Source organism: Streptomyces sp. NPDC051738 (assembly GCF_044453205.1).
GTDB lineage: Bacteria > Actinomycetota > Actinomycetes > Streptomycetales > Streptomycetaceae > Streptomyces.
The window spans coordinates 603,937-719,279 of sequence record NZ_JBITCM010000002.1; the positions used below are offsets into that span (position 1 = coordinate 603,937).

93 protein-coding genes, 1 tRNA gene, 1 other RNA gene and 1 pseudogene (2 of these 96 only partly in view) are annotated in these 115,343 nt (G+C 70.9%); 39 read left to right on the top strand and 57 right to left on the bottom strand.

Going from position 1 to position 115,343, the window contains the following annotated elements:
- Positions 1 to 374, top strand: the 3' portion of a protein-coding gene (locus tag ACIA8X_RS07335) for a nicotinate phosphoribosyltransferase (RefSeq protein ID WP_393457289.1). Its footprint begins 985 nt before the window's first position; 374 of the gene's 1,359 nt are visible here — the last part of the coding sequence; its start codon lies off the left edge, out of view; the stop codon is at positions 372 to 374.
- A 136-nt stretch (positions 375 to 510) separates the two neighbouring features.
- A complete protein-coding gene (locus ACIA8X_RS07340; RefSeq protein ID WP_393457286.1) occupies positions 511 to 1,101 on the top strand; it encodes an isochorismatase family protein in 591 nt (196 codons plus the stop codon).
- Positions 1,102 to 1,207: 106 nt separating this feature from the next.
- On the opposite strand, the gene ACIA8X_RS07345 is transcribed toward ACIA8X_RS07340, so the two are convergent.
- Positions 1,208 to 1,552 carry a hypothetical protein gene (locus ACIA8X_RS07345; RefSeq protein ID WP_399457948.1) on the bottom strand — a complete coding sequence of 115 codons (345 nt, stop codon included), beginning with the start codon at positions 1,550 to 1,552 and terminating at the stop codon, positions 1,208 to 1,210.
- A gap of 122 nt (positions 1,553 to 1,674) precedes the next feature.
- The gene (locus ACIA8X_RS07350) at positions 1,675 to 4,023 is read right to left on the bottom strand and encodes an immune inhibitor A domain-containing protein (RefSeq protein WP_393457280.1); all 2,349 of its coding nucleotides are present in this window, start codon (positions 4,021 to 4,023) and stop codon (positions 1,675 to 1,677) included.
- A gap of 391 nt (positions 4,024 to 4,414) precedes the next feature.
- Between ACIA8X_RS07350 and ACIA8X_RS07355 the strand changes: the two genes are divergently transcribed.
- Positions 4,415 to 4,669: a hypothetical protein gene (locus ACIA8X_RS07355; protein ID WP_393457277.1), complete on the top strand. Its 255-nt coding sequence runs from the start codon at positions 4,415 to 4,417 to the stop codon at positions 4,667 to 4,669.
- Positions 4,670 to 4,710: 41 nt separating this feature from the next.
- On the opposite strand, the gene ACIA8X_RS07360 is transcribed toward ACIA8X_RS07355, so the two are convergent.
- Together ACIA8X_RS07360 and ACIA8X_RS07365 are read right to left on the bottom strand one after the other, a co-directional pair.
- On the bottom strand, positions 4,711 to 5,382 hold the full coding sequence (locus ACIA8X_RS07360; RefSeq protein ID WP_393457274.1) for an RDD family protein: 672 nt from the start codon (positions 5,380 to 5,382) through the stop codon (positions 4,711 to 4,713).
- Between the two features lie 125 nt (positions 5,383 to 5,507).
- A complete protein-coding gene (locus ACIA8X_RS07365) occupies positions 5,508 to 7,055 on the bottom strand; it encodes an RDD family protein (protein WP_399457949.1) in 1,548 nt (515 codons plus the stop codon).
- A 423-nt stretch (positions 7,056 to 7,478) separates the two neighbouring features.
- On the opposite strand from ACIA8X_RS07365, the gene ACIA8X_RS07370 reads away from it, so the two are divergent.
- A complete protein-coding gene (locus ACIA8X_RS07370) occupies positions 7,479 to 7,892 on the top strand; it encodes an SsgA family sporulation/cell division regulator (protein ID WP_399457950.1) in 414 nt (137 codons plus the stop codon).
- 17 nt (positions 7,893 to 7,909) lie between these two features.
- Here the strand turns inward: ACIA8X_RS07370 and ACIA8X_RS07375 are convergent, their stop codons facing one another.
- Entirely contained in the window at positions 7,910 to 9,316 is a 1,407-nt protein-coding gene (locus ACIA8X_RS07375) for an FAD-binding oxidoreductase (protein WP_393457265.1), read from the bottom strand.
- Positions 9,317 to 9,419: 103 nt separating this feature from the next.
- Here ACIA8X_RS07375 and ACIA8X_RS07380 point away from each other — a divergent pair, with 103 nt between their 5' ends.
- Positions 9,420 to 10,856 (top strand): tetratricopeptide repeat protein, encoded by a 1,437-nt coding sequence (locus ACIA8X_RS07380; protein ID WP_399457951.1) that lies wholly within the window; start codon positions 9,420 to 9,422, stop codon positions 10,854 to 10,856.
- Here the strand turns inward: ACIA8X_RS07380 and ACIA8X_RS07385 are convergent, their stop codons facing one another.
- Both ACIA8X_RS07385 and hppD read right to left on the bottom strand, forming a co-directional pair.
- The gene (locus tag ACIA8X_RS07385; protein ID WP_399457952.1) at positions 10,857 to 11,738 is read right to left on the bottom strand and encodes a Teichoic acid biosynthesis protein C (Precursor); all 882 of its coding nucleotides are present in this window, start codon (positions 11,736 to 11,738) and stop codon (positions 10,857 to 10,859) included.
- 106 nt (positions 11,739 to 11,844) lie between these two features.
- Complete coding sequence (hppD, locus tag ACIA8X_RS07390; RefSeq protein WP_393457256.1) at positions 11,845 to 12,990, bottom strand: 4-hydroxyphenylpyruvate dioxygenase; 1,146 nt, start codon at positions 12,988 to 12,990, stop codon at positions 11,845 to 11,847.
- Between the two features lie 138 nt (positions 12,991 to 13,128).
- Here hppD and ACIA8X_RS07395 point away from each other — a divergent pair, with 138 nt between their 5' ends.
- The 7 genes from ACIA8X_RS07395 (at position 13,129) to ACIA8X_RS07425 (ending at position 19,097) form a co-directional block, all read left to right on the top strand.
- On the top strand, positions 13,129 to 13,608 hold the full coding sequence (locus tag ACIA8X_RS07395) for an Lrp/AsnC family transcriptional regulator (RefSeq protein WP_093910961.1): 480 nt from the start codon (positions 13,129 to 13,131) through the stop codon (positions 13,606 to 13,608).
- Positions 13,609 to 13,633: 25 nt separating this feature from the next.
- Positions 13,634 to 14,281, top strand: coding sequence for an ABC transporter permease (locus tag ACIA8X_RS07400; RefSeq protein ID WP_393457253.1), 648 nt, complete (start codon positions 13,634 to 13,636; stop codon positions 14,279 to 14,281).
- Between the two features lie 73 nt (positions 14,282 to 14,354).
- The gene (locus ACIA8X_RS07405; RefSeq protein WP_393457638.1) at positions 14,355 to 15,563 is read left to right on the top strand and encodes a betaine/proline/choline family ABC transporter ATP-binding protein; all 1,209 of its coding nucleotides are present in this window, start codon (positions 14,355 to 14,357) and stop codon (positions 15,561 to 15,563) included.
- Between the two features lie 53 nt (positions 15,564 to 15,616).
- Positions 15,617 to 16,396 carry an ABC transporter permease gene (locus tag ACIA8X_RS07410; protein WP_393457635.1) on the top strand — a complete coding sequence of 260 codons (780 nt, stop codon included), beginning with the start codon at positions 15,617 to 15,619 and terminating at the stop codon, positions 16,394 to 16,396.
- A 944-nt stretch (positions 16,397 to 17,340) separates the two neighbouring features.
- A complete protein-coding gene (locus tag ACIA8X_RS07415) occupies positions 17,341 to 18,222 on the top strand; it encodes a glycine betaine ABC transporter substrate-binding protein (protein WP_393457632.1) in 882 nt (293 codons plus the stop codon).
- Between the two features lie 84 nt (positions 18,223 to 18,306).
- A complete protein-coding gene (locus ACIA8X_RS07420) occupies positions 18,307 to 18,888 on the top strand; it encodes an ArsR/SmtB family transcription factor (protein ID WP_393457250.1) in 582 nt (193 codons plus the stop codon).
- Positions 18,889 to 18,902: 14 nt separating this feature from the next.
- A complete protein-coding gene (locus ACIA8X_RS07425) occupies positions 18,903 to 19,097 on the top strand; it encodes a hypothetical protein (protein ID WP_393457248.1) in 195 nt (64 codons plus the stop codon).
- A 3-nt stretch (positions 19,098 to 19,100) separates the two neighbouring features.
- On the opposite strand, the gene ACIA8X_RS07430 is transcribed toward ACIA8X_RS07425, so the two are convergent.
- From ACIA8X_RS07430 to ACIA8X_RS07465, 8 genes are all read right to left on the bottom strand, one after another.
- Positions 19,101 to 19,892, bottom strand: coding sequence for a PDZ domain-containing protein (locus ACIA8X_RS07430; RefSeq protein ID WP_393457245.1), 792 nt, complete (start codon positions 19,890 to 19,892; stop codon positions 19,101 to 19,103).
- 87 nt (positions 19,893 to 19,979) lie between these two features.
- Positions 19,980 to 21,089: an o-succinylbenzoate synthase gene (gene menC, locus ACIA8X_RS07435; protein ID WP_393457242.1), complete on the bottom strand. Its 1,110-nt coding sequence runs from the start codon at positions 21,087 to 21,089 to the stop codon at positions 19,980 to 19,982.
- The gene (locus ACIA8X_RS07440; RefSeq protein ID WP_393457239.1) at positions 21,086 to 21,904 is read right to left on the bottom strand and encodes a chorismate synthase; all 819 of its coding nucleotides are present in this window, start codon (positions 21,902 to 21,904) and stop codon (positions 21,086 to 21,088) included. Before ACIA8X_RS07440 ends, menC begins: the two co-directional genes overlap by 4 nt.
- Positions 21,905 to 21,952: 48 nt before the next feature.
- The gene (locus ACIA8X_RS07445; protein ID WP_393457236.1) at positions 21,953 to 22,594 is read right to left on the bottom strand and encodes an IclR family transcriptional regulator; all 642 of its coding nucleotides are present in this window, start codon (positions 22,592 to 22,594) and stop codon (positions 21,953 to 21,955) included.
- 407 nt (positions 22,595 to 23,001) lie between these two features.
- Positions 23,002 to 24,798 (bottom strand): DEAD/DEAH box helicase, encoded by a 1,797-nt coding sequence (locus ACIA8X_RS07450; RefSeq protein WP_393457233.1) that lies wholly within the window; start codon positions 24,796 to 24,798, stop codon positions 23,002 to 23,004.
- 125 nt (positions 24,799 to 24,923) lie between these two features.
- Positions 24,924 to 25,304 (bottom strand): type II toxin-antitoxin system death-on-curing family toxin, encoded by a 381-nt coding sequence (locus ACIA8X_RS07455; protein ID WP_393457230.1) that lies wholly within the window; start codon positions 25,302 to 25,304, stop codon positions 24,924 to 24,926.
- Positions 25,301 to 25,501: a ribbon-helix-helix protein, CopG family gene (locus ACIA8X_RS07460; RefSeq protein WP_048821776.1), complete on the bottom strand. Its 201-nt coding sequence runs from the start codon at positions 25,499 to 25,501 to the stop codon at positions 25,301 to 25,303. The genes ACIA8X_RS07455 and ACIA8X_RS07460 overlap by 4 nt, the downstream gene beginning before the upstream one ends.
- 40 nt (positions 25,502 to 25,541) lie before the next feature.
- A complete protein-coding gene (locus ACIA8X_RS07465) occupies positions 25,542 to 27,002 on the bottom strand; it encodes an MFS transporter (protein WP_393457227.1) in 1,461 nt (486 codons plus the stop codon).
- Positions 27,003 to 27,207: 205 nt separating this feature from the next.
- On the opposite strand from ACIA8X_RS07465, the gene ACIA8X_RS07470 reads away from it, so the two are divergent.
- The 5 genes from ACIA8X_RS07470 (at position 27,208) to ACIA8X_RS07490 (ending at position 32,034) form a co-directional block, all read left to right on the top strand.
- Positions 27,208 to 27,282: transfer RNA gene (locus ACIA8X_RS07470), tRNA-Cys, on the top strand.
- Positions 27,283 to 27,578: 296 nt separating this feature from the next.
- On the top strand, positions 27,579 to 29,213 hold the full coding sequence (locus ACIA8X_RS07475) for an alpha/beta hydrolase (RefSeq protein WP_399457953.1): 1,635 nt from the start codon (positions 27,579 to 27,581) through the stop codon (positions 29,211 to 29,213).
- Between the two features lie 18 nt (positions 29,214 to 29,231).
- The gene (locus tag ACIA8X_RS07480; RefSeq protein WP_393457221.1) at positions 29,232 to 29,780 is read left to right on the top strand and encodes a hypothetical protein; all 549 of its coding nucleotides are present in this window, start codon (positions 29,232 to 29,234) and stop codon (positions 29,778 to 29,780) included.
- A gap of 51 nt (positions 29,781 to 29,831) precedes the next feature.
- Positions 29,832 to 30,521 (top strand): type VII secretion target, encoded by a 690-nt coding sequence (locus tag ACIA8X_RS07485; protein ID WP_393457218.1) that lies wholly within the window; start codon positions 29,832 to 29,834, stop codon positions 30,519 to 30,521.
- 262 nt (positions 30,522 to 30,783) lie between these two features.
- Positions 30,784 to 32,034 carry an LPXTG cell wall anchor domain-containing protein gene (locus ACIA8X_RS07490; protein WP_393457215.1) on the top strand — a complete coding sequence of 417 codons (1,251 nt, stop codon included), beginning with the start codon at positions 30,784 to 30,786 and terminating at the stop codon, positions 32,032 to 32,034.
- A gap of 44 nt (positions 32,035 to 32,078) precedes the next feature.
- Here ACIA8X_RS07490 and ACIA8X_RS07495 read toward each other — a convergent pair whose 3' ends face one another.
- The 12 genes and pseudogenes from ACIA8X_RS07495 to ACIA8X_RS07550 form a co-directional block, all read right to left on the bottom strand.
- Positions 32,079 to 32,603, bottom strand: coding sequence for a GNAT family N-acetyltransferase (locus ACIA8X_RS07495; RefSeq protein ID WP_393457212.1), 525 nt, complete (start codon positions 32,601 to 32,603; stop codon positions 32,079 to 32,081).
- Positions 32,604 to 32,635: 32 nt separating this feature from the next.
- Positions 32,636 to 33,847 (bottom strand): SUKH-4 family immunity protein, encoded by a 1,212-nt coding sequence (locus tag ACIA8X_RS07500; protein ID WP_393457209.1) that lies wholly within the window; start codon positions 33,845 to 33,847, stop codon positions 32,636 to 32,638.
- A gap of 193 nt (positions 33,848 to 34,040) precedes the next feature.
- A pseudogene (locus ACIA8X_RS07505) lies at positions 34,041 to 34,415 on the bottom strand (phosphotransferase); the annotation flags it as partial.
- A 109-nt stretch (positions 34,416 to 34,524) separates the two neighbouring features.
- Positions 34,525 to 36,834: a xanthine dehydrogenase family protein molybdopterin-binding subunit gene (locus ACIA8X_RS07510; protein WP_399457954.1), complete on the bottom strand. Its 2,310-nt coding sequence runs from the start codon at positions 36,832 to 36,834 to the stop codon at positions 34,525 to 34,527.
- Positions 36,831 to 38,576: a 2Fe-2S iron-sulfur cluster-binding protein gene (locus ACIA8X_RS07515; protein ID WP_393457203.1), complete on the bottom strand. Its 1,746-nt coding sequence runs from the start codon at positions 38,574 to 38,576 to the stop codon at positions 36,831 to 36,833. Before ACIA8X_RS07515 ends, ACIA8X_RS07510 begins: the two co-directional genes overlap by 4 nt.
- Positions 38,573 to 39,466 (bottom strand): FAD binding domain-containing protein, encoded by an 894-nt coding sequence (locus tag ACIA8X_RS07520; RefSeq protein ID WP_393457200.1) that lies wholly within the window; start codon positions 39,464 to 39,466, stop codon positions 38,573 to 38,575. The genes ACIA8X_RS07515 and ACIA8X_RS07520 overlap by 4 nt, the downstream gene beginning before the upstream one ends.
- A gap of 225 nt (positions 39,467 to 39,691) precedes the next feature.
- A complete protein-coding gene (locus ACIA8X_RS07525) occupies positions 39,692 to 41,302 on the bottom strand; it encodes a beta-N-acetylhexosaminidase (RefSeq protein ID WP_393457197.1) in 1,611 nt (536 codons plus the stop codon).
- 15 nt (positions 41,303 to 41,317) lie between these two features.
- Complete coding sequence (locus tag ACIA8X_RS07530; RefSeq protein WP_393457194.1) at positions 41,318 to 42,178, bottom strand: carbohydrate ABC transporter permease; 861 nt, start codon at positions 42,176 to 42,178, stop codon at positions 41,318 to 41,320.
- Positions 42,179 to 42,183: 5 nt separating this feature from the next.
- Positions 42,184 to 43,074 (bottom strand): carbohydrate ABC transporter permease, encoded by an 891-nt coding sequence (locus ACIA8X_RS07535; RefSeq protein WP_393457191.1) that lies wholly within the window; start codon positions 43,072 to 43,074, stop codon positions 42,184 to 42,186.
- Positions 43,071 to 44,366 (bottom strand): extracellular solute-binding protein, encoded by a 1,296-nt coding sequence (locus ACIA8X_RS07540; protein WP_393457188.1) that lies wholly within the window; start codon positions 44,364 to 44,366, stop codon positions 43,071 to 43,073. The genes ACIA8X_RS07535 and ACIA8X_RS07540 overlap by 4 nt, the downstream gene beginning before the upstream one ends.
- 186 nt (positions 44,367 to 44,552) lie before the next feature.
- Entirely contained in the window at positions 44,553 to 44,840 is a 288-nt protein-coding gene (locus ACIA8X_RS07545; RefSeq protein ID WP_031478284.1) for a DUF3039 domain-containing protein, read from the bottom strand.
- Positions 44,841 to 44,869: 29 nt separating this feature from the next.
- Positions 44,870 to 45,442: a YqgE/AlgH family protein gene (locus ACIA8X_RS07550; protein WP_030054423.1), complete on the bottom strand. Its 573-nt coding sequence runs from the start codon at positions 45,440 to 45,442 to the stop codon at positions 44,870 to 44,872.
- Between the two features lie 253 nt (positions 45,443 to 45,695).
- Here ACIA8X_RS07550 and murA point away from each other — a divergent pair, with 253 nt between their 5' ends.
- Positions 45,696 to 47,036, top strand: coding sequence for a UDP-N-acetylglucosamine 1-carboxyvinyltransferase (gene murA, locus ACIA8X_RS07555; RefSeq protein WP_393457183.1), 1,341 nt, complete (start codon positions 45,696 to 45,698; stop codon positions 47,034 to 47,036).
- 276 nt (positions 47,037 to 47,312) lie between these two features.
- Here murA and ACIA8X_RS07560 read toward each other — a convergent pair whose 3' ends face one another.
- The 6 genes from ACIA8X_RS07560 to ACIA8X_RS07585 all read right to left on the bottom strand — a co-directional run bounded on the left by ACIA8X_RS07560 (position 47,313) and on the right by ACIA8X_RS07585 (position 54,430).
- Complete coding sequence (locus ACIA8X_RS07560; protein WP_004000874.1) at positions 47,313 to 47,594, bottom strand: HU family DNA-binding protein; 282 nt, start codon at positions 47,592 to 47,594, stop codon at positions 47,313 to 47,315.
- 358 nt (positions 47,595 to 47,952) lie between these two features.
- On the bottom strand, positions 47,953 to 49,377 hold the full coding sequence (locus ACIA8X_RS07565) for an NAD-dependent malic enzyme (RefSeq protein WP_393457180.1): 1,425 nt from the start codon (positions 49,375 to 49,377) through the stop codon (positions 47,953 to 47,955).
- Positions 49,378 to 49,690: 313 nt separating this feature from the next.
- A complete protein-coding gene (locus tag ACIA8X_RS07570) occupies positions 49,691 to 52,099 on the bottom strand; it encodes a HelD family protein (RefSeq protein WP_393457177.1) in 2,409 nt (802 codons plus the stop codon).
- Between the two features lie 69 nt (positions 52,100 to 52,168).
- Positions 52,169 to 52,993, bottom strand: coding sequence for an anti-sigma factor family protein (locus tag ACIA8X_RS07575; RefSeq protein WP_393457174.1), 825 nt, complete (start codon positions 52,991 to 52,993; stop codon positions 52,169 to 52,171).
- Positions 52,993 to 53,514 carry a sigma-70 family RNA polymerase sigma factor gene (locus ACIA8X_RS07580; protein WP_010039908.1) on the bottom strand — a complete coding sequence of 174 codons (522 nt, stop codon included), beginning with the start codon at positions 53,512 to 53,514 and terminating at the stop codon, positions 52,993 to 52,995. Before ACIA8X_RS07580 ends, ACIA8X_RS07575 begins: the two co-directional genes overlap by 1 nt.
- Before the next feature lie 319 nt (positions 53,515 to 53,833).
- The gene (locus ACIA8X_RS07585) at positions 53,834 to 54,430 is read right to left on the bottom strand and encodes a CGNR zinc finger domain-containing protein (RefSeq protein ID WP_393457171.1); all 597 of its coding nucleotides are present in this window, start codon (positions 54,428 to 54,430) and stop codon (positions 53,834 to 53,836) included.
- 206 nt (positions 54,431 to 54,636) lie between these two features.
- Here ACIA8X_RS07585 and ACIA8X_RS07590 point away from each other — a divergent pair, with 206 nt between their 5' ends.
- A complete protein-coding gene (locus tag ACIA8X_RS07590; protein WP_399457955.1) occupies positions 54,637 to 55,149 on the top strand; it encodes a DUF1772 domain-containing protein in 513 nt (170 codons plus the stop codon).
- A gap of 108 nt (positions 55,150 to 55,257) precedes the next feature.
- On the opposite strand, the gene ACIA8X_RS07595 is transcribed toward ACIA8X_RS07590, so the two are convergent.
- The 7 genes from ACIA8X_RS07595 to ACIA8X_RS07625 all read right to left on the bottom strand — a co-directional run bounded on the left by ACIA8X_RS07595 (position 55,258) and on the right by ACIA8X_RS07625 (position 65,028).
- Positions 55,258 to 56,409, bottom strand: coding sequence for a uroporphyrinogen-III synthase (locus tag ACIA8X_RS07595; protein WP_393457162.1), 1,152 nt, complete (start codon positions 56,407 to 56,409; stop codon positions 55,258 to 55,260).
- Between the two features lie 152 nt (positions 56,410 to 56,561).
- On the bottom strand, positions 56,562 to 57,944 hold the full coding sequence (locus ACIA8X_RS07600; protein WP_393457159.1) for a nitrate/nitrite transporter: 1,383 nt from the start codon (positions 57,942 to 57,944) through the stop codon (positions 56,562 to 56,564).
- Positions 57,945 to 58,165: 221 nt separating this feature from the next.
- Positions 58,166 to 59,227 (bottom strand): hypothetical protein, encoded by a 1,062-nt coding sequence (locus ACIA8X_RS07605; protein ID WP_393457156.1) that lies wholly within the window; start codon positions 59,225 to 59,227, stop codon positions 58,166 to 58,168.
- Between the two features lie 137 nt (positions 59,228 to 59,364).
- The gene (locus ACIA8X_RS07610; protein WP_393457153.1) at positions 59,365 to 60,576 is read right to left on the bottom strand and encodes an acyltransferase; all 1,212 of its coding nucleotides are present in this window, start codon (positions 60,574 to 60,576) and stop codon (positions 59,365 to 59,367) included.
- Positions 60,573 to 62,771, bottom strand: a complete 2,199-nt coding sequence (locus tag ACIA8X_RS07615; protein ID WP_399457956.1) for a bifunctional polysaccharide deacetylase/glycosyltransferase family 2 protein — start codon at positions 62,769 to 62,771, stop codon at positions 60,573 to 60,575. The genes ACIA8X_RS07610 and ACIA8X_RS07615 overlap by 4 nt, the downstream gene beginning before the upstream one ends.
- The gene (locus ACIA8X_RS07620; protein WP_393457147.1) at positions 62,771 to 63,691 is read right to left on the bottom strand and encodes a hypothetical protein; all 921 of its coding nucleotides are present in this window, start codon (positions 63,689 to 63,691) and stop codon (positions 62,771 to 62,773) included. Before ACIA8X_RS07620 ends, ACIA8X_RS07615 begins: the two co-directional genes overlap by 1 nt.
- Before the next feature lie 365 nt (positions 63,692 to 64,056).
- On the bottom strand, positions 64,057 to 65,028 hold the full coding sequence (locus ACIA8X_RS07625; RefSeq protein WP_393457144.1) for a LysR family transcriptional regulator: 972 nt from the start codon (positions 65,026 to 65,028) through the stop codon (positions 64,057 to 64,059).
- An 83-nt stretch (positions 65,029 to 65,111) separates the two neighbouring features.
- On the opposite strand from ACIA8X_RS07625, the gene ACIA8X_RS07630 reads away from it, so the two are divergent.
- Entirely contained in the window at positions 65,112 to 66,437 is a 1,326-nt protein-coding gene (locus tag ACIA8X_RS07630) for an MFS transporter (protein ID WP_399457957.1), read from the top strand.
- On the opposite strand, the gene ACIA8X_RS07635 is transcribed toward ACIA8X_RS07630, so the two are convergent.
- Positions 66,434 to 67,807: a cytochrome P450 gene (locus ACIA8X_RS07635; protein WP_399457958.1), complete on the bottom strand. Its 1,374-nt coding sequence runs from the start codon at positions 67,805 to 67,807 to the stop codon at positions 66,434 to 66,436. The two genes, ACIA8X_RS07630 and ACIA8X_RS07635, sit on opposite strands and share 4 nt — an antisense overlap.
- Positions 67,808 to 68,010: 203 nt before the next feature.
- On the opposite strand from ACIA8X_RS07635, the gene yicI reads away from it, so the two are divergent.
- Both yicI and ACIA8X_RS07645 read left to right on the top strand, forming a co-directional pair.
- Positions 68,011 to 70,263, top strand: coding sequence for an alpha-xylosidase (gene yicI / locus ACIA8X_RS07640; protein ID WP_399457959.1), 2,253 nt, complete (start codon positions 68,011 to 68,013; stop codon positions 70,261 to 70,263).
- The gene (locus ACIA8X_RS07645; RefSeq protein WP_393457132.1) at positions 70,263 to 71,273 is read left to right on the top strand and encodes a LacI family DNA-binding transcriptional regulator; all 1,011 of its coding nucleotides are present in this window, start codon (positions 70,263 to 70,265) and stop codon (positions 71,271 to 71,273) included. The genes yicI and ACIA8X_RS07645 overlap by 1 nt, the downstream gene beginning before the upstream one ends.
- Positions 71,274 to 71,282: 9 nt before the next feature.
- On the opposite strand, the gene ACIA8X_RS07650 is transcribed toward ACIA8X_RS07645, so the two are convergent.
- The 7 genes from ACIA8X_RS07650 to ftsE all read right to left on the bottom strand — a co-directional run bounded on the left by ACIA8X_RS07650 (position 71,283) and on the right by ftsE (position 77,410).
- Complete coding sequence (locus ACIA8X_RS07650; RefSeq protein ID WP_393457129.1) at positions 71,283 to 72,281, bottom strand: alpha/beta hydrolase family esterase; 999 nt, start codon at positions 72,279 to 72,281, stop codon at positions 71,283 to 71,285.
- 105 nt (positions 72,282 to 72,386) lie between these two features.
- Entirely contained in the window at positions 72,387 to 73,316 is a 930-nt protein-coding gene (locus tag ACIA8X_RS07655; RefSeq protein WP_393457126.1) for a DUF4232 domain-containing protein, read from the bottom strand.
- Positions 73,317 to 73,433: 117 nt separating this feature from the next.
- Positions 73,434 to 73,820: a transfer-messenger RNA gene (ssrA, locus tag ACIA8X_RS07660) on the bottom strand.
- A gap of 92 nt (positions 73,821 to 73,912) precedes the next feature.
- Entirely contained in the window at positions 73,913 to 74,455 is a 543-nt protein-coding gene (gene smpB, locus ACIA8X_RS07665) for an SsrA-binding protein SmpB (RefSeq protein WP_093910904.1), read from the bottom strand.
- Positions 74,456 to 74,534: 79 nt separating this feature from the next.
- Positions 74,535 to 75,701, bottom strand: a complete 1,167-nt coding sequence (locus ACIA8X_RS07670; RefSeq protein ID WP_393457123.1) for a S41 family peptidase — start codon at positions 75,699 to 75,701, stop codon at positions 74,535 to 74,537.
- A 67-nt stretch (positions 75,702 to 75,768) separates the two neighbouring features.
- Positions 75,769 to 76,686, bottom strand: coding sequence for a permease-like cell division protein FtsX (gene ftsX, locus ACIA8X_RS07675; protein WP_393457120.1), 918 nt, complete (start codon positions 76,684 to 76,686; stop codon positions 75,769 to 75,771).
- Positions 76,687 to 76,720: 34 nt separating this feature from the next.
- Positions 76,721 to 77,410 (bottom strand): cell division ATP-binding protein FtsE, encoded by a 690-nt coding sequence (gene ftsE, locus ACIA8X_RS07680; protein ID WP_389446193.1) that lies wholly within the window; start codon positions 77,408 to 77,410, stop codon positions 76,721 to 76,723.
- Between the two features lie 329 nt (positions 77,411 to 77,739).
- Here ftsE and ACIA8X_RS07685 point away from each other — a divergent pair, with 329 nt between their 5' ends.
- Positions 77,740 to 77,931, top strand: a complete 192-nt coding sequence (locus ACIA8X_RS07685; RefSeq protein WP_393457116.1) for a hypothetical protein — start codon at positions 77,740 to 77,742, stop codon at positions 77,929 to 77,931.
- 108 nt (positions 77,932 to 78,039) lie between these two features.
- Here the strand turns inward: ACIA8X_RS07685 and ACIA8X_RS07690 are convergent, their stop codons facing one another.
- The 4 genes from ACIA8X_RS07690 to ACIA8X_RS07705 all read right to left on the bottom strand — a co-directional run bounded on the left by ACIA8X_RS07690 (position 78,040) and on the right by ACIA8X_RS07705 (position 83,359).
- Entirely contained in the window at positions 78,040 to 78,654 is a 615-nt protein-coding gene (locus tag ACIA8X_RS07690) for a hypothetical protein (RefSeq protein WP_393457113.1), read from the bottom strand.
- Between the two features lie 293 nt (positions 78,655 to 78,947).
- Positions 78,948 to 80,051 carry a peptide chain release factor 2 gene (prfB, locus tag ACIA8X_RS07695; protein ID WP_393457110.1) on the bottom strand — a complete coding sequence of 368 codons (1,104 nt, stop codon included), beginning with the start codon at positions 80,049 to 80,051 and terminating at the stop codon, positions 78,948 to 78,950.
- Between the two features lie 180 nt (positions 80,052 to 80,231).
- Positions 80,232 to 81,473, bottom strand: coding sequence for a serine/threonine-protein kinase (locus ACIA8X_RS07700; protein WP_393457107.1), 1,242 nt, complete (start codon positions 81,471 to 81,473; stop codon positions 80,232 to 80,234).
- Positions 81,474 to 81,634: 161 nt separating this feature from the next.
- Positions 81,635 to 83,359: a serine/threonine-protein kinase gene (locus tag ACIA8X_RS07705; RefSeq protein WP_393457104.1), complete on the bottom strand. Its 1,725-nt coding sequence runs from the start codon at positions 83,357 to 83,359 to the stop codon at positions 81,635 to 81,637.
- 369 nt (positions 83,360 to 83,728) lie between these two features.
- Between ACIA8X_RS07705 and ACIA8X_RS07710 the strand changes: the two genes are divergently transcribed.
- From ACIA8X_RS07710 to ACIA8X_RS07745, 8 genes are all read left to right on the top strand, one after another.
- Positions 83,729 to 87,229 (top strand): FHA domain-containing protein, encoded by a 3,501-nt coding sequence (locus tag ACIA8X_RS07710; protein ID WP_399457960.1) that lies wholly within the window; start codon positions 83,729 to 83,731, stop codon positions 87,227 to 87,229.
- 265 nt (positions 87,230 to 87,494) lie between these two features.
- Entirely contained in the window at positions 87,495 to 88,868 is a 1,374-nt protein-coding gene (locus ACIA8X_RS07715; RefSeq protein WP_393457098.1) for an ABC transporter substrate-binding protein, read from the top strand.
- Between the two features lie 4 nt (positions 88,869 to 88,872).
- Positions 88,873 to 90,219: a carbohydrate ABC transporter permease gene (locus tag ACIA8X_RS07720; protein WP_399457961.1), complete on the top strand. Its 1,347-nt coding sequence runs from the start codon at positions 88,873 to 88,875 to the stop codon at positions 90,217 to 90,219.
- Positions 90,216 to 91,130 (top strand): carbohydrate ABC transporter permease, encoded by a 915-nt coding sequence (locus ACIA8X_RS07725; RefSeq protein ID WP_393457092.1) that lies wholly within the window; start codon positions 90,216 to 90,218, stop codon positions 91,128 to 91,130. The genes ACIA8X_RS07720 and ACIA8X_RS07725 overlap by 4 nt, the downstream gene beginning before the upstream one ends.
- 167 nt (positions 91,131 to 91,297) lie before the next feature.
- The gene (locus ACIA8X_RS07730) at positions 91,298 to 93,508 is read left to right on the top strand and encodes a CDP-glycerol glycerophosphotransferase family protein (RefSeq protein ID WP_393457089.1); all 2,211 of its coding nucleotides are present in this window, start codon (positions 91,298 to 91,300) and stop codon (positions 93,506 to 93,508) included.
- Between the two features lie 140 nt (positions 93,509 to 93,648).
- On the top strand, positions 93,649 to 95,847 hold the full coding sequence (locus ACIA8X_RS07735; protein WP_393457086.1) for a CDP-glycerol glycerophosphotransferase family protein: 2,199 nt from the start codon (positions 93,649 to 93,651) through the stop codon (positions 95,845 to 95,847).
- 3 nt (positions 95,848 to 95,850) lie between these two features.
- The gene (locus ACIA8X_RS07740) at positions 95,851 to 98,088 is read left to right on the top strand and encodes a CDP-glycerol glycerophosphotransferase family protein (protein WP_399457962.1); all 2,238 of its coding nucleotides are present in this window, start codon (positions 95,851 to 95,853) and stop codon (positions 98,086 to 98,088) included.
- Positions 98,089 to 98,198: 110 nt separating this feature from the next.
- Positions 98,199 to 99,830 carry a hypothetical protein gene (locus ACIA8X_RS07745; RefSeq protein ID WP_399457963.1) on the top strand — a complete coding sequence of 544 codons (1,632 nt, stop codon included), beginning with the start codon at positions 98,199 to 98,201 and terminating at the stop codon, positions 99,828 to 99,830.
- Between the two features lie 66 nt (positions 99,831 to 99,896).
- Here ACIA8X_RS07745 and ACIA8X_RS07750 read toward each other — a convergent pair whose 3' ends face one another.
- Entirely contained in the window at positions 99,897 to 100,310 is a 414-nt protein-coding gene (locus ACIA8X_RS07750; protein ID WP_384776447.1) for an organic hydroperoxide resistance protein, read from the bottom strand.
- A gap of 122 nt (positions 100,311 to 100,432) precedes the next feature.
- On the opposite strand from ACIA8X_RS07750, the gene ACIA8X_RS07755 reads away from it, so the two are divergent.
- On the top strand, positions 100,433 to 100,924 hold the full coding sequence (locus ACIA8X_RS07755; protein WP_393457077.1) for a MarR family winged helix-turn-helix transcriptional regulator: 492 nt from the start codon (positions 100,433 to 100,435) through the stop codon (positions 100,922 to 100,924).
- Here ACIA8X_RS07755 and ACIA8X_RS07760 read toward each other — a convergent pair.
- Entirely contained in the window at positions 100,854 to 102,602 is a 1,749-nt protein-coding gene (locus ACIA8X_RS07760; RefSeq protein ID WP_399457964.1) for a hypothetical protein, read from the bottom strand. The two genes, ACIA8X_RS07755 and ACIA8X_RS07760, sit on opposite strands and share 71 nt — an antisense overlap.
- Positions 102,603 to 102,696: 94 nt before the next feature.
- On the opposite strand from ACIA8X_RS07760, the gene ACIA8X_RS07765 reads away from it, so the two are divergent.
- The 3 genes from ACIA8X_RS07765 (at position 102,697) to galE (ending at position 106,911) form a co-directional block, all read left to right on the top strand.
- Entirely contained in the window at positions 102,697 to 103,995 is a 1,299-nt protein-coding gene (locus tag ACIA8X_RS07765; RefSeq protein ID WP_399457965.1) for a glycosyltransferase 87 family protein, read from the top strand.
- Positions 103,996 to 104,081: 86 nt separating this feature from the next.
- Complete coding sequence (locus tag ACIA8X_RS07770; RefSeq protein ID WP_399457966.1) at positions 104,082 to 105,767, top strand: glycosyltransferase family 2 protein; 1,686 nt, start codon at positions 104,082 to 104,084, stop codon at positions 105,765 to 105,767.
- A gap of 148 nt (positions 105,768 to 105,915) precedes the next feature.
- The gene (gene galE, locus ACIA8X_RS07775) at positions 105,916 to 106,911 is read left to right on the top strand and encodes a UDP-glucose 4-epimerase GalE (RefSeq protein ID WP_393457066.1); all 996 of its coding nucleotides are present in this window, start codon (positions 105,916 to 105,918) and stop codon (positions 106,909 to 106,911) included.
- Between the two features lie 56 nt (positions 106,912 to 106,967).
- Here the strand turns inward: galE and ACIA8X_RS07780 are convergent, their stop codons facing one another.
- A complete protein-coding gene (locus ACIA8X_RS07780; protein ID WP_399457967.1) occupies positions 106,968 to 107,621 on the bottom strand; it encodes a response regulator transcription factor in 654 nt (217 codons plus the stop codon).
- A 101-nt stretch (positions 107,622 to 107,722) separates the two neighbouring features.
- The gene (locus ACIA8X_RS07785) at positions 107,723 to 108,364 is read right to left on the bottom strand and encodes a TetR/AcrR family transcriptional regulator (protein ID WP_393457060.1); all 642 of its coding nucleotides are present in this window, start codon (positions 108,362 to 108,364) and stop codon (positions 107,723 to 107,725) included.
- 345 nt (positions 108,365 to 108,709) lie between these two features.
- Between ACIA8X_RS07785 and ACIA8X_RS07790 the strand changes: the two genes are divergently transcribed.
- The 4 genes from ACIA8X_RS07790 to ACIA8X_RS07805 all read left to right on the top strand — a co-directional run bounded on the left by ACIA8X_RS07790 (position 108,710) and on the right by ACIA8X_RS07805 (position 114,598).
- Positions 108,710 to 109,627 carry an ABC transporter permease gene (locus ACIA8X_RS07790; RefSeq protein ID WP_393457057.1) on the top strand — a complete coding sequence of 306 codons (918 nt, stop codon included), beginning with the start codon at positions 108,710 to 108,712 and terminating at the stop codon, positions 109,625 to 109,627.
- A 25-nt stretch (positions 109,628 to 109,652) separates the two neighbouring features.
- Positions 109,653 to 110,522, top strand: a complete 870-nt coding sequence (locus ACIA8X_RS07795; RefSeq protein WP_393457629.1) for an ABC transporter ATP-binding protein — start codon at positions 109,653 to 109,655, stop codon at positions 110,520 to 110,522.
- Between the two features lie 93 nt (positions 110,523 to 110,615).
- Positions 110,616 to 112,916, top strand: a complete 2,301-nt coding sequence (locus ACIA8X_RS07800; RefSeq protein WP_399457968.1) for a CDP-glycerol glycerophosphotransferase family protein — start codon at positions 110,616 to 110,618, stop codon at positions 112,914 to 112,916.
- The gene (locus ACIA8X_RS07805; protein ID WP_399457969.1) at positions 112,913 to 114,598 is read left to right on the top strand and encodes a glycosyltransferase family 2 protein; all 1,686 of its coding nucleotides are present in this window, start codon (positions 112,913 to 112,915) and stop codon (positions 114,596 to 114,598) included. The genes ACIA8X_RS07800 and ACIA8X_RS07805 overlap by 4 nt, the downstream gene beginning before the upstream one ends.
- Positions 114,599 to 114,913: 315 nt before the next feature.
- Here ACIA8X_RS07805 and ACIA8X_RS07810 read toward each other — a convergent pair whose 3' ends face one another.
- On the bottom strand, positions 114,914 to 115,343 hold the 3' portion of the coding sequence (locus tag ACIA8X_RS07810; RefSeq protein WP_399457970.1) for a hypothetical protein. 107 nt of this gene lie beyond the right edge of the window; 430 of the gene's 537 nt are visible here — the last part of the coding sequence; its start codon lies off the right edge, out of view; it ends in the stop codon at positions 114,914 to 114,916.

Sequence of the window (115,343 nt, forward strand, 5' to 3'; positions counted from 1 at the left end):
ACAAGCTGGTCGCCCGTGCCGAGTCCGCGGACCCGGGGGCCCCGCTGGTGCCGGTGGCGAAGAAGTCGAGCGGTGGCAAGACCTCCATCGGCGGACGCAAGTGGGCGGCTCGGCGCCTCGACGAGTACGGCGTCGTGGAGGCCGAGGTCGTCGGCACGGGGGCGGTTCCTGCGGAGCTCGCCGAACGGCAGCTGCTGGTCGAGCTGGTCAAGGGCGGTGACGTCGTGGCGCGCGAGCCGCTGGACGTCGTACGGGACCGGCACGTGGCCGCCCGCGCGAACCTGCCGCTGTCCGCGACGCAGCTCTCGCGCGGGGAACCTGTCATCCCGACGGAGTATGTCAACGGGCGCTCGGGTAGCCAGACGGGGTCGTGAAGCGAATGCGCCCGGCGCGCTCACCCCATGCCCCCTCCCGCCACCGACGCGAAGTCTCTAGGCTCGTAAGTTCACGGCCGGGCCCGCACGCTTTCACCGTCCCGACCTCAGCGTCCATAACCGAAGGACACCGACCATGCGCCGCGCCTTGATCGTCGTAGACGTGCAGAACGACTTCTGCGAGGGAGGCAGCCTCGCGGTGGCCGGCGGTGCCGACGTGGCCGCCGCCGTCACCGAGCTGATCGGGCAGGCGGCCGGGTCCGGCTACCAGCACGTCGTAGCCACCCGCGACCACCACATCGCACCCGGCGGCCACTTCTCCACGAACCCCGACTTCGCCCACTCCTGGCCGGCGCATTGCGTCGCGGGCACGGAGGGCGTCGGCTTCCACCCGAACTTCGCCCCCGCGGTCGCCTCCGGCGCGGTCGACGCCGTGTTCGACAAGGGGGCGTACTCGGCGGCGTACAGCGGGTTCGAGGGGGCCGACGAGAACGGGGTGAAGCTGGCCGACTGGCTGCGGGCCAGGGCGGTCGCGGAGGTGGACGTGGTGGGCATCGCCACGGACCACTGTGTGCGGGCCACCGCGCTGGATGCGGCGCGGGAGGGTTTCCGTACGCAGGTGCTGCTGGATCTGACCGCGGGGGTGGCCACGGAGACCACCGAGCGGGCGCTGGAGGAGCTGCGTGAGGCGGGGGTCGAGCTGTCCGGGAAGCCGGTGGTCGCGTAGCCGTGCGCTCCGCGGGGGTGCCGCCGAGCGCTCTGCGGGGTGCCGCGATAGGCCGACGGGCGGCTGCGGCGCCGTTGTGGCTGGTCGCGCAGTTCCCCGCGCCCCTTTAGGGCGTTGTTGCGGGCCTTCTCAAGAGGGCTCTGATCGGGTGCCACAGCTCCTGGGCTAGATCCGAGCCCGTGGGGACACCGTTGTCGGGGGCCGTTCGCCATATCAGGCCGTCCGGGTGGTGCAGGACCGCCGTGATCTCGTCCGGGGTCGGTGGGGAGCCGTTGCCCCTCAGGTAGACGGCTCGCATGCCCAGGTTGCGGAGCCTGGTCAGGGCTCGGGCGCGGTTCTGGGCGTGGACGAGGACACGGACGCAGCCCGTGCCGTCGGCGGTGGGTCTGGGCAGTTCCAGCGCCACCACCACGCTGCCGGTCGGCAGCTTGCAGAAACCTCCTGCGGCCATGCGGTCACACCCCCGTGCGAGTCGGTGTCAATAAGGGAAGCACAGGGTGCACCTAAACACGACCGGCGGCCACCCCGCCAGGGGGTAGCCGCCGATAGCGCTCTGACCTGCTAAAACGTGGATTACTTCACCGCAGGGCCGACCTCGACCGTGATCGTCGAGCCATTCTCGGCTTCCTTGATGATCTTGATCTTGGTGTTGGTGTCAGTGATCTTGACGCCCGCCGCGGGGGTCGCCGCGTCGTAGTACGTGTTGGTGCGGTCGTTGAAGACCGGCACCCCCGCACGCGACGGGATCTTCTTCGCGACGTCCGCGTTGTGCAGCGTCATGCCGTCCGTACGGAAGCGGCTGAACGGCGCGTCGTAGGACTGGATACGGTTGCGCATCAGCGTGCCGTCGGCCCACTTCAGCGGGGTCGGGTGGGAGTCCACCGGGAGGACCAGACCGACACCGGGGTGCGTGCTGGTGTTGTTGTCCGCCTGGGAGGTGTCCCACTTCCAGATCAACAGGCCGTTCTGGTAGGCGTAGTGCTCCACCCAGTCCGGACGGGTCGTCGAGAAGCCGAAGTTGTACGGGCCCGTCTTCAGGGTCTTGTCGTACGACACGTACTGACGGTTCTCGGCGATGTAGTACTGCGCGTAGTCGTCCGTGATGGACGCGCCGATGCGCGAGAAGCCCTTGGTCTTCCAAGCCTCGTCCGCGCTCTCGGCGTTGTCGGAGAACACCGCGGTGCCGTCGGCGGTCACGGTGATCTGGTCCGCCGCGAAGCCCTTCTGGGCCACGCCGCCGTCCGTCTGGTAGCGGAAGCGCAGGTCGATCTTCTTGCCGGCGTAGGCGTCGAGCGGGAAGACCAGCTTCTTGTAGGCGTCCACCGTGCCGGTCAGCGCGGGCTTGCCGCTGGCGTCCTTCGGGAGGGCCGCACCGTCGACCGTGCCGTCGACGGCCGTCCAGTTGGCGCCGCCGTCGGTCGAGACCTCGGTGTAGAGGTAGTCGAACTCGGCCTCGATGTCGTACCAGCCGTCGAGGGTCAGCGAGGCCGCCGACTTGCCCGTGAGGTCCACGGAACGGGTCAGCGTGTTGGCGAGGTTGTCGCCGCTGCCGCTCCACCACTGGTTGGCGCCCTGCGCCGGCTCCACGATCGGCGTGGTGACCCTCTTCTTGGGCAGCTCGACCACGAGGGCCTGCTTGTGCCGGGTGTTGTACGCGGCGAGGCCCAGCTTGTGCTCGGACGTCGTCGCGGCCTTGGCCGTGTCGTAGTTCAGCCAGCCCAGCTGCAGCTTGTCCCAGGCGGTCATGTCGCCGGGCAGGTCACCGATCTCCTTCTTGCCGGTGCCGAGCCAGGAACCGGAGGACATCAGGGTCCAGAAGCCGGTGGAGTTCTCGCCGCCGGCGGTGTCGTAGTGGTCCGGCAGACCGAGGTCGTGGCCGTACTCGTGGGCGAAGACGCCGAGGCCGCCGTTCTCCGGCTGGACGGTGTAGTCGCCGACCCAGATGCCGGTGGAGCCGATCTGGGCGCCGCCCAGCTTGTTGTTCGCGGGGCCGGTGGCGCCGGCGTCGGTGCCGAACGCGTACCAGCGGTGGGCCCAGATCGCGTCGGTGCCCTGCGCGCCGCCGCCCGCGGACTCGTCCTCACCGGCGTGCACGACCTGGAAGTGGTCGATGTAGCCGTCGGCTTCGTTGAAGTCGCCGTCGCCGTCGAAGTCGTTGCGGTCCCACTGGTCGAACCGCGTGACGTCCGCCTTGATCTCGGCGTCGGTCTTCCCAGCTGCCTTCTGCTGGGCGACCCACGCGTTCAGACCGTCGCTGACGACGTTCCAGACGCTGGAGCAGTTGGTCTGGCCGCAGGCGTTGTTGCCGTACCGGGCCTCGTTGTACGGGACCTTGACCCAGTCGGTGACCTCGCCCTCGACCGAGTAGCGGCCCGAGGACTGCTTCTCGTAGTACTTCTTCAGCGACTCGGTCTTGCTGCCGGTGCCGAAGTAGAGGTCCTGGAAGTGCTTCTGGTTGTAGTCCGCCTGCCAGGCCGTCGAGTTGTCCTTCTTGCGGTCGGGCTCGGCTATCTGGTTGTGGGCCGGGCCGGGCGTGCCGCCGAACTCGCTGATCTGGTCGCCGAACTCGACCAGGATCGTGAATATCTTGTCGGTCTGCTCACGGCCCAGCTCGACGTACTTGCTGTCGCCCTTCTTGCTCTTGAGCTCGACGACCTTCGAGCCGGCGCGGTCCTTCACCTTGGCCTTGCCGGATATGACCTGGTTCAGCGCTTCCTCGCGCTGCGCCTCCCGGGTCTTGCTCAGGGGGCCTTCCAGGTCGTGGTCGGCGTGCGGGTGGTCCGCCGGGTCGTGCCGCTCCACGGACGGCGCCGCCGCGCCTTCGTCGGCCTGAGCCACCGCGAAGGTCGAGAACGTCGCCGCTGCCGTCGCGAGCGCGACGGCGGTTGCCGCCGCTCTGAACGTCCAGGGTCTACTGGTCACTTGCTTCCTCCCCCGCGTCCGGGCGCGCGGAAGGAGGGTCCTGGTCTCGGAGGGTCCGCGCGCGCCTGATCAACGCGTGTAGTCAAGTGACGACATTTGACTAGAGGTTAACCAGAAAAAACAGACCTTGACTTGAACAAGTCAAGTGCACTATGCGGAGTTGATGTTCGTTTTACGGACAACAATCCTGCGGCCAACGGGCGCGTGCCGCCGTCCACTTGCTGGACGCCATGACTCCGTGCGCCCCCCGTGCACCGGCACTGTTGGTCAGGTCACGCTTACTGTTTGTTCCCCTCGGGCATGCACGCGGTTAGAGTCGGATGGCGGAACGCCCGGACGTCGGCGGAAAGCCAGGCCGAAACCCCCGTGCACCCCTGATTCCGAGGACACGATGATCATGCCTCGTCCGACTGCCGCACAGCTCTCCTACGGTTTGTGCACCGTGATCTTCTCGACGCTCGCCATGCTGCTGCTGTCACAGACCAGTTCGGGCTCGGGGATCGCGGTCATCGCCGTGGCGGCTCTCCTGCTCGGGCTGCTGGTCGCCATGACGGTGCCCATGCCGAAGAGGTCCCGCGTGGTGACGGGGCACAAGCCCGCCGGCGCCCGGGAGCAGACCGAAGAGCCCGTCCTGACCCAGTCCTGACCCAGTCCTGACGCACCGCGCGGACCCGATCCCGGCCTGCGTCAGCTGTCGGTGCTGACCACCACCGTCTTCGCCGACTTGTCGTGCAGGCCCTGCTTGTAGGGCTTGTCGAAGTAGCTCCAGCCGCCGCAGATCACGGTCCAGATGCAGGCGCAGCAGAACGCGAACGGGATCCACAGCACCGCCGCCCGGATCAGCGAGGTCTGCACGGAGGGTGTGGCGCCGTTGTCGAGGTTGGCCACCCGCATGTTGAGCAGCTTCTTGCCGAGCGTCTGCCCCGTCCTGGCGGTCAGGAAGGTGTCGTAGCCGATGAAGAGCACGGCGGCGACCAGCGACTGCACGAAGGACTTGCCGTATTCCACCTTGTCGGTGTCCACGTCGTACTCGCTGACGCCGAATCCCAGGGTGAGCAGCCAGACGACGACGCCCACGATGATCATGTCGATGATCCGCGCCAGCGTGCGCTTGCCGCTGTCGGCGAGCGGCGGCATCCCGGCGAGCGGGTCGGTGGGATACCCGCCCCCGCCGTACGGATCACCGCCACCGCCGTAGGGCGGCGGGGGCTGGCCGCCGTACGGCGGAGGCTGATCGCCATACGGCGGAGGCTGATCGCCGTACGGCGAACCCGAGCCCTCGGGCTGCGGGGGCCGCTTCCTGAACGGGTCGTCTTCCGGGGGCGGCTGACCGGAGCCGGGCGGCGGTTCGCTGCTCATGGCCCGAGTCGACCGCGAACCCCGCGGCTTCGCATCCGGCGCGGGGCCGTCCGGAGTACGGAATCGTCCGGGCCGTTCGCCTCAGCGGGTGCCCCCGCAACGGGCGTAGGACGGACGAACCGCGGTCAGCCGGCGACGAACGTGCGGGCCGCCTTGTCGTGCAGGCACTGGTGCCAGGGCCGGTCGAACAGGCACCACGCCACGCCGACGACGCCGATGACGAGCAGGTTGGGGATGGTGAAGACGAGCCAGCGGCGCAGCGCCGCGCCGAACTCCGGGGGCTCGTGGGCCTCGATGTCCCGCACCTCCAGGCCGAGCAGCTTCTTGCCCAGCGTGCGGCCCCACTTGGCGGTGGGCAGGACCTCGTAGACGAGCCCGACCAGCAGCAGGACGGCCAGGGTGATGCCCAGGTACACCGATGTCGTGCCGTCCAGCAGCCACACGGTGACCGTCTCGCCGGAGAGCTTGGCGGCGTCGATCTTCTCGTTGACGTGGTCGATCGCCTTGATGCCGAACGGCACGGCGGCGGCCGAGGTGACGGCGGCGACCACGAAGTTGTCCAGCATCCGGGCCACCAGCCGCTTGCCGAGGCTCGCGGGGCGGGCGGAGGCCTGGCGCGCGGCGGCCGCCTGGAAGATGTCCTCGACCGGGGGCTTCCACGGGGCGACGGGCTGGTCGTCACCGGCGAGCCGGTGGACCTGCTGCGGCCAGGAGGCCTGGCCACCGCCGGCTCCGCCGGCCATGGGCGCCGCGGACTGCGGGCCGCCCTGCTGGGGGATGCTCGGGGCGGCCTGCTGCGGGCCCGAGAGGCCCGCGGGAGCGGCTCCTGCGACTTGGGGGCCCGCCGCGGGCTGCGCGCCCGCCTGAGCCTGCCCCTGGGCCCCCGCGGCACGGTCGGCGGCGGCCTTCCCGGCGCCGAAGCCGGGGCCCTGCGGGGCGCCGGCCGCCGGGGGGTGGCCCGCGTCCGGACGTGCGGCGCCCGGGCCGGCGGACGCGCCCGTGCTCCCTGCCTGCGCCCCGGCCGCCCCGCCCTGCTGCCCCGTGCGCGGGGACAGCGCGCGGATGGCCATGGTGCCGTCGACGGGCGCGGGGCCTGCGGGGTTCGGGATGTTCGGTGTGGCCTGTCCGGAAGGACCGGCGGAGGCTGCTCCCCCGGGCCCCGCGACCGGCCGGCGGATCATGAACGTGTCACCGGAGGCAAGGCTTCCGGAGTCGGCTTCCGGCTCGGCAGGAGGGATCGCCGCCGAGCCGTCCGCACGGGCGGCCTGGCCGTCCGGCTGGGCCACGCGCGGGTCGGCGCCCTGCGGGGCACCCCATGAGACGCGGTGCTCCTGGTCGCCGCCGAGACCCGACTGGCGCGCGGGGTCGGCACCCCAGGCGGACGCCGGCTCGGGACGGCTGCCGTGCTGGCCACCGTCCGGTGCGGGCTCCTGGGCCGACTCCTCGTCGAAGAAGTGCGGGCCGGTCTCCTCCACCGAGGCGGCCGGCGCGGGCTGGGCCGGCTGCGCGCCCGGCGGCGGGGCGAGCGTTTCGCCGTCCGTCGGTGCCGGACGGCTGGTGCCCGGCACCCAGGAGGCACCGTTCCAGTACCGGACATATCCAGGAATGGACGGGTCCGGGTAATACCCATCGCGGGGCCTGTCGTCACCCGGGGCCGGGGTTGGGGCGCTCATGTCCGTCGTCCGGTATCTGCTCGAGGGTCAATTGGGGGCCTCCACATCTATCAGACGGACGCAACAAGCACCGCCGGTCCCGCAGGACCCACCCCTTTCCGGGCAACCTCGTACACGTACTTCACAACGACGGCCACCGGGCGCGGAACACCGGCGGAACCCGGTCGGGACTGGGCCCGGTACTGCTGTTCGAGGGGGGCGACAGTGCCCGTCTTCGGCTGGGGGTCCGGGGGTTATCCCCCGGGAAGACACAGCCAGACGGACGGACGGAGCCCGGCTCTCACCACGCACGGAAGCCGGTGGGAACCGGGCACGGAAAAAATCTCCGCGAACCCGCGTAATGATCCGGCCCCCTCATCCCTCTCCACTCGTACGGGCCCGCCCAGGGGACCCGCACGTGTCACGGGAGAGGACGTCCACGCCATGCATCACACCGTCATCGAGCGCGAACTGGAGCTCAAGCTGATCCTGTCGCCGGAGCGCAGCATCGCTGTGCCGGCCCGGCTCAGCTACCACAGTGACGATCCGTACGCCGTCCACATCACGTTCCACATCAACTCAGAGCACCCCGTCTACTGGACCTTCTCCCGCGAACTGCTCGTCGAGGGCGTGTTCCGGCCGTGTGGGCACGGGGACGTGCGGGTGTGGCCGACGAAGGTCGAGGGGCGCAGCGTCGTGCTGATGGCGCTGAGTTCGCCGGACGGGGACGCGCTGCTGGAGGGACCGGCGGCCCACGTGTCGGCCTGGCTGGAGCGGACGCTCAGGGTGGTGCCCCCGGGGACCGAGGGCGAGCAGCTGGGGATCGACGACGCGCTCGACCAGCTGCTCGCCCAGTGAGGCGCACACACCGAACGTCAGAACAGCTTGCCCGGATTCAGGATGTCCAGCGGGTCGAAGACCTGCTTGATCCCGCGCTGCATCTCGATCCCCACCGGGCCGATCTCGCGCGCCAGCCACTCCTTCTTCAGCACACCCACGCCGTGCTCGCCGGTGATCGTGCCGCCGAGTTCCAGGCCGAGGGCCATGATCTCGTCGAAGGACTCGCGGGCGCGCCGGGACTCGTCGCGGTCGGCGGCGTCGAAGCACACGGTCGGGTGGGTGTTGCCGTCACCGGCGTGCGCGACGACGCCGATGGTCAGCTGGTGCTTCTCGGCGATCCGCTCGACGCCCTCGATCAGATCGCCGAGCCGCGAGCGGGGCACGCACACGTCGTCGATCATCGTCACGCCGCGCACCGCCTCCAGCGCCGTGAGGGACAACCGCCGCGCCTGGAGGAGCAGTTCGGACTCGGCCGCGTCGTCCGCCGGGACCACCTGGGTGGCGCCGGCCGCCTCGCACAGCGCGCCGACCGCGGCCAGGTCGGGGGCGGGGTCCGGGGTGTCGAAGGCGGCCAGGAGGAGGGCCTCCGTGGTCTCCGGCAGCCCCATGTGCGAAAGGTCGTTGACGGCCTTGACCGTCGTACGGTCCATGATTTCGAGCAGTGACGGCACGTGCCCGCCGGCCATGATCCGGCACACCGCGTCGCAGGCGGCGGCCGCGGACGCGAACTCGGCGGCCAGGACCAGCTGCTGCGGGGGCTGCGGCCTCAGCCCCAGGACGGCCCGTACGACGATGCCGAGCGAGCCCTCGGAGCCGACGAAGAGGCGGGTCATGTCGTATCCCGCGACGCCCTTGGCGGTACGGCGGCCCGTGGACATCAGGCGTCCGTCGGCGAGGACGACTTCGAGGCCGAGGACGTACTCGGCCGTCACCCCGTACTTCACACAGCACAGGCCGCCGGAGGCCGTGCCGATGTTGCCGCCGATGGTGCACATCTCCCAGCTGGAGGGGTCCGGCGGGTAGTACAGGCCCTGCTCGTTCACCGCGCGCGACAGGGTCGCGTTGATGACGCCGGGCTCGACGACGGCGATGCGGTCGACGGGGTTGATCTCCAGGATGCGGTCCATCTTGGTCAGGGACAGCACGATGCAGCCGTCGGAGGCGTTGGCGCCGCCCGACAGGCCCGTGCGGGCGCCCTGCGGGACGACCGGGACGCGCAGTGCGGTGGCGGTGCGCATGACGTGCTGGACCTCTTCGACGGTCCGCGGCAGGACGACCACCGCGGGGGCGCCGGCCGGGCAGAAGCTGGCCATGTCGTTGGCGTAGGACGCGGTGACGTCGGGGTCGGTCAGGACGGCCTCGGCGGGCAGACCAGCGAGCAGCCGCTCGGTGAGGTCACCCTGGGCCTGGTCGGGTGCGGTTTCGATACGGCTCATGATCACAGCGTGACACCCGGGGCCATCGGTGTGAACCCCATGTACGGCAGCCGTCGTAAGGCGGGTGTGGTCGTCGTATTGACGCCATCTTTCACGCACAGTGATCGTCATGGAGAACGACGCCGTGCAGAACGCACAGGGCACGCCTGACCGCCGCCCGCGTATCCGACGACGGGTGCTGCTCGCCTCGGTGGCGGGGTGTGCCGTGCTCGGTGGGGTGCTGACGCTGCTGCCGTGGGGATCGAGCGGGACCCGGGCGCCCGCACCGGCACCGGGGGCGCAGGCGCTCACCGCGGTCACGACGGGGGTGCCGGTCGGGCTGCCCGAACTGGCGTCGCTGATCGACGAGCGCGAGGCGCATCTGCGGACGCATCCCAGGGACGCCAAGGCGTGGGCGGTGCTGGGGGCGGCGTATGTGGAGCAGGGGCGGCGGACCGCGGAGCCGGCCAACTACCCGAAGGCCGAGAAGGCGCTGCGTACGTCGCTGAGGGTGCGCGAGGAGAACGCGGCGGCGCTGGGCGGCATGGCCGCGCTGGCCAACGCGCGGCGGGACTTCCAGGCGGCGCGTACCTGGGGCGAGGCGGCGCTGAAGGCGGACCCGAAGCGGTGGACGACGTATCCGCAGCTGATCGACGCGCACACGGGGATGGGCGACTGGAAGGCCGCCAAGCGGACCCTGGAGCGGTTGCAGAAGCTGCGCTCGGGGCCTGCCGTGCAGGCGCGGGCGGCGGGCGTCTACCGGGACCGGGGCCGGCGGGAGGACGCGGCGGCCGCGCTGTCCGACGCGGCGGCGGCGGCCCAGGCCCCGGCCGAGCGGGCGGCGTACGTCGAACGTGCCGGGCAACTCGCCTGGGAGCGCGGCGACTTGGACGAGGCGCTGCGGCACTTCAAGGAGGCGGTCCGCCTCGACCCCGACCAGCGGGCCGCGCTCGCCGGGCAAGGGCGGACACTGGCGGCGCTGGGCCGCACGACGGAGGCGCTGAACGCGTACCGGGTGGCCCTCGCCAAGCAGCCGCGTGCCGAATACGCCCTGGAACTGGGCGAGTTGTACGAGTCGCTGAGGATGGGACAGGCGGCGCGGGTGCAGTACGACCTGCTGCGCGAGCGGGTGGCCGCGGCCGCGGCCGGCGGGGTCGACGAGGAGCTCGTCCTGGGCCTCTTCGAGGCCGACCACGGCGACCCGCGGTCCGCCGTACGGCGCCTGCGGGCCGAGTGGCGCCGCCAGCCGGGCATCGCGGTGGCCGACGCGCTGGGCTGGGCCCTGCACCGGGCCGGGGAGGACAAGGAAGCGCTGAAGTTCGCCAGGGCGGCGACCAACAAGGAGCGTGGCGGTACGGTCCGCAGCGCGCTGTACGTCTACCACCTGGGGATGATCGAGCGGGAGCTGCAGATGGCGTGGCCCGCCCGACGCCATCTGCTGGAGGCGCTGCGGATCAACCCGCAGTTCTCGCCGACGCGGGTGCCGGTGGCGGAGGCGGTGCTGTCGGAGTTGGGCGAGCCGTCGGTGGAGGACGTTCCGAAGATGGACGGGACCACGGCTCCCTGACTACGACTCCCCCTCCTTCTTGACGAAGATCGAGAAGCGGCGGGCGCCCTGCTCCCCCGAGGCGAACCCGAGGTACACCCGTGGCGTCGTCCCGCCCCGCACGGCGATGCCCTCCGGCTCGCGGAACCCGAGGGAGTACCCGGCCTCGGTGCGCTCCCCCTGGGCCCGCTTGCCCGTGGTGATGTCGAGGCTGGAGACGTAGGCGTTGCCCCGCTTGGCGGCCGGGTTGGCCTTCGCGTGGTACGCCGTGCCCGCCAGTTGGTAGATGTGGTCGCGGTGCAGGGCGTAGCCCTGGAAGGGGATCTTCGGGTCGGGGTGGGCGCCGGTCTGGGCGAAGTCCGCGATCGGGTTGTCGTAGTCGCGGGCGACGAAGGCGTCGAGGTCCCAGACGCGGTAGCGGGGCTCGTCCGAGGCGTCGCGGTAGCGGACGGCGATGCGCTTCGAGGCCATGCAGACCGACGGCTGGTTGTTGACGGAGTCCGGGACGGGGCGGCGGACCTTGACGTCCGCGCTGGTACGGACGGCGCCGTTCGCGAAGTGGAAGCGGGCGACGCCCTGGCCGTAGCCGCCCTCGGCGTCGGCCTCGGTCCAGATCCAGGTGCTGCCGTCGTCGGCGTCGCGCTGGATGCCCAGGCTGACTCCGTGGCCGAAGCCCTTCAGGTACATGTGGCCCAGCCGTTTGCCCTGGTGGTCGAGCTTGTTCAGGCACAGGTCGCCGGCGTCGCCGCCGCCCCGGGTGAGCTGGAGGACGTACAGGTGCTTGTTCGCGTCGTCGAAGGCGAACGACTGGAGCACCGTCGGCTCCTTGAGCGTGCTCTTCTGCCACAGCCAGCGGGCCGAGGGCACGGCGAGGTTGATGCGCGAGGTCACTTGCGTCCCCATGTCCTGTGGATGCCCCCGTGGCACCCACAGGACATGAGAGCGTCAACCGCCGTTCATTGGTTGCATGTTCTACGAATTCACAGGTTTCGCATGCGGCTCATTCACCTCAGAGGTTGCCGCGCTTGGCCTGCTCCCGCTCGATCGCCTCGAACAGTGCCTTGAAGTTGCCCTTGCCGAAGCCCATCGAGCCGTGCCGCTCGATGATCTCGAAGAAGACGGTCGGACGGTCCTGGACCGGCTTGGTGAAGATCTGCAGCAGATAGCCGTCCTCGTCGCGGTCGGCGAGGATCTTCAGCTCGCGCAGGGTCTCCACGGGCACGCGGGTGTCGCCGACCCACTCGCCGAGGGTGTCGTAGTACGAGTCCGGGGTGTCGAGGAACTGGACGCCGGCCGCGCGCATCGTGCGGACCGTCGCCACGATGTCATTGGTGTTCAGCGCGATGTGCTGGACGCCGGCGCCGCCGTAGAACTCCAGGTACTCGTCGATCTGGGACTTCTTCTTGGCGATGGCGGGCTCGTTGATCGGGAACTTGACCTTGAGCGTGCCGTCCGCCACGACCTTCGACATCAGCGCGGAGTACTCGGTGGCGATGTCGTCGCCCACGAACTCCTTCATGTTCGTGAAGCCCATGACCTTGTTGTAGAAGCCCACCCATTCGTTCATACGGCCGAGCTCGACGTTGCCGACGCAGTGGTCGATGGCCTGGAAGGTGCGCTGGGCGGGCGGTTCGACCATCGGGGCGGCGGCGGCGAAGCCCGGCAGGTACGGGCCCTCGTAGCCGGTGCGCTCGACGAGGGTGTGGCGGGTCTCGCCGTAGGTCGCGATGGCGGCCAGGACGACGGTGCCGTGCTCGTCCTTGAGCTCGTACGGCTCGGTCACCGAGCGGGCGCCGTGTTCGAGGGCGTAGGCGTACGCGGCGCGCGCGTCCGGGACCTCGATGGCGAGGTCGACGACGCCGTCGCCGTGCTCGGCCACGTGCTGGGCGAGGAAGTGGCCCCAAGTGGTGGCGGGCTTGATGACGGAGGTGAGGACGAACCGCGCGGAGCCGTTCTCCAGCACGTAGCTCGCGGTCTCGCGGCTGCCGTTCTCCGGTCCGGAGTAGGCGACCAGCCGCATGCCGAAGGCGGTCGAGTAGAAGTGCGCGGCCTGCTTGGCGTTGCCCACGGCGAAGACGACCGCGTCCATTCCCTTGACCGGGAAGGGGTCGGCCTGCCGGGCGGTGTCGGGAGTGTGGTGTGTGGTCTGCGTCATAGGCGCAGCCTCACCCTGGCGGGGCAAGGTGCGCAATAGTTCGCCTTTTCACTGGGCAATATGACCAGTGCAATGCTCGTTTCTGCGGGCTCCCTGTACAGGATGACCACCGCGACTCAGGAGAAGGAGCAGGCTGCTGTGGCGATCGATCATCTGGACGGGCGGATCATCGTGCTGCTGGCGCGGGAGCCGCGGATCGGGGTGCTGGAGATGTCCCGGCGGCTGGGCGTGGCCCGCGGGACCGTGCAGGCCCGGCTGGACCGGCTTCAGTCGAACGGAGTCATCCGCGGATTCGGCCCTGAGGTCGATCCGGCGGCGCTCGGGTATCCGGTCACCGCCTTCGCCACGCTGCAGATCCGGCAGGGGCAAGGGGCCGACGTACGGGCACACTTGACGACCGTGCCGGAGGTGCTGGAGCTGCACACGACCACCGGGACCGGGGACATGATGTGCCGTCTCGTGGCGCGCTCCAACGCCGATCTCCAGCGTGTGATCGACCGGGTTGTCGGTTTCGATGGAATCGTCCGGGCCTCGACCGCGATCGTGATGGAGAACCCCGTTCCGCTGCGGATCATCCCGTTGGTGGAGCAGGCGGCGGAGGACCGGGAGAGCAGCTAGCCGCTACCTGGTGGGGTGAGTCCGTGTGAGCTTCTGGGAGTACCTGGGCAACCGCCACCAGCAGCTGCTCACCGATGCCTACCAGCACGCCAGCGCCGTCTTCCAGTGCATGGTGGTGGCGACCCTGCTCGGGGTGCTGATCGGCGTCGCCACCTATCAGAGCGGGTGGGCCGGCAACCTCGCCACCCTGTCCACCTCGACCATTCTGACCATTCCGTCGCTCGCCATGATCGGTCTGCTCATTCCGATCGTGGGTCTTGGCGTACCGCCCACGGTGATCTCGCTGACGCTGTACGGACTGCTGCCGATCGTGCGCAACTCGATCGTCGGCCTGCGCGGCGTCGATCCGTCGCTGGTGGACGCGGCCCGGGGCATCGGGATGTCCCGGCTCGCCCGGCTGCTGCGGGTGGAGCTGCCGCTGGCCTGGCCGCCGATCCTGACCGGGATCCGGGTCTCGACGCAGATGCTGATGGGCATCGCGGCGATCGCGGCGTTCGCCTCCGGACCCGGCCTGGGCAATGTGATCTTCCGCGGTCTCGCCTCGCTGGGCAGCGCGAACGCACTCAACCAGGTGCTCGCGGGCACGCTCGGGATCATCGTCCTGGCGCTGCTGTTCGACGCCGCGTACGTCCTGATCGGACGGCTGACCATTCCCAGGGGGATCCGTGCCTGAGAACGGCGGCAACGGCAGCGGCAGCAACAACGGCAACCAAGGCGGCAGCAACGGTGACCATCACGGTGCCTCCATCGAGCTGGAGAACCTGACCAAGCGGTATCCGGGCAGTCCGCAGCCGGCCGTGGACAACGTGAGCATGGAGATCAAGGCGGGCGAGGTGGTCATCTTCGTGGGCCCGTCGGGCTGCGGGAAGTCGACCACGCTCAAGATGATCAACCGGCTGATCGAACCGACCGGTGGCCGCATCCGCATCGGCGGCGAGGACGTCACCGACATCGACCCGGTGAAGCTGCGCCGCAAGGTCGGCTACGCGATCCAGTCCGCCGGGCTCTTCCCGCACATGACCGTCGCCCAGAACATCGCCCTCGTACCGAAGATGATCGGCTGGGCGAAGCCGCGGATCCGCTCGCGGGTCGAGGAGCTGCTCGACCTGGTCGGCCTCGACCCGGGCGAGTTCCACGGCCGCTATCCGCGCCAGCTCTCCGGCGGCCAACAGCAACGGGTGGGCGTGGCACGGGCGTTGGCGGCCGATCCGCCGGTCCTCCTCATGGACGAACCGTTCGGCGCGGTCGATCCGATCACCCGTGACCACCTCCAGGACGAGCTGATCCGACTCCAGCACGAGCTGCACAAGACGATCGTCTTCGTCACCCACGACTTCGACGAGGCGATCAAGCTCGGTGACCGTATCGCCGTGTTGCGCGAACGCTCGCACATCGCCCAGTTCGACACCCCGGAGGCGATCCTCACCAACCCGGCGGACGACTTCGTGTCCGGGTTCGTGGGCGCGGGCGCGGCGCTGAAGCGGCTGAACCTGACCCGCGTACGGGATGTGGAGATCACCGACTATCCGACGGTGGGCGTCGACGACCCGCTCCAGGAGATCTTCAACCGGCTGCGGGCGAGCGGGACGAACGAGGTGCTGCTGCTCGACCGGCGCGGGCGGCCGTACAAGTGGCTCAGGCGCGGCGACATGATGCGGGCCAAGGGATCGCTGGCGCGGGCGGGCACGCTCGTACACGACACGGTGACCCGGGACGCGACCCTGCGGGACGCGCTGGAGGCGGTGCTGACGGACAGCGCGGGCCGGGTGGCCGTGACCGGGCGGCGCGGCGAGTACACGGGCGTCGTCGACATGGAGACGCTCATGAACTCCGTGCACGAGCTGCTGGACGCCGACCGGCTGGAGGCGCTGGAGGCCCAGCACGACCTGGAGGTCACCCGCAGCGCCCTGACACACGCCGAGCAGGAGGGCGAGGGAGGGGGGAAGAAGGCGTGAGCGCTCCCGAGGCCCCCGATCTGAAGGAAACGGAGGAAGCGACGGAGGAGGCGATGGGCGAGACCGAACCGGCCGCCCCCGCGCCGCCGAGGGCGCCCGCGCGGAGGGTGGGCTGGCAGAAGCTGACCTTCGTGCCCACCTTCCTCGTCGCGATGCTGCTCGCCACCTGGCTGTGGTTCCAGCAGGCCGATCTCGACCCGGTCTCCGAGAACGCGCTGGCCAACGGCCAGGTCTCCCAGGCCCTGTGGGAGCACATCCAACTCACGGCGATCTCCACGTTCTTCGTGCTGATCATCGCGATCCCGCTGGGCATTCTGCTCACCAGGAGGGCGTTCCGAAAAGCCACCCCGGTGGCCATGGCGTTCGCCAACATGGGCCAGGCGACCCCGGCGATCGGTCTCCTCGCCCTGCTGGTGATCTGGCTGGGCATCGGCCGCCGGGCCGCCCTGATCGGCATGATCGCCTACGCCGTCCTGCCCGTGCTGTCCAACACCATCGCCGGCCTCAAGGCCAACGACCCGACCCTTCTGGAGGCGGCACGCGGCATCGGCATGTCCCCCACAGGTGTACTGACCCGGGTCGAACTCCCCCTGGCGGTGCCCCTCATCCTCGCGGGCGTCCGCACGGCCCTGGTCCTCAACGTCGGTACGGCGACCCTCGCGGTCTTCGGCGGAGGCGGCGGCCTGGGCGTCCTGATCACAGCCGGCATCACCAACCAGCGCATGCCGGTCCTGGTCCTGGGCTCGATCCTCACGGTCGCCCTGGCCCTGCTGGTGGACTGGCTGGCGTCACTGGCGGAAGTGCTGCTGCGGCCGCGGGGGTTGGAGACGTGAGGGGGCGTGTGGGCGGCGTGCCGGGGTGGCGGGGTGCGGGGCGGTCTGGGGTCGGGTGTCGGGGTGCGGGGCTGTCGGGGGTGAGGTGGCGTACGGGGCTGTCGGGGGCGAGGTGGCGTACGGGGCTGTCGGGGGCGAGGTGGTGGCGTACGGCGCTGCTGGTGGCGGGGCGGCGTGCAGCCCGGCCGACGGCGAGGTGGCGCGCGGCCGTGCTGGCGGCGAGGTGGCGCGCGGCCGTGCTGGCGGCGAGGTGGCGCGCGGCCGTGCTGGCGGCGAGGTGGCGCGCGGCCGTGGTGGCGGCGAGGCCGCAGACGGCCCAGCCGACGAAAGGGCGGCGCACGGCCCAGCCGACGACGCGGCGGCGTGCAGCCCAGCCGCCAGCGGGGAGGCGTCTGACCTCGGCAGCGGCGAAGCCACATACGGCCCGGCCACCAGCGAAGTGGCGCACAGCCCAGCCGACACCGAAGCCGCAAACGGCCCAACCGACGACGCCGCGGCCTGCGGCCCAGCCGCCAGCAGGGAGGCCAATGACCCCGGCAGCGGCGAAACCACATACAGCCCGGCCACCAGCGAAGTGCCACACAACCCAGCCGACACCCAAGCCGCAAACGGCCCAACCGACGACGCCGCGGCCTGCGGCCCAGCCGCCAGCAGGGAGGCCAATGACCCCGGCAGCGGCGAAACCACATACAGCCCGGCCACCAGCGAAGTGCCACACAACCCAGCCGACACCCAAGCCGCAAACAGCCCAACCGACGACGCCGCGGCGCACAGCCCAGCCGCCAGCGCGGCGGCGCATGACCCTGCTAGCGGTGCAGCCACGCACGGCCCGGCCAGCGGCAAGGTGGCGCGCGGCCCTGCCGGTGGCGAAGCGGCGTGCGGCCCTACTGGGTGCCGCGCTGCTACTGGTGGCCCCCGGCTGTGGTCTGACCAGCGGATCGCCCATGGTCGACGACGTGCGGCCCGGCACGATCGGGCGGGGTGAGCCGTTGAAGGGGGCCGAGTTGACGGTGACGTCGAAGTCGTTCACCGAGCAGCTCATCCTTGGCGCGATCATGGGCATCGCCTTCCAGGCGGCGGGTGCGGAGGTGCTCGACCGGACCGGGATCCAGGGCTCCATCGGCAGTCGCGAGGCGGTGCGGAAGGGGGACGCGGACGCCGGGTACGAGTACACGGGCACTGCCTGGATCACGTATCTGGGCCGCAGCGAACCCATCACCGACCCGCAGAAGCAGTGGGAGGCGGTGCGGGCGGCCGACGCGAAGAACGGGGTGACCTGGCTCGCGCCGTCCGCGCTGGACAACACCTACGCCCTGGCGATGAACCAGGAGAACCACAAGAAGTACCGCACGAACGACCTCTCCCAGGTCGCCGCGCTGTCGAAGTCCGACCCCGCCGCGGTGACGCTGTGCGTGGAGGTCGAGTTCGCCAACCGGGCGGACGGACTGCCGGGCATGCAGAAGGCGTACGGGATGGACGTGCCGACGAAGAACATCACCCAGATGGACACCGGGATCATCTACACCCAGGTCGCGAAGGGGAGTTGCACCTACGGCGAGGTCTTCACCACGGACGGCCGCATCAAGTCCATGAACCTCGTCGTCATGGACGACAACAAGCACTTCTTCCCCAACTACAACGCCGCCCCGATGATCAACACCAAGACCCTGAAGAAGTGGCCGGCCATCCCCGCGGTACTCGATCCGATCACCAAGAAGCTGAACAACACGGTGGCGCAGGACCTGAACGCGAAAGTGGACGTGGACGGGGAGGACCCGCATCAGGTGGCGTTGGACTGGATGAAGGCGGAGGGGTTCGTGAAGTAGGGCGGCTTACAGAGGAGTTGAAGCAAGGAAGCACCTGCAAAGAAGTGCTTGCAAAGAAGTCTTTGCAACACTACCTTTGCATGCATGGAGCCCGAACAGCCCAAGGTGCACAACCTCGACGCCCGTTCCCTGCGCGGGCTCGCCCACCCCCTGCGCATGCGGCTGCTCGACGCCCTGCGCTTCGGCGGACCGGCCACCGCATCCCAACTCGCCGAGAAACTGGGCGAGTCCAGCGGAGCCACCAGCTATCACCTACGCCAGCTCGCGGCACACGGCTTCGTCGAGGACGACGCCGAGCGGGGCAAGGGGCGGGAGCGGTGGTGGAAGGCGGCGGTGCAGGGACTGCGGTTCGACGACGCCCTCCTGCACCACCCCAGCCCCGAGGTACGCGGGGCCGCCGACCTGTATCTGCACGAGGTGGCCACCACGCAGAACCAGGAGCTGTCGACCTATCTCGGCACCCGTGCGGAGTGGTCGGAGGCGTGGAACGGCAGCACGGACATGAGCAGCATGACGCTCCGCCTGACCCCGCAGCTCGCGAGCGAACTGACTCACAAGATGCACGAGTTGGTCGACAGCTACCGCAATCTGCCCGGCGTGGAGGACGCCCCCGACGCGAGCACCGTCCGCGTACAGACCCGCGCCTTCCCTCTCAGCACGGACTGAAAGGCAGCCGCCCGATGCAGCATCCCGAGACCACCCTCGCCCTGCACCACGCCCGCGCCGCCGACCTCCGCGCCCAGGCCGACGCCCACCGTCTCGCCACCCGGGCCAGGCAGCCGTACCGCATCCGAACCCGCCTCGGCTGGACCCTCGTGGAAGTCGGCCTGCGCCTCGCCACACCGCCGGGACGGCAGCCGGCCCTCGCCTCCTAGGCCCTAGCAGCTGGGAATCGAACCCTTCCCCGACTCCAGCGCCTCCAGCGCGCTCACCGCGCCCGTCAGCGTGGTCACCGGGATCAGCCGCAGCCCCTTCGGCAGTTCCGCCTTCGCGTCGGAGCACTCCGCCTTCGGCACCAGGAAGACCGTCGCCCCGTCCCGCTTGGCCGCCTGCGTCTTCAGGGACACGCCCCCGACCGCGCCGACCTTGCCGGCGGCGTCGATCGTGCCCGTACCGGCGATGGTGCGGCCCCCGGTGAGGTCGCCGCCCGCGCCGTCGCCGTTCAGCTTGTCGATGATCCCCAGGGAGAACAGCAGGCCGGCGCTGGGCCCGCCCACGTCCGCGAGCTTCAGGTCGACCTTGATGTTCTTGTCGTTCAGGTCCAGGTGATTCAGCGCGGCCTCGGCCGCGGCGTCCTGGGACTGCTTCATCTGCTCGGTGTTGTACCGCTCGATCTCCTTGGTGCTGCGGCCGCTCGGATAGACCGAGTCGCGCGGCATGACCGCCTTGTCCGTGCGGAACCAGGCGTCGACCACATCGCCGAGCGTCACCTCCGTGTCGGGGGACGTGGCCTCGATCGTCGTCATACGCAGCTCGCCGCTCGTGTCCCGGGTCGGCGCACCGGAGATCGTGATCACCGGGTCCCCCTGGTTCTCGCCGAGCACGTCGGCCGTCAGCCCGGGCTGCGTCAGCGAGAACGGCAGCGGCGCGAAGGCCGCCGTGGCGAGCAGGGCCACGACCGGCAGGGCGCAGACGGCGAGCGCCTGGGGGCGCGTGAGGCGAGAGAACACGGGATCAATCTAACGTGACGGCGAGTTCCGACCCGGCGCAGGTCGGAGCTGCCAAGGTTGCCCCACGAAGGTCACGTACGGGTCTCGTCACACCGCGTACAGCTCCCGCCGCTCCTTCGTGAAGCGCCGCAACGCCTCCGGCAGCGGCTCCACCCCGATGCCCGGCGACCGCGGAACCGGCAGATGGCCGTCGACCAGCACGAACGGCTCCGTGATGTCCTCGGCGAAGTATCGGCTGGACGCCGAGGTGTCCCCGGGGAGCGTGCAGCCGGGCAGGGCGGCGAGCGCCAGGTTGGGCGCCCGGCCGATACCCGTCTCCAGCATGCCCCCGCACCACACCGGCACCCCGTGCGCATGCGCCACGTCATGCACCCGCCGCGCCTCCAGGTATCCCCCGACCCGCGCGGGCTTCACGTTCACGACCCGGCACGCGTCCATCGCGATCGCGGACGCGGTGTCGGCGGCGTTGTGCAGGGACTCGTCAAGGCAGACAGGGGTCGCGATGCGCTGCTGGAGGCGGGCATGGGCGTACAGGTTGTTCTCCGCGAGCGGCTCCTCGATCAGCAGCAGCCCGAACGCGTCCAGCCGCCGCAGATGCTCGGCGTCCGCGAGCGTGTACGCCGTGTTGGCATCGACCTGGAGCGGCAGGTCCGCTCCGAAGCGCTCGCGCACGGCCCGTACCGGCTCCAGATCCCAGCCCGGCTCGATCTTCAGCTTGATCCGGACGTACCCCTCGGCGAGATACCCCTCGACGTCGTCCAGCAACTCGGCGACCGTCCCCCTGATCCCGACCGACACCCCGGCCGGCACCCACTCCCGCACCGCCCCGAGATACCTGGCCAGCGACATCCCGTACGACCGCAGCTCCGCGTCGAGTACGGCCGTCTCCAGCGCCGCCTTCGCCAGCTCGTGCCCCTTGATCCCGTCCATGGCCGGGGCGAGGTGGGCCGTACCGAGCTCGGGCAGGGCGGCGGCGCGCGGCAGCAGGAAGTCACGCAGCACGATCTCCGCGCCGGCCACGAACTCCGAGCAGTACAGCGGCTCGGGGTCGCCGGCGAACTCCGACCAGCCCTCGGCCGCGTCCGTGACGACGTGCAGCAGGAAGGTGTCCTTCGTCGTCATCGTGCCGAAGGAGGTACGGAAGGGGCTGACGAGGGGGATCGCGACGTGCACGATCTCGACGTGTTCGAGTTTCACGCGGAAGCCTCCCGGCGGGTGAGCGTGTACCAGCCGTCCCGGGACATGCCCGTCGCCGTGAACCCCTCGGCGAAGGCCTTGGTGAACACCTCGCGGACGGCCCGCCGCCAGCCCAGCGCCAGCTCCGGGTCCGCGGCCCGCAGCGCCACTATGTCGTCCGGTACGCGGCACCAGACATACCGGTCCTCCGCGTCCCGGCGGGCGAGCGGCCCGCCGTCGGGGGCCGTGTGGGTGGCGGGCGCGGCGTCGCGATCCGGGGTGCCGGATCCGGCGTTGCCCGACTCCCCTTGCGACTGCCTTTGTTCCTGCCCTTGCGACTGCCCCCGCGGCGGCCCGATCAGGTCCCAGGTCACCTCCAGCCGGTCGCTTTCGTCGCCGTCGTTCACGCCGTCCGCCATGGGGCCGTAGAAGTCGACGAGATAGTCCGTGCCGGTGGCACCCAGTTTGACGAAGTTGAACCGGGCGTTCCGGCCGACCAGCGGATCGAAGGTCCAGCGCATGGTGAGCGCCCCGAGCTCCACCGCCCAGGCCCGCTGCGCCCGCTTGACCTGCGGCCCGAGCCCTCGCTCGGCGGCGGCCAGCAGCGAGTACGTCTCCCGCGACGCCGGCGGCCCGAACACGGCGACGCAGGCACCGACGAGCCGCTCCCCGTCGTACGCGGCGTGCACCGCCCCGCCCGCGTGGGCGAGGCTGTTCAGCGTCTCGGGCAGCAGGGGCGGTGCGCTGCGAGGCGTCTGCCATACGTCACTGAAGTAGTCGGCAACAGCGGTGAACCCGGCGGGCTCGTGGACGGTGCGGATGCTCAGTGAGGTCATGACACGAGTGTCGGAGGTGGTGCGGGCCCTGCCTAGTGCACGCGCGCGTCAGCGCAACGCCTCCGCCACCTCTCTGGCCGCGTCCACGACCCGCGGGCCCACCCGCTCGGGCACCGCGTCCGCCAGCATCACCACGCCCACGCTGCCCTCGACGCCGGTGACCCCGATCAGCGGCGCGGCGGCTCCACTGGCCCCCGCCTCCAACTCGCCGTGGGTCAGGGTGTACCCGGGCTCGTGCCTGGACTGCTGCCGAGCCGCGAGAATCGCCCGCCCCGCGGCGCCCCGGTCCAACGGGTGCCGGAACCCCGCCCGGTAGGCCACGTGATAGTCCGTCCACGTCGGCTCGACGACGGCGACGGCGAGTGCCTCCGAGCCGTCCACCAGCGTCAGATGCGCCGTCGCCCCTATGTCCTCGGCCAGCGAACGCAGCGCCGGCAGCGCGGCCTCGCGGACCAGCGGATGCACCTGACGACCCAGTCGCAGTACCCCGAGCCCGACCCGGGCACGGCCGCCCAGGTCGCGCCGTACGAGTGCGTGCTGTTCGAGCGTGGCGAGCAGCCGGTACACGACGGTCCGGTTCACGCCCAGTTTGTTGGATAGCTCGGTGACGGTCAGCCCGTGGTCCGTATCGGCCAGCAGCTTGAGGACGCGCAGTCCTCGGTCGAGCGTCTGAGAGGTCTCCGCGGTCACGACGCCCACTCCTTAAGTGGTGAGGTCGGCGGCTTCCTCGCGGCGGGTGCGTCACAGAGTCCCGTCAGTGACGCGCTTCAGAGGCCGCCGATCGGCCGGCGGCCCGGCCTGTGCCGGACCGCGTCGCTTCACGGCTGCGCTCCGCGGCGGCGCTGCCACGGGGCGTGTGCGTAGCGGGACATTAGCGAAGCCGGTTCGCTGAGCGGAAGGCTCCGTCCAGAATCCGGGCAGTGACCGGTACGGACCACTCCGTTTCATCCCGATATGCACGGCATGCAGGGCGCCCTGAAAGGCGCGAAGCGCCTTAGGGGCGCGGGGAACTGCGCGACAAGCCCCCACCGACCCGCGGCCAAACACGACAGGCACCCCACCAAAGCCCCCGGCCAAGGCACAGCGCCCAGCGTCCGTCACCTCATCCGGGTGGCCCACTCCTGCACCTTCGCAATGCGCTGCCGCAACTGCCCCGCCGTCGCCTCCGCGCTGGGCGGCCCCCCGCACACCCGCCGCAGCTCGGTGTGGATCACCCCGTGCGGCTTGCCGCTCTGATGGACGTACGCGCTGACCATGGTGTTCAGCTGCTTGCGCAGCTCCATCATCTCCTTGTGCGAGACGACGGGCCGCCGCTCGGCCGGCACCTCCAGCAGGTCGGCCTCGGAGTCCGGCTTCTTGCGGCTGTGCGCGATCTGCCGCGCCTGCCGCTTCTGGAGGAGCAGCTGCACCTGGTCCGGCTCCAGCAGACCCGGAATCCCGAGGTAGTCCTGCTCCTCCTCGCTCCCCGGGTGGGCCTGCATGCCGAACTCGGCGCCGTCGTACAGCACCCGGTCGAAGACGGCCTCGGACTCCAGCGCCTCGAAGGAGAACTGCTCCTGCTCGCCGGTGTCCTCGTCCTGCTCCTTGTTCGCCTCCTCCATCTCCTTCTCGGACTCGGCGTACGGGTCCTCCTCGCCCTCCTTCTTCGGCTTGTCGAGGGCGTGGTCGCGCTCGACCTCCATCTCGTTGGCGAAGGTGAGGAGATCGGGGACGGTCGGCAGGAAGACGGAGGCGGTCTCGCCGCGCCGCCGGGACCGTACGAAACGGCCGACGGCCTGGGCGAAGAAGAGCGGGGTGGAGATGGTGGTGGCGTACACGCCGACGGCGAGCCTCGGGACGTCGACGCCTTCCGACACCATCCGGACCGCGACCATCCAGCGGTCGTTGTTGCCGCTGAAGTCGTCGATCCGCTGGGACGCGCCCGCGTCGTCGGAGAGGACGAGCGTCGCCTTGCTCCCCGTGATCTCGCGGATCAGCTTGGCGTAGGCGCGGGCGGAGTCCTGGTCGGAGGCGATGACGAGGGCACCGGCGTCCGGGATGGCCTTGCGGACCTCGGTCAGCCGCTGGTCGGCGGCGCGCAGCACGCTCGGCATCCACTCGCCGCGCGGATCCAGCGCCGTACGCCACGCCTGACTGATCGCGTCCTTGGTCATCGGCTCGCCGAGGCGGGCGGCGATCTCGTCTCCCGCCTTGGTGCGCCAGCGCATGTTGCCGCTGTAGGAGAGGAAGATGACGGGCCGCACGACATGGTCGGCGAGCGCGTTGCCGTAGCCGTAGGTGTAGTCGGCGGCGGAGCGTCGGATCCCGTCGTTGCCCTCTTCGTACGTCACGAAGGGGATGGGGTTGGTGTCGGACCGGAACGGCGTACCGGTGAGCGCCAGCCGGCGCGTGGCCGGCTCGAACGCCTCAAGGCAGGCCTCACCCCAGGACTTGGAGTCACCGGCGTGGTGGATCTCGTCGAGGATGACCAGGGTCTTGCGCTGCTCGACCCGGTTGCGGTGCAGCATCGGCCGCACGCCGACGCCGGCATACGTCACGGCGACGCCCTGGTAGTCCTTGCCGAGCGGACCCGCGCTGTACTCGGGGTCCAGCTTGATGCCTATGCGCGCGGCCGCCTCCGCCCACTGCTTCTTCAGATGCTCGGTCGGCGCGACCACGGTGATCTGCTGCACGACATGGTGGTGCAGCAGCCAGGAGGCGAGGGTGAGCGCGAAGGTCGTCTTCCCGGCGCCGGGCGTGGCGACCGCGAGGAAGTCACGCGGCTGCTCCTGGATGTACTTCTCCATCGCCCCCTGCTGCCAGGCACGCAGCTTGCTGGCGGTACCCCAGGGGGCGCGGCCGGGGAAGGCGGGGGATAGGTGGTGGGACGTGGTGGAGGCGGCGGTGGTAGTCACGGTCTCCGTAGGTGGGGTCGGGCGGCTCGGCTGGGTATGACAACCGGGCCACCTTATCGGCGGCCCGGTGGCGTCATGACGCGGACGGTGCCGCGTCGCCCAAGGATGGGACTCAGGTCACATCCCTACTCCGTCAGATCCCGCAGAGCCTCCGCGATCACCTTGACTTCCTCCAGGCTCCCGGTAGCCACCGCGATGACGAGGCGCTCGGCCGCATCGATATCCGGGAGCAATTGCACGTCGTTCATCGCCAGGAAGACGACGCAGGACACCCATGCGGTGCGCTTGTTGCCGTCGATGAAGGGGTGGTTGATGGCCAGCGACTGCAAGAGCGCGGCCGCCTTGTCGAACAGGTCGGTGTAGGCCTCCTGCCCGAACATCGAGGCAGAGGGGCGATGCACGGCCGACTCCAGCAGACCCGCATCGCGTACGACGACGCTCTGGTCATCGACGGCGTGCTCGGCGATGGCCAGAACGTCCTCGGCCGACAGGTAGATGAACGTCACTTGAGCCGCTCCAGCAGTTCGGCCCACTTGGCGGTCTGCTCCTTGGCGGCCTTGCGGACCAGCGCCTCGTGCGCCGTCCTGGCCAGGTAGTCGTCCACGGCCCTCAGCAGTATGGCGTGCATGCTGGTGCCCTCCTCCTCAGCGCGCAGCTTCAGTGCTTCGGTCTGGTCGTCGCGGAGACGCAGGTTCATAGCCATACCAAAACAGTACCACGCGATGGGGTCGAATTGGTACCAGTTACGAACGCGAGACCCGCAACCGCGTAGTCACCCACGCCCCCACCAACGCCACCCCCGCCATCGGCAGGAACACCACCGCGAACGCCGCCGGATGCGAACCGGCGCCGGACGCCTCCGTTGCCGCATGGCTCACCGCGCCGCCGCCCAGGGCCGCGAAGGCGGCGCCGCCGGCGGCCAGCAGGACGACGTTGGAGAGCGCGTCGGAGATCTGGAGGGCGGCGGAGTTGGTGCCGGCCTGCTCGGGGGCGGAGAGGTGGAGCAGGAGCACGCCGGCGGAGGCGATCACCAACCCCATCCCGAAGCAGCCGAACGCCCATGCCACTGCGAGGGTCCAGACAGGCACGGACTCGATCAGCACACTCGGCGCGGCGGCGATGGAAGCCGCCACCAGCACCATCCCCAGCGTCATCAGCCGTTCCCGGTACGGCTCCACCCGCGGCCGCGACTGCACCCACGACCCCAGCGCCCATGTCACGCCGCCCGCCGCGAGCGAGAACCCTGCGAGCGTCGGCGACAGCCCCCGCTGGGTGACCAGCATCAACGGCACGAAGGACTCGGCGGCGATGAAGGACCCCGCGGCGACCCCGCGCAACAGCACGACGGACGGCAGCCCGCGCGCCGCCCGGTATGTGCCGCGCGGGAGCAGCCCGAGCACGGCAGGCACGAGGAGCGCGGCGCCGACGACGCCGGGGACGAGGGAGAGCCACCGCAGGTCCTGGGCGGCGTACTGGAGCAGCCCCGCGCCGAGGGAGATGCCGAGCGCGAGCCGGATGCGCCGCCGGTCGAAGGAGGCGGGGCGGCCGGAGCCGTCGACCGGTCCGCCCGCCCGGCGCCGTATCTGCGGCAGCGCGAGCGCGAGCGGAAAGACGACGAGCACCGGAATCCCGACGAACACCCAGCGCCACCCCAGATGCTCGGTCACCGCCCCGGAAGCCAGCGGCCCCACGATCGACGGCACGACCCAGCTCGCCGAGAACGCCGCCATGATCGCCGGCCGGAGCCGCTCGGGGTAGGCCCGCCCGACGACGACGTACAGGGCGACGATGACCAGTCCCCCGCCAAACCCCTGCACGGCCCGCCCGAGAATGAACAGCCACATCACCCCGGCGGTCCCGGACAACAGCAACCCGGCGCCGAAGGACGCGATCCCCGTACTCAGCGCCCCCAACGGCCCCCGCCGATCCGACCACTGCCCCGCCAGCACCATCCCGAACAGACTGGTGGTGAAGTACCCCGAGAACGCGAAGGCGTACAACGACACCCCGTCCAGCTCCCGCGCGGCAACCGGCATGGCCGTTCCGACGGCGGTCGCCTCGAAGGCGATGAGCAGCACCACGGAGACGATCCCGACACTGAGCGCCCGATACGACCGCCCCATCACGGTCTCCCCGGCGTCGGGGACCGAGGGAACATCGGATGTCTTCTCCACACCGGCATCACGGGGCTCAAGGGCAGTCATGAACGCCAGCGTAAGGTCCACAACCGGGTTTGGCCCCTGTCGGTGGATGGCTGTGCGGTGGGACCTTGGTCGTACGACCGCCGGCGTTCATGAACGCGGTGTGGCAGTCCCGTTGCAGCACCCGCGATTCCCTTGAGCCCCCTCCACACCTCGCCATACGGTCGATCCACCGAGTTCGGAACGGAGCACCACGCTCCACCGACCCGGCCGTGTGCCCGAGCGGTTTAGGGGCTCGCCTGCAAAGCGAGTTACGTGGGTTCGATTCCCGCCACGGCCTCCAGCAGTAGCCCTGACCAGCACGTTTCCAGGTCAGACACAGCCCACCCGGCGTGCGGATCCCGCCCCGGACGGGGCTGGGTCAGTTGCTCGGCCCGTTGCCCTGCCCTGCTGCCCAGCCCAGCCAAGCCCGGCCACGACAGTCCGCATATGGGCGCACTCGTAACGACAAGGCCGCATGAGTATCTCGACTCATCCCCTGCTCGCATACGCCCGCTAACATGATCGCGCTTGACTGATGATCAGCTATATAAGTTCAAATCGGGGGAAGTTGGCGTGGCATCTGATTTCGCGCGCTTGATGAAGCAGGACTTTTCGGACTTCGAGGGCGCCGCCAAGTCCTGGGAGAAGCTCGGCGGCACGATGGAGTCGCTGCAGCAACGGCACCGTCGCAGCGTCACGGGCCCGTTGCACGCCCAGTGGACCGGCGAGGACGCGAGGTCCGCGCTCTTCTACCTCGAAGACGTCGAGGCCCGCATCGGCATCGCCCGCACCGAGGCGGTGACCATCGCAGAGGTGCTGGACAGCACCCGCTTCCGTATGGAGTCGGCGCAGAACGCGCTGCGCAACGCGGTGCGCAGAGCCGAGGAGAACGGCTACACGGTCGACGAGGACGGCAACGTCACCGACACCAGCCTTCCCACCGATCAGGGATCGAGGCACGACCCGGACTACCAGGACCTCGTTCGCGAGCGCAGCGGTCCGCTCGGTGAGTACCGGCAGTGGATAGACCAGGCGCTCAAGGACGCCCGCGACGCCAGCGACCAGGGCTCAAAGGCACTGTCCGGGCTGAACGGCGACATCATGGACCGCTTCCGCGCCGGCGCGGTCGACGAGTCCGGCGACGACGCGAAGGCCGCCATGAAGGCCCTCGGAATCCAAGGGCCGCAGATACCGGACAAGCCCCACGACGCCGCCGAGTGGTGGAAGGCGCTGAGCCCGGCGGAACAGCGCGAGTACATGACCATGTACCCGAAGGAGATCGGGGCGACGAACGGCCTCCCCACCTTCGTACGCAACGAAGCCAACCGCATCGCCCTGGACCAGGAGTACGACGCGCTGGTCAACGGTGACGCCCGCGCGGAGAACCCCGGCGCGAGCAACGACGAGCTCAACAACCGGCAGAACCAGCTGGCGTTGCTCCGCGGCGAGCTGGAGAAGAACGACGGTGAGACCGAGGAGAAGAAGCAGCTCTATCTGCTCGACTTCGACGGCAGCGGCAACGGCAGGGCCGTCATCGCGATGGGCAACCCGGACACGGCCGAGCACACCGCTATCCAGGTCCCGGGCACCGACACGACGATGGACAGCGTGCCCGGCCAGCTGGGCCGCATCGGCAACCTGCAAGACTCCGCGTACGCCGAAGGCGAGCCGAATGGAGAAGTCTCCACCATCTTCTGGCTGGGCTACGACGCACCCGAGTTCGAGGGCGGCACCGGACTCGCCGGCGGCGGTGTGACCAGCGAGGATCGGGCCCAGGAGGCGGCTCCGCGGCTGCGGGACTTCGTCCAGGGCACCCGGGCCTCGCACGAGGGAGAGCCTTCCCACGTGACCGTACTCGGGCACAGCTACGGATCCACCGTGGTCGGCAACGCGGCGTCCATGGAGGGGGGCCTGGGCGCGGACGACATCGTGGCGGTCGGCAGTCCCGGTATGCACGTCAACAAGGCCGAGGACCTCAACATCGACCCCGACCACGTCTGGATCGGAACCTCCCAGGGCGACAGCGTCGCCAACGGGTTCGCGGACTTCAACCTCGGCGACAACCCCACCGAGGAGCCCTTCGGCGGCAACAACTTCAAGGTCGACCACAACGGCGGACACAGCGATTACTGGAAGGGCGACTCCCTGACCAACCAAGGCCTGATCATCGCTGGTGAACAGCCGGAAACAGAGCCCAAGCAGGACAACGACGTACCGCTGCTGCCCTGGTAGACCGCGATGAGGAAGACGATGATGATCACCAAACGCATGGCTCTGTGCGCCCTCAGCACCCTGCTGCTCTCGGCCACGGCCTGCACATCCGACGGTGGCCGGGACATCAACGACCCGCTGCCCCGCAAGACTCGGGACGCGGCGCTGAGCCTCGCCCGCGATTTCACCGAGCAAATGGCGGGCCCTGCCAACGTGGAACTCAAGCCCCGCGAAGAAATCGTCCACTTCTACGACTGTGTCGGCGAGCATGACGAAGTAGCCGACGACAGCCGTTTCTACCTCAGGTACCGCGTGAGAGCAGACCTTCCGCGAGATCAGCACATCCAGACCGTGAGGAAGCTCCGCAAGGCCCTCAAGAAGCAGGGATTCACGGATCTCGGCGGCAACGAGCGGCCAGGCGACGAGCGCCCCATCATCTGGAACTTCGAGGCAGAGGACGGAGGGGAGTGGTACGACCTCGACGTGCACAGCCTGGACGGCACCCAGGGTAAGGAACCTGACGAGTTGCAGTTCAGCGTCGACACCACCTGCTTCCTCCCGCCCGGAGTGAAACAGCAGAAGTTCTAGGACCGGACCGGACACGATCCACTTTTTCTTTCCAGAAAGGAAAACGCCTCCATGGCAGGGAAGTTGACGGTCAACCCGAACGAGCTGCGTGGCTCGGCGGGTGCCGCCGACGGCATAGCCGATGACATGAAGCAGCCGTCGGACACAGCGGTCAAGGACGCGGCGACGGCCGGCTCCACGATGACGGGATGGTCGATAGGGCCGGCCCTCCAGGAAATCTCCAGCAGTTGGGGCAAGGCTCTGACGGGGCTCCACGGCCGTACGAAGGCGGGCGCGACCAACCTGCGCAAGTCCGCGGACGGCCACGAGTGGAACGACGACCTGGTCTCGCAGGACTTCGAGAAACTGAACGTACAGACCGCGTCGGCGGGCGGTGGCGGGATCGGGATCATGTCCGCTTCCGGGTCGGGCGGCGGCGCGGTGGGCTCGGGTCCGTACCCGAACACCGGCCTCGACCCCCGGTTCCCGGGCAGCGGCGGGGGCGTGGGAACTCTGGGCCCCCATCCCGTCGAGCACGGCATCAGCCCCTTCGACAGGGGATTCCAGGCGCCCGTCGCGCAGGACCCGGGCTTCGCGTCCCCGTTCCCGGGAGAGGACATCCAGGGCGGGCCCCATCTGGTTCCGGAGGGTGAGAGCGTTCCGCTCGGCGAGCCGCCGGTCCACCAGTTCCCCGAACCCGACGCGACCGGTCTGCCGGACGCGGGGACGAGGCCGACTCCCGGGGCGAATCCCTTCGGCTGACCTGCCGGACGGGCCCTGGCGGGCTCGCAGGCCGCGGTCATCGGCATCCGTACGAGAGTGAATGTCGATGACCGCGGCTGAACCGCTGCACCCAGAACGGACAAACCCGCACAGCGCGTTACGCGGTCACCATCCCGCCACAGCCCTCCCGGCATCTCCTCAAACAGCGGCACAACCCTGGGCACCCTCCAGCCGTCCAGAACGTGACTGGACGACAAACATCCGGTAGCCGTGCTTCCTGTCCCGACGAGGAGACCCATCCGTGCGCCAGCGCATCCGCCCCTCGCACTTCCGTAGGTCGGCCGCCTTCGTGGCCGTCGCCGCGATCGCCGCGGCCGTTCCCGCGGTCGCCGCCTCCTCGGCGCATGCCGCCGAGGGCGAGCCCTCCCTGGTGATTTCAACGCTGCCGAGTACGTCTCCCAAGCCCGGCGAGGTGTACGACGAGAACGTCGTCGTCACCAACAAGGGCACCGCAGCCGCGGACGGCATCACCTTCCGGATCCGGCTGACCCGGGGACTCGACTTCCCCGGGCCCGTGGCGGGCTGTACCTACTCGACCGTCGAGGACCAGGTCAGGCAGGCGCTCTGCGAGCTCGACACCGTCATCGAACCCGGCGCGTCCATCGAGACGCCCGTGCGGTTCACGGCGCTGCCCAACGCGCTGATGGAGGCCGTCCAGTACGGCACCTCGGCCACCGGTGCGGCTCCGGGCGAGGGGTACGACGACAGTCACCGGCGGCTGACCCTGACCGCCGACAGCTCGGCCGACCTCGTCGCCATCGGTGACGACACCGAGGCGCTCGCGGGCGACAAGCAGTCCGTCACGGTGAAGCTCCGCAACGACGGTCCCGGCTGGATCCAGAATCAGGAGAGCGACGACCAGACCGCGCTCATGGTGCAGATCCCGAAGGGCACCGTCGCCGCCGAAGTGCCCGAGGAGTGCGCGCCGTTCGGGATCGACGGCCCGTCCGGGCCCGGGGGGACGCCGCGCAAGTCGAAGTACGTCTGCTGGCCCTCCGATGCCACCATCGAGGCCGGCGAGACCCTCTCCTTCACCTTCATGCTGGAGATCAAGGACGACGCGAAGACCACCACGGGTGAGGTGAAGGCGACCTCCGTCTACGACATCCACCCGGACTTCGACAAGAACCCCGCCAACGACAAGGCCCAGATCCGCATCGCCATCCCCACCGACAACGAACCCGACCCCGCAACCTCCGGCGGCTCGACGGGCGGCGGCTCCACGGACGGCGGCTCCACCAGCGGCGGGAACGGCAACGACCCCGACGGCCAGTCCACCGGCGGCACGGGCAGCACCGGCTCCACCTCGGCCGGCACCTCGACGGGCGCCACGACCGGCGGCTCCGACACCGGCGCCGTCGACGGCAACCTCGCCAGCACCGGTTCCGACGGCACTCCGCTTCTCGCCGGCGCCGCAGCCGCCGCGGCAGGTCTCGGCGGTGTCCTGGTCCTGGCCGTGCGCCGCCGCCGCGCGACCGCCAAGTCCTCGTAGCGGTACGCGACCTCAGAGGTACCCGACCTCACGGATACGACGCCTCAGGGATACGGCGTCGTCCGCGCGACGTGGGCCTGAAGAAGGCGACCCGAGTTCTCGAAGCCCCGGCGGGCGTACGCGGGGATCGCCCGGGGCGAGGAGTGGACGGTGACCCGCTCCAACCCGAGCTCCCTCGCCCTGTCCAGGGTCTCGGTGATCAGCCGGCCGCCCAGACCCGCGTCGCGCGCCTCCGGAACGACGTACACGCACTGGAGATCACCGGACGCCCGATGCAGCGCATGCGGTGTCGGGACCCGGTGAACGACCGCTAGCCACGCCATGCCAATGATCTCTATGGACCCTGTGATCCCTGTGATCCCTGTGGTCTCAGCATCGCGGGCCAGGACCATGCACCGGTGCGAGGCGGCGTTCTGCTCCGCCCAGGCGACGAAGTGGCGGACGAAGGCCTCGCGATCGACGGCTGCTGGTGCGGCGGCGCCGTCGTTCTCAAGGATCCACTGCCAGCGCAGTTCGGCGACGGCCGCCAACTCGCCCGGTTCGGCCGGGCGGACGGTGATGTCGTCCATACGGGCCCCCTCTCCCACCCGTCGGACCGACGTCACCGCGCCCCGCCCACCGACTCCAGCACCCCGCTCGCCGCGTCCCGGAACACCTCGGTCCAGTAGTGCCGGCCGTCCCCGCCCGCGGCGGCGACGCCGGTCGGGTCGACCGTCGACAGGACCTGGAGCATGGTCATGGCCAGTTGGTCGTAGGTGTCGGTCGTCAGCTCGTGGCCCGACTCCTCGTCGATCGCCTGCTCGCGGTGGAGCAGCCAGAGCGTGAAGGCGAGCGTCGAGATGTCGGTGTTCAGGGGGAACAGCCGCGCCTCGGTCTCGCTCCAGTGCAGGACCGCGCCCGTCGCTCCGTCGACGACCAGGCTGTTGTCCTCGACCAGCCGACCGAGGCGTATCAAGTGATCGGCGCGGAAGGGGAGTTCGGCCGAGGGGGCGACGTCGGCGTCGGCGTAGTGCTCGGCCAGTGTCGGCAAGGGGACGTCCGTGTCGAGGTCGAGGGAGAACAGGTGGCAGTTCTCCGGCAGCCCGACCTCGCGCAGAAAGCGGCGGGTCGGCTCGTGCGTGAGCGTGGCGGGGAAGTCGACCTCCTCGAAGCGCACCATCTTGCGCGGGCCGAACTCCTGGTCCAGCAGGCGCCGCGGCAGATCCAGGGCCAGGCCCGACTCGCCGGCCCGGCCCGCCACCAGTGCGAGCGGGCGGATCAGGGCCGCCATCTTCCAGAAGGGCGCCGGCTCGCCGTCCGTGCCCTCCTCGAACACCGCCAGCAGGTGCCGCGAGGCGTCGGCGACCGCCTTGGGGCCGTAGCGGCCGACGTAGGAGGCGAACTGGCCGCGCAGGCCCGCCAGTTCGTCCGTCGCCTCCGCGAAGCGCACCAGCGTCCGCAGCGACGGTGCCAGCGGGCGGCGGCCCATCAGGTCCGGGTGGTCGTACAGGAAGTGCGTCGTCGAGATCTCGCCCGTCGCGCCGTCCAGCAGGACCGACTCCGTCTCCAGGGCGCCGGCGCCCAGCAGTCCGCCTATCACCAGCTGGTCGCGCAGCTCCGCGGCCAGCCGTTCGTCCGGGCCGCCCGTCGAGTCCGCCACCGTCCGCAGACCCTCGCGGCACAGCTCGGCGAAGCTCAACACACCGCTGTCGCACGGCAGTCCGGGTCCCGTCAGCCATCGCCGCGTCGACGCGTGCGTGACGTACGGATCCAGTTCGGTCTCCGTCAGGATGATCGCCGTATCACCGGCGCGAGTCGTGATCGTCGTGCTCATGGCTCCCCCGCATGCGCTTGCTCACCGCCCCAGGGCAGGACACGGCCGACCGCCCGGTCCGCCGGATCCGGCTGCCGTCCCCACTGCCCAGAACACTACGCGCCACCACTGACAACGCCCCCTGATCGGCACGACCACCGCCAACGCACCGGATCAGCACCACCACTGACAGCGCTTCACATCAGTAAGACGCTCAGCCCACCCTCGCGCGTTCCCGCCCGGCGAGAATCGCCTCCACCGTCTCCCCCACGCTCAGCTCCGAGGAGTCCACCCACAGCCCGATCCGCGGCGTCCGCGCCCGCAGCTCCGGCACCACGTCCTGCACGACCGCCGTGAACCCGGCCTCCGCATACGCGTCCGCCGCCGCGGCCGACAACCGGTACCGCAGCCGGAGCTGAGCTTCGCCCTCGCCACCGTCGACGCCCTCGCCGCCCGCGTCGTCCTCGGCGCCGGGGTCGTACTCCACGCGCCCCGAGACGATCATCCGCCGGAAGACGTCCCCGCGCACATGCGCAGCCCTCGGCAGCCTCTCCGCCAGCGCCTGCGCGACCGTCGACTTCCCGGCCGCCTCCCCCGCTGCCTAAAGGGCGCGGGAGGTACCCCCATCCCCGGTGACCAGGACGACCCCGTCCATCAGAGCAACCGGCAAGGCAACCAGGAAGACCGCCGACGCGGGCTCACTGGCCGGTCACCACCGCCGCCTGCGGTCGGATCGGCAGGCGGTTCACCGGGCGGCCCGTCGCGGCGCGTACGGCCGACGCGATGGCCGCGGGCGAGGTCACCACCGGCACCGCGCTCACCGCCTTCGCACCGAACGGCGCGACCACGTCCCGATCCTCGACCAGCTTCACGATCCGGATGTCGGGGGCGTCCAGGGCCGTCGGCAGGGAGTAGCCCGTGAGGTCCGGGTGGCGGATCAGGCCGCGCGCCGAGCGCAGGTTCTCCGTGAGCGCTATGCCCACGCCTTGCGTCACGCCCGCCTCGATGCGCGCCTCCAGCTGCGCCGGGTTCAGCACCCGGCCGACGTCCTGGGCGAGGGCCAGCTCGACCACGCGGACCGAGCCCAGTTCGATGTCGACGTCGACGACCGCACGGATCGCGCAGAAGGACATGCCCACGAAGGCGTCGCCCTGGCCGGCGTCGTTGAGCGGTTCGGTCGGGTGCGGGCGGCACTGGGCCGTGGCCCACAGTTCCTTGCCGTCCAGCGCCTCGGTGACGGTGGTCGACAGGACGCCGTCGTACGACGTGATCTTGCCGTCGGTGATCTGGAGCAGCTCGGTCGACATGCCGAACTTGTGCGCCAGGGGCTGGAGGAGTTGCGTACGGACCATCTTGGCCGCCCGTTCCACCGCGCCGCCCGACACCCAGGTGTGGCGGCCTCGGCAGCCGGCGCCCGCCGGGGGCTGGTCGGTGTCGACGGGCGCCACGTGCACCTCGTCGATGCCCAGCGTCTCCTGGACGATCTGCCGGGCCAGCGTCGTGAAGCCCTGGCCGGTCTCGACGGCGGCGCACAGCACCGTCGCCACACCGTCGTGGACCTTCACGGTCGCCGTGGAGACCTCGTCGGCGCCCTCGGCGCCGAGCATGTGCACCATGCCCAGGCCGTAGCCCACGCCCCGCCGCACGGCACCCGGTTCGCCCGCGCCCTCGGGGCCGCCGGGCAGCAGCCACTCGTCCTCGGGGGTGTCCTTGGGAAGCGCGGGCAGGGGGTAGTCCCGTACGGCCTGGAGCAGTTCGGCCACGGGGGCCGGGCACGTCACCGTCTGGCCCGTCGGGAGTACGTCGCCTGTCGCCATGGCGTTGCGCAGCCGCAGCTCCGCCGGGTCCACGCCGAGCTTCTTGGCGAGCTTGTCCATCTGCGCCTCGTAGGCGGCGCACACCTGCATGGCGCCCTCGCCGCGTACGTGGCCGGAGGGCGGGTTGTTGGTGCGTACGGCCCAGCCCTCGATGAAGGCGTTCGGGACGACGTACGGCCCGCAGGCGAAGCCGACCGCGGCGGCCAGCGCTTCGGCTGAGGTGTCGGCGTACGCCCCCGCGTCCAGCAGGATCTGCGCCTCGACCTTGACCAGCTTGCCCTCGGCGTCCGCGTGGTGGCGGTACCGCAGGAGGGTCGGGTGCCGGTGTGTGTGGCCGAGGAAGGACTCCTCGCGCGTGGCCGTGAGCTTCACCGGGCAGCCGGTCTTCAGCGCCAGCAGGCCGAGCGGCAGTTGGAAGCCCTGGTCCTCGCGGTCGGCGGTGGCGCCGGGGACGCCGGTGACGACGACCTTGACGCGCTCGGGTTCCAGGCCGTAGCAGGCGGCGGCCCGGTCGCGGTCGGTGTGCGGGTCGGTCGAGGCGAGGTAGAGCTCGACGCCGCCGTCGGGGCGCGGTACGGCGAGGCCCGCCTCGGCGCCGATCGGGGCCGGGTCCTGGCGGCCGATGCGGTACAGGCCCTCGACGACGATGTCGCCGGCCGCGTCGGGGTCGCCGTGGCGCAGCGGGATGTGGCGGATCAGGTTGCCGTCGGGGTGCAGCGGCTCGGCCTCGAAGGCCTGCTCGGGGTCGGTCACCGGGTCGAGCACCTCGTACTCGACGATGACGGCCGCGGCGGCCAGGCGTGCGGTGTCCGGGTGGTCGGCGGCGACGGCGGCGATGGGCTCGCCGTGGTGGCGTACGACCTCGGAGGCGAAGACCGGGCGGTCCGCCTTGCCACGGCCGAGCAGCGGGGTGCCCGGCACGTCCTCGTGCGTGACGACGGCCCGGACGCCGGGCATCTCACGCGCGTGGGAGGTGTCGATGGACGTGATGCGCGCGTGCGGGTGCGGCGAGCGCAGTACGGCCGCCCACAGCAGGCCCTCGGCCCACAGGTCGGCCGCGTACGGGAAGGTGCCCTCGGTCTTGGCGCGCGCGTCGGCGGCCGGCAGGGAGGCGCCGAGGCCGTGCGGGATCTGATCGGGGGCGGGGGCTGCCTCCGCGGCTGTGGTCGCGGTGGCGGCTTCGTTGCTCACGCCTGACCTCCGTCCGGTCCGTACGCCTGGTCATGCGGTCCCCTGGCACCCGGCGGATCGAACGCCGACGGGTTGACCCCGCCGGCCCCCGGGCCCGCCTGGTGAGGGATACGCGGCTCGTCGCCGTTGTGTTCGGGCTCGTCGGCCGTCGCCTGTGCCTCGCGCTCGGCGACGACCTCCTGGACGGCGTCCACCACGCCCCGGTAGCCGGAGCAGCGGCACAGGTTGCCGCACAGCGCCTGGCGGGTCTCCAGCTCGGTCGGCGCCGGGTTGCCCTCCAGCAGGTTGTGCACGGTCATCGCCATGCCCGGCACGCAGAAGCCGCACTGCACGGCGCCGCACCGCGCGAGCGCGCGCTGCACGTCGGAGGGCTGCCCGTCCTGGGCGAGCCCCTCGACCGTACGGACCTCGGCGCCGGCGGCGGTCACGGCGGGTACCAGGCAGGACGCGACGAGCCGTCCGTCGACCTGCACGTTGCACGCCCCGCACTCGCCCTGCGAGCAGCCGTCCTTGGCGCCCGCGAGCCCGAGCCGCTCGCGCAGCACATAGAGCAGCGACTCGCCGATCCAGGCGTCGGAGACGGGCCGGTCGGCGCCGTTGACGCGCAGGACGTAGGAGGCGAGGGGGTGTTCCTCGCCGGGGGGCGCCGGTACGCCGTCGGAGGAGGCGGCTCCGGCGGCTTCCTCGGCGGCCTCCGGGGCCAAGTCGCCGCCCTCGGCGGGCGCGCTCTCCGCGGAGGCCTCTGCCGGTCCCTGAGCGGCCTCTGTGGCGCCCTGGGCGTCCGTGGCGGGCTCACCGGCTGCGGGAGCGTCCGGTGAGGCCGCTGAAGCGCTTTCGGCGGGGTCCTCGACGGGCGCGGAGGCGTGCGCCTGCTCCTCGGCGGGGCGCGCGGCGGAACCGGGGTGCACGCGCGCGTGGGCGTCGTCGCCGGGTGCCGCGGGCGGGTTCCCGTCCGCGCCGAACCCGGCCGCGGCGGGCGGCTGCTCGTGCTCGTTCGGGGCGGGCCGTACGCCGGGCCGATCACCGGGGTGTACTGCGTGCTGGTCACCGGCGTGCGGTCCGGGCAGGCCGGGAGCGTGCCCGGCATCGGCCGGCGGGCCGGGTCGGGGCGCGGTCCCCAGCGCTTCGCCGGTCGCCGCGGCGGCCTCGGCCTGCTCTCCCCACGGCTGACCCGTGGCCTGCGTCGCCCAGGGTGCGGGCGCGCCGCCGGGCAGCGTGGCCGGCGGGGTGCCGCCCCACTGCTCGACGAGCGACGACGTGGTGAACTCGCCCGATTCATCCGGAAGGTCACCGTCGGCGACGGGAATCGACCACTGCCCGGTCACGTCATGACCGGGCGCCACGGCGGCCTCCTGGCCCCCTTGGCCGGCCGAGGTCTCCGAGAAGTTCCACTGCTGGGTGGCCCCGGGGTTGTACGTGAACTGGCCGCTGCCCGGGTCCTGCGGGGCGGCGTTCGGGTCGGGCCACTGGGCGCCCTCGGCGGGCGCGCCGGCGACCGGCCAGCCACCGGCGGCCGCGGGGTCGGCATCCGGGTCCGAGCCCGGCGCGAACGCTATCTGCGGCGGCACATACCCGTGGCCGCGCGCGGCGAGCGGCGTGTCGGAGGAGGCCAGGAGGGCGTCGATGCCCCCTTCGGGGAGTTTGACGAAGGCGGTGGCGCCGTCGTCGTAGTCGCCCTGGGGCAGCGGGTCCCAGCGACCCCTGCCCTGGGGCGTGCCCTCTCCGTGCTGGTCGTCGGTCACGACAGCGCCCTCCCCAGTGCTCGTCGGGCCAGCGCGGCGACGGTGCGCCGCAGGTGCAGTACGGCGGGTGGATGCTGGGTCACGGACCCGTCCTCGGCCGGGACCGGGTCGGGGATGCAGGCCGCGGCGACGTACTCCCCGAAGGCGTGCAGTGCCTCGGGGACGATCGCGCGGCTGTTGTCCCAGTCGATCAGCCGGGCCACCCAGTCCTCGGCCTCCAGCGGCCTCAGCGGCATCGGCGCTATGGCGCCCACGGCGCACCTGACTCCGCGCCGGGCGGGGTCGAGGACGACCGCGACGGACGCCATCGAACGCCCCGGGCCGGTGCGGCCGGTGGCCTTGAGGAAGACCTGCGGGGCGTGCAGCAGCGGCACGCGCACGAAGCCGATGAGTTCACCGGCGCGCAGCATCTCCATGCCGGCCAGCAGGTGCGACACCGGGATCTCCCGGCGGGCTCCGCCCTGGCCCGCGATGATCAGGGTCGCTTCGAGGGCGGCGAGGACCGGCAGCGCGTCACCGTTCGGGGACGCCGAGGCGATGTTGCCGCCGAGGGTGCCCGCGTTGCGGATCTGCGGTGGGCCCGCGGCGCGCGCGGCGGCCGCCAGCGCCGGGATCAGGGCGGCGAAGTCGGGGCGGCCCATCCGCGCGTGGGTGAGGCCGGCGCCCAGCAGGGCGTGGCCGTCCTGGTACTGCCAGCCGCGGATCTCGCTGATCCGGCCGAGGCCCACCAGCGCGGCGGGCCTGAGCTGTCCGGAGTTGACGGCGGCCATGAGGTCGGTGCCGCCCGCGACCGGCACGGCGGCGGGCATGGCGGTGAGTGCCGCCACGGCTTCGTCCAGCGTCGTGGGCAGCGTGACGGCCTGCGCCGCCTGCGGTGCGCTCGTGGTCAAACCGGCTGCCCCTTCCCGCTGCCCCACCTGGTCCCACCTGTGTTGCCGTACGGTACGTGCTGACAGGGCGGACGTGGCAACTCTGGCACATCTTCGCAGGACCCGAAGACAGGGGTCCGCTAGGAGGCATTCGCCCACCTCATCGCGGAGATGGTCCGTTTTCGTACGGCATCACCGATGCGTTCCGATTGACACTCTTCGGTGACACCTTGCCGGTTTTTTCCATTACCTGTTCGGGGGCGGGCCGTCGATCGGGCGGCCGAGCACTCCGGGGCGCCGCTGCCACGGCCGCGATCCGGTGGGCGGGCGGTACGCGACCCCCAGGGCGTCAAGTCGCCCGTAATGGGCGGCCATCCGCCGCTCGAAGTCGGTGAAGTCCCGTTCCGCCGGGGCGGGCAGGCGGCTCCAGGCCACCTCGGCGAAGGCGGCCAGGCGCGGGAACGCCTGGTAGTCCACGCGCGCGTGGTCCTCCATCACCTCGGTCCACACATTGGCCTGCGTACCGAGCACGTGCCGGGCCTCATCCGGCGTCAACTCCGCGGGCACGGGCTCGAACCGATAGACGTCCTCCAGCGTGCGCACGTACCCGATCGGCACCGGCTCGTCGGCGCCCGCGTCCTGACGGTGGTCCAGATACACCTGCTGCTCGGGGCACATGACGACGTCGTGGCCCGCGCGGGCCGCCGCGATGCCGCCCGCGTAGCCGCGCCAGGACGACACCGTCGCGCCCTGGGCGAGCCCGCCCTCCAGGATCTCGTCCCAGCCGATGAGCCTGCGCCCGCGCGCGGTCAGCCACTTGTCGAAGTGGCCGATGAACCACGACTGCAGCTCGTCCTCGTCGCGCAGCCCGAGTTCCCTGATGCGCTCCTGTGCCGTGGCCGACTGCCGCCACTGGTCCTTGGGGCATTCGTCACCCCCGACATGAATGAACTCCGAGGGGAACAGCTCCAGGACTTCCTCGAAGACCCCCTCGTAGAAGCGCAGGGTGTTGTCAGTGGGGGCGAGTACGTTCGGGTTGATCCCCCAGGTGTCCCAGACGGAGAGCGCGGAGGTGTCGATGACGTCGGTGTTGCCGAGTTCCGGGTACGCGGCGATGGCCGCCTGCGAGTGGCCGGGTACGTCGATTTCGGGGACGACGGTGATATGCCGCTCGGCGGCGTACGCGACGATCTCGCGGATGTCGTCCTGGGTGTAGAAGCCACCGTGCGGCTTGTCGTCCCACAGCGGGGAGGCCCGATGGCCGAATTTCGTGCGCGCCCGCCAGGAGCCGACCTCGGTGAGCCGGGGGTACCTCTTGATCTCGACGCGCCAGCCCTGGTCGTCCGTCAGATGGAAGTGGAAGACGTTGAGTTTGTGGGCGGCCAGCAGGTCGAGGTAGCGCAGCACGCCGTCCTTGGGCATGAAGTGCCGGGCCACGTCGAGCATGAGGCCGCGCCAGCGGAATCGGGGGGCGTCCCGGATCTCCGTCAGGGGCAGCCGCCACGTGCGGTCGGAAAGGGGTGCGCGCCGGAAGGCGTCGGGGCCGAGGAGCTGGCGCAGCGTCTGGGCACCCCAGAAGACACCGGCGGGCGAGCCGCCCTGGATGTGGAGGCCATGGGGGGCGATGACGAGGCGGTAGGCCTCGGCGTCGAGGCCTGGCCGGACGGACAGATGGAGGACGTCGTACTCGTCCCCCTTCTTGGGCGGCAGCGCGAACCCGGTCGCCGCGCCGAGCACCGCGCGCAGCCAGCGCGCGGCGCCCTCGGTGCCCGGCCCGGCCTCGATCCCGAAGCCGTCGCCGAGTTCGTAGAAGCTGGTGGCCCGCTCCATCTGGCGAGGTGCCGGAATGAGATCCATGAATGATCAGACCCTTCAGTCCTTGACCGCGCCGCCGAGCCCGGACACCAGGCGCCGCTGTACGAGTACGAAGAAGATCAGCACCGGAATCGTCATCACTGTGGACGCCGCCATCACCCCGCCCCAGTCCGGCTCGTCCGGCTTGTAGAAGACGAGCAGGGCCATCGGGAGGGTCGACTGCGAGGTGTCGCTGATGATGAAGGACTTGGCGAACAGGAAGTCGTTCCAGGCCGAGATGAAGGAAAACACGCTCGTGGCCACGAGCCCCGGGAAGACCAGCGGGAAAAGGATCTGCCACAGGAATCGTGACCGGCTCGCCCCGTCGATGTACGCGGCCTCCTCCAGGGCCTCCGGAACGGCCTTCACAAACCCCCGCAGCATCCAGATCGCGAACGGCAGCGAGAAGGCGATGTGCGGCAGGATCAGCGAGCCGAGAGTGTTCAGTTGGCCGAAGTCCCGCATGAGGAAGAACAGCGGGATGGTGAGGGCCTCCACCGGCACCATCTGGGCCACCAGAAACATGATCAGCAAGGTGGTCCGCATGCGGAACCGGAATCGTGTCACCGCGGTCGCGGCGAGAAACGCGATCAACGCCGAGACGATCACCACGGTGCACGCGACGACAAGGCTGTTGAGGAAGTAGCGGCCGAATTCGTTCTGCTCGAAGACCCGCCGGAAGGAATCCAGGGAAGGCGCCAGCGTCCAGGGCCGAGGCTCGCTGGACTCGATCTCCCCTGCCGGTTTGAAGGCGCTGAGCACCATCCAGTACAGCGGAAACGCGACCACAACGGCGATCAGCAGCGCGGACGTCTCGGCGAGCAGCCGCCAGGGCCGCCGTACGAAACGCACGGACCGCACGGAACGCGCGGCACCCATGAAGCTCACAGCTCCTCCCCCTGTCTGCGCAGCAGCCGCAGATACACGAGCGTCACCGCCAGCAGGATCAGCAGCATCACGATGCCGATCGCCGAACCCAGGCTGTACTGCGAGGACGCGAACGCCTTCTGGTAGGCGTACACGTTCAGCACCAGGTTCTGGCCCGCGATGCCGCCGCCGTTGGTCATGACGTAGATCTGGGTGAAGACCTTGAAGTCCCAGATCACCGACTGGATGGTGACGACCACCAGGATCGGCCGCAGCATCGGCGCCAGCACCGACCGCCAGATCCGCCACTGCGAGGCACCGTCCAGCGCGGCGGCCTCCAGCACCTCGGACGGTACGGCGCGGATACCGGCGTACACCGTCACCATCACGAACGGGAAGGAGCACCACACGACTTCGAGCAGGACGAGGAAGAAGGCGCTGAACCTCCCGTACGTCCATGAGTGGTCACCGAGCCCCAGCACCCGGTTGACCGGCCCGAAGTCCGGGTCGAACAGGAACAGCCACACGGTCGACCCGGTGATGGCGGGGGTCGCCCACGCTCCCAGCGCGGCCAGCATCAGGGCCAGCCGCGGCACGGCACGCACGCGCGTGAGCAGCACGGCGAGCGCGCAGCCGACGGCGAGGGTCGACACGACGCAGCCCGCCGCGAAGACGACGGTCGCCAGCAGCACCTGCCAGAACTGCTCGTCGCCGAAGAGCTCCGCGTAGTTCCCGAAGCCCTGGAAGGTGGTGGGCTCCCCGCCGCTGACCTGTGCCTGCGTGTACTGGAAGAACGAGATCAGCCCGAGCTGGTAGATCGGGTAGACGAGCAGCCCGCCGAGGACGACGAGGGCGGGGGCGAGATAGAGCCAGGGCGTCCAGGTGGTGCGGTTGTTCACCGAGGTCACCCGATGGTTCCGAAGGCGTCGTCCATCTTCTTCGCGGCCTCCTCGGACGCCGCCGCCACGTCCTTCTTACCGCTGATGACCTCCTGGAACATCGTCGGCAGCACGAGCGAGGAGTCGATCTGCGCCCACGCGGGCGACGCGGGAACGAACTTGGTGCCCGCGGAGAGCGTCTGCGCGAACGGCTTGACGTACGGCTCCTTGGCCGCGACCTGCTGCCGCACGTCCGAGAAGGTCGGCAGGAACCCCATCGCCTCGAACATCGAACCCTGCGTCTTCTTCGAGGTGAGCTGCTCCATCAGCTCGACCGCCAGCGTCCGATGCGAGGTGCTCTTCAGCACACCGACGTTGTTGCCCCCGGCGAACGCCGGCGCGACGGACCCGGCCTTCACGCCCGGCAGCGGCACGACCGCGTACTTGCCCTTCACCTTCCCGGCCTCCACGGCGGTGTGGCTGAAGTCGCCGCCGATGGCCATGCCCGCCTTGCCTGCCGCGAACGCGGTGACCGTGTCGTTGCCTCCCATGCCCGCGCACTTGGCGGCGGGACAGTTGTCGTCGCTGAACAGGGACGTGTACGCCTTGATGCCCTTCTGGGCCGCCGCGCTGTCGATCGCCGAGGCGTAACTGCCGCCCTTGCCCTCGGCGATCTCACCGCCGTTGGCCCAGACGAAGGGCATCGCACCGTACGTGTAGGCACCGCCCACCACGAGCCCGTACAGCTCGGGCTTGGCCGCGCGGATCTCGCGGGCCGTCGTCGCCAACTCGTCCATGGTCTTCGGCACTTCGAGGCCGAGTTCCTCGAAGACGTCGGTCCGGTAGTACAGGGCGCGGACCCCGACGTAGAAGGGCGCACCGTAGATCTTGCCGTCCACGGTGACGGACTGCTTGGCCGTGGGGTCGGTGTCCTTCGACTCGCTCCAGTCGCCGAACTCCTTGGTGACGTCGAGGAGTCCACCGTCCTTCACATAGCCGGCGGTGTCGGTGTTGCCGAACTCCATGACGTCGGGCGCGGACTTCGGGTCGTTGAAGGCGGCCTTGACGCGCTGGGCCCGGGTCTCGATCGGTATGTACTCGACCTCGACCTTCGCGCCCTCGTGCTCCTTCTCGAAGACGGCGACGACGGAGTCGACGACCTTCTCCTTCGGCTTGTTGCCGACTTCCTGGAAGAGCCAGACCCGCAAGGTGCCGGTCTTTTCGTCCTTGTCGGAGGAAGAATTGGAGGACGTCTGAGGTGCGCAGGCGGTGACGACGACGGCCGCCGCCAGAAGTGCGGCAAGTCGGCAGGGGAGCTTCATCGGGGAGTTCCTCCGAGCGTGCGTTGCAACATATGCAATGACGGTTTCGCTCTGTACAACGCTCGGAGCCTAGGGACTACATGAACACGTCCACAAGAGGTCTCAACCACTTCGTGACACGCAGAAGCCCCCGGGGCGCGCCGAGACACACCCAGGGGGCTCGCGGAACTGAGGCCGAAGGCAGGGCTACTTCTTGTCGCCGCCCTTGCCCTTGTCGTCCCCGCCGGCGCCCATGGACTCGTAGATCTCCTTGCACATGGGACACACCGGGTACTTCTTCGGGTCGCGACCAGGCACCCAGACCTTGCCGCAGAGCGCCACGACGGGGGTGCCGTCGAGGGCGCTCGCCATGATCTTGTCCTTCTGGACGTAATGGGCGAAGCGCTCGTGGTCGCCGTCGCCGTGGGACACCTGTGGCGTCGGCTCTACGAGGGTCCCCGTACCAGTCCCGCGCTCGGGCTCGAGAGTGCTCATAACGCCAAGAGTACTGAAGCTCACATGTTTCAGTTGAGCGACGGGTCGTCCGGATACGTGGCCACCATCGCGAGCTCGTTGCGCTGGCGGCGCAGCACCTCGCGCCACAGCCGTTCCGGGGACGGCGAGGAGACGTCGCCGGGTTCGGACTCGACGACGTACCAGGCGCCCTCCACCAGTTCGTCCTCCAGCTGGCCGGGGCCCCAGCCGGCGTACCCGGCGAAGATTCTCAGACTGCCGACCGCCGAGGCGAGCAGTTCCGGCGGCGCCTCCAGGTCCACGAGCCCGATCGCGCCGTGCACCCGGCGCCAGCCCAGCGGGGCGCTCTCGCCGTTCGCGTCGCCGGGGATGACGGCGACCCCGAGTGCCGAGTCCAGGGACACCGGGCCGCCCTGGAAGACGACGCCGGGTTCGCCGGCGAGGTCCGCCCAGCCCTCCAGGATGTCGCCCACGTCGACGGGGGTCGGACGGTTGAGGACGACACCGAGGGAGCCCTCCTCGTCGTGGTCGAGAAGGAGCACCACCGCGCGGTCGAAGTTCGGGTCCGCCAGGGCGGGCGTGGCCACGAGCAGCCGCCCTGTGAGCGAGGACACCTCGGTCATGCCAGACATGATCCCGCATCTTCCCTTCGCGTGGGGAGGCAATGCCGGTTCGGGAGTGAATGCAGCTCAGGGCGGAAAGAAGCAGCGTCGGGCGCACGATCGCGATGGTGACCGCTTGTGCCCGACGGCGAACGGTTCGTGTTGTGACAGAGCTATGACGTTCCTGAGCCGTACTCGGGCTTACGGAAGGGGGGTCAGCGGCGATTACCCTTTCCCTCCTGGCCCCTGCCCAACTCATCGGAACGCGAGATACATGACCGTCAACGACGATGTCCTGCTTGTCCACGGCGGAACCCCGCTGGAGGGCGAGATCCGTGTCCGCGGTGCGAAGAACCTCGTACCGAAGGCGATGGTCGCCGCCCTGCTGGGCAGCGCGCCAAGTCGACTGCGCAACGTGCCGGACATCCGTGACGTGCGCGTCGTGCGCGGGCTGCTGCAGCTGCACGGGGTGACGGTCCGTCCGGGTGAGGAACCGGGCGAGTTGGTGATGGACCCGTCCCACGTGGAGAGCGCGAACGTCGCTGACATCGATGCCCACGCGGGTTCCAGCCGTATCCCGATCCTCCTCTGCGGCCCCCTCCTGCACCGTCTCGGGCACGCGTTCATCCCCGGCCTCGGCGGCTGCGACATCGGCGGCCGGCCCATCGACTTCCACTTCGAGGTGCTGCGGCAGTTCGGCGCGACGATCGAGAAGCGGGAGGACGGGCAGTACCTGGAGGCTCCGCAGCGGCTGCGCGGCACGAAGATCCGGCTGCCGTACCCGTCGGTGGGCGCGACCGAGCAGGTGCTGCTCACGGCCGTCCTCGCCGAAGGCGTCACCGAGCTCTCGAACGCGGCCGTGGAGCCGGAGATCGAGGACCTCATCTGCGTCCTGCAGAAGATGGGCGCCATCATCGGCGTGGACACCGACCGCACGATCCGCATCACCGGTGTGGACTCGCTCGGCGGCTACAACCACAAGGCCCTCCCGGACCGCCTGGAGGCCGCCTCGTGGGCGTCCGCGGCGCTCGCCACCGAGGGCAACATCTACGTCCGCGGCGCCCAGCAGCGCTCGATGATGACGTTCCTCAACACCTACCGGAAGGTGGGCGGTGCCTTCGAGATCGACGACGAGGGCATCCGTTTCTGGCACCCCGGCGGCCAGTTGAAGTCCATCGCCCTCGAAACGGACGTGCACCCCGGCTTCCAGACGGACTGGCAGCAGCCGTTGGTGGTGGCCCTGACGCAGGCGACCGGCCTCTCGATCATCCACGAGACGGTCTACGAGTCGCGCCTCGGCTTCACCTCCGCGCTGAACCAGATGGGCGCCCACATCCAGCTCTACCGCGAGTGCCTCGGCGGCTCCGACTGCCGCTTCGGCCAGCGCAACTTCCTGCACTCCGCGGTCGTCTCGGGCCCCACCAAGCTCCAGGGCGCCGACCTCGTCATCCCCGACCTCCGCGGCGGCTTCTCGTACCTCATCGCGGCCCTGGCGGCGCAGGGGACTTCGCGGGTGCACGGCATCGACCTGATCAACCGCGGCTACGAGAACTTCATGGAGAAGCTCGTGGAGCTGGGCGCCAAGGTCGAACTGCCGGGCAAAGCGCTCGGCTGACGGCGATCTCTTGACACCAGCCCGGGACACGCCGGTCTTCGGCTGGGGGTCCGGGGGTTATCCCCCGGGAAGGCACAGCATGGAGAAGCTCGTGGAGCTGGGCGCGAAGGTGGAGTTGCCGGGCAAGGCGCTGGGGTAAGTCCGGCCAAAACCAGTCCGGCCGGCGTCTGAGGCCACTGGAAAGTGAAACCACGATGGGGCGGCACCCGGAAACCGGGGCCGCCCCATCAGCGTTCTACAAGCCGCACACCGTCCCGTGGTGTACAGACGGCAAGGTCACTTGCCCTTGGCCGCTTCCTTGAGCTTGCTGCCCGCGGAGACCTTCACGCTGTAGCCGGCCGGGATCTGGATCGGGTCGCCGGTCTGCGGGTTGCGGGCGGTGCGAGCGGCACGGTGGGTGCGCTCGAAGGTCAGGAAGCCGGGGATGGTGACCTTCTCGTCGCCCTTGGAGACGATGTCGCCGACGACCTCGGCGAAAGCGGCCAGCACGGCGTCGGCGTCCTTGCGGGTCACCTCGGCGCGGTCGGCCAGCGCGGCCACCAGCTCACTGCGGTTCATGTTGTTACTCCCGTGTTCATTTGCCTTGAGGCGTGCCACGCGGCGGAGCCGCTTGTCGGCACAGCGATGTCGATGCTGCCAGGGCCCTGGGACACTCCCCGGACCCGGGTCCGTCGTCAGACCCTCGCGCCCAGAGACGCATCCTGCCCCTACCTGCGGCGGGAAAGCCAATCCGGCGCCCGGAGGAGTCGCGAGAACACCCTTGGGTGTCACACGAAGAGAGGGCCCAAGCTTGGCCGTCACGATAAACGGCGGCCAGATGCCCTTGGTTCCACGACGCGCCGTTACAAGGGCTTGCCGTGGCGATCCTCACAGCCCACCCACACTTTCGGGGCTGTGAGGCGCCAATCCCAAGTGGTTACTCGGCCGACGTCGCCGCCGACGCCGACTTCGCCGCCTCCCGCACCGCCCCGGCGACCGCGCCCGCGACCTTGTCGTTGAAGACGCTCGGGATGATGTAGTTCGGGTTCAGCTCGTCCTCGGTCACGACGTCCGCCAGCGCCTTCGCGGCCGCGAGCATCATGTCGGTGTTGACCGTGCGGGACTGCGCGTCCAGCAGACCGCGGAAGACACCCGGGAAGACCAGCACGTTGTTGATCTGGTTCGGGAAGTCGGAGCGGCCCGTGGCCACAACTGCGGCCGTCTGACGGGCGATTGCGGGGTCGACCTCGGGGTCGGGGTTCGCGAGCGCGAACACGATGGCGTCGTCGGCCATGGCGGCCACGTCGTCGCCGTCGATCACGTTCGGGGCCGAGACGCCGATGAAGACGTCCGCGCCGCGCACGGCCTCCTTCAGCGTGCCGGTCAGGCCCTCGGGGTTGGTGTTGTCGGCGATCCAGCGCAGCGGCGAGTCGGCCGGGGCCTGACGCAGGTCCTCGCGGCCCGCGTGCACGACGCCGTGGATGTCGGCCACGACGGCGTTCTTCAGGCCCGCGGCGAGCAGCAGCTTGAGGATGGCCGTACCGGCCGCGCCGGCGCCGGACATGACGACCCGGATGTTCTCGATCGCCTTGTTCGCGACGCGAAGTGCGTTGGTCAGAGCGGCCAGGACGACGATCGCCGTGCCGTGCTGGTCGTCGTGGAAGACGGGGATGTCGAGGGCCTCGCGCAGCCGCGCCTCGATCTCGAAGCAGCGGGGCGCGGAGATGTCCTCCAGGTTGATGCCGGCGAACCCGGGGGCGATCGCCTTGACGATCTCGACGATCGCGTCGGTGTCCTGGGTGTCGAGGCACAGCGGCCAGGCGTCGATGCCGGCGAACCGCTTGAAGAGGGCCGCCTTGCCCTCCATGACGGGCAGCGCGGCCTTCGGGCCGATGTTGCCGAGGCCCAGCACCGCGGACCCGTCCGTCACAACCGCAACGGAGTTGCGCTTGATGGTGAGGCGGCGGGCGTCCTCGGGGTTCTCGGCGATCGCCATGCAGACGCGGGCCACACCCGGCGTGTAGATCATCGAGAGGTCGTCACGGTTGCGGATGGGGTGCTTGGACTGCATCTCGATCTTGCCGCCGAGGTGCATCAGGAACGTACGGTCGGAGACCTTGCCGAGCGTGACGCCCTCGATGGTGCGCAGCTGCTCGACGATCTCGTCGGCGTGCGAGGTCGAGGTCGCCGCGATGGTGACGTCGATGCGGAGCTTCTCGTGGCCGGACGCGGTCACGTCGAGGCCGGTCACCGAGCCTCCGTGGGACTCGACGGCTCCGGTGAGCTGGGAGACCGCGGTTCCGCTCGCGGGCACCTCCAGCCGGACCGTCATCGAGTAGGAGACGCTGGGCGCCGTTGCCATGGCCGACTTCCTCTGCTTTCACCGTGTGTCGCTGTTCGCCGTCCGATCGTCGCACCTACCGCTGAGTAGGAGTTAGCCGGGCGTGGATTGCGAACGTATTGTTCGCCACGTCTTCCCATGAAAAGAGACCCACGTCACATCGTGACGTGGGTCTCTTCAACGTTCATGACACCGACCCGCCATGCTCGCCTCGCGGCAAGTGGTCGCTCGTAGCGACGAAGGTTGGGCCCGGGGGCTTGGATCGAGCCGGTGCCACACCCAGGCTAACAAACCGATCCCGTAAGGCCATTCCCGTACCGGTAGTTCATCCGGATCAATCTCGAAGGAGGTCGGGCACCCCGGTCGTGTCCGGCTCGTCCCGCTCCGCCGACACCACCGTCAGCTGCTGGGTTGCCCGGGTCAGCGCGACGTACAGCACGCGCAGTCCGGCCGGCGACTCGTCCGCGATCTCGGCCGGGGAGACGACGACCGTCGCGTCGTACTCCAGGCCCTTCGCCTCCAGGCTGCCGAGCGCCACGACCCGGTCGCCGAGCCCGGCCAGCCACTTGGCCGCCTCCTCGCGCCGCTGCATGGCGACGACGACGCCGACCGTGCCGTCGACGCGGTCCAGCAGCCGAGCGGCTTCTTCGCGGACGGTCTGCGCGAGGGAGTCGCGTACGACGGTGAAGCGGGGCTGTACGCCGGTGGAGCGGACCGCCGACGGTGACGTGGAGCCCGGCATGGCGAGGGCCAGTACCTTCGCGGCCAGCTCGGCGATCTCCGCCGGGTTGCGGTAGTTCACGGTGAGCTGGAAGCGGCGGCGCGGGCGGGTGCCGAGGGCCTCGTCGCGGGCCTCGGCCGCCTCGTCCACGTCGGACCAGGACGACTGGGCCGGGTCGCCGACGACCGTCCATGTCGCGTGCCGGCCCCGGCGCCCCAGCATCCGCCACTGCATCGGCGTGACGTCCTGGGCCTCGTCCACGATGACGTGGGCGTACTCGACGCGCTCCGCCGCCAGCCGCTCGGCGCGCTCGCGCTGTGACTCCTCGCGGACCGGCATCAGCTCCTCAAGGCCGGTGAGCTGGTCGAGCGGGTCCAGCTCGCGCTTCTTGCGCGGGCGGGCCGGGGTGCCGAGGATCGACTGGAGCTCGTCGAGCATGGCGATGTCGTGCACGGAGAGGCCGTCCCGCTTGAGGGAGCGGGCCACCTTGCGGACCTCGCCGGGGTTGAGGATCCGGCGGGCCCAGCGGCCGAGGCGGCGCTCGTCGGCCATCGCCTCCAGGACCGCCTTCGGGGTGATCTCCGGCCACCAGGCGTCGAGGAAGGCGAGGAAGCTGTCCTCCGAGGTCACGTCCTCGTCGAAGGAGGAGCGCAGCTCGGCGGCCAGTTCCGGGTCGGTGTGGCGGGAGGCGCCGCCCGACTGCGACCACAGGGCGTCGAGCAGCAGCTTGCGGGCGCGCGGGCGCAGCAGGTTCACGGGGGCCGTGCCGCCGAGGGCGTTCCGGCGGATACGTTCCAGCGCGTCGGCCTCCAGCTCCAGGCGGCGCCCGAAGGCGACCACGCGCAGCCGGGTGGGCGGTCCGGCGGGGGTCCGCGCGGGTGCGTCGGAGCCGGCGTCGTCTTCGCCGAAGGCGAGCTGCCCCGTGCGCTTCGCCCCCGCGTCACCGGCGGCGGGCCGGCCGGAAGCGCCCCCGCCTCCCGGGCCCAGCTCCAGCACGCCCCGCGCCGCCTTCCGCAGCACCTTGAGCATGCGGTAGGAGCCCTTGGCGCGGGCCACGGCCGGGGAGTCGTACAGCGTGGCCTCGGCGCCGTCGACGAGGGAGCCGATCGCGCGGATGGCGACCTGGCCCTCCTCGCCGAGCGACGGGAGCACGCCTTCGGTGTACGCCACCAGCAGCGGGGTCGGCGAGACGATCAGGATGCCGCCGGAGTACCGGCGCCGGTCCTGGTAGAGCAGGTAGGCGGCGCGGTGCAGGGCGACGGCGGTCTTGCCTGTGCCGGGGCCGCCCTCGACATACGTCACCGAGGCGGCTGGGGCGCGGATGACCAGGTCCTGCTCGGCCTGGATGGACGCCACGATGTCCCGCATGGTGTGGCTGCGGGCCTGGCCGAGGGCGGCCATGAGGGCGCCGTCGCCGATGACCGGCAGCTCGTTGCCGCCGAGGGACGCCTTGAGCTCGGGGCGCATGAGGTCGTCCTCGACGCCCAGCACGCGGCGCCCCTTGGAGCGGATGACCCGGCGCCGTACGACCCGCCCCGGATCGACCGGGGTGGAGCGGTAGAAGGGCGCCGCGGCCGGGGCCCGCCAGTCGATGACCAGCGGGGCGTAGTCGTGGTCGAGCACACCGATACGGCCGATGTGCAGGGTCTCGGCGATGTCGGCGGTGTTGTCCTCGCGGACCGCGCCCTCGGCGGGTTCGACCGCGGTGTACGCGCCGTCCGGCCCCTTCTTGCCGTCCCTGCCGAGCAGCAGGTCGATACGGCCGAAGAGGAAGTCCTCGAACTCGTTGTTGAGCCGGTTGAGGTGGACGCCGGCCCGGAAGACCTGCGCGTCCCGCTCGGCGAGCGCGCCGGGCGTGCCGACCTGGCCGCGCTTGGCCGCGTCGTTCATCAGGAACTCGGCCTCGTGGATCTTCTCCTCAAGGCGTCGGTACACCCGGTCCAGGTGTTCTTGTTCGACGCCGATCTCTCGATCTCGCAGGGAGTCTTCGAGCGCGGTTTCCTGTGGAGCCTGAGCGGCCACCGGGCCCCCTTCTGACGTGCTGGGCAGCCGTCAACCGTACGCGAAGGGGACCCGGAAAAGCTACGGCGACTACACGTCTACCTCGACGAGCTTGTCCCCGTCCTGCTCCACGACCTCGAACTTCTCGATCTGATCCGGGCTCGGCGCGGCGCCGCCGCCGATGTACAGGGGCTGCTTGGACTGCTCGGTCTTGCCGTCGGGGAGGCCGTAGCCCCACTTGCCGACGGACCAGGAGGAGACGGTCCAGCGCTCGCCGTTGGTGCCGACGGCGATCAGGGAGCACTTGAGCGGGCCCTTGACGCCCTTGAGTTCGAGGAAGGCCGAGGTGCCCCAGTCCTTCTCCGCCATGGCGACGGTCGCGCTGACGCCGGTCGTGGCGTCCTTGCCCGACACCTTGGTGTCCATGGAGTCGAAGATCTCCTTGGCGGAGCTCGACAGGACCTGCGGCTGGTCGCCGCCTCCGGACTCACCACCGCCGGCGGCCATCGCGGCGAACGGACCGCCGACGATCAGCGCGGCCGACGCGGCCACCATGTAGAAGCTGCGCCGGCGCTTCTGGGCGCGGCGCTCGGCGACCTCGTCGACGAGCTTGTTGACCAGCCGCGGGCTGGGCTTCGCCGACAGGGACTCGCCGATGGCGGGCGAACCGGAACCGGGCAGGTCCGCGAGCGCGGCCAGCATCGGCTCCATTCCGGCCAGCTCGTCCAGCTGCTGGGCGCACCATTCGCAGGTCGCGAGGTGCGCCTCGAAAGCGGTTGCCTCGGCGTCGTCGAGAATCCCGAGGGCGTAGGCGCCGACGGTCTCGTGCTCGCTCGGAACCGGATGTCCCTGCATGGGTCCAGACATACCCGAACCGCCCATCCCGAATCCCTGGTTTCCCCCGTAAACACTCATCACGCCGTCACCCCCCGCTCCTCCAGAGCAAGCTTCATCGACCGCAGGGCATAGAAGACCCTGGAGCGGACGGTGCCGCTGGGTATGCCCAGCGTTTCGGCCGCCTCGTTGACCGTACGCCCCTTGAAGTACGTCTCGACGAGCACCTCCCGGTGGGCGGGGGTCAGGTCGTCGAGTGCGTCCGACAGCGTCATCAGCCACAGCGCCTTGTCGATCTCGTCCTCCGCGGGGATGACCTCCAGCGGCGACGGATCGACCTCCTGCGGCCGGGCCTGCCGGCTGCGGTGGCCGTCGATGACGATGCGCCTCGCGACCGTCACCAGCCAGGGGCGTACCGATCCGGTCGCTCGATTGAGCTGCCCGGCGTTCTTCCAGGCACGGATGAGCGTCTCCTGCACGACGTCCTCTGCTCGTTGCCGATCACCGGCGACCAGTCGAAGGACATACGCAAGGAGGGGTCCGGCGTGCTCTCTGTACAGCGCACGCATCAGCTCCTCATCTGGTTCCGAGGGCTGGGACATGCGATGTCGGGCCCTCGATCCACGTTCATTGGCCACGACGGAATCCTTGCGCACGCCCACCTCCGATGTCCGGGGGTTCCCCCAGTCGGTCGCTCGACTACCCGTACGGAAGGGGTCCGTTGAGCGTTCAAAGTGAGGCGACAGTTTTCTGCGGAGTGACGTGACGAGCGGGACATGGCAGCACATTCCCACCGTGCGATCTTTACATTTCCGTCACATCGGCAAGATCGAATCCAGGCTTCCCTACGGGTGCGTAGGTAAACGGCATGTAATCGAAATCACTTCGACAGCCGTTCCACAGAAGGCGCATAACGGACCATCAGGCTCGGGCGAGGGCGGCGCGACGACGGTGCCGGGCGACTCTTTCGCGGTTTCCGCAGACCTCACTGGAACACCAGCGCCTCCTGCGCCCCCGGGACGTATCGAGATAAACGATCGGGCAGTTGTCCCCCTCGCACTCCCTCAGCCCGGCCCGCGCGACCGGATCGGTGAGCAGCTCCAGGGCGTCCCTCGCGATTGCGCCGAGCAGCGCGGAGCACTCGGGCGGATGATCCAACTCCCGCACGAGGGTGCCGTCTTCACCGCGTACGGCACGGGGGGCCGGGGGCGCGGCAAGGGCGATGTCGTTGACCCGGGCGAGCGCGAGGTCGTACGACGGCCAGGGCTCGGGGTTGAGGCCGGCCCGCACCAACTGCCCGACAAGTCCGCGCAGTTCGCGGAAGGCGACCGGCCAGGAGGCGTCGGCGTGGGCGAGCGGGGTGTCCGGGGGGACCAGTCCCGCCCTCGCGATCCAGGCGCACAACACCTCGACGGAGTCGAACCGTTCCTCGGGGTGCGTGGTCGCGAGGAGATCCAGACAGATCCGTCCGGCGTCGAACCGCAGCTCGTACGCGTCCGTGGCCAAACCCAGTGCCATGTGCCTGTCACCGCCTAGAGGTCACCCCGGTCATCAGGGGTCGGTGAGGTGCCGTGAGGAGGGCTGGGGAACCGTTCCCCCTAACAGTGCCTGCCCGCTCGCGGAGCCGGAACCCCTCGTACCGGCCGTAGGCGCTGGACGATCGCGTATGGGGCTGCGCGTGACGGCCATGTTCGGACGCCGTGCGGGTCCGTTGACTGGAGGACATGACACGGAACAGCACACTGGTGGGAACCGTACTGGGCGCGGCCACGGTCGCCATGGGCCTGATCGCCGGGGCCTTCTACATCTTCGCCTGCGGGGTGATGCCGGGGCTGGCACGCAGCGACGACCGGGTGTACGTCGAGGTCATGCGGGACATGAACGACGCGTTCGAGAACCCGGTGTTCTTCCTGAGCTTCCTCGGGGCGCTGGTGCTGACGGGTGTGTCGGCGTGGCAGGCGCGCGGGGAGCCGTACCGGGGGTGGGTGTGGGCGGCAGCGACGGCGTACGCGCTCGCCTTCTTCGTCACCGTCGCCTTCAACATCCCGCTGAACGAAGGCCTGAAGGGGGCCGGTGATCCGGCGGCCCTGCGGGAGGAGTTCGAGGGTCCGTGGCTGGCCTGGAACGCGCTGCGGGCGGTGCTGGCGACGGTGGCGGTGGGGTGTTTGGGGAGGGCGCTGGTGGATTACGGCCGCTCTCGGCGCCGGTCAAGCACTCTCAGCCCGTCCGGCGTTTGAGGACGAGGCCCTTTCGGGGCCGACGGGGGTCCAGGGGGCGGAGCCCCCTGGCGGGGCCGAAGGGGCAGAGCCCCTGGAGGATGGGACGGGTAGGGGCGGCGGGGGCGATCAGACGTCCGCGTACTTGGTGTCCGCCGCCGGATCCAACGCCAGCCGATACCCCCGCTTCACCACCGTCTGGATCAACTTCGGCGCCCCCAGAGCCGTCCGCAGCCGAGCCATCGCCGTCTCCACCGCGTGCTCATCGCGGCCGGCGCCCGGCAGCGCCCGCAGCAGATCCGCCCGGGCCACCACCCACCCCGGCCGTCGGGACAGGGCCCGCAGCAGGGACATCCCCGCAGGCGGCACGGGCCGCAGCGCCCCGTCGACCAGGACCGCATGCCCGCGGATCTCCACCTGGTGCCCGGCGATCGGCAACGACCGGGCCCGGCCGGGCAGCTCCTGGCACAGCAGCTGGACCAGCGGCCCGAGCCGGAAGCGCTCGGGCTGGACCGTGTCGACGCCGTGGGCCTGCAACGGCAGCGCGGTGACCGGCCCGACGCAGGCCGGAAGGACGTCGTGGTGGAGGGCGGCGAGCAGCTCCGGCAGCAGCCCGCGCTCCTCGGCCCTGGACAGCAGGGACGCGGCGGCGGGTGCGCTGGTGAAGGTCAGGGCGTCCAGGCCGCGGGAGACCGTGGCGTCCAGCAGACGGTCGACCGGGCCGATGTCCTCCGGCGGCAGCCACCGGTAGACCGGCACCCCGAGCACCTCCGCTCCCGCGGCCCTGAGCGCCTCCACGAATCCGGGCAGCGGCTCACCGTGCAGCTGGATGGCGATACGGCGCCCGTCCACGCCCTCCTCCAGCAGCCGGTCCAGCACCTCGGCCATGGACTCGCTGGACGGCGACCACTCCTCGGTCAGCCCGGCGGCCCGTACCGCGCCCTTGACCTTGGGGCCGCGTGCGAGCAGCTCGACGCCGCGCAGCCGTTCCAGCAGGTCCTCGCCCAGTCCCCACCCGTCGGCGGCCTCGATCCAGCCCCGGAAGCCGATCGCGGTCGTGGCGACCACGATGTCCGGCGTCCGCTGGATGATCTCCTTGGTGGCGGCGAGCAGCTCGCTGTCGTCGGCGAGCGGCACGATGCGCAGGGCAGGGGCGTGCAGGACGGCGGCGCCGCGCCGCTGGAGCAAGACGCCGAGCTCATCGGCACGGCGCGCGGCGGTCACCCCCACGGTGAATCCCGCTAGCGGCCCGTGTTCCGGTTGCTGCTGTTCGTCGTACATATCTCTCGTCCCGCTAGAGATGTGGTGCGTGCGCCAGGCGGTCGCACCGTGGGAGTTCCTGACTTCACCCAGGGTGGTTACACCTGCATGCCGATCGAGCCTGTCAACGGTGCGTGACAGGCTCGGTTCGGCTACATGTCGGCAGTGTTACGTCACACCTCGGCGTAGCTGAGCTGCGGCTTTGCCTCGGTCGACGATGTGGCGTGGGTCTCGGAGGCGGCCGGACGGCGAAGGTATACGGCCCAGGTGACCGCGAAGCAGACCCCGTAGAAGGCGAGGAAGGCGACGAAGGCGCCGGTGCCGGAGCCCACGGTGAGGAAGGACTGGCGGAAGGCGAGGTTGATGCCGAGCCCGCCGAGCGCGCCCACCGCGCCGATGAGGCCCATGGAGGCGCCGGAGAGCCGGCGGCCGTAGGCGGCGGCCTCGTCACCCTCCAGCCCCTTGGCGAGGGCCTTCGCGTGGAAGATGCCGGGGATCATCTTGTACGTCGAGCCGTTGCCGACGCCGGTCAGCACGAACAGGGCGATGAACGCGGTGGTGAACAGCGGCAGCGACTTCTGCATCGAGGCCACGATGATGACCGCGGTCGCGACGCCCATGCCGACGAAGTTCCACAGCGTGATCTTCGCGCCGCCGAACCGGTCGGCGAGCGAGCCGCCGACGGGGCGGATCAGGGAGCCGAGCAGGGGGCCGATGAAGGTGACGTAGGCGGCCTGGAGCGGCGTACGGCCGAACTGGGTCTGCAGGACGAGACCGAAGGCGAAGCTGTACCCGATGAAGGAGCCGAAGGTACCGATGTAGAGGAAGGACATGATCCAGGTGTGGGCCTCCTTCACGGCGTCCTTGGCGGCGCCCGTGTCGTTCTTCACGGACGAGATGCTGTCCATCTTGAACCACGCGAGGGCGGCGGCGATCACGATGAGCGGGATGTAGATCCCGAGCAGGAGTCGCGGGCCGCCGCTGGCGCCGATCACCGCGAGACCCACGAGCTGCACCACCGGTACACCGATGTTGCCGCCGCCGGCGTTCAGACCGAGCGCCCAGCCCTTCTTGCGGAGGGGGAAGAAGGCGTTGATGTTGGTCATGCTGGAGGCGAAGTTTCCGCCACCGACGCCGGCCAGCATCGCGCACAGCAGGAAGGTGGTGAACGACGTTCCCGGCTCCATCACGGCGAACGCGGCGACCGTCGGCACCAGCAGCAGGCTCGCCGAGACGACCGTCCACATCCGGCCACCGAAGACGGCGACGGCGAAGGTGTAGGGCACGCGGACGATGGCGCCGACCAGCGTGGCCATCGAGACGATGAAGAACTTGTCGGCGGGGGTGAGTCCGTACTCCGGCCCCATGAACAGCACCATCACGGACCACAGGGTCCAGATCGAGAACCCGATGTGCTCGGAGAGGACCGAGAAGAAGAGGTTGCGGCGGGCGACCTTCTCGCCGGTCTCGTTCCAGAAGGTCTCGTTCTCGGGGTCCCAGTGGTCGATCCAGCGGCCTCCCCTGCTCGCGGCGGGGGCTGTGCTAGGGGCTGTCATGACGCCTCCACGGTCTTCGGGGCTCGGTCGCGCTTTAGTGGCTGGTCCCGAAGGTAGGGAGGGCGCGTTTCCGGCCTGTGGCACCGAGTGACCGGAAGGGAACTTTGCTCTCACCCGGCGGGTAGGGCGGATGAGAGGTTGTGTTGGTCGTCCCTATATAAGGGTGAGATACAGGGGCGGAGAATTTAGAGGATATAGGGGACGAAGCGCACGCGGCCAGGTCAGCGCTGCGGGGGCTGCCAGTGGGGGTTCTGCTGGGGGTGGGGCGGCTGAGGCGGCTGGGGGTTCTGCTGCTGGGGGTAGGGCTGGGGCTGGCCGTACGGCGGCTGGGGCTGGGGCTGGCCGTACGGCTGCTGGGGCTGCTGCGGTGCGGCGTACGGGCCCTGGGGCTGGGGGGCGCCGTAAGGACCCGGCGCGGGCTGGTTGCCGTACGGGCCGGGGGCGGCGGGCTGCGCGGGGTAGGCACCAGGCGCGCCGGGCTGCGCGGGATACGCACCCGGCGCGGCGGGCTGAGCAGGGTACGAGCCAGGCGCCGCGGGCTGCGCGGGGTACGCACCCGGCGCCGCAGGCTGACCGTACGGCCCGGGACCCTGCTGCTGCCCGTAACCGCCCGGCGCCCCCGGGCCCGGGGCCTGGTTGCCGTAGGGACCGGCCGACCCGGCCGCGAACGGATTGCCGTGCCCGGGCAGCTGCCCGCCGGGCGGCAGATAGCGCACCCGTCCGGTCTCGTCGGTGATCGGCGCGAACCCGGCGGCCTGCAGCCGGGCGGCGAACTTGGCGTTGCGCTTGCGGTTGACGGCGAAACCGATGCCGACGACCGCCATGAAGAACACCCACACGATGACCGCCGTGAACCAGGCAGCGGCGTCCCCGCCCAGTCGCACCCCGAGGATTCCGGCGCCGACGGTGAGGCCGATGGCCCCGTAAGCCATCCGCTTCTCGGCGCTCTTGCCGGTGAGGTCGAAGTTGATGCGGGCCTTGAGGAGTTCGAAGGCGTCGGGCACCAGGGGCGGCACGGACACCCCGTCGCTCGCGTTCGGATACTGCGCCCAGTTCTGCCCGGCGCGGGCGCGGGCCTGAGGGCTGGGGTCGGGCGCGATCAGCATGACGAGCGCGTTGTTGCGCCCGGCGCTCTGCCGTACGTCCACGTACTCGTACCCGAACTGCTGGGCGATGAAGGCCAGCCTGGCGAGCTTCTTCACGGAGGCCAGGGGGCTGGTGAGCTCGACGGCCTCCCCGCTCGCCATCAACCGCAGCATCTTCTGCACTTGCCGCTTGCTCATCAGCGCCTGCTCCCCACCGACCACCGGGCCACTCGGCCCCTCGGGCCACCCCGTTCACTTGCGCAACCCGGTCAGTGTCACACGCGGGTCTGACAGTGCGGAACCTCGGCCGGTGGGGTTTACAGGATGTTGGCGGTTCAGCCCCTGGAACGCCGTGCCCTGCGGCCGGTGCGCCTCTTGGAACCGTCCGGCCACAGCTGCGGCCGCCGCTTCGCCGCCAGATCCTCCGCCCACCCGAACCACACGACACAGCTGCCGATGAGCACCCAGGTGAAGGCCAACACCGGCCACGGGCTCTCCAGCAGCCAGGAGAAGTGCATCCACATCACGTCGATGCCCCACAGCTGGTCCCACATCGTCGCGGCGATGAGGATGCAGATGTTGTGCCACAGGTAGATCGTCACCGCGCGGGAGTTGAGCAGGGTGATCACCCGGTCCCAGCGGCGCAGGCGGCGCGGCCACTCGGACCAGGAGGGGCTGAGGTGCAGCAGCAACATGACCGTGCCGAAGGACCACAGGGCCTGGGCCATGGGCATGCTGTCCAGGTCGTTGCCCTCGCCGAAGTCGTGGTTCAGGGCGTACCAGAGGCCGACCGCGGCGAAGATCGGGGCCACGGAGGGGACGACGTAGCGCGGGATGCGACGCAGGATGCCCTCCTGGTGCGCCATGCCGAGGATCCAGCAGGCGCCGAAGGTGCTGAAGTCCGTGAGCGCGGACGGGATGCGCTCGCCGGGGAGGGTGATGTAGCCGAAGTTGAACGCCGCCGACAGCGCCAGGGGTGCGAGGAGCGTCGCCAGTGGCATCGCGCGCAGCGCCTTCAGCAGGAACGGCGAGAGCAGGACGTACCAGAGGTAGGCGCGGATGTACCAGAGCGGTCCCGCGAGGTCGACGGCCCAGTTCTCGCCGAGGAAGCCGTGGATGCCGGGCAGGCCCTCGGCGTACGGCGGGTCGCTGAGCGGGACGATCCAGTAGGCCAGGTGGATCCACCACCAGCCGGGGTGGCCGTCGGCGTCCGGACCCCAGCCCTGGATCACCATGCCGGTGACCCCGACCACGCCCAGCAGCCACAGCGGGGGCAGGAGGCGGCGTATGCGGCTCCTGATGACCTGCACGGGCGGGCGCTTCAGGGAGCGGGCCATGAGGTTGCCGGCGAGGGCGAACATCACGCCCATGGAGGGGAAGACCAGGGGGAGCCAGGCCCAGCCCGTCAGGTGGTAGAGGACCACGCGGAAGAGGGCGAGGGCGCGCAGAAGGTCGAAGTAGCGGTCGCGGACCGGGGCCGGCCGGGCGGTCTGCTCGGGCTTCGCCGCGTCGGACGGCAGGGTGGGTGCGGTGGTGGGCGGGTTCATCGGACCGGCCTCTCGTCCATGGCCTGCCGGCGCTGCGTCGGTACGGTCGGCGGTGCCGACACCCCGCCCTTGCGCCGCAGCTTCTGCCAGCGAAGACGGCCGCCGGTGAGGGCCGTGATCCAGGACTGGAGCAGGACGACGTACATGAGCTGGCGGTAGAGGATCTGCTGGAGCGGGAGCGAGATCAGCGGGGTGAGGCGCTCGCGGTCCAGGACGAAGGCGTACGCCGCGCAGGCCGCCTGAATGGCGAGGACGCCGAACCAGGCCACGATCGTCTTCTCGGTGGGCCCGAAGACCAGGCCGTAGATGAGGAACACGTCGATCAAGGGGGCGAGGAGCGGGGCCAGGACCATGAACAACGACACCAGCGGCAGGCCCACCCTGCCGAAGCGGCCGGACGGGCCCCGCTCCACCAGGGCGCGGCGGTGCTTCCAGATCGCCTGCATGGTGCCGTACGACCACCGGTAGCGCTGCGACCACAGCTGCTGGACGGACTCGGGCGCCTCGGTCCAGGCCCGGGCCTTCTCGGCGTACACCACGCGCCAGCCGTCGCGGTGGAGCGCCATCGTGATGTCGGTGTCCTCGGCGAGGGTGTCGTCGCTCATGCCGCCGACCCGTTCCAGGGCCGAGCGGCGGAAGGCGCCGACCGCGCCCGGGATCGTCGGCATGCACTGCAGGACGTCGTACATACGGCGGTCCAGGTTGAAGCCCATCACGTACTCGATGTGCTGCCAGGCGCCGATGAGGGTGTCCTTGTTGCCGACCTTGGCGTTGCCCGCGACCGCGCCGACGCGCGGGTCGGCGAAGGGCTGGACGAGTTCGCGGACCGTGGCCGGTTCGAAGACCGTGTCGCCGTCCATCATCACGATCAGGTCGTAACGGGCGTTCGCCAGGCCCCGGTTGAGCGCGGCGGGCTTGCCCGCGTTGAGCTGGCGGATGACGCGGACGTTCGGCAGGCCCAGCCCCTCGACGATCCGGGCCGTGCCGTCGCTGGAGCCGTCGTCGATGACGATGATCTCGATGGGGTGGTCGCTGCGCATCAGCGACCGTACGGTGCTCTCGATGCACTTGGCCTCGTTGTACGCCGGGACCAGCACCGACGCCGGTTCGGTGACCGGCGCGTTCGGGCCCCAGACGAAGTCCCGGCGGCGGGTGCGGCGGGCGTGGAGTGCGGAGAGCAGCAGCATCAGGCCGAAGCGGCCGATGACGAGGAAGCCGATGGCGGCGAGGCCGACGACCAGGATCGCGGTGATGTTGTCGGAGGCGTCGACCAGGAAGACCCAGGCCTTGCCCTTCCACAGGTCGAGGCCGGTGACCTCGGTGTGCGCGCTGGGCGCGTCCAGGGCCTCGGTGAGGTTCTGGAACTCGTAGCCCCGGCTCTGGAGTTGGGGAATGAGCCGGTCCAGCGCCTGGACCGTCTGGTGCCGGTCGCCGCCGGAGTCGTGCATCAGGACGATCGCGCCCTTGCCGGGCTTGGGCGTGGAGTTGCGGATGATGGCCTCAACGCCCGGCTTGCGCCAGTCCTCGCTGTCCGTGTCGTTGACGATCGTGATGTAGCCGCGGCCGCCGATGTACTCGGTCACCGGCCAGGAGTTGTTGTCCATGTTCTCGGACTTGGACGAGTACGGCGGCCGGAACAGCGAGCTGCGGATGCCGACCGCGCCCGCGAGCGCGAGCTGGTTCTGGGACAGCTCCCAGTCGATGCGCTTCTTCGACTGGTAGGAGAGGTCGGGGTGGTTGAAGGTGTGCAGGCCGATCTCGTGCCCCTCGTCGACCATGCGCTGGACGAGATCCGGGTAGCGGGAGGCCATCGTGCCGGTGATGAAGAAGACCGCGTGCGCGTCGTTCCGCTTCAGGGCGTCCAGCACCTTCGGCGTCCACTCGGGGTCGGGGCCGTCGTCGAAGGTGAGGACGACGCTGTCGTCCGGCACGCGCAGCGTGTCGGCGCTGCCGTCGCGGGTGTCGATGACGGGGCCGCCCTTGAGGATCTCCTGCGGCACCTTGTCGTTGGCCGCGGCGGGCCGTACGCGGTAGTCGGCCAGGATCTCGCTGTGGACGTAGCCGCGCAGCATCAGCATCGCCATCAGGGCGACGAGGACGAGCGAGGGGAGCAGCAGGCGCATGGGCACGCGGCGGCGCCGGGAGCCGTCGGGGGCTCCCTTCGCGGGCCCGTGACGGCGGGTGCGGGATGCCATCAGAGGGTGTACTCCGGGGACGGGGCGGCGGGCGCGGGCGCGGAGGTGTCCGGCTCCTGCGCGATGGGGCTGGGGTCGCTCGGGCCGTTGGCGACCGTCCCGGTGGCGGGTTCGTCGGTGGTCGCGGGATCGGTCGGCTCCTCGGTGGGGCCGCCGTCGTCCGTCGGGCTCGGGTCGGGGTCGGGAGTGGTGGGCTCGGTCGTCGGCTCGGGGTCCGAAGTCGGGTTCGAGCCCGGGTTCGCGGTGGTCTTCGTCGGGCTCGGCTTCGGGTCGGCGGACGTGCCGGGGTCGGCGCTGGTGGACGCGCCCGGCGTGGTGGTGCCGTCGCCCGGGGACGGGGTCGTGTCGGTGCCGGCGGTCGGCGAGGTCCCCGGGGAGACGCTGCCGGTGGCGGAGGGCTGCGGTGCCGACTCGGCGGGCAGCGGCGGGGTGTCGACCTGGCCGGCCGGCTGCTCCTTGGGACGCTCCACGGGCAGCCAGGGCGCGTCGGAGTTGCCGGACAGCACGGTGGCGACGATGACCACGGCGTACACCGCGCAGGCCAGGCCCACGGCCATGCCGATACGGCGGTAGAGGCGGCTGCGCCGGCCCGACTCGTCGACGAACACCGGTCCGTCGGAGGCCTCCCCGCCACCCGGGGCGTCCTTGGCCGCGCGCAGCATGTTGTCCAGCTGGAGGCCGACGCCGTCGAGCTGGATGGTGACCTCGTGCGGGTCGTGGGTGGCGCCGGAGGTGCCGGTGGTACCACCGGAGTTGCCGGTGGAACCGGGCCGCGCGTCCGGGCGCGCGGGCTCCTCGGCGTCATCGGCCTCCGCCCACGGATCGCGGACCGCGGGCATCCGCGTCGTCTCACCGGCAGGCGGGTAGGCGCCGTTTCTGGAGGCCGAGGGCCGGTCGAAGGCCGACCAGCCGTCGAGCATCTCGGTCCGTCTCGTCCCTCTTGTGCCGCTTGCCCCCGTCTCGGACCGGGAGCGCGGGCCCCGACCAGGGACCTCGGTCTCCCCGGTCACCGGGAAGGCCTGGGTGGCCCGGGTGTCACCCGTCGAGCCCTCCGGGGAAGGACCGCCCCCGGATCCCGATGCGACCTCGGGCCACTCCGGTTGGGCGTCTTCTCGCCACTTCTTCACGCGCACGCACATCCCCCCACGGGACCGTTCTGGGTGCGCGCACGACCCTGAGCACCCGTCGCCGTACCGAGCCCCCACCCGGCCGAGCGCCCCCCATTACCACAAACGTGCTCAGGCCAAGAATGTAGCGCACGCGGAGGTTTTGTGTTTGCCGAGTGTCAGTTGTGGACGTTCATCGTGTCCAAATCGATGGCTGGAATCCATCCCCCGGCGGGGCGCCGCAGCCACCCCTCCTCGGCCGCGATCTGTGCCGCCGCCCGTCGAAGGGCGTCGAATGCGGGGTGCACCAGGCCCTTTCGCCACACCAGCGACACGGGTGACAGGGGCACGGGGTCGATCAAGGGGCGCTTCACCGCCCCGGGCATGGCCGGAAATTCGATGACGGCGAGGACGGGGGTCCGCATCTTGGCCATGATCCGCTGGAACTCCTCGGCGCCGACGGCGAGCGGCGCGGGCGCGGCGACCTCGATGCCCCGCCCGTCGAACAGCCGGTGCGCGAGGTCGGTCCACTCCGGGGTACGGGGGTTTCCGGCTCCGGCGTACACGGTCTCGCCGGCCAGCGCGGCCAGCGGCACCCGTTCAAGTTCGGCCAGCGGATGGCCCTCGGGCAGCAGGATCGCCATCGGCTCATAGCGCACCGGCTGGTGGTCGAGGCCCGCCCGCAGCGCCGGGTCCAGCCCCGCGAACCGCCCGAAGGAAGCGTCCAGCCGCCCGGCGACCAGCTCACCGGCGGCACCCGTCAGACCGCTCTCGTAGCGGGCCATCAGCTCGTGCTCGGGGGCGAGTTCGCGGGCCCGCCGCAGCACCCTGCGGCCGGTGGCCATGCCCGGCGAGTTCAGGTCCACCAGCAGGGGCCGGGCCTGGCCGAAGGCGGCGAGCAGGTCGTCCTGGGCCTGGAGGGCACGGCGGGCGAACGGCACCAGCCGCTCGCCGTCGGCCGTCAGCGTGACCTGCCGGGTCGTCCGCACGAACAGCTCGGCGCCCAGCTCCCGCTCCAGCCGCCGCACGTCCCGGCTGAGCGCCTGCTGGGCGACGTACAGCCGGGCGGCGGCCCGCGTGAAGTGCAGCTCCTGGGCCACTGCGAGGAAGGCGCGCAGGAGGCGGGGGTCGAGGTGAGCGGGAACGGACATGCCGCGAACTTACAACGAGGGTGCGTGAATCCGCGCCGAGCAGGTGTTGGACCCCTTGATCCACCGCGGGCGACGGTGGAGCCATGCCGCAACAGCCGTACGGAAATGCCCCGACGCCCACGAAAGCTCCGAGAACGCCCACGAAAACCCCGAGTCGCGTGCCCGGCCCCTACCGTCGGCTCTTCGCCCACCCCGGTGCCCGCGCCTTCACCGTCGGGAACCTCATCGCCCGGCTGCCCATGGGCATGTTCAGCGTGAGCGCGGTCGTGATGATCGCCGGGACGCGGGGGTCGTACGCCCTCGCCGGCGCCGTCACCGCGACCGGCCTCGCGGCGACCGCGCTGGTCGCCCCCTGGACCGCGCGGCTCGTCGACCGGTACGGCCAGGCGCGGGTCGCGGTGCCCGCCACGCTCCTCGCGGCACTGGGCAGCCTCGCGCTCCTGCTGTGCGTGCGCTACGACGCTCCCGCCTGGACCCTCTTCGCCGCGTACGCCGCCACCGCGACCACCCCCAACACCGGCGGCATGTCCCGCGCCCGCTGGGCGCACCTGCTGAAGGGCGACCCCGGGTCCCTGCACACCGCGAACTCCTTCGAGCAGGCCGCCGACGAACTGTGCTTCATGCTGGGCCCGGTGCTGGCGGCCTTCCTGTGCGGGACGTTCTTCCCGGAGGCGGGGACGCTGGTCGGCGTGGTGCTCCTGGTGACGGGCGTGCTGGTCTTCGCCGCCCAGCGGTCGACGGAGCCGCCGCCTCAAGGCCGTACGGCCGCCGCATCGGCACGGTCGCCGTTCCGCGCCCCCGGCATGCCGCCGCTGCTGGCCGTCTGCCTCGCCATGGGCGCGGTGTTCGGCTCGACGGAGGTCGTCACGATCGCGTTCGCGGACGCCGAGGGCCACCGCACGGCGGCGGGCGCGGTGCTCGCCCTCCAGGCGGCAGGTTCCTGCGCGGCGGGCCTGTGGTTCGGCCGGCTCAGCCCGTCCGGCCCCGCCGAGCGCTGCTACGCCTGGTGCATAGCGGCGATGACCGCCCTACTGACGCTGCCCCTGCTCGCCGCGTCCCTCACCGGCTCCCTCCTGCTGCTGTCCACCGCGCTGCTGATCTCCGGCATGGCCACCGCCCCAACCATGATCACCAACATGGCCCTGGTCCAACAGCGCACCCCGGAGGGCCGCCTCAACGAGGGCATGACGCTGGCGGTGACCGCGCTGCTGGGCGGCATCGCGTGCGGCAGCGCGACCGGAGGATGGGTGGTGGAGCACCTCTCGCCGACGGCGGCATACGGCGTCCCGATCACGGCGGCGGCCACGGCACTGCTCATCGCCCTAGCAGCAACCCCCTCAGGGGCGCGGGGAACTGCGCGACCAGCCACGACGGCGCCGCAGACAAAAAACGACCCACCGACCGCTTAGCCCCGCGGAGCGACCCGCGCCATCGCCGGCCCCTTCGCCATCAACGTGATCCCTGCCCCGACCGCCACCTCCCCCACCCCCACATCCTCGAACTCGAACTCCCGCAACAGCACCGCCAACCCGAGCACCGACTCCAGCATCGACAGGTGCTGCCCTATGCAGGCACGCGGTCCACCGCCGAAGGGAAACCAGGCATAACGCGGACGCCCCGCCTCCGCCTCCGGCGTGAAACGGGTGGGATCGAAACGCTCCGGGTCCGGCCAGTAACCGGGATGGCGCTGGGTGACCCAGGGGCTGACCAGCAGGTCCGCACCGGCAGGTATCCGTACGCCGTCCACCTCCGCGTCGGCGACCGAGCGGCGCCCGATCACGGGCGCGGACGGATACAGCCGCATCGCCTCCTTCAGCACCATCGTCAGATACGGCAGCGCCTCCATGTCCTCGGCCGTGGGCGCCCGTCCGCCGGGACCGCCGAGCACCCGGTCCACCTCGTCCCGCACGCGCCGCTGCTCCTCGGGGTGCCGGGCGAGGAGGTGCAGGGCGAAGGCCAGCGCGGTGGCGGTCGTCTCGTGGCCGGCCAACAGGAAGATCAGCACCTGCTCGCGGAGTTCGTCGGCGTCGAGACTGCCGTCCTCGGCGTTCTCGGCGTGCACGAGGAGGGTGACCAGGTCGTCGCGGTCGTCGCGGTCCCGGCGGCTGTCGATGATGCCGTCGCACAGCGCGCGCAGCTCCGCCTGGAGGCGTGCGGCGCGGCGGTTGGCGGGGGTGGGCCAGGTGCGGGGTGCCTTGACCGGCGAGAAGCCCCGCCTGAGCGAGTACTCCTGGAGCGGCGGCAGGGTGCGCTCGATCACCTCGAACGCCTTGTCCACGTCCGTCCCGAACAGGATCCGGCCGACGACGTGCAGCGCGAACCGGTGCATCTCACCCACCAGTTCCACGGTCTCGCCCGGCACCTCGCGCCACCCGGCGGCCAGCGCGACCGCCTCCTCGGCGACCTGGTGCGCGTAACCGTTCACCCGGCGCCGGGTGAACAACGGCTGCACGAGCCTGCGCTGGCGCAGGTACACGTCGTCCTGGCTGGTGAGCAGCCCGTTGCCGACCGACTGGCGCAGTTCCTCGTAGAACACGTTGTCCTTGCGGAAGTTGGCGGCCTGCGTCGCCAGCACCTGCTGTGCGCCCTCGGCGGAGAACACCGCGTAGATGTCGGACCGCAGCCCCGGCGGCCCGGCCCGGAAGCGCACCACGTCGCCATGGTCGCGGCGCGCCCGTAGGTACGCGGCGAGGGGATCGTTCAGCAGGTCGCTCATGGAGCCGAGTAAGGGATGCCCCGCCACGATCGGTGCCCGGGCGGTCGTCGTCGTCATGGTCATGGCTCCCCCATTCCCGCCCGAGCCATTGACGCACCCTGAGCCCACACATACCTTCGACAAGCGAGCAGTCGAAGCGCTTCGACGTAATCCGTCGAAACGATTCGACGAACGCAGTGGGCATCACCGCGGACGCAGTCGCGGTCGAAGTCGCAGGCGCAGTCGCAGTCGCAGTCGCAGTCGCAGTCGAGTTAAGGACCCCCCACATGAAGTTCACCGACGGCTACTGGCTGCTGCGCGAGGGCGTCACCGCGGCCCACCCCGCCGAAGTCCTCGACGTCACCGAGTCGGACGGCGCACTGGAGATCCACGCGCCGACCCGGCCCATCCGCACACGCGGCGACCTGATGACGGGACCGGTCATGACGATCAACGCCCACACCCCGATGCCCGACGTCATCGGCCTCACCCTCACCCACTTCGCGGGCGAGCAGCCCCGCGGCCCCGAGTTCGAGCTCGCCGAGTCGGAGGAGACCGCCCCGCAGATCTCGTACGACGACGAGCACGCGACCCTGACCTCCGGCGCGCTGTCGGTCCGGGTCGCCCGCACCGGCTCCTGGCAGGTCGAGTTCCTCGCCGGCGGCCGCACGCTCACCTCCAGCGGCCCCAAGAGCATGGGCATCATGCGGGACGCGACCGGGGCGCACTACCTGCGCGAACAGCTGAACCTCGGTGTCGGCACGTCCGTCTACGGCCTCGGCGAGCGCTTCGGGCCGCTGGTCAAGAACGGGCAGGTCGTCGACATCTGGCAGGCCGACGGCGGCACTTGCAGCGAGCAGGCCTACAAGAACGTGCCGTTCTTCCTGACCGACGCGGGCTACGGCGTCTTCGTCGACACCCCGGGCAAGGTCTCCTTCGAGGTCGCCTCGGAGGTGGTGTCCCGGGTGCAGTTCAGCGCGGAGGCCCAGGAGCTGACGTACTACGTCATCCACGGCCCGACCCCGAAGGACATCCTCCGCAAGTACACGGCGCTGACCGGCCGCCCGGCGCTGCCGCCCGCCTGGTCCTTCGGCCTGTGGCTGTCGACGTCCTTCACGACGTCGTACGACGAGGAGACGGTGACGTCCTTCGTGGACGGCATGCGGGAGCGCGAACTCCCCCTCTCCGTCTTCCACTTCGACTGCTTCTGGATGCGCGAGTTCAACTGGTGCGACTTCCAGTGGGACCCGCGCGTGTTCCCCGATCCGGAGGGCATGCTGGCCCGGCTGAAGGCGAAGGACCTGCGGGTCTGCGTCTGGATCAACCCGTACATAGCCCAGCGCTCGCCCCTGTTCGCGGAGGGCAAGGCGCTCGGGCACCTGCTTAAGCGGCCGGACGGCAGTGTCTGGCAGTGGGACCTGTGGCAGCCCGGCATGGCGCTGGTCGACTTCACCTCTCCGGCGGCCCGCGACTGGTACGCCGCCAAGCTGGAGGCGCTCCTCACCCAGGGCGTCGACTGCTTCAAGACCGACTTCGGCGAGCGGGTGCCCCTCGACGTGGCCTGGTCCGACGGCTCCGACCCGGAGCGGATGCACAACTACTACACGTACCTCTACAACCGCACCGTCTTCGACGTGCTGCGCAAGCACCGCGGCGAGGAGGAGGCGGTGCTCTTCGCCCGCTCGGCGACGACGGGTAGCCAGCAGTTCCCCGTCCACTGGGGCGGCGACTGCGAGGCGACGTACGAGTCGATGGCGGAATCGCTGCGCGGAGGCCTGTCGCTGGGCCTCTCGGGCTTCGGCTACTGGAGCCACGACATCGGCGGCTTCGAGGGCACCCCCACCCCCGCGCTGTTCAAGCGGTGGCTGGCGTTCGGCCTGCTGTCCTCGCACAGCCGGCTGCACGGCAGCTCGTCGTACCGCGTCCCCTGGCATTTCGACGAGGAATCAGTGGAGGTGGCACGGCAGTTCACCCAGCTGAAGCTGCGGCTCATGCCCTACCTCTACGAAGTCGCCCGCACCGCCCACACCGAGGGCGTGCCGATGATGCGGGCCATGGTGCTGGAGTTCCCGGACGATCCCGGGTGCGCGCATCTGGAGCGGCAGTACATGCTCGGCCCGGACCTGCTGGTGGCGCCCGTCTTCAGCGACGAGGGCGACGTGGCGTACTACGTCCCCGAGGGCACCTGGACCCACTACCTCAGCGGGGAGACGGTGACCGGTCCGCGCTGGGTGCGCGAGAGGCACGGCTTCGACAGCGTGCCGCTGCTGGTGCGGCCGGGTGCGGTGATCCCGGTGGGCGCGGTGGACGACCGGCCCGACTACGACCATGCCGACGGGGTCACGCTGCGGGCGTTCGGGCTGGAGCGGGGCGCGCAGGTGACGGTACGGGTCGGGGAGGTGACCTTCACGGTCGTCCGGGAGGGCGACACGCTGCGGGCCTCCTGCGGTGACCCGTCCGCGCCGTGGGGTCTGGCGGCCGGCGAGCGCGAGGCACGGGCCCAGGCGGGGACCGGGTTCCTGACGGTGGAGACGGCCTGATGGTGAAGATCACGGACGTGGCCCGGCACGCCGGGGTCTCCCCCAGCACGGTGTCGTACGCGCTCAGCGGCAAGCGCCCGATCTCCGAGGAGACCCGGCGCCGCGTCGAGGAGGCCGTCCGCCTGCTCGGCTACCGCCCGCACGCCGGCGCCCGCGCGCTGGCCGGCCGGCGGTCCAACGTGCTGGCGCTGGTGGTGCCGTTACGGGCCGGGATCAATGTGCCGGTGGTGATGCGGTTCGCGGTGTCGGTGGTGACGACGGCGCGACGGTACGACCATGACGTGCTGCTGCTCACCCAGGAGGAGGGCGAGGAGGGGCTGCGGCGGGTCGCGGACACGGCGCTGGTGGACGCGCTGATCGTGATGGACGTCCAGCTGCACGATCCCCGGCTGCCGCTGTTACGGGACCTGGACCGCCCGTCGGTGATGATCGGCTTCCCGGCCGACCCCGACGGACTGACCTGCATCGACCTCGACTTCAAGGCGGCGGGCGAGGCCTGCGTGGAGCATCTGGCGCGGCTCGGGCACCGGGTGGTGGCGCTGGTGGGCTCGCCGCCGGAGGTGTACGTACGGCAGACGGCCTTCGCCCAGCGGGTCGTCCAGGGCTTCACGGCCGCCGCGGACCGTGGGCGCCTGTCGTCCGCGGTGCACCCCTGCGAGGCGTCCCCGGCGGCTGCCCGCGCGGTCGCCGAACAACTGCTGCGCGAACAGCCCGCGTTGACGGGAGTGGTCGTCCACAACGAGGCGATCCTGGAGCCGCTGATCGACGCCTTCGAGCAGCTGGGACTGCGCGTCCCCACCGACCTGTCGATCACCGCGATCTGCCCCGACGAACTCGCCGAGTCCCTGCGCCTGCCGGTCACGTCGATCGCCCTGCCGTCCGCCGAGGTGGGGTCGCGGGCGGTGGAGCTGCTGATGCGGAAACTGGACGGCAAGGACGCACCGGAGGCGACCCTGCTGCCGCCGAGGATGACGGAACGGGCGAGTACGGCGCGGCGGGCCCTTGCGTGACACGGGAGTTCAGCCCGCGAGCCCCCAGGTCAGCCCCAGGCGGTGGGCGGCACACAGGTTCACATCGAGGATGTAGGCCCCGGCGGTCCCGCACTGCTCGGTGCCGCTGCCGGGGTCGACGGGCTGGCCGTGCCCCATGCCCGTGATGCTGTACGTCTCCGCCACGGCCTTCCCGGCCGGGTCACGGAAGACCTGGTGCGGGTGGCCGGCCACCGTGTCACTGACGTCGGCGGTCTGGTCGGCCCCCTGCACATCGGTCCACTGCTTCATCAGGTCGGTCATGTTGACGGGCTTGACGGTGTAGTCGGCGCTGCCCTGGAAGACGGTGAGCATGGGCCAGGGCCCGGTGTGGCCGGGGCGGGCGGCTCGCACCCGGTCGCCCCACTGCTTCGCCGTCTGCGTGGCGCCGACGTACATGCACACGTACGGCGACCCGGCGGCCTGCGCGCATCCGTACGGCAGCCCGGCGACGACCCCGCCGGCGGCGAACTTCTCCGGGTACGCGGCCATCATCACGGCGGTCATCCCGCCCCCGGCGGACAGCCCGGTGACATACACGCGCGACGCCTCACCGGAGACGTCGGCGATCTGCCGGTCGACCATCTGCGCGACGGACGCGGCCTCGCCCTGGCCGCGCGCGATGTCGCCGCTCTGGAACCAGTTGAAGCAGGACGAGGCGTTGTTGGCGGTCTGCTGCTGCGGCAGCACCACGGAGAAGCCCCAGCGGTCGGCCAGTTCGGTCCAGCCGCTGCCGGTGCCGTAGCCGGACGCGTTCTGCGTGCAGCCGTGCAGCGCGACGACCACGGGCCGGCCGGTGGGCAGCCCGTCGGGGACGTACCGGAACATCCGCAGCGCACCCGGGTTGGATCCGAACCCGGTGACTTCCTGAAGCGAGGCCGCCGCGGCTCGGCCCGGTGTGAGGAAGGCGGCGATCAGGGCGACGAGCAAGGTCGCCAGGAGAGCTGAACGGACAGGGATATGACGGCTTGCGGCTCTGGTCTGTGTCATGGGGAGGGACCGTAGAAGCGTGAACGACCCGTCGATATGGGGTCGGACACCACATCGGGCTCGTCCGCCATGTGAGGCAAGCGCGGGAGGGCGTGGCAGGGAGCCCTACGGCGTCGGCGTCGGCCGCTGCGTGGCCGGGCCGGCACCCCGGTACGTCTCGTCCTTCTTCCACGGCCCGACGCCGAGCTTCCCCGTCGTCCCGAGGTCCAGTTCCGGCACCACCATCACGGGGCTCGCACCCGCCTTCGCCCGCACGCGGACGTACGGCGCGTTCACCGGATCGCCGAACCCGGTGGTGTTCCGCCAGGCCAGCGTCGTCCGCGCGGCCTCGCCCGGCCGCAGAACGACGCGCTGCGGGCTGCCCTCGCCTCCGACGCCGGTGCTGATCCGATCGGTTCCGTGGAGGATCCGCACGCTGTCGGCCTTGTCGTGGTCCTCGTCGAAGAGTTCGAGCTCCGGGTAGCCGTTGAGCTCATAGGGCCGGGTCCCGCAGTTGACGAGATGCAGTCCGACGACGCGCAGGCCCATGGCGGCGTCGCCCTGGTCCGCGTAGACGTGCAGCCCGGACGCGGGGCAGGTCCCCGAGGCGGTCGACGCCTCGTCGACGGGAACGCTGCGCACCTTGACCACCTCGACGCCCGTCACATCGGCGTCCGGCCCGAGCGACTCCCCCATGCCGACGGTCTTCTTGACGGTCCGCCCCGGCCCGACCGACGCGACGGTCTGCTCCGCGTTGTCGACGTTGCCGCCGGACGCCGAGCGGAGGCCGAGGGTGACGGTGTAGGTGGCCGCTTCGGTCCCCTGGTTGGTGACCTCGAACTCGGCGGAGAAGTCCGCCCCGCACCTGTACAGGCCGGTGACCTTCACGCCCGCCTCGCCCGGACCGTCGAGCGAAGGCAGGGGCAGCGAAGTCGGCGTACCGGAACACGAAACACCGGCACCGACCGCGGGCTCCGAAGAACGCTCCGAACCGCACGCGGCGAGCAGTATTAAACCGGCGAGGACGCTGGGGACGGTACGGAAGGCGGTAGGCATCCGCCCAGTAGATCACCGCCCCCTGTCGGCCGTCATCCGGCATGACATAGGCCCCGCTGCTCGAAAGCAACGGGGCCTTTGCCCACATGGGGTCAGGGAGGTTCGAAAACCTCCCGATCGTGGAGATGGCGGGAATCGAACCCGCGTCCAACGGTGCAGAATCAGGGCTTCTCCGTGTGCAGTTCGCTGCGATTTTCTCGGCCCCGGCGATCACGCGAACAAGTCGCCGACGGGCCCAGTCACTGTTTGATTTCCCATCCGACCCCGTGACCGGGCCGGATGGTTTAGTTCCCTAGATTATGCCAGGGTCCGGGTCGGGAACACCCCCGGTCTGACACCCGTAAGGGCCTTCACTCACTGCTTATTAGGCAGCGAGGGCGAAGGCGCGGGAATCGCTCTTGGAATTGGCGATTATTGGTTGCGACATATGGTTAACGAGATCATTGCCGCTTCCTCGACACGCTTCCCCTGTTTCAACAGCCGCTGTCGAAACCGATCATCCCCATGTTGATTTTTCAAACTGCTACGCACCTACCGTGAGGTGCAGTGCCATCGTACGTGACCAACGCCCGCGGATGCCACCGTATTCCTGCGGGCTACGCCTCCCGCTGGCGCCGCTTCGCCGCCGCGATCGCCCGGTCCGACTCCCGCCGGTCCTGCTTCTCCCGCAGGGTCTGACGCTTGTCGTACTCCTTCTTGCCTCGCGCGAGGGCGATCTCGGCCTTCGCCCGGCCGTCCTTGAAGTACAGGGCGAGGGGCACGATCGTGTGCCCCGTCTCCTGGGCCTTGGCCTCCAGCTTGTCGATCTCCTCGCGGTGCAGGAGGAGCTTGCGCTTGCGGCGCGCGGAGTGGTTGGTCCAGCTGCCCTGGTGATACTCCGGGATGTGGGCGTTGTGCAGCCACGCCTCGCCCCCGTCGATCTGGACGAAGCCGTCGGTCAGCGAGGTCCGCCCCTCGCGCAGCGACTTGACCTCGGTGCCCATGAGCACCAGGCCGGCCTCGTAGGTGTCGATGATCGCGTAGTCGTGGCGGGCCTTCTTGTTCTGGGCGACGATCTTGCGCTTGCCGCCCTTCTCGCCGTCCCTGGACTTCGCGGCCGCCCCGCCCTGCTTGGGCTGGGACTCCTTCGGTACGTACATTCCCTTGCTCATAGTGCCGTCCATTTTCGCACTATGGAGGGGGTAGGCGGAAAGCCGATTTACGAGTGGGTACCAGTGGCTACGAGTCGCCGAGTCCGCTGAGGACCGTCGCGGCCCGCTCCAGGACGCCCCGGTCGGCGTCCAGGTCGGGCGTGATCCCCGCGCCGTCGACGGCCCGTCCGGAGGGGGTGCGGTAGTGGCCGACGGTCAGCTCGGCGACGGAGCCGTCGGGGAGGCGGCTCGGCATCTGGACCGAGCCCTTGCCGAAGGTGCGGCTGCCCACGACGACCGCGCGCCCGCGGTCCTGGAGCGCGCCGGTGAGCAGCTCGGCCGCGCTCATCGTGCCGCCGTCGACGACCGTGACCAGGGGCCGGGTCGTGTCGCCGCCGGGTTCGGCGTGCAGGGCACGCTGGTCGCCGTCGACGTCGTACGTCGCGACGAGGCCGCCGTCGAGGAAGGCGGAGGCGGCGGTGACGGCCTCGGTGACCAGGCCGCCTGAGTTGCCCCGCAGGTCGAGGACGATGCCGGAGGAGGCCGGGGACTGCCGTACGGCGGCGCGGACCGCGTCGCCGGAGCCCTTGGTGAAGGAGGCGATCCGGATGACGGTGATGCCGCCGGCGAGTTCTCGAACGGTGACCGAGTCGGTGGACAGCACGGCGCGGCGCAGCGTGAGGTCCCACTCGCGCGTGCCGCGCTCCAGCCCCACCTTCACCGCCGTACCGGCGGGCGCGTCCTTCGCGTCGCCCCTCAGTAAGGAGACGACCTCGGTGACCGGACGCCCGTCGACCTTCGCGCCGTCGACGCTGCGCAGCCGGTCGCCCGCGCGGATTCCGGCGGTGGCCGCGGGCGACCCCGCCCGCACCTTGGTCACCTCGATACGGCCGTCCCGCTCGCGTCGCGCCCAGAGGCCGACGCCGGTGTACTCGCCGTCGAGGGCCTCCTCGAACTCCTCGTACTCGCCCTCGGAGTAGACGGCGCCCCAGCGGTCCCCGCTGCGGCTGACCGCGCGCTCGGCGGCCTCCACGGGTGACTTGCCGGCCGCCATGGCCTCGGCGGCCACCTCGGCGATGTCCTCGTGCCGGACCGCGGAGGCGTCCGGGCGGGTTGCGCCGTCCGGGGACTTCCGGTCGGGGCCGGGCAGCGAGCCGGTCGCGGCGCCGGCGACGAGCACGCTCGCGAAGACCAATGTCAGGGCGGCCCCGCGGCCGAAGCGGCGGGGCTGACAGAACAGGTCACGACCTGACATGCCGGTGAGTCTAGGACAACGCAAGGGGCCGTACGGTCCGTTGCCCGTACGGCCCCCTTGGCGTTCGTCACACCTTCAGGTACTTGCGCAGCGCGAAGAACGCCGCCAACGCCGGCATCAGCAGACTTGTCGCGAGGATGAGCGGGAGCTTGGTCAGGACGGCGTCCCAGCCGATGAAATTGACCAGGGTCAGCTGGTCGGCCAGGGCCAGTCCATGATCGATGAGGAAGTACCGCGCGATCACCAGGAAGGCGCAGGCGACCGTCCCGCCGATGAGCCCGGCGACCGCGGCCTCCATGATGAACGGCGCCTGGATGTAGAAGCCCGAGGCACCGACAAGGCGCATGATCCCGGTCTCACGCCGCCGGCTGAACGCCGAGACGCGCACGGTGTTGACGATCAGCATCAGCGCGACCACCAGCATCAGCGCCATCACCGCGCGTGCCGCCCAGTTCATGCCGTTGAGCAGCTTGAAGAGGTTGTCCAGGATGCCCTTCTGGTCCTGCACGGACTGCACGCCGTCCCGCCCGTTGAAGGCGGTCGCGATGACCTGGTACTTCTCCGGGTCCTTCAGCTTGATCCGGTACGACTCCTGCATCTGGTCCGGCGTGAGGGAGGCGGCCAGCGGGGAGTCGCCGAACTGCTCCTTGTAGTGCTTGTACGCCTGGTCCTGCGACTCGTACGTGGTCTTATCGACGACCGACATCTTGCCCAGGTCGGCGAGGATCTCCTTCTTCTGGTCCTCGGTGACCGCGCCCTTGGCGCAGTTGGGGTCGGACTCGGCGTCGCTCTTGTTGCAGAGGAAGACGGAGACGTTGACCTTGTCGTACCAGTAGCCCTTCATGGTGGTGACCTGGTCGCTCATCAGGAGCGACCCGCCGAACAGGGCGAGCGACAGGGCGACGGAGACGACGACGGCGAACGTCATCGTCAGATTGCGGCGGAGACCGACACCGATCTCGGACAGTACGAACTGGGCGCGCATGGCGTCTGGTTGAGCCTTTCCGTGGACGGTGCGGTCAGTGCTGGTAGCCGTAGACGCCGCGTGCCTGGTCGCGGACGAGGCGGCCCTGCTCCAGCTCGATGACGCGCTTGCGCATCTGGTCCACGATGTTCTGGTCGTGCGTGGCCATCACCACGGTGGTGCCCGTCCGGTTGATCCGGTCGAGCAGCTTCATGATGCCGACGGAGGTCTGCGGGTCGAGGTTGCCGGTGGGCTCGTCGGCGATGAGCAGCTTGGGCCGGTTGACGAAGGCGCGGGCGATGGCCACCCGCTGCTGCTCACCACCGGAGAGCTCACCGGGCATCCGGTCCTCTTTTCCGCCGAGCCCGACGAGGTCGAGCACCTGCGGCACGGACTTGCGGATCTCGCCCCGCGACTTGCCGATGACCTCCTGCGCGAAGGCCACGTTCTCCGCGACCGTCTTGTTCGGCAGCAGGCGGAAGTCCTGGAACACCGTCCCCAGCTGGCGGCGCATCTGCGGCACCTTCCAGTTGGACAGACGCGCGAGGTCCTTGCCCAGGACGTGCACCTGCCCGTGGCTGCACCGCTCCTCGCGGAGGATCAGCCGCAGGAAGGTGGACTTTCCGGAGCCGGAGGACCCGACGAGGAACACGAACTCGCCCTTCTCCACTTCCAGGGACACATCCCTGAGTGCGGGGCGGGTCTGCTTGGGGTAGACCTTGGAGACGTTGTCGAGTCGGATCACGGGTGCACCATGGGTCGCCGGGGGTAGATGAGCGTGACCATACGCGAACCGGAGGGCGGGGCGCAGTCGCCAGGATGGGTTGCGTAAGCCTTGTGCACTTTTGTTCCGGTTCAGCGCCCCCGTAAGGGGCGCGGGGCTGTGTCGATATGCGGCTCCGCCGCGTGGGCGCGAGCAACCACAACCGGCCCGCAGCCGCGATTCCCCCTCAACCACCCCTCTGGGAGCGACCCGGCGCAGCTTCCGCAGGAACCTGGCACAGTAGAGGAGGGGAACGTTCTCGAGGCCGAGCCCGTTGAACCCCGGAGGGAACACGCTGAGGAGGGTGGCGCATGACGTACGACCGGCTGGTGTGCGCGAACTGTGCCGCGCCCGTGAGTGAGGGCCGCTGCCCCGTCTGCCGGGCGAACCGTGAGCGGCTGCAGCAGGAGGGCCCCTTCGCGGGCCTGAACCCGATGACGCTGATCGCCCTGCTGGCGGTGCTGATCGCGGCGGTCGCGCTGCTCGCGCACCAGACGGCGTAGGCAGGCGCACCCACCGCACACGGACATGGCGAGGGGCCCGGAGCGCAGCGCGCTTCGGGCCCCTCGGCCGTACGACCTACGTCACACGGCGTGTATCAACGGCTACCGTCAGGCAGCCGCACCGCCGCGGCCGCCCACGAGGCGCGGCAGGATGCGGAAGCCGATACCACCGGCGATCATCGTGGCGGCGCCGACCAGCAGGAACGTGGTCTGAGCCGCACCGGTCTCGGCGAGCTCGTCGCCGCCACCCTGGGCGGACGTGCTGGCGCCCGTGCCGGTGTTCTCCGTGCCGGTGTCGGCGAGGCCGGAGGAGCCCTCCTGCTGCGGGGAGGTGCCACCGTCGGGGTTGGTGTTGTTGCCGCCACCGTTGTTGCCGTTGTTGCCGTCGTCGTTGCCGCCACCGTTGTTGCCGTCACCCGGGTCGGTGGGGTCGGTGGTCGGGTCGTCGGTGGGCGCCGGCGGCTCGGTCGGGTCCGTCGTCGGGTCCGTCGGAAGGTCCGTCGGCAGATCGGTCGGGATGTCCGTCGGGATGTCCGTCGGAACCGGCGGCTCGGTGGGAACGGGCGGCTCGGTCGGGTCCTCGGGCGCGCACAGGATACCGAGCAGGCAGTCGTCGTCCGCCTCCGCGGCAGATGCGGCACCCGCAGCGGTCAGCGAGGCACCGGCCGCGATCACGGCGCCGGCCGCGAGCCGCGCGATACGGATCCGCGTCTTCTTCGTCATGTGGTTGCTACCCCCAGTAGCTGAATCGTCAATGAGGCGGGCGCCAGGGACTTGTGATCGACGGAGGTAGCTGAACTTGAGGCCCCCCGGTTCACATGCGCCCCAGAGACACGCATGCCACGCTTTACCCTTCCCATTTTTCAAGGACTCGTCAAGGCCGTTTGCGGCCGCCATGTCCAATAACGGGAGCTATGAGGAGAGTTGGAGCCTGTGAGTGTGATGTAAAACCCAGACATGCAGGCACAGAAAAGGCAACTGCCACCGTGATGGCGGCAGTTGCCTTGTCGACAAACTTACTTCTCTTGCTGCTTGCGCCAGCGAATTCCGGCTTCCAGGAACCCGTCGATCTCGCCGTTGAACACGGCCTCGGGGTTGCCGACCTCGAACTCGGTCCGCAGGTCCTTGACCATCTGGTAGGGGTGCAGGACGTACGAACGCATCTGGTTGCCCCAGGAACTGCCGCCGTCCTTGAGGGCGTCCATCTTGGCCCGCTCCTCCTGGCGCTGCCGCTCCAGCAGCTTCGCCTGGAGGACATTCATCGCGGTCGCCTTGTTCTGGATCTGCGACCGCTCGTTCTGACAGGAGACGACGATGCCGGTGGGGAGGTGAGTGAGGCGCACCGCGGAGTCGGTGGTGTTCACGCCCTGGCCGCCCGGGCCGGAGGACCGGTACACGTCCACCCGCAGCTCGGACTCGTCGATCTCGATGTGGTCGGTCTGCTCGACCACGGGAAGGATCTCGACGCCCGCGAAGGAGGTCTGGCGGCGCCCCTGGTTGTCGAAGGGCGAGATGCGCACCAGCCGGTGGGTGCCCTGCTCGACCGAGAGGGTGCCGTAGGCGTACGGCACCTGCACGGCGAAGGTGGTCGACTTGATGCCGGCCTCTTCCGCGTACGACGTCTCGTAGACCTCGGTCTTGTAGCCCTTCTGCTCCGCCCAGCGCAGGTACATCCGCTGCAGCTTCTCGGCGAAGTCCGCGGCGTCGACGCCGCCGGCTTCGGCGCGGATGTTGACGAGCGCCTCACGGGCGTCGTACTCCCCGCTGAGCAGCGTCCGCACTTCCATCTCGTCCAGTGCCTTGCGGACGGCGGAGAGCTCGGACTCGGCCTCGGCACGGGTGTCCGGGTCGTCCTCCTCCTCGGCCATCTCGAACAGCACGGCGAGATCGTCGATCCGGCCACGCAGGGCTTCGGCCTTCCGCACCTCGGCCTGGAGGTGGGACAGCTTGCTGGTGATCTTCTGCGCCTCGTCCGGGTTGTCCCACAGGGACGGCGCGGCCGCCTGCTCCTCGAGCACGGCGATGTCTGCCCTCAGCTTGTCGAGGTCCAGAACGGCCTCGATCGACTCCATGGTCGAGGAGAGGGACTTGAGCTCTTCGGATACATCGACGACTGCCACGCCTCCAGCGTAACGGCTCCGCCAAGCGGGGAGCTCCGGGTGCCCGACGCTTACGGACGAGGCCCAGGCACTTTCAGCCCGTCCGGCGTTTGAGGACGAGGCCCTTCGGGCCGAAAGCGGGGGTCTGGGGGCGGCAGCCCCCAGGGACGGGACGGGTAGGGGCGGCGGGGGCGAGGAAGGCTAGGGAGCTGCCGGGGCCGAGTTGTTCGAGTCCTGGGGCGTAGCGTCCGCATCGTCGCCCGAGGTGGCCAGCCACGTACCCACCCCGGCCGCCGCCACCAAGGCCACCGCCGCCGCACTCAGCGCCACCCGGCGCCGACGCGTGGCAGCCCGATGACGGGCGGAACCCGGCCGCGGCGCCCCCGCCGCCCTCGGCACCCGCGCCGTACCGCGCGCACCACCCGCCAGCTCGTCCGGCCCCGGCACCCTCATCGACGTATGGGTGTCCCGGTTGGAGTCGGCCGGCTTGGCGCCCGGCACCAAGGGCACCGCACCCCGCCGCCGCACCCGCTCCCCCACCGGCGCCGCCTCCTCCGCGACCGGAGTCTCCTCCTCCGCGGCCTCCGCGTCCGGCTCGTCCACGTCCAGCGGCGGCATCCCGGCCAGCATCGGCAGCAGCTCCCGCAGTCGCGCCCCCAGCTCCGACGCCCGCAACCGCGAGGCCGGCGCCTTCGCCAGGCACTGCACGAGGAGCTGCCACAGCTCGTCGGGGATGCCGGGCAGGGGAGCCACCGTCTCCGTGACGTGGCGGCGCAGGACCGCGCCGGGGTGGCCGCCGCCGAAGGGGGTGAAGCCCGCCAGCAGCTCGTACAGGACCGTGGCGAGCGCGTAGATGTCGACCGCCGCCCGCGGAGGCAGGCCTTCCACGATCTCCGGCGCCAGGTAGTCCGGCGTACCGATGATCTTCGTCGCGCGGGTGCGGCGCGGTGAGTCGATGAGTTTCGCCACACCGAAGTCCGTCAGCAGGGCGGGGTGGGAGCCGCCCGGCCCGAGCGGGCCCTGCATGTCCAGCAGGACGTTCTCCGGCTTCACGTCCCGGTGCACGACCCCGGCCGCATGCGCCGCCGCCAGCCCGTCCGCGACGTCCGCGACGATCGCCACCGCCGCCTCGGGCGCGAGCCGTCGGTCGCGGTCGAGCCGGGTGCGCACGTCCGTCCCCCGGACCAGGTCCATGACCAGCGCGAGGTCGTTGCCGTCGACGACGAGGTCGCGTACGGAGACCACGTTCGGGTGCTCCAGACCGAGCAGCGCCGTCCGCTCCTGCACGAAGCGTCCGACGAGCTCCTGGTCGGACGCGAGATCCTCACGCAGCAGCTTGATGGCGACGGGGCCCTCGGGCCCCTCACCCAGCCACACCGTGCCGGCGCTGCCCCGCCCCAGGATCTGGTTGGCGGTGTACCGGCTGCCGATCTTCCGTGCCAAGACTGCTCCTACCGACGCGTGTAGTCGCTAAAACTACGCGCCCGAGGAGCCAACCTTCACTGCGGAGGCGGAAATCACCCGCCAGGTGTCGACAAATCACCAACCCAGCCGAGGTGCAGCCACGACGCCGCACGGCCTCGTCACTTCGTCGCCGCGTCCGGTCAGTTGGTGCCCGAGCCCCCGCCCAGCTCCCCGATCCAGCCCGTCACGGTGCTGAACCAGTCGGTGAGCTGATCCCAGTAGCCCTTGCCCGTGCCGATCCACTCCTGCAGCGGGCTCAGCTCCCAGACCAGCCAGCCCGCGACGAACAGGATGATGATCGTGAACAGGCAGCCCTTGAGGCAGCCGAGGCCGGGGATCCGCATCGGGTTGGAGCTGCGCCGGCGTGGCTCACGCGGCTCGCGCTGCGGCCGCTGCGGCTCCGGCGTGGGCGGCGGGGCGTACCGCTGGGGCTGCTGCTGCGGCTGGCGCTGAGGGGCGTACGGCTGCGGCTGCTGCTGTTGCGGATGGCCGTATCCCTGCGGCGGCCGGCCCTGCGGAGGCCGCTGCTGCTGGGGGTGCGGCTGCTGCTGGGGGTGCGGCTGCTGCTGCGGGCGGGCGACCTGCCGCTGGGGGCGGCGGCGCAGCGGGTCCTGGTTGGGGTCGAGGTACTGGACCTGCGTCTGCTCGTTGCGGTCCCGGGCCGCGCGCAGCTGGTTCTGCCAGGGGTGCGGATCCTCGGGTCCGGGCTGCCCCGGCTGCTGACCGGGCTGTCCCGGCGGCATCGGCGGCATCACGGCCGTCGGGTCGGCGCCGCCGCGTCCGCCCGGACCGCCCGTGTTCGGCAGTACGGCGGTGGGGTCGGCGGCGCCCGCCGGGCCGGGGGCACCGGTGTGCGGCAGGACGCTGGTCGCGCCGTTCGGGTCGTACGCCCCGGCGCCCGCGCCGTGCTGCATGACCTGGGTGGGGTCGGCCGAGCCCGGCACGGTGGCCGGCGAGGGGTCGGGGGCGAGCAGCGCGGCGACGCCCTCGGCCGCCGCGATCTGCGCGGAGTTCGCGTGCACGCCGACGCCCTCGGCGACGACGCGCAGGGCGCGGGCGAGGTTCTCGGCGCTGGGCCGCTGTTCGGGGCTCTTGCGCAGGCAGCGTTCTATGACCGTCCACAGCGGGTCGGGGACCGTGGACGGGCGGCGCGGCTCGGCGCTCAGGTGCTGGTGGAGGACCTCCAGGGCGGAGCCGCCACCGAACGGCGGGCGGCCGGTGACCAGCTCGTAGAGGAGGATGCCGGCGCCGTAGATGTCGACGGCGGACGTCTGCGGGCGGCCCTCGGCGGACTCGGGCGCGATGTACGCGGGCGTGCCGACGAACTCGTGGGTGCGGGTCAGGCCCGGGGAGTCGGCGAGGCGGGCGATGCCGAAGTCGGTCAGCATCGGGTGCATCTGGCCGGCGTTCTGCTGGAGCAGGACGTTGGCGGGCTTGAGGTCGCGGTGGACGACGCCGTCGGCGTGGCTGGCGCCGAGGGCGTCGGCGATCTGCGCGGTGAGCAGGGCGGCGGCGACCGGCGAGAAGGGGCCGTTCTCGCGGAGGTAGCGGTGCAGGTCGGGGCCGTCGACGAGGTCCATGACCAGGGCCAGCAGCTCACCCTCGACGACCAGGTCGCGGACCCGGACGATGTTCGGGTGGGTCAGCCGGAGCAGGACGGACCGCTCCCGCAGGAACCGCATGACGATGTCCGCGTCGCTGGCGAGCTCCTCCTTGAGGACCTTGATCGCGACGGTCTCGCCGGGCTGCCCCGGCACGGCCGCCTCGGCGCCCGCGGTCTCCCGCTGACGGGCTCGCCAGACGGTCCCCGTGGCGCCACGTCCGAGCGGCTCCTCGAGGAAGTACTTGCTGCCTACCGGCCGCACGTCGCGCTCCCTGCTGCTTGCCTACGTTCCGATCCACTGTAGTGCCGTCCCCCACGGCACCGGCCTGTCGTCATTCTGTCCGTCTTACGTACGGGTTCCCGTACATGTTCGAAGGAAAGACGCTCGGCTCTGTCTTGTGGTTGCCGCAAGCGGACGTGAGCGATCTCAACTGATCACCGGCAGTGCACTTGTCAGGCACTTTTGCGGGCAGAGCCGACCAATCAAGATCACTTGCCTTCGGGCGGGGGGCGCGTTGTCAGTGGCAGGTGCGAGGATGCGTGGAGTACTGGCCGAAGTGCTCGTGTGGGGTGGGGAGATCCGTCGGACGGGCCCTGGTCCGCGCCCGCGCAGAAGGGACCGCTGACGCCGATGCAGATCCGGCTGACCGTCGTAGACCCGCTGGCCCCGCCTGCCCCGGCGCGAGGCCGAGCCGCGAGCTGCGACGTGCTGGTCACGGCGCCCGCGGGCACGGCCCTGGCCGCGGTGGCGTCGGGGCTCGCCTCGGCGGTGTCCGGGGGCGACGGCCCGGTCGTGCTGTACGCCGGGGCGGAGCGGCTCGACGACCGGCGCAGCACGCTCGGCGAGCCCCCGCTGACGGACGGCGCGGTGCTGTCCCTTGGCGCCCCGCCGGCGCCCGAGCCGCACCCCGAGCTGGACGACGCCCCGACCCAGCTCCATGTCGTGGCCGGCCCGGACGCGGGCGGGGTCCATCTGCTGCACGGCGGCGAGATCCGCATCGGCCGCTCCGCCGACGCCGACGTCCCGCTCGACGACCCGGACGTCTCCCGCCTCCACTGCGCGGTCACGGTCGCCGCCGACGGCCGCGTCTCGGTCGCCGACCTCGACTCCACCAACGGCACCACGCTGGACGGCTCCGGCGTGAGCACCCGCCCGGTGCGCTTCGCGCCGGGTTCGCTGCTGCGGATCGGCGAGTCGGCGCTGCGGCTGGCTCCGGCCGGCGGGCCGGGGGCGCGGGTGCGGACGGAGCCGGACGGGGAGGGACATGTGCGGGTCCCTGCCGGGGACGACGGGGACGCCCGCCGCCCGGGGAGCGACGGCCCCGAGGCGCCCGCGCGCGGTGCCGCCACGCCGCCGCACGCACGCGTGGCGGACGGCGCCGACGCGTCCGCTCCCTCGGGAGGCCTGTCTGCCGCCCAGGAGCACGACCCCGTCGAGCCGCCCGTCGTGCCGCTCCAGGGCGGGGCACCGCGGATCGAACGGCATGGCCGGGGCGAGCGGCCGTCTCCGGGACCGCGCGGCGGCGACACGCACGGCGCGGGCTTCGGGGTGGGCCCGCTCCAGGCGGGCGACCGGGGGCACAACGGCGCCGAAGACGCGTCGAGCGACGGCGGGGGCACCCCGGCGCACGGCGGCACCCGTAAAGGCACCCCGCTGCGGGGCACCGACGTGCCGCCGGGCGTGCGCAGGCGCGGAGGCCTCTCGGCGTGGGCACGGCGGCTAGCCGGCGGACGCGGGGAGCAGGAGCCGACAGCCCGGCGTGGCGGCTACGACGACGATGAGCCCCTTGCCCCGACCGAGCCGCCCTCGACGACGAACGGCCCCCGGCTGCCGGAGAGATGGCCGGACCCCGCGTCCCTGCTGCTGACGGCCCTGGGACCCGGACCCCGGCTGTGGGAGCGCGCACCGGGTCACCCGGAGGCGCTCACGGTACGGCTCGGCACGGCGGACCGGGCGGCGCCCGACGGCTCGGGGCTGCTGCCCGCGGTGCCGGTGACCGCCGATCTGCGCGAGGTCGGGGCGCTGGGTCTGGCCGGCCCGCGCGAGCGGCTGGCGGGGCTGGCCCGCGCGGTGATCGCCCAGCTCGCCGCGCTGCACTCGCCTGACACCCTGGAGCTGGTCCTGATCAGCGCCGACCGCTCCCGTCCGCTGGAGGAGCGCACGGCCGAGTGGTCCTGGCTGGGCTGGCTCCCGCAGGTCCGCCCCGGACACGGCCAGGACTGCCGCCTGCTGCTGGCCTACGACCGCGAACAGGCGACGGCTCGTACGGAGGAGTTGCTGCGGCGCCTTGAGGACATGGCGGCGGAGACGCCCGCCGGCGCGAGGTCTGCCGGTGCCGTGAGTGCCGCGGGTGGCTCGGCACGTGACGCGGGCGGGCAGGTCCCGGCGCAGCGTGCCGTGCGGCGGCCCTCGTGGGCGCGGGACGACGACCCTGCCGACGGGGCGGCCGGATTCTCGGGGCCGTACAGCGTGGTCGTCGTGGACGGCGATCCCGGCGGTGCCGATGTGCGCGAGGCCGTGGCCCGGTTGACGGCGGAGGGGCCGCGGGCCGGGATCCATGTCGTGTGCCTGGCCGAGACGGCTTCGGCGTCGCCCGCGTCACCGGTGACGGAGACCTACGAGGCGGCGTGCACGGTGTCGCCGGTGTTCCGGGAGTGCGGTGCGGTCGCGCTGCTCAGCGGCGATGTGGCGACGGCGCTGCGGCTGATGCGGGTGGCGCGGGGCGGTGCCGTCGATCCGGGCGCCGTCGGTGCCGGCCGCGTGGCCGACGGCACGGCCGGCGACGGCCCTGCCGGATCCGTCTCCGTTTCCGCCCACGCCTCCGCCGACCCCGGCCACGGTCCCGTCGGGCACGGCACCGTCGCCGCCGTGGACGCCGTCTCGCTCGCCTGGGCGGAGCGGTTCGCGCGGGCCATGGCGCCGTTGCGGACGGAGGGCGCCGGCGGCGAGCGGCACGCGCGCGTGTCCGTGCCGTTGCCTCAGGCGGCGCGGCTGCTGGACGAGTTGGGGCTGGCCCGGGCCACACCGGCGTCGCTGATGGCGCGGTGGGCCGACGCGGGCGATGACGCGGAGGCCCTCGGCGGGCGGGCGTGTGCCGTGCTCGGGGCCGGGCCGCGCGGGCCGGTCAGCGCTGACCTCGGTGCCGACGGACCGCACCTGCTGATCGAGGGGCCGTCCGGCAGCGGGCGTACGGAGTTGCTGCGGGCCGTCGTCGCCTCGCTGGCCGCGGCCGAGCGCCCGGACCGGCTGAGCGTCGTGCTGGTGGACGGCCGGGACACGGTGAGCGCGGGCGGCGCCCACGGCGACGGACTGCGGGTCTGTACGGACGTGCCCCATGTCACCACCCACCTCACCGCCAACGACCCGGTCCGCATGCGGGAGTTCGCCCAGTCGCTCAGCGCCGAGCTGAAGCGGCGCGCGGAGTTGCTCGGGCGGTCCGACTTCACCGAGTGGCACACGGGCCGTGAGCTGTCGAGCCGGATGGTCGCGCAACGCGCGGCGGGGGCCGGTACCGGTACCGGGGGCGGTGATCCCACGGGCGATCTCGACACCCCGCCCAGTTCCACCATCCGGCTGCGGCCCGGGGTGGCGCGCCGGCAGGCCGAGGCCGTGCCGCCGCCGTTGCCGCGGCTCGTCGTGGTCGTGGACGACCTGGACGCGCTGGTGTCGCCCGCGCTCGGCTCGCCGGGCAGGCCCGCGGCTGGCTCGGTGATACGCGCGCTGGAGGCCGTGGCCCGGGAGGGCGAGCGGCTCGGGGTGCACCTGGTGGCCGCCGCGGCGATCGGGGGCCGCACGGCGGAGTCGGAGCCGGCGCGCCTGGCGACGTTGCGGGTGACGCTCGACGCGGTCACCGCGGGGCCGGACGAACCGGCGCCGGGGCGGGGGCGGTTGGCCTGGGCGGACGGCAGAGCGGTGCCGTTCCAGGGCGGGCGGGTCACGGGACGTATTCCGCGGACGGCGACGCTGCGGCCCACGGTGGTCCCGCTGGAGTGGCACCGGATGGGCGATCCACCGGCCCGGCGCCCGGTGCGGGAGCTCGGGAACGGGCCCACGGATCTGGCGTTGCTGGCCAGTGCGCTGGAGCGGGCGGCGCGGGAGGTGGCGGCGACCGAGGTGCCGTCACTCCTGTGACGCCGGTCGGCATTTTCAGCCCGTCCGGGGATTGAGGACGAGGCCGTTCAGGCCGATAGCGGGGTCTGGGGGCGCAGCCCCCAGGGACGCGAGCCCCCGCGCACCGCACCTGTCCGGCCCAACCGTCGGAGACCCTGGTCACGAGGCGGTCACGATCTCCCGCTTGACAGCGGACGCGGTCTTGCCGCCCCCAACCCCAGGGCGTAGACCAGATCAAACGGGACAGCGCTCGAACGTTCGACGAGGCACGAAGAACGGGGCAGTGATGCGCAGCACGAGCAGCAAGAACCGGACAAGCAGGGCCGCCAGGACCGCGGCCGCCGTACTGGCGGGAGCCCTCGCGCTCTCGCTCACGGCATGCGGCGGCGATGACGACGGCGACGAACAGACCGGTTCCGGCCAGGAGACCGCCGGCACCGTCACCCTTCCCAAGCTGAACGGCGAATCCCTTGAGGTCGCCGCCGTGTGGACCGGTGCCGAGCAGGAGAACTTCAAGAAGGTCCTGGCCGAGTTCGAGAAGCGCACGGGTGCCAAGGTGACCTTCGTGCCGGCCCAGGACCCGATCATCAACTTCCTCGGCTCGAAGGTCGCGGGCGGCCAGCCGCCGGACATCGCGATGCTTCCGCAGCCCGGCGCCATCAAGCAGGCCGTCGACAAGAAGTGGGCCAAGCCGCTCGGCGCCGACGCGATCAAGGAGCTCCAGGAGAACTACTCGCAGGGCTGGCAGGACATCGGCAAGGTCGACGACAAGCAGTACGGCGTCTACTACAAGGCCGCCAACAAGTCTCTGATCTGGTACAACGCCCAGGTCTTCGAGAACGCGGGGGCCACCGAGCCCAAGACGTGGGACGAGCTGCTCACCACCGCGCAGACCGTCTACGACTCCGGCGTCACCCCGTTCTCCGTCGGCGGCGCGGAGGGCTGGACCCTCACCGACTGGTTCGAGAACATCTACCTCTCCCAGGCGGGCCCCGAGAAGTACGACCAGCTGGCGCGGCACGAGATCAAGTGGACCGACCCGTCCGTGAAGGACGCGCTGACCACGCTCGCCCAGGTGTGGGGCAAGAAGGACTACGTGGCGGGCGGCGCGGACGGCGCGCTGCAGACCGACTTCCCGGCGTCCGTCACCCAGACCTTCACCGGCGGCGACCAGCCGAAGGCCGCCATGGTCTACGAGGGCGACTTCGCGCAGGTCAACATCACGCAGGCGAAGGCGAAGGTCGGCACGGACGCGAAGGTGTTCCCGTTCCCGGCCGTCGGTGACACCGCGCCCGTCGTCTCCGGCGGCGACGCGGCCGTCATCCTCCAGGACTCCAAGGCGGCGCAGGCCCTGGCCACCTTCCTGGCCTCCCCGGACGCGGCGACGATCCAGGCGAAGCTCGGCGGCTATCTCTCGCCGAACAAGAACGTGGAGAACTCGGCGTATCCGAACGCGGTGCAGCAGAAGATCGCCAAGGCCCTGATCGACTCCGGCGACGACTTCCGCTTCGACATGTCCGACCAGGCCCCGCAGGCCTTCGGCGGCACGCCCGGCAAGGGCGAGTGGAAGGCCCTTCAGGACTTCCTGAAGAACCCGTCGGACATCGCGGGCACCCAGCAGCAGCTGGAAGCCGACGCGGCCGCGGCGTACGGAAACTGACGCCATGGCGTCGACGGAAGCGGCAGGGGCTCCTCAGGCCCCTGCCGCACCCAAGTCGCGCAAGAGTGTGACCGGCACGCGCTTGAGCATGGCGGCGCTCTTCCTGCTGCCCGCCCTGGTGCTGCTCGGCGCGCTCGTGGTCTACCCGATCGGGTACTCGGTCGTCCGCAGCTTCTACGACCAGTCCGGCGACGGGCTCGCCGGATTCGACAACTACGAGGCCCTGTTCACGGACGACGGCATCCGCACCGCCCTCAAGAACAACGTCGTCTGGGTGGTGTTCGCGCCGACGGTCGCCACCGCGCTCGGTCTGATCTTCGCGGTGCTGACCGAACGGGTGCGCTGGGGCACGGCGTTCAAGCTGGTCGTCTTCATGCCGATGGCGATCTCGATGCTGGCGGCGGGCATCATCTTCCGGCTCGTCTACGACCAGGATCCGGACAAGGGCGTGGCGAACGCGGTGTGGGTGGGTGTCCACGACACCTTCGCGCAGGCGTCCGCGTTCCCGAAGGCGCACCCGGGCCGGGAATCGCCCCTGGAAGCGGCGCCGGGCGGCGGTTTCATCACCAAGGCCACCGTCAGCGCCGGCACCCCGGTCGTCCTGCCCCTCGTCGGCGTCGCCCCCGACCAGATGCCGGACGACGCCAAGACCGCCGTACAGGCGAAGGCCGACCCGGCCACGATCACCGGCACCACCTGGCAGGACTTCACGCGCGGCAAGGGGGTCGGCACGCTCGGCGGGGTCGACGCGTCCGAGCTGGGCTATGCCGGGATGCGGATCGAGGCCGTGAAGGACGGCGAGGTCGTGGCGTCCACGAAGGCGGCCGATGACGGCACGTTCACCTTGCCTGCCGCCGCCGAGGGTGCCCAACTCAAGCTCCCGGCGGACAACTTCAAGGAGCCGTACAACGGCCTTGACTGGCTCGGCCCGTCCCTCGTCACGCCGTCCATCATCGGGTCGTACATCTGGATGTGGGCCGGTTTCGCGATGGTGCTGATCGCGGCCGGGCTCGCGGGCATCCCGCGCGAGCTGCTGGAGGCGGCCAGGGTCGACGGCGCCAGTGAGTGGCAGGTGTTCAGAAGGGTCACGGTGCCCCTCCTGGCACCTGTCCTCGCGGTCGTGACCGTCACCCTGATGATCAACGTCCTGAAGATCTTCGACCTCGTCTTCATCATCGCCCCGGGCTCCTCCCAGGACGACGCGAACGTCCTCGCACTGGAGCTGTACCGCAAGGGCTTCTCCGAGGACCAGCCGGGCATCGCCAGCGCGATCTCGGTGTTCCTGCTGCTCTTGGTGATTCCCGTGATGTGGTTCAACATCCGTCGGCTGAGGCGGGAGGGGCGGCGATGAGTGCGGACGCCGGCAAGGTCACCGAGGCGGCGCCACCGCCGCCGACCGCCGTCAAGGCCGAGGAGTCCCTCGGCGCCCGGCTCGCCGCCTTCGTCAGTGGCGGCCTGGTGCGGGTGTTCCTGATCGTCGTCGGGCTGTTCTGGCTGGTCCCGACGATCGGGCTGCTGCTGTCGTCCCTCCGGCCGCCGGAGGAGATGACCGCGAGCGGCTGGTGGGAGGTCTTCAGCAAGCCCTCCCAACTCACCTTCGACAGCTACGACAAGCTCCTGAGCAACCCCGACATCACCGACTCGATCCTCAACACCGTGCTGATCACGGTCCCGGCGACGGTCCTCGTCGTCATCATCGGCTCGCTCGCGGGATACGCGTTCGCTTGGATGGAGTTCCCGGGCCGCGACTGGTGGTTCCTCGGCGTGGTCGGTCTGTTGGTCGTGCCGGTGCAGGTGGCGCTGATCCCGATCGCCGAACTCTTCGGCAACATCGGCATCTTCGGCTCCCTGATCGGCGTGATCCTCTTCCACGTCGGCTTCGGGCTGCCCTTCGCGGTGTTCCTGCTGCGGAACTTCTTCGCGGAGATCCCGAGGGAGCTGCTGGAGGCGGCCCGCCTGGACGGCGCCGGTGAACTGCGCCTGTTCTTCCGTGTCGTGATGCCGCTCGGCGGTCCGGCGATCGCCGCGCTCGGCATCTTCCAGTTCCTGTGGGTGTGGAACGACATGCTGGTCGCGCTGATCTTCACGGACTCCGGGAGCCAGCCGATCACGGTCGCCCTGCAGACGCAGGTACGGCAGTTCGGCAACAACATCGACGTCCTGGCGCCCGGCGCGTTCATCTCCATGGTGATCCCGCTGGTCGTGTTCTTCGCGTTCCAGCGGCAGTTCGTGTCCGGTGTGATGGCGGGCGCGGTCAAGTAGGCGCAAGCGCAACACGCTTGAGGGGGCGGACCGTCATCGGTCCGCCCCCTCACGTTCATTCAAGATCCCCCGTATGCCGTACCGCGGCGTAACCAAGTCACTCCATTGGCCGTTGCCGGGCAAGGCGCTGCCGCCGCCACCGCCCCGGCCGACCCAGTGGATGTCCTTTGCCCAGGTTCAGTGTCATTGTCCCCGCGTACAAGGTTCAGGCGTATCTGCACGAGTGCCTGGAATCGGTGCTCTCGCAGTCGTACCCCGATCTCGAACTGATCGCCGTCGACGACTGCTCGCCGGATGCGTGCGGCGCGATCATCGACGAGTTCGCGGCCCGCGATCCGCGGGTACGCCCCGTGCATCTCGCCGAGAACCAGGGCCTGGGGCCCGCCCGCAACGCCGGTATGGCCGAGGCCACCGGCGACTACCTGGTCTTCCTCGACAGCGACGACACGCTCACCCCCGACGCCCTGCACGCGATCGCCGACCGGCTGAAGGAGACCGGCGAGCCGGACGTCCTGGTCTACGACTACGCGCGCACCTTCTGGACCGGCGAGACGATCCGCAACCAGGCCGCCGACCGGCTCACCGAACAGGGCCCGGCGCCCTTCCGGCTGGCGGACCGGCCGGGGCTGCTGCGGCTGCTGATGGTCGCCTGGAACAAGGCGTACCGGCGGGAGTTCGTCGAGCAGCAGGGCTTCGCCTTCCCGTCCGGCTACTACGAGGACACGCCCTGGACGTACCCGGTCCTGATGACGGCGGAGTCGATCGCGACCCTGGACCGGGTGTGCGTGCACTACCGGCAGCGGCGCCGGGGCGGCATCCTCGGCACGGTCAGCCCGAAGCACTTCGACATCTTCGAGCAGTACGACCGTGTCTTCGCGTACGTCGACCAGAGCCCCGAACTGGCCCGCTGGCGCCCGCTGTTGTTCCGCCGGATGGTCGACCACCTGATCGTGGTGTTCGCCCGCCGCGACCGCCTCCCGCGCCGCAGCCGCGCCGAGTTCCTGCGCAGGGCGCGCACGTACTACCGCCGTTACCGCGCCCCCGGCGCCCCCGCCTCGGCCCGCACCCGCGTCCACTACGCCCTGGTCCGCCTGGGCCTGCACCGCACCTACCGCGCCCTGCAGCTGACGGCGGCCCTGCTCCGCCGTACCGCCAAGTTCACCGACCGCCTGCTGAAGGGCCTGCGCTCCGCCGCTCTGCGCCTGCACTACCGCGTCCAGCGCTGTCTCCCCGTGCGCGCCGACCGCGCGGTCTTCGCCGCCGACGGGGTCCGGGGCCACGGCTGCCACCCGGGCGCCCTGGAGCAGGCGTTCCGCACGCACGCCCCGCGGATCCGCACGGCCTGGATCGCCGAGGCCGAGCAGCACGACTCCGTGCCCACCGGCACCCGCCGGGTGCGCCCCGGCACGGCCGCCTACTGGACGGCGCTCGCCCGCTCCAAGTACCTCGTCCACAACGCCGACTTCGACCGCCGCCTGGTCAAGCGCCGCGGCCAGGTCCTCGTGCAGACCCGGCAGGGCACCCCGCTCAAGCGGATGGGCCTGGACCTGCGCGAACGCCCGGCCGCCTCCGGGGACACGGACTTCGACGAGCTCCTCGACCACGTCGACCGCTGGGACTACGTCCTGTCCGCCAACCGCCACTCCACGCTGACCTGGGAGCGCGTGTATCCGGGCGGCTACACGACGCTTGAGTGCGGCAGCCCGCGCAGCGACGTCTTCCAGCAGGCGACCTCGGCGGACGTGACCCGGATCCGCGAGTCCCTCGGCATCCCCGAGGGCGCCGTCGTGATCCTCTACGCCCCCACCCACCGCGACTACCGCCGCACCCAGATCACCCCCCTCGACCTGCACCGCGTCACGCGCCGCCTGGGCCCCCGCTACGTCGTCCTCGCCCGCGGCCACCACCGGCACGGCGGCCCGCTCGCCCCGACCACCGACCAGGTCATCGACGTCACCGGCCACCCGAGCGTCGAGTCGCTGTGCCTCGCCTCGGACGCCCTGGTCACCGACTACTCGGCGATCATGTTCGACTACGCCAACCTGGACCGGCCGATCGTGATCCACGCCGACGACCGGGAGGCGTACGAGGCGGCCCGCGGCACCTACTTCGACGTGCGGTCCTTCCCGCCGGGCGCGGTGTCGCGCAGCGAGGACGAGCTGATCGACATCTTCGCCACCGGCCACTGGCGCGGCTCGCGCTCCACCCAGCTGCGGTCGGCGTTCCGGACGCGCTTCTGCCCGTACGACGACGGGCGCGCCGCCGAGCGGGTCGTACGCCATGTGGTGCTGGGTGAGACCGGCCTCCCGCCTGTCGTGCCGCTGGATCGGCGCCACCCCGTACCGTCGCCACGAGCCGCTGAGATCCGTTCTCGCTGAAACGGAGTTCGCATGCCCTCCAGCCCGTCACGGCCCACGCCGACCCGGCCTCACACCTGGCGTCCGGCCGGGCGGCCAGGCCGCCCGTAGCGCCTCGACAGATCGACAGATCTACAGAAAGAAACGACAGAAAGAGCAGTATGCCCCGCTTCAGCATCATCGTTCCGTCCCATGGGGTCGCGGGCCGGCTGTCCCTGGCGCTGGCCTCGGTCCTCACCCAGCCCTTCGGCGACTTCGAGCTGATCCCGGTCTGCGACGCCCCCGACTCCCCGGCGGCGACCGTGGTCGACGGGTACGCCGAGCGAGATTGCCGGGTGGCGCCCGTGTACTCACCGCCTTCGGCCGGGCTGGCCGGCGCGAGAAACGCCGGCATGCGGGCGGCGACCGGTGAGTGGCTGCTGTTCCTGGACGGCGACGACATGCTGGTGCCGGGGGCGCTGGGGGTGCTGGACGCCCGGCTGAGCGAGACCGGTGACGTGGACGTCCTGCACTTCGAGCACGAGCGGACCCCGTGGTGGATGGGCGAGCCGACCAATCCGGCCGCGTTCCTGCTGGCGCGGGCGCCGGGCGGGGTCTTCGCGCCCGGTCAGGCGCCGGAACTGACGGGGGTCCAGCTCCCGGCGTGGAGTGCGGTCTACCGCCGGGCCTTCCTGGCCGAGCAGCGGCTCGCCTTCCCCGACGGTCACTTCACCGATGTCGGCTTCGGCGGCCTGGTCGTGGCGAGCGCCGAGCGCATGGCGGTGCTGCACCAGGTCGTCGTACGGCATCTGCTGCGGCGGCAGGGCAGCCGGCTGGGGCGCCCGGGGGAGCACCACTTCGAGCTGCTGAACCAGGCCGAGCTGGTGCTGACGGGGGCGGCCGAGCTGGGGCTGTCCGAGGGGCGGCGCGGGCCGCTGTTCGAGCAGCTCGTCGCCGCCGTACTGAAGACGGCGGCCCATCCGCGACGGCTGCGGCGCGGACGGCGTGCCTTCTTCCTCCGGGCGAGCAGGCTCTACCGGCGGCACTGCCCCGACGGCTTCCGGACGCCGGGCGGCAGCCTCGGCGTGCAGCACCGGCTGCTGGCGAACGGGGCGTACCTGGCGTTCCGGGCGCTGCGGTGGGCCAACCAGGCGGCGGCGAAGGCGGCTTCGGGCGTCCCGTGGCCGCATGGGCTGCGGACCCGGCTGCGGTACCGGCTTCAGCTGCGGCAGCCGCTGGACGAGAACCTCGCCGTGTACTGCGCGTACTGGGGCCGCGGCTACCTCTGCAACCCGGCCGCGATCCATGCCAAGGCCCGCGAACTCGCCCCCCATCTGCGCTCGGTGTTCCTGGTCGAGGCGGACCAGGAACACGCCATGCCGCCGGACGTGGAGTACGCGGTCATCGGCAGCCGTGCCTACTGGGAGGTGCTGGCGCGGGCCAAGTACCTGATCAACAACGCCAACTTCGCGGACGCCGTGGTCAAGCGCGAGGGCAGCGTGCATCTGTCGACCCAGCACGGCACCCCGCTGAAGAAGATGGGCGCCGACCAGGCGGCGTACCCCGTGGTGGCCGCGGCGACCGGCAGCTTCGCCAAGCTGCTCGCCCGCGTCGACCGCTGGGACTACAACCTCACCAGCAACCGGCACTCCACCGAGATGTGGGAGAGCGCGTACCCGTCCGCGCACGAACCCCTGGAGTACGGCTATCCGCGCAACGACGTCTACTACACGGCGACCGCCGACGACGTCGCCCGCGTCCGCCGCGAACTCGGTATCCCCGAGGGCAAGAAGGCCCTGCTCTACGCACCCACGCACCGCGACTACGCCACCGGCTTCGAGACCGGTCTCGACCTCGCGGCGCTGTGCGAGGAGATCGGCGACGAGTACGTGGTCCTGCTGCGCGCGCACTACTTCTACGACCAGGGCGCCGCGCGGGGCACCGGCCGGATCATCGACGTCACCGGACACCGCTGCGCCGAGGACGTGTGCCTGGCCGCCGACGCGCTGATCACCGACTACTCGTCGATCATGTTCGACTACGCGAACCTGGACCGGCCGATCGTCGTGTACGCGGACGACTGGGACGTCTACCGGGAGCTGCGGGGCGTCTACTTCGACCTGATGGAGGCGCCGCCGGGCCGGGTGGCGCGCACGCCGGGCGAGCTGGCGGCCGTCTTCCGTGACGGCTCGTGGGCGGACGAGGAGGCCACGGCGCTGCGCGCCGCCTTCCGGGAGCGCTTCTGCCAGTTCGACGACGGGCAGTCGGCCGAGCGCGTCGTACGCCGGGTGCTGCTGGGCGAGCCGGCGGAGTCGATCCCGGCGGTGATCCCCCTCGCCGAGCGCGTCCCGGCCCCCGCCCCCGTCCTCGTGAGGAGCTGACCTGTGCCCCGCTTCAGCATCATCGTCCCCGTCTTCAAGGTGCAGGGCTTCCTTCGGGAGTGCCTGGACTCGGTGCTCGGGCAGTCGTACACCGACTTCGAGGTGATCGCCGTCGACGACCGCTCCCCCGACGGCTGCCCCGCCATCCTGGACGCCTACGCCGAGCGCGACGCACGCGTGCGCGTGCTGCACCTGGCGGAGAACGTCGGCCTCGGCCGGGCCCGCAACGCCGGTCTGGAGGAGGCGAGCGGCGACTACGTCCTCTTCCTCGACAGCGACGACTCCTACACGCCGGGCCTGCTGGCGGCGGTGGCGGCGCACCTGGAAGGGACCGGTGACCCGGACATCCTGGTCTTCGACCACGTCCGCACGCACTGGTGGGGCCGCGGCGGCCGCAGCACGGCGGCGGACCTGCTGGCCGCGGCCGGCACGGGCACCTTCTCCGTCCGCGAGAACCCCGAGTACCTGCACCTGTTCCTGGTCGCCTGGAACAAGGCGTACCGGCGCGACTTCTTCCTGAAGCACGAACTGCGCTACGCACCGGGCCTGTACGAGGACGCGCCCGTCACCTACCGCTCGATGGTGCTGGCCGACCGCATCGCCTGCCTGGAGCGGATCGGGGTCGAGTACCGGCAGCGCCGGCAGGGTGCGATCACCAAGACGCCGGGGCGGCGGCACTTCGACATCTTCGCGCAGTACGAGGGCCTGTTCACGTTCCTCGAAGAGCGCCCTGACCTGGAGTGGGCGCGCCCCCTGCTGTTCGAACGGGCCCTGGACCACATGCTGTTCGTGCTCGCCCGCGAGGACCGGGTGACGCCCGCGGACCGGGCGGACTTCTACCGCGAGATCCGCTCCTTCCACACCCGCCATCTCCCCAAGGGCTTCACCCGGCCGGACGGCCGGCGCGGCAAGGAGATGCGGCTGGTGGCGAGGGCGCCCTACGCGGCGTACGCCATGGCGCACGGTCTGCGCGAGCTGCGCGGGACGGCCGGGAACGGCAAGCGGCGCGTGACGCGGGCGGCCTCGCAGCGGGCCGGGCGGGCCTGGTACGCCGTCCAGTCGAGGCTGCCGCTCGACCCGTACCTGGCGGTCTACTCGGCGTTCTCGCATCGCGGGGTGCTGGGCGATCCGGCGGCGATCCACGCCAAGGCCCGCGAGATCGCCCCGCACCTCAGGGGCGTGTGGGTCGTCCAGGAGGACGCGGTGGACACGCTGCCGTCCGGGATCGACTTCGTGACGCCGGGCTCGCAGCGCTATCACGAGGTCATGGCGCGGGCCACGTACTGGGTGAACAACGTCAACTGGCCCGGCAACCTGGCCAAGCGCCCCGGCAGCGTCCACCTCCAGACCCACCAGGGCACCCCGCTCAAGTACATGGCGGCCGACCTGCTGACCAAGCCCGGTGCCCGGCACGGCTTCGACGTGCCGAAGATGCTGTGGCGGGCCGACCGCTGGGACTACAGCCTGGTGGCCAACCGGCACTCGGAGCTGGTGTGGGAGCGGGCGTATCCGTGCCACTTCACCTCGCTGCCGACGGGGAGCCCACGCAACGACGTGCTGGTCAACGCCGGTCCGGAGGCCGGTGAGGCCGTCCGTGCGCGGCTCGGTGTCCCCGCCGGGCAGACCGTCGTGCTGTACGCGCCGACCCGCCGCGACTATCGCCGGGGCGGCCATGTCGACCGGATCGATCTCGCCCGGTTCGCCGCGGATCTGGGCGCCGACCACACGCTCGTCGTACGGCTGCACCCGTCGCTGGCTCAGGGCACGGCACGCGGGGCGGGCCTGGCCGATCTGCACCGGCGGGGCGTACTGATCGACGCGACGGACGAGCCGCACGTCGAGGACGTGATGCTCGCCGCCGACGTCCTGGTCACCGACTACTCCGCCCTGATGTTCGACTACGCCAACCTGGACCGGCCGATCGTGATCCACGCCGACGACCGGGAGGCGTACGCCGCGAGCCGGGGCACGTACTTCGACATCACGGCCGAAGCGCCGGGCCATGTGTCGCGCTCCTACCGGGAGTTGGCGTGGCTGTTCGCGTCCGGGACCTGGCGGGACGAGGAGTCGACGGGGGCGCGGGCGGGATTCCGGGAGCGGTTCTGCGAGTTCGACGACGGACACGCCGCCGAGCGGGTGGTGCGGACGGTGTTGCTGGGTGAGCCGATGTCGGAGGAGGCGATCGGGGTGGAGAGGATCCCGGCTCCGGCGGGTCCGAGGTCGCTGACGGACGCTCGCTAGTTCTGTGCGTGTGGGTGGCCGGGGGGGGACCGGCTCACTCGGGCCCACTCGGACTCACTCGATGAGGTGAGTAAGGCAATGTCGTTGACCCGATCGGGAACATACGACAAATGCCCCAAATCCACTCAACCTCCCAGGCCGGAAAGGCGGCCGTAGGCACACTCGTTCTCAGGGCGGCGCGCGGCGCCACCGCGCTGCGCGGCGGCCGTGTCTGGCGCCCGACGCCGTACCAGGTCTTCGGCTTTCTGTTCTTCCTGGTGATATCGCTGGCGTACTGGGCCGTGCCGCTGTGCTGCGACGCGGGCCAGCACGCGGCGGTCGTGGAACGCCTGCGGGCCGACCTGTTCCACCCGCGCCATCCGATGGCGGACCTGCCGGGCGCGGGCAGCCCGTACTACTCGCCGTACGCCGTCGCACAGGGTGCGTTCGCCCGGCTGACCGGGCTGGGCGGCTGGGAGGTGGTGCGGTTGGCCGGACCGCTGAACCTGCTGGTGCTGCTGACCGGCATCGGGCGCTTCGTGCGGGTGCTGACGGCGAGGCCGTGGGCGCCGGTGCTCGCGGTGGGGGCGATGACGCTGCTGTGGGGGACCGAGCGGGCCTGGTGGAGCGGGTACCTGAGCCTGATGTCGATGACGGGGAATCTCGGCTATCCGTCGGCCTGCGCGATCGGGCTCACGTTCTGGGCGTGGGCGCTGACGGGGGCGCGGGCGCGGGGGGAGGGGACACGGACGGAGCAGGCACGGGGGGAGCGGCTCGTCCGGTACGTCGGGCCGAGCGGGCTGCCGGGTCTTGCCGGGTACGCGGGGATCGGGGCGCTGTACGGGCTGATCCTGCTGGTCCATCCGATCACCGCGATGGCGGCGGTGCTGGGGGCGGTGGCGTTCGTCGCCGGGTGGCAGCGGGGGTGGCGGGGGTGGCGGAGTCCTGTGCTCGCGCGGTGGGGGGTGGCCGCCGGGACGGCGTTGCTGGTCGCCTGGTCCTGGCCGTACTTCGATGTGTTCGCGCTGGCCGGGGACGACAGCGTGGACTGGATGCACCGGCGGCTGTACGAGCAGCTCTTCGGGCAGTTCTGGCTGGCGCTGCTGGGGCTGCCGGCGCTGTGGGCACGGTGGCGGAGGGCCTCGTGGCGGGATCCGCTGGTGCTGATGTTCGCCCTCGACTGCCTGCTCGTGGCGTACGGCTGGGTCAGCGGCCACTACACCTACGGCAGGATCCTCGGACTCACCCTCGTGCCGTTGCAGTTCGCGCTCGCCGTGGAGCTGGCGGCGGCCCGGCCATGGGGCAGGGCGCGCCGGGTGCTGGGCGGGGCCGCGGCGGCCGGGGCCTGTGTGGGGTTCCTGACCGTGCAGGGCGGGGCGGTGGTGCCGCGTGCGCTGGATCCGGTCGGGCTGGAGCAGCCGTCGCTCTGGCCGTCGTACGCGTGGGTGGCACGGCATGTCGGGAAGGGCGAAGTGGTCATCTCCGACGGGCACTTCGCCCCTCGCTCCATCCCCGGGTACGGCCCGAACCTCGCCGCGCCGATCTGGCCCGACCCCGCCCTGGACGAGCGGGAACGGGAACGTCGGCTCGCCGATGTCCGCGCCTACCTCTCCCCCGCGTCGACCCGGGCCGAGCGCACGGCCGTCGTCCGGCGCTACCACGCGCGCTGGCTGCTGCTGACGCGGTGGAAGCGGGTGCCGGAGGAGGCGGTGGTGGTGGCTTGGAGCGGGGGGACGGGGGAGGTGTTGGCGCGGATCGGGTGACGGTCGGTTCCGGGTGGGGCCCCTCGGTGACCCCGGGTGGGGCCCCCTCCATGACTCCGGGAGTTGTTACTCGATGACGAGGTCGACCTCGATGTTGCCGCGGGTGGCGTTGGAGTAGGGGCAGACCTGGTGGGCGGTCTCGACGAGCTTGCGGCCGGTCGCCTCGTCCAGGGTGTCGGGCAGTTCCACGCGCAGCGTCACCTTCAGGCCGAAGCCCTCGCCCTGCTTGCCTATGCCGACCTCGGCGGTCACGGCGGCGTCGGAGACGTCGACCTTGGCCTGGCGGCCGACGAGGCCGAGGGCGCTGCCGAAGCAGGCGGCGTACCCGGCGGCGAACAGCTGCTCCGGGTTGGTGCCCTCGCCGTTGCCGCCCAGCTCCACCGGCGGGGCCAGCTTGAGGTCGATCTTGCCGTCGTTGGAGACGGCACGACCGTCACGGCCGTGGGTGGCGGTGGCGACAGCGGTGTAGAGCGCGTCCATGGAAAACCATCCCTCTCAAGTCACGTTCCGGCGGCTCTGGGGGTGGCCGCCGCACGACCACAAGTAGAGCACACAATTCAATTGGGTACAACTAAATGGCGGGCACGAGCTACTCTGGAGACATGACGACCTCGCCCACGGCGGACTGGCTCCGCCTCGACCAGCAGATCTGCTTCTCCCTGAACGCCGCGTCACGCGCCTTCGGCGGCGTCTATCGCGTGGTCCTGAAGGACCTGGGGCTCACCTATCCGCAGTACCTGGTGATGCTGGTGCTGTGGGAGCAGGGCGACCTGCCCGTGAAGAAGCTGGGCGAACACCTGCGACTCGACTCCGGCACGCTGTCGCCGCTGCTCAAGCGGCTGGAGGCGGCGGGCCTGGTACGCCGGGAGCGCAGCGCCCGCGACGAGCGCTCGGTGGAGGTACGGCTGACCGAGGAGGGCACCGCACTGCGCGAGCGGGCCCTCCAGGTACCGCGCCGAATCGCCGAGGCGACGGGCTTCGACGTGGACGAGATCCGCGAGCTGCGGGCTCGGCTGGATCAGCTCACGACTGCCTTGGACTCGGCTGCGTTGGACTCGGCCGCGTTGGAGGAGGGGACGGGGCGGGAGGTGTAGAGGGGGTGGGGTGCGCAGGCGGGGCCGGCTGGGCGGGTCGGGCCCGGGGCGAGTCCGCGGTGTGGTGCGTGGGCCGTACTCGATGCCGGCCCGCGGCCTGGTGTGTGGGTGGGCGGCGGACGTAGAGCCGTAGAGGGTCGTCGGGTCGGCCCGTGGGCAGGGGGCGGAACTCCTCGCCCACGATGGCGAGTTTGGTGCGCTCGGTGGGGTTGCGTGGGTACCAGGGTGAGCTCAGGGCGTACGGCTCGGCGACGACCCAGACCCGGTCGACCGAGTCGAGCCTGCGCCGCAGTTCCTCGGCCCCGACCTCACGGCCGTACAACGTCCCCGACCTCGGCCCGGACTGGCGCAACGCGACGTCCCACGCCTCCCGGAACCCCTGCGGATACGCGAGCGCCGCGCGCCGCCCGATGGACGGCAGGAACAGCACGGGGTCGCCGGGGCCGAGGTGCCGGGTGGCGAAGGCGGAGGCGGCGGCGAGGTTGTCGGGGCGGTGCGTCGGGGAGCGGTCCTGGCGGTGGAGGGGGAGGTGGTGGAGGAAGGCGAGGGTGATGGCGAGGGTGCCGGCCAGGGGAATCGGGTGGCTCAGGGGGTTCAGGGAGCTCAGCGGGCTCGGGGGGCTCAGGGAGCTCAGCGGGCTCAGGGGGCTCAGCAGGCGGCCGCCGTACCGGCGTTCCCTCGCCACGAGCCCGGCCACCCGATCCGCCCCCGCCGCCACCAGCAACGGCGCCCCGGCGAGCGCGTACAGCACATACCGGTCGTCGTAGACGGGCCGCACCTGCGACAGGGCGACGAGGAGCACCGGCGGCAGCACCATCAGCGGCAACGCGACCGCCGCGACCCGCCCCGCCCCCAGCCCCACCACCATCAACAGGACGCACGCCCCGAACACCACCCCCGTGGGCCCGGCGACGAAGCCCCGGAGCAGGCGTTCCGCGGTCCCCCACCCCGGCTCCGCGAGCCACTCCACCTGCCCGGCCTGTGCCCGGGACACGGTCACCAACGGCAGCAGGGCGACCCCCACACCCACCACCGCGCGCGCCCACCGGAACCACACCCGCCTCGGCGCCCGGCCCGCCGCCAGGGTCACCGCATGCGCGCACGCCGCGAGCAGGGCCAGTTCGTGCAGCAGACAGGTGATCCCGAGAACGACCCCGTACGCCCACCACACCCGCCGGACCAGCAGCAGCGTCGCGCCCGCCACTCCGGCCGTCACCAGCGCATACGACCGCCCCTCCTGCGCGTAGTGCCCGACCATCGGCGTCACCGCGAACAGCAGCCCGGCCCACAGCCCCACCCTCGGCCGCGCCAGCCGCGCCCCGAGCGCCGCGATCAGCCCCGCCGCCGCGGTCGCGCCGAGCACCGACGGCAGCCGGAGGGCGACCTCGCCGGAGAGGACGCCCTCGTCCGGGCGCACGGCGAGGACGGCGTGCATGAGCAGGTAGTACAGGCCGTGGACGGCGTCCACACCCTGCAGCAGCCGCCAGATCTCCGACACCGACCGCCGGGCGACCTGGAACGTCACCCCCTCGTCCCGCCACATGCCCTCCCGGTCGAGCCCCCACAGCCCGATCCCGAGCATGACGGCCATGGGGACCGCAGGGACACAGACGGCGGTGGCGGTGGCCGCGCCGGCTGCGCGACAGCCGCTCCCCCGCTGCCTCCGTTCGGCGTTCATCACAGGGCCAATTTTGTGCTATTAGCAGACTCTTACTATTGATTGACGGCGTATTACCTCGATATGGCATTCACCCGGCTTACGATCCGCCGTGATGAACCACCCACGCCTCACCAGCCTCACCGGCCCCGCCGACCGCCGCGTCCCCGCGCTGGCCGCCGTCTGGCTGCTCACCCGCGCCGCCATGCTGTGGCTGCTCGCCCACAACTCCCTCCACCTGCTGGGCGGCGGCGGGGTCGCCCGCGAGGTGTGGGGCCTGTACGGCCACTGGTACGGCACCCTCTCCCGCGGCGCCTTCCCGGCGCACGACCCGCTGTGGCAGTACCCGCCCGGCGCCGGGCCGGTTCTGCTCTCCCCCGCGCTGCTGCCGGGACTGACGTACTTCCAGGCGTTCGTCGCCCTCACCGTGCTCACGGACGCGGCCGTCACCGTCGCCCTCACGCGCGCGGGCACGCGCCCCGGCCGCACCCTGCGCGGGGCCGCGCTCTGGACCGGCGGCCTCCCGCTCCTTCTGCACATCCCGTTCGCCCGCTACGACGTCCAGGTCACGGCCTTCGCCGTCATCGCCCTGTTGACGTTGCCGCGCTCCACGCGTGCGTGCGGTGCGCTCGCGGCGTTGGGCGCCCTGGTGAAGGTGTGGCCGGCGCTGGTGCTCATCGGGACGCCGAAGGGGCGTGCGTCACGGTCCGCCTGGATCTCGGGCGCCGCGGCGGGAGCGGCGGCCCTCCTGCTGCTCACGGTGTCGTTCGACGATCCCTTCGCCTTCCTGCCGCAGCAGGGCGGCCGGGGCGTCCAGATCGAGTCCCTCGGCGGCACCGTGCTCGGCCTCGCGACCCATGCCGGGTGGCCGGGCAGGGCGCGTTACCAGTACGGCGCGATGGAGTTCACCGGCCCGTACGTGGCCGCCGTCGCCCAGGTCTCCCTCGCGCTCACGGCGCTCGCCTTCGCGGCCCTGCTGCTGTGGCGGTTCCGGGCGACGGCCGGGCGCTGGACCGAGGCGACCCCGTACGACGCGGCGCTGGCCGCCGTGCTGCTCTTCACCGTCACGAGCAGGGTGATCAGCCCGCAGTACATGATCTGGCTGCTGGGCCTGGCCGCCGTGTGCCTGACGTCCCGGCGGACCGTCCAGCGCCCGGTGGCCGCACTGGTCGTTGCGGCGACCGCGGTCAGCACCGTCGTCTACCCCACCCTCTACCACCAGGTCATAACCAGCACCTGGACCGGCTGCGCCCTGATGCTCCTGCGCAACGGACTCCTGGCCACGGCGGCCGTCCTCGCGTTCACGCGCCTGTGGCGCTCGACCGGCCCGTCCGGCCCCGAAGTGCCGCCGCCCGCGAGTGAACCGGGCCTCGATTCCCGCCGTCTCCCGGAGCGGGCCCCAAGTCCCGCTTGACGGGCGAGAAGTCCTGCTTGACGGGCGACAAGTCCCGCTTGACGGGCGCGACAATCCACCATTTCCCACGATCCCGGAACGGGCCCATGCACCCTCCCGCCGCACCCGCCACGCGCGACCCGCACACCGTGCACGCAGCGAGCGCCGCGAGCACCTCGCACACCGCGCGCGAGCCGCAGGTCGCCGTCGTCGTCATCGGCTACAACGACGCGGCGCACGTGACGACCGCCGTCCGCTCGGCGCTGGCGCAGGGTCCCGCGGTCCGGGAGGTCGTCGCCGTCGACGACTGCTCGACCGACGACAGCCCGGAACTCCTCGCCCGCCTCGCCGCGAGCGAACCGCGCGTGAAGGTGGTCCGGTGCCGGGTCAACAGCGGCGGCTGCGGCAGCCCGCGCAACACCGGCCTCGACCGGGTGACAGCGCCGTACGTGATGTTCCTGGACAGCGACGACGTCCTGCCGCCGGGCGCGGTGGACACGCTGCTCGCGGCGGCGAGGGGCGCGTGCGCGGAGGTGGCGGGCGGGCTCTGCGTGCGGCGGGAGCTGCCCGAGGGGCGTGCGGTGCCGTGGGAGGCGGCTCTGTACGCCGCGCACGCCGTGTACGAGCGGCCCGTGCAGCGCCCACGCCTGGTCCACGACACGCTCTGCGTCAACAAGCTCTACCGCACGGACTTCCTGCGCGAGCACGGCATCCGCTTCCCCGAAGGCCGCTTCCCCTACGAGGACTTCGTCTTCAGCGCGCGCGTGCTGGCCGCCGGGCCGCGCATCGCCCTCGTCCCCGACCGGGTGTACGTCTGGCATGTGCGCCGCTCCGCCGACCGGCTGTCGATCTCCCTGGACCGCGCCGACATCGCCAACTGGCGGGCGCGCACGGAGGCGTGCCGACTGGCGTACGAGATCCTGCTGGGCGCCGGCCAGAAGGAGCTGGCGCGGGCGGCGCGCGGCAAGTTCCTCGACCACGAACTGCGCATGTACGTGCGCGAGTTGGGCATGCACGACACCGAGTACCGGCGCGCGTGGTGGGCGCACACCCGGGCGTACCTCGCCGAGTACGACGCGTCCGACTGGGCGTACAACCCCACCGCACCCGGCCGCCTCATCGGCCGCGTCGTCCTGGCCTCCCCCGAGCCCCGCGACCTGCCCCGCCTCAGAGACCTGGCCTCCCGCCCCGCCCGTCTCCTCCCTCCCTACGCCCGCACCCCCGACGGCACGCCCGCCTGGTCCGCCGACCTCCCCCAGGTCACCCTGGAACCCGTACTGACGCGTCCCGTCCATCTCCTCCCCCTCGCCATGGACGCGGAACTGCGCCCACGCGCGCGTGCCGCCCTTCTCCGGCTGCGCCTGCACGAGCTGTACGGCAGGGTGGCGCAGGCGGGCCCGGAGGCGCTGGAGGTGGAGTGGCGATGCCGGGAGTCGGGGCGGGCGGCGGGGGCGCGTACCGCGGTGGCGCCCACGCGTTCGACCGACGGCGGCTGGTGCGTGGACACGCCGGTGCCCTGGGTCACCTTCTCCGGGTCGTCCGGCGCGGGCACCTGGGATCTACGCGTACGCGTGCGCTTCCGAGCCGGCGCATACCGCGAGGTCACAGCGCATGCCCGCGCGGGCGCCGGCCTGCTGCGCCGCCGCGCCGTGTTCAGCACCCGTCACGCCCTACTACTCGTACAGCCGTACGCCACGAACTCCGGAGCACTGGCACTACGCGTGGCCCCTGGTTTACGCGGAGTTACCTCAGTAGTCCGCGCGAGACTCCACCGCCTGCTTCACTGTCACTGACACCGACGTCACTGACACCGACGTCTCTGAGACCGACGGCAGGCACCGACCGACAGCACCGACCGCAAGCACCGACACCGACACCGACCACGGTCACGACACCGACCGCGGACGACCACAGGCCCACTGATGAGGGGACGGCCGCACAATGACCTGGCTGATCACCGGCGGCGCCGGTTACATCGGAGCGCACGTCGTACGGGCGATGACCGAGGCGGGCGAGCACGCCGTGGTGTACGACGACCTGTCCACCGGCATCGTCGAGCGCGTGCCGGACGGCGTGCCGCTCGTGGTCGGCTCGACCCTGGACGGCGAGCGCGTCGCCCGCGCCCTGATGGCGCACCGCATCACCGGTGTCATCCATCTCGCGGCGAAGAAGCAGGTCGGCGAGTCGGTCGACCGCCCCCTGCACTACTACCGGGAGAACGTCGAGGGCCTGCGCGTCCTCCTCGACGCGGTGGCCTCGGCCCCCCGCGTACGGTCCTTCGTCTTCTCCTCGTCGGCGGCGGTGTACGGCATGCCGGACGCTGCGCGAGACGGCGCCCTGGTCACCGAGGAGACGCCGTGCGTGCCGATGTCGCCGTACGGCGAGACGAAGCTGGCCGGCGAGTGGCTGGTCCGGGCCACGGCCCGCGCGACCGGCCTGTCCACGGCATCGCTGCGCTACTTCAACGTGGCGGGCGCGGCGACCCCCGAACTCGCCGACGTCGGGGTCTTCAACCTCATCCCCATGGTCTTCGAGAAGCTCACGGAGGACGCGCCCCCGCGCATCTTCGGCGACGACTACCCGACCCCCGACGGCACCTGCGTCCGCGACTACATCCACGTCGTCGACCTGGCCGAGGCCCATGTGGCCGCGGCCCGCGCCCTCCAGGACGCTCCCGGCCGCGACCTCACCCTCAACATCGGCCGCGGAGAAGGCGTTTCGGTCCGCGAGATGATCGACATGATCAACGCCATCACCGGCTACGACCGCCCCCCGACCGTCACCCCCCGCCGCCCCGGCGACCCGGCCAGCGTCGTCGCCTCCGCCGACCGCATCACCACAGAACTGGGCTGGAAGGCCAAGCACGACGTCCAGGACATGATCACGTCGGCGTGGGAGGGGTGGGTGCGGTTGCATCCGGGGGCGGCACGGGACTGAGGTGTGGGGTGCCTTCGGTGTGCTTCATCCGCCGAGCTCGCCCGACGGTTGGGCGGCTAGCCGCGCTGTGCGTTGTTCAGGTACGCCAGCACCGCCAGCACCCTTCGATGCCCGCTGTCGCTCTGCGGCAGGCCGAGTTTGAGGAAGACGTTGCCGATGTGCTTGTGGACGGCGCGTTCGGTGACGACGAGGGTCTTGGCGATGGTCGCGTTGTCGTGGCCCTCGGCCATGAGCGACAGCACCTCGCGCTCGCGCGGGGTGAGGGAGTCGAGCGGGGAGTCGCGGCGGCGGGTCAGCAGCTCGGTGACCACCTCGGGGTCGAGCGCTGTGCCGCCGCCCGCCACCCGCTCCAGCGCGTCGAGGAACTCGTCCACCCGGCCGACCCGATCCTTGAGCAGGTAGCCGAGGCCGCTCGCGCCACCGCCGAGGAGTTCGGCGGCGTACGACTGCTCGACGTACTGGGAGAGCACCAGCACCGGCAGCCCGGGCATCTCCTTGCGCGCGGCGAGCGCGGCGCGCAGCCCCTCGTCGCGGAAGTCAGGCGGCATCCGTACGTCGAGCACGGCGGCGTCGGGGTGGTGCTCCAGCAGCGCGGGCAGGATCTCGGGGCCCGTGCCGGCGACGGCCACGACCTCGTGTCCGGCCGACGTCAGCAGCAGGACCAGACCCTCGCGCAGCAGGGCGTTGTCCTCGGCGATCACGACTCTCACGGCAGTCTCCGCCTCTGTTCCGGTACTCCGGTATCCCGGATTCACCGCACGCGCGCGGTGAGGCCGCCTCGATCAACCGGCGGTCGCTGCGCGCAGCCTACTCACAGCGCCTTGAGCGCCTGCGTCGTGGCCCGGGCCAGCGCGTCCAGGTAGCCCTTGGGCAACTTCTGGCCGCGGGCCGCCACCACCGTCCGCCAGTACAGCGGGCCCGAGATCAGGTCGAGCGCCAGCTCGTCGTCGAAGCCCTTGCGCAGCTCGCCGCGCTGCTCCGCCCCGATCAGGATCTTGTTCGCGACCCCCTCCTGCCCCTGCTCCAACGCCTTCTGCAGCGCCTCGGCGATCTCGGGGTTGCGGGCCGCCTCGGCCTGCAGGTCGGGGATGATCTGCGAGACCGCGGGGTGACGCAGGGCGCGCGAGGTCACCTCGTACAGCATCCGCAGGTCACCCTCCAGGGAGCCCGTGTTCGGCGTGGGCAGCCCCATCACCGCGACCGCCGACACCACGTCCAGCACCAGATGCAGCTTGGAACGCCAGCGCCGGTACACCGCCGTCTTGCCGACGCCCGCGCGGCGCGCGATGCCCTCTATCGACATCCGCGCGTAGCCGACGGCCGCCAGCTCCTCGAAGACGGCCGCCCGAATGGCCTCCGTCACGTCCTCGCGGAGCACGGCCGCGCCGGCGGGGGTCCGGCGGCGCGGGCGCGTCTGGGGCTGGTCGGCGTTGGTCGTCATGCGGACCAGCATAGGGCGTTACGACGATACGGTCCCGTCCCCACGTAGGGCGTCGGAACGCAACCGTTTCGTCGCTACCGACCTGCCGAGTCGCGCGCGTCGCAACGCAACCGTGCCGTCGCCACGTCGCCGTTACGTCATCCACGTCACGACGAAACGGTTGCGTTCCGACGCCCCCTCCGCCTACGCTCACGTTGCGACGATACGGTCCCGTCCCGACGTAAGAAAACGTGAAGAGAAGCGTAAGCAACCGCCGAACCACACCCCGGCAAGCACCACGCCGACCAGCACCGCCACGACGGACCAGCACCAGCACCCAACGCCTCACCCCGCCCCTCCCCGAAGAAAGCAGCGGATGTGACCCAGGCCCTCCACACACCGCCCACCACCCAGGCCCCGCCCGAAACCGACCTCACGGCCCTCGCCGCCCGGCACGGCCTGTCGGTCAGTGGTGCCCGCCCGTCCCTGCCCGAGTACATCCGCCAGCTGTGGGCGCGCCGCCACTTCATCACCGCGTTCGCCACCGCCAAGCTGACCGCGCAGTACAGCCAGGCGAAGCTCGGCCAGGTGTGGCAGGTGATGACGCCGTTGCTGAACGCGGCGGTGTACTACCTCATCTTCGGCGTCCTGCTCGGCACCAGCCACGGCGTGCCGGACTACGTCCCGTTCCTGGTGACGGGTGTGTTCGTGTGGACGTTCACGCAGAGCTCGATCATGGCGGGCACGCGCGCGATCTCCGGCAACCTCGGCCTCGTCCGCGCCCTGCACTTCCCGCGGGCCGCGCTGCCGATCTCCTTCGCGCTGCAGCAGCTCCAGCAGCTGCTGTTCTCGATGGCGGCCCTGGTCGTGATCCTGCTCTGCTTCGGCATTCCGGTCGCCGCCTCCTGGGTGCTGGCGGTCCCGGCACTCGTGCTGCAGTTCACCTTCAACGCGGGCGTCGCGATGGTCATGGCGCGGATGGGCGCGCGGACCCCGGACATCGCGCAGCTGATGCCGTTCGTGCTGCGTACTTGGATGTACGCGTCGGGCGTGATGTTCAGCATCAGCAAGATGATGAGCAAGCACGACGACCTGCCGTCCTGGGTGAGCTCGGCCCTGCAGGCCAACCCCGCGGCCGTCTACATCGACCTGATGCGCTTCACCCTGATCGACAGCTTCCACGCGAGCCAGCTCCCGCCGCACGTGTGGGCGATCGCGACGGGCTGGGCGCTGCTGGCGGGCGTCGGCGGCTTCATCTACTTCTGGAAGGCTGAGGAGACGTACGGCCGTGGCTGACAACGCAAAGACCGCAGACGACCGCATCCCCACCGACGAGACCCCCGCCAACAGGATCCCCACCGTCATCGCCGACGACGTCGACATCGTCTACCGCGTCAACGGCACCGGCGCCGGCCGCGGCTCGGCCACCGCCGCCCTCAACCGCATCCTGCGTCGCAAGCAGACCGAGAAGGCGGCGGGTGTGCGCAAGGTGCACGCCGTCAAGAAGGTCTCCTTCGTGGCGTACAGGGGCGAGGCCATCGGCCTCATCGGCACCAACGGTTCCGGCAAGTCCACCCTGCTCAAGGCGGTCGCGGGCCTGCTCCCGGTGGAGAACGGCAACATCTACACCGACGGCCAGCCGTCCCTCCTCGGCGTCAACGCGGCCCTGATGAACGACCTCACCGGTGAGCGCAACGTCTTCCTCGGCGGCCTCGCGATGGGCATGTCCCGCGAACAGGTCAGGGACCGCTACCAGGAGATCGTCGACTTCTCCGGCATCAACGAGAAGGGCGACTTCATCACCCTTCCCATGCGCACGTACTCCTCCGGCATGGCGGCCCGGCTGCGCTTCTCCATCGCCGCAGCCAAGGACCACGACGTCCTGCTGATCGACGAGGCGCTGGCGACGGGTGACCGCTCCTTCCAGAAGCGTTCCGAGGCCCGGATCCGCGAGCTGCGCAAGCACGCGGGCACGGTGTTCCTGGTCAGCCACAACAACAAGTCGATCCGCGACACCTGTGACCGTGTGCTGTGGCTGGAGCGCGGCGAGCTGCGCATGGACGGGCCGACGGACGAGGTGCTGAAGGAGTACGAGGCGTTCACGGGCGACAAGGCGGCCAAGCCGAACCCGAAGCCCAAGGCGAATCCCGCCCCCGTCCCCACCCCCGCCTCCGCCGCGGTTCCCTCGTGAGGCGCACTCCAGGGTCACCCTTTCACCCCATTAGTGACACTATGTCCGAGCAGGGTGCCCCACAGCGGTGACGAAGGCGAAGGAGTCCTCGCGATGCCCGAACTCACCGTCGTCGTCCACGGGCCCAACACCCAGGGCCGTCTGACCGGACTCCTCGCCTCCCTGGCCGCGCACCCCCACCCCGACGTCGAGGTGATCGTGGCCGCGGTCGGCGCCTGGGCGCAGGAGACGGCCCGGGCGTACGCCCCCCAGATGCTGGTCCTGCCCCTGCCGGACGGGACGGACGACGCCGCGGCCCGGTCGGCGGGGGCTGCCCGGGCCTCCGGCCGCTGGCTGCACTTCGTGCACAGCAAGGACGGTCTGCCCGCCGGCGCCCCGCGCATGGTCGCCGAGCGTGCCGCGGAGTTGCCGGACGAGGTGGACGTCCTCCTCTTCGACCACGTCCGCTCCACCTGGGACACCTCCGGCCTCCCCTCCGAGGACGGCCCCCGCCTGGCCCGCGCGGGCCGCGCCGCCCACCCCCTGGACGACATCGCCCGCAGCGCGCTCCGCATCACTCCGCTCCTGGGCAACCGCGCGCTGCGCACCCCCTTCTGGCAGGCGCACGAACGCCGACTCACCACCCCCGACGAGCCGTTCGCGGCCTACGCCGCCCTCCTCCTCGCCGACCGCATCGCGGCCCTGAACCAAGTGGCGTACGAACACCACGAGTTGCGCCCCGAGAGCCTCCCCCCGGTCACCCCCGAGGACCACTACGCCCTCGTCGACCGCTACGAAACGCTCCTCACCCTCACCGAGAACCGCACCACAGCGCCCCTCCCCACAGCCGCGCCCCTCCCCACGGCGAACTCCGCAAGCCGCCCCGCACGCGTCTCCGCGACCCGCCCCGCACGCGTCTGCGCAACCCTCTCCGTCCTGTACGACGTGATGGTCCACGACTGCCTGCGCGCCTTCGCCCGCACGACCATGCCGGACCCCGTGGCCAGGGAGTTCTTCCGCCGAGCCGCCGCAGCGGCCGTACGCCACCGCCCGCCCGGGCACCGCCGCCCCGCCGGCCCCGAGGGCATCCGCCGGGCCCTGCTCGAAGAGAACGCCTACACCAGGTACCGCGCCTTCCAGGCCGCCAACCGCGCCCGCCGCGCCGCGAAGTCGGCCGTACGCACCCGCAGGCGCCAGGTCGCCGCCGCCCTCGGCGACCACCACTACCGCACGGCCCTGTCCCGCCCGGTCAACCCCAACCTGGCCGTCTTCGCGGCGTACTGGAACCGCGGGGTCGCCTGCAATCCGGCGGCCATCGCCGCCAAGCTCACCGAACTCGCCCCGCAGATCCACCCGGTGTGGGTGGTGACCCCCGAGAACGCGCCCCTCCTGCAACCCCACACCGACCACGTGCTCCCCGGCACCCGCCGCTACCGCGAGGTGCTGGCCACGGCGAAGTACCTGGTCAACAACGTCAACTACCCCAACGCGATCGTGAAACGCCCGGACGCGATCCACCTCCAGACCCACCACGGAACCCCGCTCAAACGCATGGGCGTGGACCAGATGGAGTTCCCGGCGGCGGCCAAGGGCCTCGACTTCCAAGCGCTTCTCGCCCGTATCGACAAGTGGGACTACAGCGTCTCGGCGAACAGCCACTCCACCCGCATGTGGGAACGCGCGTACCCGTCCCGCTTCGTCTCCCTCGACCACGGCTACCCGCGCAACGACGTCTACTACACGGCCACGGCAGCCGACATCCGCGCCATCCGCGACCGCCTGGGCATCCCCCCGACGCACCGCGCGATCCTCTACGCCCCCACCCACCGCGACTACGAGGCCGGCTGGACCCCCCGCCTCGACCTCGCCGGCCTCGCCGACCGGCTCGGCGAGGACACGGTCCTCCTGGTCCGCGGCCACTACTTCTACGACGGCACCGCATCTCCCCTGAGCGGCCCCCTGACCACCCTGCGCCGCACCGGCCGAATCATCGACGTGTCCGCCTACGACCCGGTCGAGGACCTGGCCCTGGCCGCCGACGCCCTGGTCACCGACTACTCGTCCCTCATGTTCGACTACGCCAACCTCGACCGCCCGATCGTCATCCACGCCGACGACTGGGAGACGTACCGCTCCACCCGTGGCGTCTACTTCGACCTGCTGGCCGAGCCACCGGGCCAGGTCGCCCGCACCCAGCAGGAACTGACCGAGATCCTCACCACCGAGGCCTGGCGCGACGAGGGCGCGACGAAGGCACGGGCGGCCTTCCGCCGCCGCTTCTGCGAGTACGACGACGGACGCGCCGCCGAACGGGTCGTACGCCGCGTGTTCCTGGGCGAGAGCGAGGAAGCCCTGCCGCAGGTGACCCCCCTGGAGCAACGCACACCGGCACCGACCCCCCGGGAGACGGCATGAGCCCCGAAGCCGCACCCCTGGATGCCCCGGACGTGACGGTCACGGTCATCGTCCACAACGACGCGGAACGCCTCCCCCGGGCAGTGGAATCGGTACGCCGCCAGACCCACGCCAACATCGAGATCGTGATCAGCGACGACCACTCGACCGACGAAACCCCCGAAGTGGCGCGGGCGTTGGCCGCCGAGGACCCTCGCATCCGCCACCTCCGCCTGCCGCGGAACAGCGGCGGCTGCAGCGCCCCGCGCAACCGCGCCCTGGAGATCACCCGAGCGCCGTACGTGATGTTCCTGGACAGCGACGACGAACTCACGGACAACGCGGTCGAACTGCTCCTGGCGGCCCACCGTGACCGGGAGATCGACTTCGCGATGGGCGCGGTACTGCGGATCCGGGAGGACAGCGGCCGCCGTACGAAATGGATGCCGCACCTGGTCGCGGAGGCCCGCACGGTGGTAGGCATCGAATCGGAACCCCGGCTGCTCTTCGAGCACCTGTCGACGAGCAAGATGTACGCCCGCACGTTCCTGGACCGCCACGACCTGCGATTCCCCGAGGGCATCCACTACGAGGACCAGCTGTTCACGGCACAGGCGTACTGCCTGGCCAAGGAGTTCACGATCATCCCGGAGCCGGTGTACCGCTGGCACATCGCACCCTTCGCGACCACGGACGCGGCATCGATCTCCAACCAGCGCGACAGACTCGACAACGTCCGCGACCGCGTCCGGGTCCAGCGCCTCATCGACGGCTTCCTCGCCGAGAGCGGGCACGGGGCGCTGCGCGAGGACAAGGACTACAAGTTCCTCAAGCACGACTTCCGTATGTACGCCGGGGACCTGCCGTACCGCGACGAGCGATGGCTGAGTTCCTTCGCGGACATCACCGTCCCCTACCTGGAAACCCTCTCCCCCCAGGCCTACGCCCGACTGCCGCGTACGGAACGGGTGGTCCTGCAGCTGATCCGCGAACGCCGCTTCCCCGAAGCACGACTGGCGGCAAGGGGCTTGGGCCGCGCGGTGGCACCCCGCCAAGTCAGCCAGGACGCGGAGGGCAACACGTACTGGGGAGCCACCCTCCCTCCATCAACCTGGTCCCGCCGCGAACTGGACGTGGCCGACCTGGAGTTGGACACCCGCCCGTTCCGAAGCGCCCAGTTCCGCCACGAGATCACGGAACTCACCCGCGGCCCCGGCGCCTCGATCGACCTGACGATCCGGACCTACGACCCCGGCCTACGCCTCCCGGTCGGCCCCCAGCGCGCAAGCCTCCTCCTCACCCCCGGCCGACGCCGCCTCACCACCCCCTTCCGCCTGACCCCCGTCAGCCCCGGCGTCTTCGAGGGCCAAGTCCACCTGGACCTGACCACGGCCCCCGTCCCCCACCACGGCTTCGCGGGCGTCCGCCACCCCCTCCTCCGCATCGAGCACCAGGGCCTACGCCACACGGCCGTACTCCTGGCCCCCCTGACCTTCCCCACCCTCACAACCCGCATCAACTACCACACCGCCACGGCCCCCCACCACGTAACAATCGAACCCGAGGGCCGAGGCCCCGGCCGCCTCCAGGTGCGGTGGCAGCCGGCGGGCGTAACGGCGAGGCTGGTCCACCCGGCGGCACGGCGACTGGCCCGGCCGAGGGTGCGCAGAGCGGCACGTCTGATACGGAGCGCGCTGCGCTAGCCAGGACATGCAGGTCGTGAACCCGCAACCCCACCTATGACCGACGGCAACTCCTCGACACCGGCCCAGGCATTTCAGCCCGCCCGGCGCTTGAGGCCGAGGCGTCTTAGTGGACCGACGGCACCTTCTCGACGCGGGCCCGTGTCATTCAGCCCGTCCGGCGTTTGAGGACGAGGCCCTTTCGGGGCCGATACGGGGGTCTGGGGGCGGAGCCCCCAGAAGGGACCCGGGGTCGAAGGGGCAGAGCCCCTGGAGGACGGGACGGGTAGGGGCGGCGGGGGCGAAACCCGTCGGCGGCACCACAACACACGAACCTCACCGCACCACCTCATACAACACCTCCCCACCCGGCCCCCAAGCCACCACCCGCACCCCCGCCTCCCTCCGCCCCACCCCCCGATCCACAACCCACCGCACCCGATATGCCTCCACAACCCCCCGCCGCACACCCACCGACGTCCCCACCGCGAAGTACCGCCGCACAGCCGCCTCCCGCCGCCCCTCATCCGGCAGGAAGAAGTCGGGATGCCCAGGCGCCACGGTGTAAGCCCCGTACGCCGAAATCTGCCGAGCCGGAACCGTCCGCGCCATGACGACATCCCCGTACTTCACCCACGGAGTGACCCAGTGGTACCCCACCCACGGCGAGTAGTACGGACTCGGCGTGTCCGCGTCGCCCAGAGGATTGCCGGGATCGACCAGGCTGTGCCGCAGCCTCTGCACGGTCGCCGCGTGCACGCCGAGG

Bases quoted from the DNA above. Each gene is read 5' to 3' on its own strand.
- ACIA8X_RS07340 (WP_393457286.1), top strand. From the start codon at position 511: ATGCGCCGCGCCTTGATCGTCGTAGACGTGCAGAACGACTTCTGCGAG.
- ACIA8X_RS07345 (WP_399457948.1), bottom strand. From the start codon at position 1,552: ATGGCCGCAGGAGGTTTCTGCAAGCTGCCGACCGGCAGCGTGGTGGTG.
- ACIA8X_RS07355 (WP_393457277.1), top strand. From the start codon at position 4,415: ATGATCATGCCTCGTCCGACTGCCGCACAGCTCTCCTACGGTTTGTGC.
- ACIA8X_RS07360 (WP_393457274.1), bottom strand. From the start codon at position 5,382: ATGAGCAGCGAACCGCCGCCCGGCTCCGGTCAGCCGCCCCCGGAAGAC.
- ACIA8X_RS07365 (WP_399457949.1), bottom strand. From the start codon at position 7,055: ATGAGCGCCCCAACCCCGGCCCCGGGTGACGACAGGCCCCGCGATGGG.
- ACIA8X_RS07370 (WP_399457950.1), top strand. From the start codon at position 7,479: ATGCATCACACCGTCATCGAGCGCGAACTGGAGCTCAAGCTGATCCTG.
- ACIA8X_RS07380 (WP_399457951.1), top strand. From the start codon at position 9,420: ATGGAGAACGACGCCGTGCAGAACGCACAGGGCACGCCTGACCGCCGC.
- ACIA8X_RS07385 (WP_399457952.1), bottom strand. From the start codon at position 11,738: ATGGGGACGCAAGTGACCTCGCGCATCAACCTCGCCGTGCCCTCGGCC.
- hppD (WP_393457256.1), bottom strand. From the start codon at position 12,990: ATGACGCAGACCACACACCACACTCCCGACACCGCCCGGCAGGCCGAC.
- ACIA8X_RS07410 (WP_393457635.1), top strand. From the start codon at position 15,617: ATGGGCGAGACCGAACCGGCCGCCCCCGCGCCGCCGAGGGCGCCCGCG.
- ACIA8X_RS07415 (WP_393457632.1), top strand. From the start codon at position 17,341: ATGGTCGACGACGTGCGGCCCGGCACGATCGGGCGGGGTGAGCCGTTG.
- ACIA8X_RS07420 (WP_393457250.1), top strand. From the start codon at position 18,307: ATGGAGCCCGAACAGCCCAAGGTGCACAACCTCGACGCCCGTTCCCTG.
- ACIA8X_RS07425 (WP_393457248.1), top strand. From the start codon at position 18,903: ATGCAGCATCCCGAGACCACCCTCGCCCTGCACCACGCCCGCGCCGCC.
- ACIA8X_RS07440 (WP_393457239.1), bottom strand. From the start codon at position 21,904: ATGACCTCACTGAGCATCCGCACCGTCCACGAGCCCGCCGGGTTCACC.
- ACIA8X_RS07460 (WP_048821776.1), bottom strand. From the start codon at position 25,501: ATGGCTATGAACCTGCGTCTCCGCGACGACCAGACCGAAGCACTGAAG.
- ACIA8X_RS07465 (WP_393457227.1), bottom strand. From the start codon at position 27,002: ATGACTGCCCTTGAGCCCCGTGATGCCGGTGTGGAGAAGACATCCGAT.
- ACIA8X_RS07475 (WP_399457953.1), top strand. From the start codon at position 27,579: ATGAAGCAGGACTTTTCGGACTTCGAGGGCGCCGCCAAGTCCTGGGAG.
- ACIA8X_RS07480 (WP_393457221.1), top strand. From the start codon at position 29,232: ATGATGATCACCAAACGCATGGCTCTGTGCGCCCTCAGCACCCTGCTG.
- ACIA8X_RS07485 (WP_393457218.1), top strand. From the start codon at position 29,832: ATGGCAGGGAAGTTGACGGTCAACCCGAACGAGCTGCGTGGCTCGGCG.
- ACIA8X_RS07495 (WP_393457212.1), bottom strand. From the start codon at position 32,603: ATGGACGACATCACCGTCCGCCCGGCCGAACCGGGCGAGTTGGCGGCC.
- ACIA8X_RS07500 (WP_393457209.1), bottom strand. From the start codon at position 33,847: ATGAGCACGACGATCACGACTCGCGCCGGTGATACGGCGATCATCCTG.
- ACIA8X_RS07525 (WP_393457197.1), bottom strand. From the start codon at position 41,302: ATGGATCTCATTCCGGCACCTCGCCAGATGGAGCGGGCCACCAGCTTC.
- ACIA8X_RS07530 (WP_393457194.1), bottom strand. From the start codon at position 42,178: ATGGGTGCCGCGCGTTCCGTGCGGTCCGTGCGTTTCGTACGGCGGCCC.
- ACIA8X_RS07540 (WP_393457188.1), bottom strand. From the start codon at position 44,366: ATGAAGCTCCCCTGCCGACTTGCCGCACTTCTGGCGGCGGCCGTCGTC.
- ACIA8X_RS07545 (WP_031478284.1), bottom strand. From the start codon at position 44,840: ATGAGCACTCTCGAGCCCGAGCGCGGGACTGGTACGGGGACCCTCGTA.
- ACIA8X_RS07550 (WP_030054423.1), bottom strand. From the start codon at position 45,442: ATGACCGAGGTGTCCTCGCTCACAGGGCGGCTGCTCGTGGCCACGCCC.
- murA (WP_393457183.1), top strand. From the start codon at position 45,696: ATGACCGTCAACGACGATGTCCTGCTTGTCCACGGCGGAACCCCGCTG.
- ACIA8X_RS07560 (WP_004000874.1), bottom strand. From the start codon at position 47,594: ATGAACCGCAGTGAGCTGGTGGCCGCGCTGGCCGACCGCGCCGAGGTG.
- ACIA8X_RS07565 (WP_393457180.1), bottom strand. From the start codon at position 49,377: ATGGCAACGGCGCCCAGCGTCTCCTACTCGATGACGGTCCGGCTGGAG.
- ACIA8X_RS07575 (WP_393457174.1), bottom strand. From the start codon at position 52,993: ATGAGTGTTTACGGGGGAAACCAGGGATTCGGGATGGGCGGTTCGGGT.
- ACIA8X_RS07580 (WP_010039908.1), bottom strand. From the start codon at position 53,514: ATGTCCCAGCCCTCGGAACCAGATGAGGAGCTGATGCGTGCGCTGTAC.
- ACIA8X_RS07585 (WP_393457171.1), bottom strand. From the start codon at position 54,430: ATGGCACTGGGTTTGGCCACGGACGCGTACGAGCTGCGGTTCGACGCC.
- ACIA8X_RS07590 (WP_399457955.1), top strand. From the start codon at position 54,637: ATGACACGGAACAGCACACTGGTGGGAACCGTACTGGGCGCGGCCACG.
- ACIA8X_RS07595 (WP_393457162.1), bottom strand. From the start codon at position 56,409: ATGTACGACGAACAGCAGCAACCGGAACACGGGCCGCTAGCGGGATTC.
- ACIA8X_RS07600 (WP_393457159.1), bottom strand. From the start codon at position 57,944: ATGACAGCCCCTAGCACAGCCCCCGCCGCGAGCAGGGGAGGCCGCTGG.
- ACIA8X_RS07605 (WP_393457156.1), bottom strand. From the start codon at position 59,227: ATGAGCAAGCGGCAAGTGCAGAAGATGCTGCGGTTGATGGCGAGCGGG.
- ACIA8X_RS07610 (WP_393457153.1), bottom strand. From the start codon at position 60,576: ATGAACCCGCCCACCACCGCACCCACCCTGCCGTCCGACGCGGCGAAG.
- ACIA8X_RS07615 (WP_399457956.1), bottom strand. From the start codon at position 62,771: ATGGCATCCCGCACCCGCCGTCACGGGCCCGCGAAGGGAGCCCCCGAC.
- ACIA8X_RS07620 (WP_393457147.1), bottom strand. From the start codon at position 63,691: ATGCTCGACGGCTGGTCGGCCTTCGACCGGCCCTCGGCCTCCAGAAAC.
- ACIA8X_RS07625 (WP_393457144.1), bottom strand. From the start codon at position 65,028: ATGTCCGTTCCCGCTCACCTCGACCCCCGCCTCCTGCGCGCCTTCCTC.
- ACIA8X_RS07630 (WP_399457957.1), top strand. From the start codon at position 65,112: ATGCCGCAACAGCCGTACGGAAATGCCCCGACGCCCACGAAAGCTCCG.
- ACIA8X_RS07635 (WP_399457958.1), bottom strand. From the start codon at position 67,807: ATGACCATGACGACGACGACCGCCCGGGCACCGATCGTGGCGGGGCAT.
- yicI (WP_399457959.1), top strand. From the start codon at position 68,011: ATGAAGTTCACCGACGGCTACTGGCTGCTGCGCGAGGGCGTCACCGCG.
- ACIA8X_RS07645 (WP_393457132.1), top strand. From the start codon at position 70,263: ATGGTGAAGATCACGGACGTGGCCCGGCACGCCGGGGTCTCCCCCAGC.
- ACIA8X_RS07650 (WP_393457129.1), bottom strand. From the start codon at position 72,281: ATGACACAGACCAGAGCCGCAAGCCGTCATATCCCTGTCCGTTCAGCT.
- ACIA8X_RS07655 (WP_393457126.1), bottom strand. From the start codon at position 73,316: ATGCCTACCGCCTTCCGTACCGTCCCCAGCGTCCTCGCCGGTTTAATA.
- smpB (WP_093910904.1), bottom strand. From the start codon at position 74,455: ATGTACGTACCGAAGGAGTCCCAGCCCAAGCAGGGCGGGGCGGCCGCG.
- ACIA8X_RS07670 (WP_393457123.1), bottom strand. From the start codon at position 75,701: ATGTCAGGTCGTGACCTGTTCTGTCAGCCCCGCCGCTTCGGCCGCGGG.
- ftsX (WP_393457120.1), bottom strand. From the start codon at position 76,686: ATGCGCGCCCAGTTCGTACTGTCCGAGATCGGTGTCGGTCTCCGCCGC.
- ACIA8X_RS07685 (WP_393457116.1), top strand. From the start codon at position 77,740: ATGACGTACGACCGGCTGGTGTGCGCGAACTGTGCCGCGCCCGTGAGT.
- ACIA8X_RS07690 (WP_393457113.1), bottom strand. From the start codon at position 78,654: ATGACGAAGAAGACGCGGATCCGTATCGCGCGGCTCGCGGCCGGCGCC.
- ACIA8X_RS07710 (WP_399457960.1), top strand. From the start codon at position 83,729: ATGCAGATCCGGCTGACCGTCGTAGACCCGCTGGCCCCGCCTGCCCCG.
- ACIA8X_RS07715 (WP_393457098.1), top strand. From the start codon at position 87,495: ATGCGCAGCACGAGCAGCAAGAACCGGACAAGCAGGGCCGCCAGGACC.
- ACIA8X_RS07720 (WP_399457961.1), top strand. From the start codon at position 88,873: ATGGCGTCGACGGAAGCGGCAGGGGCTCCTCAGGCCCCTGCCGCACCC.
- ACIA8X_RS07725 (WP_393457092.1), top strand. From the start codon at position 90,216: ATGAGTGCGGACGCCGGCAAGGTCACCGAGGCGGCGCCACCGCCGCCG.
- ACIA8X_RS07735 (WP_393457086.1), top strand. From the start codon at position 93,649: ATGCCCCGCTTCAGCATCATCGTTCCGTCCCATGGGGTCGCGGGCCGG.
- ACIA8X_RS07745 (WP_399457963.1), top strand. From the start codon at position 98,199: ATGCCCCAAATCCACTCAACCTCCCAGGCCGGAAAGGCGGCCGTAGGC.
- ACIA8X_RS07750 (WP_384776447.1), bottom strand. From the start codon at position 100,310: ATGGACGCGCTCTACACCGCTGTCGCCACCGCCACCCACGGCCGTGAC.
- ACIA8X_RS07755 (WP_393457077.1), top strand. From the start codon at position 100,433: ATGACGACCTCGCCCACGGCGGACTGGCTCCGCCTCGACCAGCAGATC.
- ACIA8X_RS07760 (WP_399457964.1), bottom strand. From the start codon at position 102,602: ATGAACGCCGAACGGAGGCAGCGGGGGAGCGGCTGTCGCGCAGCCGGC.
- ACIA8X_RS07765 (WP_399457965.1), top strand. From the start codon at position 102,697: ATGAACCACCCACGCCTCACCAGCCTCACCGGCCCCGCCGACCGCCGC.
- ACIA8X_RS07770 (WP_399457966.1), top strand. From the start codon at position 104,082: ATGCACCCTCCCGCCGCACCCGCCACGCGCGACCCGCACACCGTGCAC.
- galE (WP_393457066.1), top strand. From the start codon at position 105,916: ATGACCTGGCTGATCACCGGCGGCGCCGGTTACATCGGAGCGCACGTC.
- ACIA8X_RS07785 (WP_393457060.1), bottom strand. From the start codon at position 108,364: ATGCTGGTCCGCATGACGACCAACGCCGACCAGCCCCAGACGCGCCCG.
- ACIA8X_RS07800 (WP_399457968.1), top strand. From the start codon at position 110,616: ATGCCCGAACTCACCGTCGTCGTCCACGGGCCCAACACCCAGGGCCGT.
- ACIA8X_RS07805 (WP_399457969.1), top strand. From the start codon at position 112,913: ATGAGCCCCGAAGCCGCACCCCTGGATGCCCCGGACGTGACGGTCACG.